This is a genomic window from Pseudomonas amygdali (assembly GCF_002699855.1).
Lineage (GTDB): Bacteria > Pseudomonadota > Gammaproteobacteria > Pseudomonadales > Pseudomonadaceae > Aquipseudomonas > Aquipseudomonas amygdali.
Genome location: NZ_LKBW01000310.1, coordinates 1 through 83,118 on the forward strand (window position 1 = coordinate 1; position 83,118 = coordinate 83,118).

The 83,118-nt window shown below is 57.5% G+C and carries 82 protein-coding genes, 4 tRNA genes and 3 pseudogenes; 56 read left to right on the forward strand and 33 right to left on the reverse strand.

The window, feature by feature from the left end; all coding sequences use genetic code 11:
- The first annotated feature begins 171 nt into the window (after nt 1-171).
- On the forward strand, nt 172-603 hold the full coding sequence (locus AO277_RS24805; RefSeq protein WP_005733340.1) for an HIT family protein: 432 nt from the start codon (nt 172-174) through the stop codon (nt 601-603).
- A complete protein-coding gene (locus AO277_RS24810; RefSeq protein ID WP_044317707.1) occupies nt 600-806 on the forward strand; it encodes a SlyX family protein in 207 nt (68 codons plus the stop codon). Before AO277_RS24805 ends, AO277_RS24810 begins: the two co-directional genes overlap by 4 nt.
- A 64-nt stretch (nt 807-870) precedes the next feature.
- On the opposite strand, the gene AO277_RS29480 is transcribed toward AO277_RS24810, so the two are convergent.
- Nucleotides 871-1,479, reverse strand: a complete 609-nt coding sequence (locus AO277_RS29480; protein WP_002554664.1) for a cold-shock protein — start codon at nt 1,477-1,479, stop codon at nt 871-873.
- A gap of 457 nt (nt 1,480-1,936) precedes the next feature.
- Between AO277_RS29480 and AO277_RS24825 the strand changes: the two genes are divergently transcribed.
- From AO277_RS24825 to AO277_RS24910, 17 genes are all read left to right on the forward strand, one after another.
- Entirely contained in the window at nt 1,937-2,410 is a 474-nt protein-coding gene (locus AO277_RS24825; protein WP_002554663.1) for a Dps family protein, read from the forward strand.
- 349 nt (nt 2,411-2,759) lie between these two features.
- Nucleotides 2,760-3,104 (forward strand): ribbon-helix-helix domain-containing protein, encoded by a 345-nt coding sequence (locus tag AO277_RS24835; protein WP_002554662.1) that lies wholly within the window; start codon nt 2,760-2,762, stop codon nt 3,102-3,104.
- Nucleotides 3,105-3,384: 280 nt separating this feature from the next.
- A complete protein-coding gene (aspS, locus tag AO277_RS24840; RefSeq protein ID WP_002554661.1) occupies nt 3,385-5,160 on the forward strand; it encodes an aspartate--tRNA ligase in 1,776 nt (591 codons plus the stop codon).
- A gap of 116 nt (nt 5,161-5,276) precedes the next feature.
- Entirely contained in the window at nt 5,277-6,023 is a 747-nt protein-coding gene (locus AO277_RS24845) for a YebC/PmpR family DNA-binding transcriptional regulator (protein WP_004657903.1), read from the forward strand.
- Nucleotides 6,024-6,153: 130 nt separating this feature from the next.
- Nucleotides 6,154-6,678, forward strand: a complete 525-nt coding sequence (gene ruvC / locus AO277_RS24850) for a crossover junction endodeoxyribonuclease RuvC (protein ID WP_044317708.1) — start codon at nt 6,154-6,156, stop codon at nt 6,676-6,678.
- An 87-nt stretch (nt 6,679-6,765) separates the two neighbouring features.
- Nucleotides 6,766-7,374 carry a Holliday junction branch migration protein RuvA gene (ruvA, locus tag AO277_RS24855; RefSeq protein ID WP_004657901.1) on the forward strand — a complete coding sequence of 203 codons (609 nt, stop codon included), beginning with the start codon at nt 6,766-6,768 and terminating at the stop codon, nt 7,372-7,374.
- Nucleotides 7,375-8,436 (forward strand): Holliday junction branch migration DNA helicase RuvB, encoded by a 1,062-nt coding sequence (gene ruvB, locus AO277_RS24860; RefSeq protein WP_002554657.1) that lies wholly within the window; start codon nt 7,375-7,377, stop codon nt 8,434-8,436.
- 133 nt (nt 8,437-8,569) lie between these two features.
- Nucleotides 8,570-9,037, forward strand: a complete 468-nt coding sequence (ybgC, locus tag AO277_RS24865; RefSeq protein ID WP_005733346.1) for a tol-pal system-associated acyl-CoA thioesterase — start codon at nt 8,570-8,572, stop codon at nt 9,035-9,037.
- On the forward strand, nt 9,027-9,722 hold the full coding sequence (gene tolQ / locus AO277_RS24870) for a protein TolQ (RefSeq protein WP_002554655.1): 696 nt from the start codon (nt 9,027-9,029) through the stop codon (nt 9,720-9,722). Before ybgC ends, tolQ begins: the two co-directional genes overlap by 11 nt.
- A gap of 14 nt (nt 9,723-9,736) precedes the next feature.
- Nucleotides 9,737-10,201: a protein TolR gene (gene tolR / locus AO277_RS24875; protein ID WP_002554654.1), complete on the forward strand. Its 465-nt coding sequence runs from the start codon at nt 9,737-9,739 to the stop codon at nt 10,199-10,201.
- Entirely contained in the window at nt 10,201-11,271 is a 1,071-nt protein-coding gene (gene tolA / locus AO277_RS24880; protein ID WP_044317709.1) for a cell envelope integrity protein TolA, read from the forward strand. The genes tolR and tolA overlap by 1 nt, the downstream gene beginning before the upstream one ends.
- Nucleotides 11,272-11,318: 47 nt before the next feature.
- Nucleotides 11,319-12,569, forward strand: a complete 1,251-nt coding sequence (gene tolB / locus AO277_RS24885) for a Tol-Pal system beta propeller repeat protein TolB (RefSeq protein ID WP_218962518.1) — start codon at nt 11,319-11,321, stop codon at nt 12,567-12,569.
- 52 nt (nt 12,570-12,621) lie between these two features.
- Nucleotides 12,622-13,122: a peptidoglycan-associated lipoprotein Pal gene (gene pal, locus AO277_RS24890; protein ID WP_044317711.1), complete on the forward strand. Its 501-nt coding sequence runs from the start codon at nt 12,622-12,624 to the stop codon at nt 13,120-13,122.
- Nucleotides 13,123-13,128: 6 nt separating this feature from the next.
- On the forward strand, nt 13,129-13,947 hold the full coding sequence (gene ybgF, locus AO277_RS24895) for a tol-pal system protein YbgF (protein ID WP_054991767.1): 819 nt from the start codon (nt 13,129-13,131) through the stop codon (nt 13,945-13,947).
- 172 nt (nt 13,948-14,119) lie between these two features.
- The gene (gene queE, locus AO277_RS24900; RefSeq protein WP_044317712.1) at nt 14,120-14,767 is read left to right on the forward strand and encodes a 7-carboxy-7-deazaguanine synthase QueE; all 648 of its coding nucleotides are present in this window, start codon (nt 14,120-14,122) and stop codon (nt 14,765-14,767) included.
- Between the two features lies 1 nt (nt 14,768).
- The gene (queC, locus tag AO277_RS24905) at nt 14,769-15,458 is read left to right on the forward strand and encodes a 7-cyano-7-deazaguanine synthase QueC (RefSeq protein ID WP_002554648.1); all 690 of its coding nucleotides are present in this window, start codon (nt 14,769-14,771) and stop codon (nt 15,456-15,458) included.
- Between the two features lie 63 nt (nt 15,459-15,521).
- Nucleotides 15,522-15,597: transfer RNA gene (locus tag AO277_RS24910), tRNA-Lys, on the forward strand.
- A 178-nt stretch (nt 15,598-15,775) separates the two neighbouring features.
- Here AO277_RS24910 and AO277_RS24915 read toward each other — a convergent pair.
- A complete protein-coding gene (locus AO277_RS24915; RefSeq protein ID WP_044317713.1) occupies nt 15,776-17,374 on the reverse strand; it encodes a glycoside hydrolase family 28 protein in 1,599 nt (532 codons plus the stop codon).
- Between the two features lie 395 nt (nt 17,375-17,769).
- On the opposite strand from AO277_RS24915, the gene nadA reads away from it, so the two are divergent.
- Nucleotides 17,770-18,828, forward strand: a complete 1,059-nt coding sequence (gene nadA, locus AO277_RS24920) for a quinolinate synthase NadA (RefSeq protein WP_002552585.1) — start codon at nt 17,770-17,772, stop codon at nt 18,826-18,828.
- Nucleotides 18,829-18,879: 51 nt separating this feature from the next.
- Here nadA and AO277_RS24925 read toward each other — a convergent pair whose 3' ends face one another.
- On the reverse strand, nt 18,880-20,313 hold the full coding sequence (locus AO277_RS24925; RefSeq protein ID WP_044317714.1) for a M48 family metalloprotease: 1,434 nt from the start codon (nt 20,311-20,313) through the stop codon (nt 18,880-18,882).
- A 140-nt stretch (nt 20,314-20,453) separates the two neighbouring features.
- Here AO277_RS24925 and AO277_RS24930 point away from each other — a divergent pair, with 140 nt between their 5' ends.
- Together AO277_RS24930 and AO277_RS24935 are read left to right on the forward strand one after the other, a co-directional pair.
- Complete coding sequence (locus AO277_RS24930) at nt 20,454-20,705, forward strand: sulfurtransferase TusA family protein (RefSeq protein WP_002552587.1); 252 nt, start codon at nt 20,454-20,456, stop codon at nt 20,703-20,705.
- Nucleotides 20,706-20,739: 34 nt separating this feature from the next.
- Nucleotides 20,740-21,810 (forward strand): AI-2E family transporter, encoded by a 1,071-nt coding sequence (locus AO277_RS24935; RefSeq protein ID WP_002552588.1) that lies wholly within the window; start codon nt 20,740-20,742, stop codon nt 21,808-21,810.
- 54 nt (nt 21,811-21,864) lie between these two features.
- On the opposite strand, the gene AO277_RS24940 is transcribed toward AO277_RS24935, so the two are convergent.
- Together AO277_RS24940 and AO277_RS24945 are read right to left on the reverse strand one after the other, a co-directional pair.
- Entirely contained in the window at nt 21,865-22,338 is a 474-nt protein-coding gene (locus tag AO277_RS24940) for a peroxiredoxin (RefSeq protein WP_002552589.1), read from the reverse strand.
- A gap of 9 nt (nt 22,339-22,347) precedes the next feature.
- Nucleotides 22,348-22,911, reverse strand: a complete 564-nt coding sequence (locus AO277_RS24945; RefSeq protein ID WP_002552590.1) for a glycine cleavage system transcriptional repressor — start codon at nt 22,909-22,911, stop codon at nt 22,348-22,350.
- Nucleotides 22,912-23,235: 324 nt separating this feature from the next.
- Between AO277_RS24945 and dapA the strand changes: the two genes are divergently transcribed.
- The 5 genes from dapA to AO277_RS24970 all read left to right on the forward strand — a co-directional run bounded on the left by dapA (nt 23,236) and on the right by AO277_RS24970 (nt 26,930).
- Nucleotides 23,236-24,114: a 4-hydroxy-tetrahydrodipicolinate synthase gene (gene dapA, locus AO277_RS24950; protein ID WP_044317715.1), complete on the forward strand. Its 879-nt coding sequence runs from the start codon at nt 23,236-23,238 to the stop codon at nt 24,112-24,114.
- An 18-nt stretch (nt 24,115-24,132) separates the two neighbouring features.
- On the forward strand, nt 24,133-25,251 hold the full coding sequence (gene bamC, locus AO277_RS24955; protein WP_044317716.1) for an NlpB/DapX family lipoprotein: 1,119 nt from the start codon (nt 24,133-24,135) through the stop codon (nt 25,249-25,251).
- A complete protein-coding gene (locus AO277_RS24960) occupies nt 25,252-26,010 on the forward strand; it encodes an MBL fold metallo-hydrolase (RefSeq protein WP_002552593.1) in 759 nt (252 codons plus the stop codon).
- A 28-nt stretch (nt 26,011-26,038) separates the two neighbouring features.
- On the forward strand, nt 26,039-26,749 hold the full coding sequence (gene purC, locus AO277_RS24965; protein ID WP_002552594.1) for a phosphoribosylaminoimidazolesuccinocarboxamide synthase: 711 nt from the start codon (nt 26,039-26,041) through the stop codon (nt 26,747-26,749).
- A gap of 91 nt (nt 26,750-26,840) precedes the next feature.
- A tRNA-Ser gene (locus AO277_RS24970) sits at nt 26,841-26,930 on the forward strand.
- Between the two features lie 134 nt (nt 26,931-27,064).
- Here AO277_RS24970 and AO277_RS24975 read toward each other — a convergent pair.
- Together AO277_RS24975 and AO277_RS24980 are read right to left on the reverse strand one after the other, a co-directional pair.
- Entirely contained in the window at nt 27,065-27,376 is a 312-nt protein-coding gene (locus AO277_RS24975) for a type II toxin-antitoxin system RelE/ParE family toxin (RefSeq protein ID WP_044317717.1), read from the reverse strand.
- Nucleotides 27,354-27,602: a CopG family ribbon-helix-helix protein gene (locus AO277_RS24980; RefSeq protein ID WP_002552596.1), complete on the reverse strand. Its 249-nt coding sequence runs from the start codon at nt 27,600-27,602 to the stop codon at nt 27,354-27,356. The genes AO277_RS24975 and AO277_RS24980 overlap by 23 nt, the downstream gene beginning before the upstream one ends.
- Nucleotides 27,603-27,870: 268 nt before the next feature.
- Between AO277_RS24980 and gvpU the strand changes: the two genes are divergently transcribed.
- From gvpU to AO277_RS25010, 6 genes are all read left to right on the forward strand, one after another.
- Nucleotides 27,871-28,353, forward strand: a complete 483-nt coding sequence (gene gvpU / locus AO277_RS24985; RefSeq protein WP_002552597.1) for a gas vesicle accessory protein GvpU — start codon at nt 27,871-27,873, stop codon at nt 28,351-28,353.
- 311 nt (nt 28,354-28,664) lie between these two features.
- Nucleotides 28,665-30,356, forward strand: a complete 1,692-nt coding sequence (locus tag AO277_RS24990; RefSeq protein ID WP_044317718.1) for an NAD-dependent malic enzyme — start codon at nt 28,665-28,667, stop codon at nt 30,354-30,356.
- 247 nt (nt 30,357-30,603) lie between these two features.
- On the forward strand, nt 30,604-32,247 hold the full coding sequence (locus AO277_RS24995; RefSeq protein WP_044317719.1) for a phosphoethanolamine transferase: 1,644 nt from the start codon (nt 30,604-30,606) through the stop codon (nt 32,245-32,247).
- A 188-nt stretch (nt 32,248-32,435) separates the two neighbouring features.
- The gene (rnd, locus tag AO277_RS25000; RefSeq protein WP_044317720.1) at nt 32,436-33,569 is read left to right on the forward strand and encodes a ribonuclease D; all 1,134 of its coding nucleotides are present in this window, start codon (nt 32,436-32,438) and stop codon (nt 33,567-33,569) included.
- The gene (locus AO277_RS25005; protein ID WP_003407219.1) at nt 33,566-33,859 is read left to right on the forward strand and encodes a YcgL domain-containing protein; all 294 of its coding nucleotides are present in this window, start codon (nt 33,566-33,568) and stop codon (nt 33,857-33,859) included. Before rnd ends, AO277_RS25005 begins: the two co-directional genes overlap by 4 nt.
- A gap of 70 nt (nt 33,860-33,929) precedes the next feature.
- Entirely contained in the window at nt 33,930-34,862 is a 933-nt protein-coding gene (locus AO277_RS25010; RefSeq protein ID WP_005740971.1) for a D-2-hydroxyacid dehydrogenase, read from the forward strand.
- A gap of 65 nt (nt 34,863-34,927) precedes the next feature.
- Here AO277_RS25010 and AO277_RS25015 read toward each other — a convergent pair whose 3' ends face one another.
- On the reverse strand, nt 34,928-35,521 hold the full coding sequence (locus tag AO277_RS25015) for a nitroreductase family protein (RefSeq protein WP_044317721.1): 594 nt from the start codon (nt 35,519-35,521) through the stop codon (nt 34,928-34,930).
- A gap of 211 nt (nt 35,522-35,732) precedes the next feature.
- Here AO277_RS25015 and AO277_RS25020 point away from each other — a divergent pair, with 211 nt between their 5' ends.
- A complete protein-coding gene (locus AO277_RS25020) occupies nt 35,733-36,182 on the forward strand; it encodes a YcgN family cysteine cluster protein (protein WP_044317722.1) in 450 nt (149 codons plus the stop codon).
- 4 nt (nt 36,183-36,186) lie between these two features.
- On the opposite strand, the gene AO277_RS25025 is transcribed toward AO277_RS25020, so the two are convergent.
- The 7 genes from AO277_RS25025 to AO277_RS25055 all read right to left on the reverse strand — a co-directional run bounded on the left by AO277_RS25025 (nt 36,187) and on the right by AO277_RS25055 (nt 43,058).
- Nucleotides 36,187-36,567, reverse strand: a complete 381-nt coding sequence (locus AO277_RS25025; protein WP_044317723.1) for a YgaP family membrane protein — start codon at nt 36,565-36,567, stop codon at nt 36,187-36,189.
- Nucleotides 36,568-36,665: 98 nt separating this feature from the next.
- Nucleotides 36,666-37,166, reverse strand: a complete 501-nt coding sequence (locus tag AO277_RS25030) for an RNA methyltransferase (protein WP_044317724.1) — start codon at nt 37,164-37,166, stop codon at nt 36,666-36,668.
- Nucleotides 37,167-37,238: 72 nt separating this feature from the next.
- Nucleotides 37,239-38,123 (reverse strand): copper resistance protein B, encoded by an 885-nt coding sequence (locus tag AO277_RS25035; RefSeq protein ID WP_044317725.1) that lies wholly within the window; start codon nt 38,121-38,123, stop codon nt 37,239-37,241.
- Nucleotides 38,124-38,134: 11 nt separating this feature from the next.
- Nucleotides 38,135-39,913, reverse strand: a complete 1,779-nt coding sequence (locus AO277_RS25040) for a copper resistance system multicopper oxidase (RefSeq protein WP_044317726.1) — start codon at nt 39,911-39,913, stop codon at nt 38,135-38,137.
- Nucleotides 39,914-39,999: 86 nt separating this feature from the next.
- Complete coding sequence (locus AO277_RS25045) at nt 40,000-40,374, reverse strand: YajD family HNH nuclease (RefSeq protein WP_002552611.1); 375 nt, start codon at nt 40,372-40,374, stop codon at nt 40,000-40,002.
- Between the two features lie 66 nt (nt 40,375-40,440).
- Nucleotides 40,441-40,917, reverse strand: a complete 477-nt coding sequence (locus AO277_RS25050) for a cyclic nucleotide-binding domain-containing protein (RefSeq protein ID WP_002552612.1) — start codon at nt 40,915-40,917, stop codon at nt 40,441-40,443.
- An 80-nt stretch (nt 40,918-40,997) separates the two neighbouring features.
- Nucleotides 40,998-43,058: a S9 family peptidase gene (locus AO277_RS25055; protein WP_044317727.1), complete on the reverse strand. Its 2,061-nt coding sequence runs from the start codon at nt 43,056-43,058 to the stop codon at nt 40,998-41,000.
- A 131-nt stretch (nt 43,059-43,189) separates the two neighbouring features.
- Between AO277_RS25055 and AO277_RS25060 the strand changes: the two genes are divergently transcribed.
- The 3 genes from AO277_RS25060 to AO277_RS25070 all read left to right on the forward strand — a co-directional run bounded on the left by AO277_RS25060 (nt 43,190) and on the right by AO277_RS25070 (nt 45,099).
- Nucleotides 43,190-43,666 (forward strand): hypothetical protein, encoded by a 477-nt coding sequence (locus AO277_RS25060; RefSeq protein WP_044317728.1) that lies wholly within the window; start codon nt 43,190-43,192, stop codon nt 43,664-43,666.
- A 76-nt stretch (nt 43,667-43,742) separates the two neighbouring features.
- A complete protein-coding gene (locus tag AO277_RS25065; protein ID WP_005732886.1) occupies nt 43,743-44,531 on the forward strand; it encodes a class II glutamine amidotransferase in 789 nt (262 codons plus the stop codon).
- Between the two features lie 43 nt (nt 44,532-44,574).
- Nucleotides 44,575-45,099, forward strand: coding sequence for a DUF2937 family protein (locus tag AO277_RS25070; protein ID WP_005740963.1), 525 nt, complete (start codon nt 44,575-44,577; stop codon nt 45,097-45,099).
- Between the two features lie 61 nt (nt 45,100-45,160).
- Here AO277_RS25070 and AO277_RS25075 read toward each other — a convergent pair whose 3' ends face one another.
- Nucleotides 45,161-46,330, reverse strand: a complete 1,170-nt coding sequence (locus AO277_RS25075) for a vWA domain-containing protein (RefSeq protein WP_044317729.1) — start codon at nt 46,328-46,330, stop codon at nt 45,161-45,163.
- A 39-nt stretch (nt 46,331-46,369) separates the two neighbouring features.
- A complete protein-coding gene (locus tag AO277_RS25080) occupies nt 46,370-47,215 on the reverse strand; it encodes an AAA family ATPase (protein ID WP_002552618.1) in 846 nt (281 codons plus the stop codon).
- Nucleotides 47,216-47,420: 205 nt separating this feature from the next.
- Between AO277_RS25080 and AO277_RS25085 the strand changes: the two genes are divergently transcribed.
- Nucleotides 47,421-47,651: a DUF4160 domain-containing protein gene (locus AO277_RS25085; RefSeq protein ID WP_044317730.1), complete on the forward strand. Its 231-nt coding sequence runs from the start codon at nt 47,421-47,423 to the stop codon at nt 47,649-47,651.
- Entirely contained in the window at nt 47,648-48,136 is a 489-nt protein-coding gene (locus AO277_RS25090) for a DUF2442 domain-containing protein (protein WP_044317731.1), read from the forward strand. Before AO277_RS25085 ends, AO277_RS25090 begins: the two co-directional genes overlap by 4 nt.
- Here the strand turns inward: AO277_RS25090 and AO277_RS25095 are convergent.
- Nucleotides 48,133-49,200: a DUF748 domain-containing protein gene (locus AO277_RS25095; protein ID WP_044317732.1), complete on the reverse strand. Its 1,068-nt coding sequence runs from the start codon at nt 49,198-49,200 to the stop codon at nt 48,133-48,135. The two genes, AO277_RS25090 and AO277_RS25095, sit on opposite strands and share 4 nt — an antisense overlap.
- A gap of 126 nt (nt 49,201-49,326) precedes the next feature.
- Here AO277_RS25095 and cysK point away from each other — a divergent pair, with 126 nt between their 5' ends.
- A complete protein-coding gene (gene cysK / locus AO277_RS25100) occupies nt 49,327-50,301 on the forward strand; it encodes a cysteine synthase A (protein ID WP_002552621.1) in 975 nt (324 codons plus the stop codon).
- A 177-nt stretch (nt 50,302-50,478) separates the two neighbouring features.
- Nucleotides 50,479-51,417 carry an aspartyl/asparaginyl beta-hydroxylase domain-containing protein gene (locus AO277_RS25105; RefSeq protein WP_044317733.1) on the forward strand — a complete coding sequence of 313 codons (939 nt, stop codon included), beginning with the start codon at nt 50,479-50,481 and terminating at the stop codon, nt 51,415-51,417.
- Nucleotides 51,418-51,471: 54 nt separating this feature from the next.
- On the opposite strand, the gene AO277_RS25110 is transcribed toward AO277_RS25105, so the two are convergent.
- Nucleotides 51,472-54,945, reverse strand: a complete 3,474-nt coding sequence (locus AO277_RS25110) for a hybrid sensor histidine kinase/response regulator (protein WP_044317734.1) — start codon at nt 54,943-54,945, stop codon at nt 51,472-51,474.
- 243 nt (nt 54,946-55,188) lie between these two features.
- On the opposite strand from AO277_RS25110, the pseudogene AO277_RS25115 reads away from it, so the two are divergent.
- Nucleotides 55,189-57,064 (forward strand): annotated as a pseudogene (locus tag AO277_RS25115) (MFS transporter).
- Between the two features lie 80 nt (nt 57,065-57,144).
- On the opposite strand, the gene AO277_RS25120 reads toward AO277_RS25115, so the two are convergent.
- Nucleotides 57,145-58,119: a bile acid:sodium symporter family protein gene (locus AO277_RS25120; protein WP_044317735.1), complete on the reverse strand. Its 975-nt coding sequence runs from the start codon at nt 58,117-58,119 to the stop codon at nt 57,145-57,147.
- Nucleotides 58,120-58,209: 90 nt separating this feature from the next.
- Nucleotides 58,210-59,130 (reverse strand): recombination-associated protein RdgC, encoded by a 921-nt coding sequence (rdgC, locus tag AO277_RS25125; protein WP_002552626.1) that lies wholly within the window; start codon nt 59,128-59,130, stop codon nt 58,210-58,212.
- A gap of 171 nt (nt 59,131-59,301) precedes the next feature.
- Between rdgC and AO277_RS25130 the strand changes: the two genes are divergently transcribed.
- Nucleotides 59,302-59,377, forward strand: a tRNA-Val gene (locus tag AO277_RS25130).
- 21 nt (nt 59,378-59,398) lie between these two features.
- Nucleotides 59,399-59,475 (forward strand) — tRNA-Asp (locus AO277_RS25135).
- 128 nt (nt 59,476-59,603) lie between these two features.
- Here the strand turns inward: AO277_RS25135 and AO277_RS25140 are convergent.
- Nucleotides 59,604-59,744: pseudogene (locus AO277_RS25140) on the reverse strand (isocitrate lyase/PEP mutase family protein); the annotation flags it as partial.
- 334 nt (nt 59,745-60,078) lie between these two features.
- Here AO277_RS25140 and AO277_RS25145 point away from each other — a divergent pair.
- The 3 genes from AO277_RS25145 (at nt 60,079) to AO277_RS25155 (ending at nt 62,220) form a co-directional block, all read left to right on the forward strand.
- Nucleotides 60,079-60,474, forward strand: coding sequence for a hypothetical protein (locus AO277_RS25145; protein WP_044317736.1), 396 nt, complete (start codon nt 60,079-60,081; stop codon nt 60,472-60,474).
- A gap of 122 nt (nt 60,475-60,596) precedes the next feature.
- Nucleotides 60,597-61,787, forward strand: coding sequence for a CaiB/BaiF CoA transferase family protein (locus tag AO277_RS25150; protein ID WP_005732895.1), 1,191 nt, complete (start codon nt 60,597-60,599; stop codon nt 61,785-61,787).
- Between the two features lie 55 nt (nt 61,788-61,842).
- Nucleotides 61,843-62,220 (forward strand): VOC family protein, encoded by a 378-nt coding sequence (locus AO277_RS25155; protein WP_044317737.1) that lies wholly within the window; start codon nt 61,843-61,845, stop codon nt 62,218-62,220.
- Between the two features lies 1 nt (nt 62,221).
- On the opposite strand, the gene AO277_RS25160 is transcribed toward AO277_RS25155, so the two are convergent.
- Nucleotides 62,222-63,565: a dicarboxylate/amino acid:cation symporter gene (locus AO277_RS25160; RefSeq protein ID WP_002552630.1), complete on the reverse strand. Its 1,344-nt coding sequence runs from the start codon at nt 63,563-63,565 to the stop codon at nt 62,222-62,224.
- A gap of 105 nt (nt 63,566-63,670) precedes the next feature.
- Entirely contained in the window at nt 63,671-64,726 is a 1,056-nt protein-coding gene (locus AO277_RS25165; protein ID WP_002552631.1) for a tartrate dehydrogenase, read from the reverse strand.
- A 134-nt stretch (nt 64,727-64,860) separates the two neighbouring features.
- On the opposite strand from AO277_RS25165, the gene AO277_RS25170 reads away from it, so the two are divergent.
- Complete coding sequence (locus tag AO277_RS25170) at nt 64,861-65,781, forward strand: LysR family transcriptional regulator (protein ID WP_002552632.1); 921 nt, start codon at nt 64,861-64,863, stop codon at nt 65,779-65,781.
- A 10-nt stretch (nt 65,782-65,791) separates the two neighbouring features.
- Here the strand turns inward: AO277_RS25170 and AO277_RS29485 are convergent.
- Nucleotides 65,792-66,317: pseudogene (locus AO277_RS29485) on the reverse strand (hypothetical protein).
- 246 nt (nt 66,318-66,563) lie between these two features.
- On the opposite strand from AO277_RS29485, the gene AO277_RS25180 reads away from it, so the two are divergent.
- The 5 genes from AO277_RS25180 to AO277_RS25200 all read left to right on the forward strand — a co-directional run bounded on the left by AO277_RS25180 (nt 66,564) and on the right by AO277_RS25200 (nt 70,581).
- On the forward strand, nt 66,564-67,973 hold the full coding sequence (locus AO277_RS25180) for a DUF4329 domain-containing protein (RefSeq protein ID WP_005782785.1): 1,410 nt from the start codon (nt 66,564-66,566) through the stop codon (nt 67,971-67,973).
- A gap of 206 nt (nt 67,974-68,179) precedes the next feature.
- The gene (gene bamJ / locus AO277_RS25185; protein ID WP_002552635.1) at nt 68,180-68,953 is read left to right on the forward strand and encodes a BamJ family beta-barrel-assembly machinery protein; all 774 of its coding nucleotides are present in this window, start codon (nt 68,180-68,182) and stop codon (nt 68,951-68,953) included.
- 365 nt (nt 68,954-69,318) lie between these two features.
- Nucleotides 69,319-69,771 carry a YkvA family protein gene (locus AO277_RS25190; RefSeq protein ID WP_002552636.1) on the forward strand — a complete coding sequence of 151 codons (453 nt, stop codon included), beginning with the start codon at nt 69,319-69,321 and terminating at the stop codon, nt 69,769-69,771.
- 100 nt (nt 69,772-69,871) lie between these two features.
- Nucleotides 69,872-70,213, forward strand: coding sequence for a helix-turn-helix domain-containing protein (locus AO277_RS25195; RefSeq protein WP_044317738.1), 342 nt, complete (start codon nt 69,872-69,874; stop codon nt 70,211-70,213).
- Nucleotides 70,210-70,581 (forward strand): hypothetical protein, encoded by a 372-nt coding sequence (locus tag AO277_RS25200; protein ID WP_002552638.1) that lies wholly within the window; start codon nt 70,210-70,212, stop codon nt 70,579-70,581. The genes AO277_RS25195 and AO277_RS25200 overlap by 4 nt, the downstream gene beginning before the upstream one ends.
- A 136-nt stretch (nt 70,582-70,717) precedes the next feature.
- On the opposite strand, the gene AO277_RS25205 is transcribed toward AO277_RS25200, so the two are convergent.
- Together AO277_RS25205 and AO277_RS25210 are read right to left on the reverse strand one after the other, a co-directional pair.
- Nucleotides 70,718-72,490: a bifunctional diguanylate cyclase/phosphodiesterase gene (locus AO277_RS25205; protein WP_044317739.1), complete on the reverse strand. Its 1,773-nt coding sequence runs from the start codon at nt 72,488-72,490 to the stop codon at nt 70,718-70,720.
- A 116-nt stretch (nt 72,491-72,606) separates the two neighbouring features.
- Nucleotides 72,607-74,688: a carboxy terminal-processing peptidase gene (locus tag AO277_RS25210; protein ID WP_180273465.1), complete on the reverse strand. Its 2,082-nt coding sequence runs from the start codon at nt 74,686-74,688 to the stop codon at nt 72,607-72,609.
- Nucleotides 74,689-74,826: 138 nt separating this feature from the next.
- Between AO277_RS25210 and AO277_RS25215 the strand changes: the two genes are divergently transcribed.
- A complete protein-coding gene (locus tag AO277_RS25215; RefSeq protein WP_044317741.1) occupies nt 74,827-75,789 on the forward strand; it encodes an NAD(P)H-quinone oxidoreductase in 963 nt (320 codons plus the stop codon).
- Between the two features lie 19 nt (nt 75,790-75,808).
- On the opposite strand, the gene AO277_RS25220 is transcribed toward AO277_RS25215, so the two are convergent.
- From AO277_RS25220 to AO277_RS25245, 6 genes are all read right to left on the reverse strand, one after another.
- Nucleotides 75,809-76,462 carry an HAD family hydrolase gene (locus AO277_RS25220; protein WP_002552642.1) on the reverse strand — a complete coding sequence of 218 codons (654 nt, stop codon included), beginning with the start codon at nt 76,460-76,462 and terminating at the stop codon, nt 75,809-75,811.
- Between the two features lie 110 nt (nt 76,463-76,572).
- On the reverse strand, nt 76,573-77,562 hold the full coding sequence (locus AO277_RS25225) for an ABC transporter ATP-binding protein (RefSeq protein WP_044317742.1): 990 nt from the start codon (nt 77,560-77,562) through the stop codon (nt 76,573-76,575).
- 1 nt (nt 77,563) lies between these two features.
- Nucleotides 77,564-78,361, reverse strand: a complete 798-nt coding sequence (locus AO277_RS25230) for an ABC transporter permease (RefSeq protein ID WP_044317743.1) — start codon at nt 78,359-78,361, stop codon at nt 77,564-77,566.
- Nucleotides 78,348-79,190 carry an ABC transporter permease gene (locus AO277_RS25235; protein ID WP_044317744.1) on the reverse strand — a complete coding sequence of 281 codons (843 nt, stop codon included), beginning with the start codon at nt 79,188-79,190 and terminating at the stop codon, nt 78,348-78,350. Before AO277_RS25235 ends, AO277_RS25230 begins: the two co-directional genes overlap by 14 nt.
- Entirely contained in the window at nt 79,187-79,993 is an 807-nt protein-coding gene (locus AO277_RS25240) for an alkaline phosphatase family protein (RefSeq protein WP_044317745.1), read from the reverse strand. Before AO277_RS25240 ends, AO277_RS25235 begins: the two co-directional genes overlap by 4 nt.
- Nucleotides 79,994-80,071: 78 nt before the next feature.
- The gene (locus AO277_RS25245) at nt 80,072-81,139 is read right to left on the reverse strand and encodes an ABC transporter substrate-binding protein (RefSeq protein WP_002552647.1); all 1,068 of its coding nucleotides are present in this window, start codon (nt 81,137-81,139) and stop codon (nt 80,072-80,074) included.
- 354 nt (nt 81,140-81,493) lie between these two features.
- Here AO277_RS25245 and AO277_RS25250 point away from each other — a divergent pair, with 354 nt between their 5' ends.
- Together AO277_RS25250 and AO277_RS28820 are read left to right on the forward strand one after the other, a co-directional pair.
- Nucleotides 81,494-82,216: a UTRA domain-containing protein gene (locus AO277_RS25250; protein WP_005732905.1), complete on the forward strand. Its 723-nt coding sequence runs from the start codon at nt 81,494-81,496 to the stop codon at nt 82,214-82,216.
- A gap of 487 nt (nt 82,217-82,703) precedes the next feature.
- Nucleotides 82,704-83,118, forward strand: a 415-nt coding sequence (locus AO277_RS28820; RefSeq protein ID WP_503434372.1) for a DUF7666 domain-containing protein, incomplete at its 3' end; no start/stop codon positions are given.

An 83,118-nucleotide genomic window follows, 5' to 3' on the forward strand; every position in this document is an offset into this window, starting at 1 on the left:
ACGATCAGATGAAATTTCATAACGGTCAGTCATGATGGCCCTCTTGGCAACCAGAGGACATCATTTTAACCAAGGCGACTTTTCAGACAAACCCTAGTATCCTGCGGACCTCGCAGCACCCTGTTACCGACAGGGCAGGTACATTCACCTGGCAGTCAGGAGTTTTTTATCGTGTTCGTTCTGGATTCTCGTCTTCAACAAGACACCTTGCCCATTGGCGACTTTCCGCTGTGCCGGTTACTGCTCTCCAATGACAGTCATTACCCGTGGTTCATTCTGGTCCCGCGTCGGGCTGATATCACTGAGGTGTTTCAGTTGAGCGCTGCAGATCAGTTGCAGCTATGGCAGGAGACCAGTGTTCTGGCCAAGGTGCTGAAAGAGCTGTTCGATGCGGATAAAATCAACATTGCTGCCTTGGGTAATGTGGTCAGTCAGTTGCACATGCACATAATTGTGCGCAATCGTGACGATGCGGCCTGGCCTGCGCCCGTCTGGGGCAAGCATGCTGCAGTTGCTTACACCGACGAGCAGTTCTCGGCAATCTGCCGGCAGCTCAGGCCGGTATTGACGAATGATTTTCGATTTGAGGAGGAGCAGTCATGAGCCTTGAAGAGCGAGTCATGGAGCTGGAAAGCCGCATGGCCTTTCAGGACGATACAATTCAGGCACTCAATGATGTGCTGGTAAAGCAGCGGCGCGAGTTTGATCATCTACAGCAGCAGATGGCAGCAATGATCAAGCGTCAGGAGGAGATGGGCAGTCAGTTCGATACCTTCGAGGAAGAAGCGCCGCCACCTCAGTATTGATCTGTTGCCATAAAAAAACCGCGACTTCCTTTGGAGGGTCGCGGTTTTTTGTTGCCCGAAAAAATCAGCGGCGGGGCAGGGCTGCAATAACGTCTTCGGCCTGCAGGCCTTTGTCGCGGTTCATCACGGAAAACTCGACGCGTTGGCCTTCGACCAGTACGCGATGGCCTTCACCGCGAATGGCACGAAAATGCACAAAAATATCGTCGCCGGAATCCCGGGAGATAAAGCCGAAGCCCTTGGAGGTGTTGAACCACTTTACGGTGCCAGTATCACGATTTCCCATGTCGTGGTTTTGAGGTGCGGAGGATGGAGTGTAAGACCTGTAAAAGCTGACGCCCAGGTGCAAGGCGACGGCCACGATGGCGATGCTCAGGCTAACCAGAATTGCCGGTTGGCCTGCGATGCCGGGCAGAGGAACGAGCAAGGTCAGCGTTTGTACGATTACCGCAATGACAAGCAGGGCACTGACCAGATTTTGCAGATTATGACGTGGGCCTCGATTCCAGTAAGGGATTACCGGAGCGAGTATCAGGTTAAGCAGCCCGAGAAATGCCAGGCAGATGGCGTCAGGGTTTTGCAGGTAGAGAGAGACCGCTTCACTACGCAGGCTAGGTATGAAAGAGAGCAACAGGGCTGCTGCTCCCGTTACCAGATGGACGATTTTCAACATTTTAAAAAGCTCACATGCAAGAAGGATTACAAGAAATAGCTGGTAACGCCCGGTACGCTTCTGAACAAGATGAGGCGTGATGCACGGGCGCAGGGCCAGCCTATGCGCCAGCGCTGAATGGCAACTCGTTGGCGACACGTCGTGTATTTAACAGCAAAGCCTGATGCTACTCAAATCAGCAATCAATAACGGCCCTCCTGCCTGCCCTGCTTTGATAGCCCGTGCCGCTACAGGGGTTGAAACAGAGCGTTCAGGCTGGTTTTGCTGATGACTATTGAGGAAGTGCAGGAATTTTCTGTCCGTGGCACCTGTGGTGACGCGTCGCAAAGCACCCTGGTACGTCCATGAATCGTTGCAGGTTTGTGGCATCGACCAACGGAAAGCTGCGCCATTCGGGTTCTCTTGATAGAGTAGTGGTCTTTACTGCTTTTCAATCCTCACTAAAAGGGCATGAAACATGGCAATCGATATTGGTATCAGTGAAGAGGATCGTAAATCGATCGTGGACGGTCTGTCGCATCTGCTGTCGGATACTTATGTGCTTTACCTCAAGACTCACAACTTTCACTGGAATGTCAGCGGGCCGATGTTTCGCACGCTGCATTTGATGTTTGAAGAACAGTATAACGAACTGGCACTGGCAGTTGACTCTATCGCTGAGCGTATTCGTGCGTTGGGCTTCCCTGCTCCTGGCACTTATTCGACGTATGCTCGCCTGTCTTCCATCAAGGAAGAAGAGGGCGTGCCAAGTGCCGAAGATATGATCAAAAGTCTGGTTCAGGGTCAAGAGGCCGTTGTCCGTACTGCGCGTAGTATCTTTCCTCTTCTCGACAAGGTCAGCGACGAGCCGACGGCTGATCTGTTGACGCAGCGTATGCAGGTTCATGAGAAAACTGCCTGGATGTTGCGCTCGATGTTTGAGTCGAAATAACGACCGGGGCGAGTGACGCTCAGCGTCACTCGCCTGTTCTTCATATGTTGCCTTGCAGGCAGCGCCTGATCTTCGCCTTTTTGGCCTCCGCTGCTTGAGCGCTCAGGCACATGAAGGCTTGGTCGTCGCCCGTTGTCACGCATATCATCCAGCCATATTCCTTGCTCTTCTTCATTATGCCTTCAGGGTTAAACGATATTCCGCTGATTTCTGTAGCCATCTCCTACAGTGATAAAGTATTAGAGCGGCTGGATATAAAATCTCGAATCATGTTTTATACATCAGGGTATTTATTTGTTTTTGAATATTTCTTTTAATGTTTAAAGTTTATGATTCGAAGGTGATCGTTATGATGTTACGAAGTGCTGAGCGAGAGCTTAAGTTTTTACATCGGGAGGTGGAGATACGCCATGACCCCTTTGTCGAAAATTTCAACATGACCCTGGCGCAGCCTCATTCCAAATCCGTTCGGCTAAATGGTCTGGCCACCTGCCTGCGCCTGGAGAACGTGTATTGGAACATTCTGTCAGGCATTGCAAGTTCCAATGAGTGTTCTGTTAATGCGGTATTGTCCTACATTGATCGAGAGGTTCACTTACGTCATGGAGGTGTAAAAAACTTCAGCGGTCTGATTCGCGTTGTCTGTGTTGCGCATCTGCTGAAGGATGCTCACGTGGAAAATACCCACGTTTAGAGTGGTCTTCACCCTCATTCCTGCAGGCCCGCTTCGGCGTGCCTGCGTTTCCCTCGTAGCGCGACCGAGCTGGGGGCGGTCACGAACTTATCCGGCCGTGATAGGTTCGTTCGGCTGCACGGTGCCAATTAACTCTATATAATCCTCCGTCTTCCTAGCGGGCGTGACTCTGCGTGGGCCAGGGCTGGCTTTAGTCTTGTGCCGGTGCCGTGTACCACTGAGCGCAAGCCAGGAGCGAAAGCGCCACCGAATTCGAATTACGAGAAGTGAAAACACCATCATGATGCGCAGCCATTATTGCGGCCAACTGAACGAGAGTCTGGAAGGCCAGGAAATTACCCTTTGCGGATGGGTCCACCGTCGTCGTGACCACGGAGGCGTTATCTTCCTCGATATCCGCGACCGTGAAGGCATGGCTCAAGTCGTGTTCGACCCTGATCGTGCCGACAGCTTCGCCGCCGCTGACCGCGTGCGCAGCGAGTACGTGGTCAAGGTCGTGGGCAAGGTTCGTGCTCGTCCGGCAGGTGCCGTGAACGCGAACATGGCGTCGGGTGCCATCGAGGTTCTGGGTTACGAACTCGAAGTGCTGAACGAGTCCGAGACTCCGCCATTCCCGCTGAATGAATATTCCGACGTCGGCGAGGAAACACGCCTGCGTTATCGCTTTATCGACCTGCGCCGTCCGGAAATGGCCGAGAAGCTGCGTCTGCGTTCGCGCATCACCACCAGCATCCGCCGCTATCTGGATGACAACGGCTTTCTCGACGTCGAGACGCCGATCCTGACCCGCGCCACACCGGAAGGTGCTCGCGACTATCTGGTTCCAAGTCGCACACACCCGGGCAGCTTTTTCGCCCTGCCGCAGTCGCCTCAGTTGTTCAAGCAATTGCTGATGGTGGCTGGCTTTGACCGCTACTATCAGATCGCCAAGTGCTTCCGCGACGAAGACCTGCGTGCCGACCGTCAGCCGGAATTCACCCAGATCGACATCGAGACCAGTTTCCTCAATGAAGAGGACATCATCGGTCTGACCGAGAAGATGGTTCGTCAGCTGTTCAAGGAAGTGCTGGACCTGGAGTTCGGTGATTTCCCGCACATGACCTTCGAAGAAGCCATGCGCCGCTACGGCTCCGACAAGCCAGACCTGCGTAACCCGCTGGAACTGGTGGATGTTGCCGACCAGCTTACCGGCGTCGAGTTCAAGGTGTTCAGCGGTCCGGCCAACGACCCCAAGGGGCGTGTTGCCGCACTGCGTGTGCCGGGCGCTGCCAGCATGGCGCGCAGCCAGATCGACGACTACACCAAATTCGTCAGCATCTATGGTGCCAAGGGCCTGGCCTACATCAAGGTCAACGAGCGCGCGAAGGGGCCGGAAGGCTTGCAGTCGCCGATCGTCAAGTTCATCCCGGAAGACAACCTGAACGTCATCCTTGATCGCGTGGGTGCGGTCGATGGCGATATCGTTTTCTTCGGCGCGGACAAGTTCAAGATCGTCAGCGAAGCCCTTGGCGCGCTGCGCATCAAGATCGGTAACGACCTCAAGCTGCACACGTGCGAGTGGGCACCGATGTGGGTCGTCGACTTCCCGATGTTCGAAGAAAACGACGACGGCAGCTTCACAGCGTTGCACCATCCCTTCACGGCACCCAAGTGCACGCCCGAAGAGCTGGAAGCCAATCCGGCGACGGCGCTGTCGCGTGCCTACGACATGGTGCTTAACGGTACCGAGCTGGGCGGCGGTTCGATTCGTATCCACCGCAAGGAAATGCAACAGGCGGTCTTCCGTCTGCTGGGTATCGCCGAAGACGAGCAGCAGGAGAAGTTCGGCTTCCTGCTCGACGCCTTGAAATACGGCGCTCCGCCGCACGGTGGTCTGGCGTTTGGTCTGGACCGTCTGGTGATGCTGATGACCGGCGCGCAATCGATTCGTGAAGTGATTGCGTTCCCGAAAACCCAGAGCGCCGCCGACGTCATGACCCAGGCGCCTGGCGTTGTCGATGCCAAAGCGTTGCGCGAGCTGCATATCCGTCTGCGCGAGCAGCCGAAGGCTGAGTGATGCCGGGCAGGGCGTATCGTCGATACGCCCTGTATCTGCCCTTATTGAGTGAAGCTTTTTGCCTCGTTGTTCAGGGCGAAAGGTGAAGGTGTTTCAAAAAGAATCTGGAGCGAAAAATGGCAGGTCATTCTAAGTGGGCGAACATCAAGCACCGCAAAGAGCGTCAGGATGCCAAGAAAGGCAAGATTTTCACCAAGTGGATTCGTGAACTGACCGTTGCTGCGCGTCAGGGCGGCGGCGATCCTGGCTCCAACCCGCGTCTGCGTTTGGCGCTGGACAAGGCGCTTGGTGCAAACATGACCCGTGACACCATTGATCGTGCGGTCGCGCGAGGCGTGGGCGCATCCGACGGTGACGATGTCGAGGAACTGGGTTACGAGGGCTACGGCCCGGGCGGTGTGGCAATCATGGTCGAAACCATGACTGACAACCGTAATCGTACCGCCGCTGCCGTTCGCCATGCGTTCACCAAGTGTGGCGGCAACCTCGGTACTGACGGCTCTGTGGCTTACCTGTTCGATCGCAAGGGTCAGATTTCTTTTGCTGCCGGCGTCGATGAGGATGCCCTTATCGAGGCTGCCATGGAAGCTGACGCCGATGATGTCGTGACCAACGACGATGGCTCGATCGATGTGTTTACGTCGTTCTCCGGGTTCTATGCCGTGCGTAACGCTCTTGAGGCCGCAGGTTTCAAGGCTTCCGACGCAGAAATCGTCATGTTGCCGACAACCAGTGCAGTGCTTGATCTGGAGACCGCCGAGAAGGTCCTCAAGCTGATCGACATGCTTGAAGACCTGGATGACGTGCAGAACGTCTATTCAAACGCGGAAATTCCGGACGACGTGATGGAGCAACTGGGCTGATCGCCGACAGGTAACACCGAGTCAGAAGCCGGGGGAGCGAAGCTGTGAGCATCACGCAGCTATCGGCCTCCGGCTTCTGCCTTTATGCTGCACCTATTGTTTTGCGTCACCTTCTCAAGCTGCAGGCGTTATGACTCTTATTCTTGGTATCGACCCCGGTTCTCGAATTACCGGCTATGGCCTGGTACGTGACACCGGGCGCGGTTGTGTCTACGTCGCTTCCGGGTGCATTCGTACCGGCAGTGGTGAATTGCACGAACGTTTGCAGATCGTTTATCGCGGGGTGCGTGAGGTCATAAAGACCTACGGGCCGGTGACGATGGGCATCGAAAAGGTTTTCATGGCGCGCAACGCCGATTCAGCCCTGAAGCTGGGGCAGGCCAGGGGCGCGGCCATCGTGGCGGGTGCCGAGGAGGCGCTGGAAATTGCCGAGTACACTGCCACTCAGGTCAAGCAGGCAGTAGCAGGGACTGGCGGTGCCAATAAAGAGCAGGTGATGATGATGGTCATGCATTTGCTCAAATTGACCCAGAAGCCTCAGATTGACGCCTCCGACGCCCTGGCTATCGCGCTGTGTCATGCGCACACGCGCTCCAGCCTGATTCCTCACGGGTTGAGTACCGCGCGCAGCCGCGGCGGCCGTTTGCGTCTGTGACTGAATCACGAGGACCTGTGTCTTTACGATGACTGTGTTCAATTTCTTCTTCGCGCAAGCGACAGGCAACACGAAAGGATCTGAAACGTGATTGGACGTTTACGCGGCTCTCTCGCCGAAAAACAGCCTCCGCATCTGGTGTTGGATGTTAATGGTGTCGGCTATGAGCTGGAAGTGCCGATGACGACGCTGTATCGGTTGCCGCATGTCGGCGAGACAGTGACATTGCACACCCATTTGGTGGTCCGCGAGGACGCGCATCTGCTGTATGGCTTCTATGAAAAACGCGAGCGCGAGCTGTTCCGTGAATTGATCCGACTGAACGGGGTCGGCCCCAAGCTGGCGCTGGCGTTGATGTCGGGCCTGGAGGTCGATGAGCTGGTGCGTTGCGTTCAGGCGCAGGACACATCGGCGCTGACTCGTATTCCCGGTGTAGGCAAGAAAACCGCCGAGCGTCTGCTGGTCGAGCTCAAGGATCGGTTCAAGGCCTGGGAGTCCTTGCCAGGCACCTTTACGCTGGTTTCCAATGGTCCGAATCAGGCCGAGCCTGTGGCGTCGGCCGAATCCGACGCAGTCAGCGCGCTTATTTCGCTGGGTTACAAGCCGCAGGAGGCGAGCAAGGCTGTCTCCGCCATCAAGGAAAAAGATTTGAGCAGTGCGGATCTGATTCGCCGTGCGTTGAAGGGGATGGGTTAAGTGATAGACGCCGACCGTCTGATAACCGCCGCTGGCGGCCGTGATCGTGATGAACAGATGGACCGTGCGATTCGGCCACTGAGCCTTGCGGACTACATCGGCCAGCCGACCGTACGCGAGCAGATGGAACTGTTCATCCAGGCTGCCCGTGGCCGCAATGAGGCGCTGGATCACACATTGATCTTTGGGCCGCCCGGTCTGGGCAAGACCACGCTGGCCAATATTATCGCTCAGGAAATGGGTGTCTCGATCAAGAGCACCTCCGGGCCGGTGCTCGAGCGGCCCGGTGATCTGGCCGCAATCCTGACCAACCTTGAGCCCAACGATGTGTTGTTCATCGATGAGATCCATCGTTTGTCGCCGATTGTCGAAGAAGTGTTGTATCCGGCAATGGAAGACTTCCAGCTCGACATCATGATCGGTGAGGGTCCCGCCGCGCGCTCTATCAAACTTGATCTGCCACCGTTCACGCTGGTCGGTGCGACTACCCGAGCGGGCATGCTGACCAATCCATTACGCGATCGTTTCGGGATCGTTCAGCGGCTCGAGTTTTATAATATTGCCGACCTGTCGACGATCGTGTCTCGCTCGGCGGGCATTCTGGGACTGGTCATCGAGCCGCAAGGCGCTTTCGAGATCGCCAGGCGCGCCCGTGGTACGCCACGGATCGCCAACCGTTTGTTGCGTCGGGTACGGGATTTCGCCGAGGTGCGCGGCAATGGGCAGATCACCCGGCAGACCGCCGACAAGGCCTTGAACCTGCTGGACGTCGACGAGCATGGCTTCGATCATCAGGACCGGCGTCTGCTGCTGACCATGATCGAGAAGTTCGATGGCGGGCCTGTCGGTGTCGATAGCCTGGCGGCGGCCATCAGCGAGGAGCGTCACACAATTGAGGATGTGCTCGAGCCCTATTTGATCCAGCAAGGCTATATCATGCGCACGCCGCGTGGACGTGTGGTCACCCGTCATGCGTACCTGCATTTCGGGCTGAATATTCCCTCCAGGATGGGGGAGATGCCGGTGGCGGACGATGTGGTCGATGATCCGGCGGATTTATAGCAATGTTTTGCAATTTATTTGCGGTCGGCGTGGTCACATTGCCAGTCCTGCCGCCGATACCGGTAATAAGTGGCAAAACGTTGAAAAACAGTTGCCTGGCCCGATTGGCAACCTGAGGAGTAAGCTCTAGAGTATGCGCGCGCAAAACGGGGTTCAGTCGTTCGCACATCGCTGTCGCGTTTATTACGAGGACACCGATGCTGGCGGCATCGTCTACTACGTCAATTATCTGAAATTCATGGAGCGGGCTCGTACCGAGCGGCTGCGGGAATTGGGCTTTGCCCAGTCCGAACTGGCGCAGGAAAACCTTTTATTTGTCGTGCACTCCAGTGACGCGCGTTATCACAAGCCCGCGCGGCTGGATGACGAGTTGCTTGTCAGTGCAGAAGTAACCGAATTGAACCGTGTCAGCCTGCGCTTTCAACAGCAGATCAGGCGGGCGTCGGATGCAACGTTGCTCTGTGAAGGGCAGTTCCTGGTGGCGTGTGTACGCGCCGATAGTTTTAAACCCCGGGCCATTCCCGAAGCTCTGCGAGCGGCCTTTGCCGACCAGGGCGGCGCGGGCATACATTCAGAGCAGGAGATAAAGCGTGGAAGCTAACGTCGTCGACCATTCCTCCATGTGGAGTTTGGTCAGCAATGCCAGCATTGTTGTTCAGTTGGTAATGCTGATTCTGGTGGCCGCTTCGGTCACTTCGTGGATCGTGATTTTTCAGCGCAGCAATATGCTGCGCGCAGGTCGGCGCGCACTGGATAGCTTTGAAGAGCGTTTCTGGTCGGGTATCGATCTGTCCAAGCTGTACCGTCAGGCGGGCAGCAATCCCGATCCGGACTCTGGCGTAGAGCAGATCTTTCGTGCTGGTTTCAAGGAATTCTCCCGCCTGCGTCAGCAGTCCGGTGTCGATCCCGATGCGGTCATGGAAGGTGTGGCGCGCGCCATGCGTGTAGCTATTTCCCGTGAGGAAGAAAAGCTCGAAGCAGGTCTGCCGTATCTGGCGACCGTGGGCTCCACCAGCCCGTATGTCGGTCTGTTCGGTACTGTCTGGGGGATCATGAACTCCTTCCGCGGTCTGGCAACTGCCCAGCAGGCAACGCTGGCTACCGTGGCACCGGGTATTGCCGAGGCACTGATTGCAACGGCCATCGGCCTGTTCGCAGCCATCCCGGCCGTTATTGCCTACAACCGTTTCGCCGCGCGCAGTGAGACCTTGATCAGCCGTTACTACACGTTCGCTGACGAGTTTCAGGCCATCCTGCACCGTAAAGTGCACACCAGCGAAGAGTGAGCAGGTAATTCCCCATGGCTTTAATCGCTCGAGATCGTCGCAGAAAACGCAAGCCGGTCGCCGAAATGAACGTAGTGCCCTACATCGACGTGATGCTGGTGTTGCTCGTGATTTTCATGGTGACGGCTCCCATGATCAACCAGGGCGTGAAAGTCGACTTGCCCAAGGTCTCCAGCGAGGCTTTGCCGCAAGACAACAACAATCAGGTCCTGACCATTTCGATCAAGGCTGACAAGACCTATTACTGGAACCTTGGCAGCGAAGTCGATACCGACAAACAGATGGACAAGGCAATGACCCTGCCGCAACTGACTGCCGCAGTGACCAAGATCGTCGCTGCCGGTCGTGACGCAGGCAAGCAGACGCAGGTTTTCATTCGTGGTGACAAGACCGTCGATTATGGCTCGGTCATGGGCACGATGGGCGGGCTGCAGAAGGCTGGGGTCGGGAATGTTGGCTTGATTACCGAGGCACCCTGATGCAGCCGATTCGAGAGCCGTCCGCCTCGGAAAGCTACTTCTGGCCCAGTGTCTGGGCCGTGGCATTGCATATTCTGATCTTTGGCATGCTGTTCGTCAGCTTTGCCATGACTCCGGATCTGCCCGAAGCCAAGCCTATCGTTCAGGCAACGCTCTATCAGCTCAAGTCCAAGAGCCAGGCCACTACCCAGACCAACCAGAAGATTGCCGGTGAGGCGAAGAAAACCGCTGCGCGACAAACTGAAGTCGAACAGCTGGAGCAGAAAAAGATCGAGCAGCTCAAACAGGAAGCTGTAAAAGCTGCGGAACAAAAGAAAGAAGAGGCTGCTCAAAAAGCCGAAGAGCAGAAAGCTGCCGACGAAGCCAAAAAGGCCGAACAGAAAGCAGAGGAGGCCAAAAAGGCTGACGATGCCAAGAAAGCCGATGAAGCCAAGAAGGTTGCCGACGCCCAAAAGCTTGAAGAGAAGCAGCAGGCTGATATAGCCAAGAAAAAGGCCGAAGAAGAGGCAAAGAAAAAAGCCGAGGAAGACGCCAAGAAAGCTGCCGCCGAGGAAGCCAAGAAACAGGCTGCTGATGAGGCCAAGAGAAAGGCCGCAGAAGACGCCAAGAAAAAGGCTGCCGAGGACGCGAAGAAAAAAGCTGCTGCAGATTCCGCCAAGAAGGCGCAGGAAGCAGCTCGCAAATCCGCTGAAGACAAGAAGGCGCAGGCACTGGCCGATTTGCTGTCCGATAAACCGGAACGGCAACAGGCTTTGGCTGACGAGCGGGGCGATGAAACGGCTGGCAGTTTCGATGACCTGATTCGTGTCAGGGCTTCCGAAGGCTGGAGTCGTCCACCATCGGCACGTAACAACATGTCGGTAACGTTGCAGATTGGCATGTTGCCGGACGGTACGATTGGTTCAGTATCGATTGCCAAGTCCAGTGGTGACGGGCCGTTCGACAGCTCTGCGGTTGCTGCGGTGAAGAACATTGGACGTTTGACAGAAATGCAGGGTCTGAAGCCGGCTGACTTCGCTCCCTATCGTTCATTCAAGATGACATTCACACCTGGAGATCTAGCCTTGTGATCAACCTTTTTCGAGGACTGCTGGTCGTTCTCTGTTTCGCATCCGCAATGGTGTCGGCAGAAGAAAAGAACATTCTGGTCACCAGCGGCAGTGACCGTGCAGCACCGATTGCTGTTGTGCCATTCGGATGGCAGGGCGGTAACGTACTGCCGGAAGACATGGCGGAAATCGTCAGCAACGATCTGCGCAACTCCGGCTATTACGCGCCGATTCCAAAGCAGAACATGATCAGCTTGCCGACCCAGGCCAGTGAAGTCATTTTCCGTGACTGGAAAGCGCTGGGTGCCCAGTACGTCATGGTCGGCAACATCACGCCTGCCGGCGGACGTCTGCAGATCCAGTACGCTCTGTTTAACGTAGCCACCGAGCAACAGGTTCTCACCGGTAACGTGTCGGGTACCAACGATCAACTGCGGGACATGGCGCATTACATTGCCGACCAGTCGTTCGAGAAGCTCACCGGCATCAAGGGTGCGTTTTCTACCCGCATGCTTTACGTGACGGCCGAACGTTTCTCCGAGAACAATACGCGTTACACCTTGCAGCGTTCGGATTACGACGGTGCTCGGGCAGTAACCCTGCTGCAATCGCGTGAGCCAATCCTGTCGCCACGTTTCGCGCCGGACGGCAAGCGTATTGCCTATGTATCGTTCGAACAGAAGCGCCCGCGCATTTTTGTTCAGCACATCGATACCGGTCGCCGTGAGCAGATCACCAATTTTGAAGGCCTGAATGGCGCGCCTGCATGGTCGCCGGATGGCAGCAAGCTGGCATTCGTTCTGTCCAAGGACGGTAACCCGGAGATCTACGTAATCAATCTGGCTTCGCGCCAATTGAGCCGCGTCACCAACGATTCTTCGATTGATACTGAACCTTTCTTCGGAAAGGACGGGTCTACGCTATACTTCACGTCGGACCGTGGCGGCAAGCCACAGATCTACAAGACAAACATCAATGGCGGCGGTGCCGAACGTGTAACGTTCGTGGGTAACTACAACGCCAACCCGAAATTGTCAGCGGATGAAAAGACGCTGGTAATGATTCACCGGCAGGACGGCTTCACTAATTTCAAGGTGGCAGTGCAGGATTTGGCCCGCGGTAGCGTAAAAATTCTCACAGATAGCAACCTTGATGAGTCGCCTACTGTTGCGCCCAACGGCACCATGGTAATCTACGCCACCCGCCAGCAGGGCCGGGGAGTCTTGATGATCGTGTCCATTAATGGACGCGTAAGGCTCCCGCTTCCTACCGCTCAAGGCGAAGTCAGAGAACCTTCCTGGTCCCCTTACCTGAACTGACGCGGCGCTACACGATTCGCTTAACACACTGGGGTTCATTAGGAGTTTCAAGATGGAAATGCTGAAGTTTGGTAAATTTGCTGCGCTGGCTCTGGCCATGGCTGTAGCTGTAGGTTGCTCTTCCAAAGGCGGCGACAATGCCGGTGCAGGCGGTGCTGTTGACCCTAACGCTGGTTACGGCGCCAACACTGGTGCAGTTGACGGCTCCCTGAGCGAAGAAGCTGCTCTGCGCGCAATCACTACCTTCTACTTCGAATACGACAGTTCGGACCTGAAGCCAGAAGCCATGCGCTCCCTGGACGTGCACGCAAAAGACATGAAAGCTAACGGCGCTCGCGTTGTTCTGGAAGGCAACACCGACGAACGTGGTACTCGCGAGTACAACATGGCACTGGGCGAGCGTCGTGCGAAAGCCGTTCAACGCTACCTGGTTCTGCAAGGTGTTTCCCCAGCTCAGCTGGAACTGGTTTCCTACGGCGAAGAGCGTCCAGTTGCTACCGGCAACGACGAGCAGTCCTGGGCTCAAAACCGTCGCGTCGAACTGCGTAAGTAATTTGACATGCGAACGTGCCGACGTGCTCTAACCGTTTTGGCCCTCGCCCTTCCGCTTTCAGCGTTGGGTGCGGCACCTGTGGTCGATAACAATTCTGGCTCTGGCAGCAGCAGTTATCCGCCAGCGGGTTATGGCACGTCCGGCGCCTATGCCGGGGGAGGGGTCACGGCCCCTGCCTCGGCACAAGGTCAGCTGTTCATGCAATTGCAGCAAATGCAGGACGAAATCGCGCGTTTGCGCGGTGTTGTCGAGGTCCAGCAGAATGATATCCAGCGCATGAAGCAGGAAGCTCTGGAGCGTTATCAGGAACTCGATCAACGCATAGCCAGTGGCGCAGCCGCTCCGGCTACCAATAATTCTCAACCTTCTGGTGGCGCTATCGACGCCAGTGGGACGCCTTCGGCCTCAGCGGCTCAGCAGGCACCGGCAGCAGGCACCGAGCCTCCTGACCCGGCGAAGGAAAAGCTTTATTACGAAGCGGCCTTCGATTTGATCAAGGCAAAGGATTTCGACAAGGCCAGTCAGGCCTTTACCGCTTTCCTGCGCAAATACCCGAACAGCTCGTACGCGGGCAACGCCCAATACTGGCTGGGTGAAGTGAATCTGGCCAAAGGTGACCTTCAGGGTGCCGGTCAGGCGTTCGCCAAGGTCAGTCAGCAGTATCCGAAGCATGCCAAGGTGCCTGACTCGCTGTACAAGCTGGCTGACGTCGAGCGTCGTCTCGGTCACACCGATAAGGTCAAAGGCATATTGCAGCAAGTAGTCGCCCAGTATCCGGGCACCTCAGCTGCACAATTGGCGCAACGAGATCTTCAGCGTCTTTGATGTTCTGACCCCGCTGATCAAGAAAGCCGCGCTAGTCGCGGCTTTTTTCGTTAGAATCTCGCACCCGAAATTCCGGTACACCCTACGCTTTTCCGGATTCTGCGATTGCAGGGTCCTTTGAAGTGCCTGACGGAGGCGGACGGCCTGTTTAGCTGTTACGCCGGTGGCTGATATGCAAGACACATTACGCATCACCGAAATCTTTCACTCGTTGCAGGGTGAAACCCGTACGGCTGGCCTGCCTACCGTATTCGTCCGCCTCACCGGCTGCCCATTGCGCTGTCAGTATTGCGACAGTGCCTACGCATTCAGCGGTGGGACCATCCAGACGCTGGATGACATCGTTGGGCAAGTGGCGGCCTATCGTCCTCGCTATGTCTGTGTGACCGGCGGTGAGCCGCTCGCTCAGCCCAATGCCATTCCGTTGCTCAAGCGTCTTTGTGATGCTGGCTATGAGGTCTCACTGGAGACCAGCGGCGCGCTGGATATCTCGGCAGTCGATCCTCGTGTAAGTCGCGTTGTGGACCTCAAGACCCCTGGGTCAAAGGAAGTCTCGCGTAACCGTTACGAGAACATCGAGCTGCTGTCGAGAAATGACCAGGTAAAATTCGTGATTTGCTCGCGCGAAGATTATGACTGGGCCGTCTCCAAGCTGATTCAGTACGGTCTTGAGCGCCGTGCGGGCGAAGTCCTGTTCTCTGCCAGTCACCACGAGCTTAAAGGTCGTGATCTGGCGGACTGGATCGTTGCCGACAATCTGCCGGTACGGTTGCAGATGCAGTTGCATAAAATTCTTTGGGATGACGAGCCGGGGCGCTGACATGAGTGAATTGACCAATACCGAAAAAAGAGCCGTGATCCTGCTGTCCGGTGGGCTGGATTCTGCAACCGTCGTCGCCATGGCCCGCGCAGAAGGCTACGCCTGCTACACCATGAGCTTCGACTACGGCCAGCGTCATCGCGCCGAACTGGATGCCGCAGCGCGCGTTGCCCGCGATCTGGGTGCAGTCGAGCACAAGGTCATTGGCCTGAACCTCAACGGCATTGGCGGCTCGGCATTGACCGATAGCTCCATCGCCGTGCCGGAGTCGCCCTCTGAAGGCATTCCGATAACTTACGTACCGGCACGCAACACGGTGTTCCTATCGCTGGCGCTGGGCTGGGCGGAGGTGCTGGGTGCACGGGATATCTTCATCGGCGTCAATGCCGTGGACTATTCAGGCTATCCCGACTGCCGTCCCGAGTTTGTCGAGTCGTTCGAGCGCATGGCCAACCTTGCGACCAAGGCTGGTGTGGAAGGGCAGGGGTTCACAATCAGAGCGCCGCTGCAGAACCTGAGCAAGTCGGACATCGTCAAGGCAGGCGCTGCTTTGGGGGTCGATTACTCACTGACGGTTTCCTGCTATCAGGCTGATGACCAGGGCCGAGCCTGTGGCAAATGCGACAGCTGTCGCCTGCGCGCCGAGGGCTTCACAGCCGCCGGCATGGCAGACCCGACACGTTATTTTTAAAGTTTTTTGAAAAAGGTGTTGAATTACTGATAAAAATCAGTAATATACGCGCCACACAACAGAGGGTCGTTAGCTCAGTTGGTAGAGCAGTTGGCTTTTAACCAATTGGTCGTAGGTTCGAATCCCACACGACCCACCATTTCGAAAATCTGGAAGGCCCATGAAAATGCGGATTTCCAGGTTTTTTTTTGCCTGTCTTTTATTCAGGTACCCAGATCAGCACGCGCCGGAATGACCCGCCATCCCGTGCCCTTAAGCTGGCAGCCATCTGCGGGGAACTCCAAGCCCCCGCAGCGCTGTCCGACAACAAACGTCCGTTAAAACGGAGCCCAAGGCACCACTGATTTCATCGGCACAAACGCTGCCGTGCAATCGACCGGGGCACCGTCACCTGGACTGCCGGACACCGTGACGTCGTCTTTTATCGAAGGCACCAGTTTGTTGAAGAAGCTTACCGGCCCTGGGCCAATTGTGAAGTGGGTGGCGGTAAGCGCTGTGAAGGCTGGTTGAGTGCCGTCAAAGACAACGTTATCCAGCTTGATCAGAATCGGCCGTTTCTGGCCATTGTCACTGTAGCCGGCGAAGGTCATTTTGCCGCCACCGAATCGCGGACTGTTCAGGTAGTGGAAGCCCTTCACTGTGATGTCGCTGAGATCAGGGTACGAGGTTCCGCTGGCACTGCCGTAGTTGGTGTCGAACACCAGCGGGAATTTGACGTTGCGCATGCACACGTTTTCGTAACGGATACCGTCTACCTTTCCACCGTTCTTGGCACTCGTCTTTATTCTCAGTCCGATGCCGTCCTGGCTGTCTCTACCATCTGCCGCCAAATCCACAACGCTGACATTGTGTACGCCACCGTTGGTTTCACTGCCGATGGACAGGCCGTGGCCATAATAAAAATGATTGTGCGCGAACATCAGGTCCCGACTGCCGGAGATTCGGCTGGACTTTATCGCTACGTTGTCATCACCTGTGCTGATGTAGGAATAGGCCAGCAATACTTTGTTCGATTGACCGGGGTCGAAGCCGTCGGTGTTCTTCACGGTTTCCGGGGTAAAGCAGGTCCCAGGGGTCTTCTGGTCGGGCGTCGAGCCGCTTGGGCAGTGGTAGCCCTCTACGCTGTAGACCCGGCTTGGATTCAGAATCTTGATCCCCCATACAGTCACCCCGGTCACGCCGTCAGTCACAATGTTGAAGTCCGGAGCGTTTTGCAGCGTCAGCCCCTGGATAACGAAGTCCGTTCCGCCACTGACCTGTATAAGGCGCGGCTTTTGTTGATAAACGTTGGACAAGGTCTTCTGATAAACAAGGTCCCACCAGCTGCGCAGATTGGCATTCGCCCCGGCGGTAAGCAGACTGCCGCCGCGACCATTGATAACGCCTTTGCCTATGACGCCGCTGGAGTGGGTGTTTTTGGCCGAAATCAGTGAACTGCAGGCATCCTGATTGGCAACTGTAGTGACGCCGCAAGTGCCTTTGCCGTTGTCGTAGTCCTTGGGGTTACGTGACGCAAACAACGTTACGCCCTCGTCTATCCAGAGCGTGACGCCGGATTTCAATTGCAGCGGCCCGCTGAGGAATGCCGAGTTGTCGCCGTCACCTTTTACAAGCTTTACGGCTTGTCCGGCAGCACACCCATTGATTGCATTCTGGATATTCTCCTGGTCAGGCCTGGAGTCGAGCGCCGAACCGTCAGCGCTGTCCAGCGAGCCGTCTCTGGGAGTCAGGTGCGCTTGAAGTTGCTTACAGACTGGTGGGCTGGTTGGCTCGCTTATAGTGCCCCATGGCGTCACCACGGCTGCCTCACTGGCCGCCTGCGCGGGCAGTATGAGGGTCAGTGACATAGCCGCGGAAGCGGCCATCCAGGAGGTCTGCCGAAAAGTGTGCATGGCGAAGTGTAGGGGACCTGGCATCTATGAGACCTGTGATAGTGAGTAACCATGTTGGGTCGACTAAGATATTTTAGAGATGTGTCAAATAGAAAGTCGCTACAAATTATTTCTTTGTCATGTTTCGCTATTTAATGGATCTCTAGACGGTTTCAAGAACGATTCTCATCGGCTATGGGCAAGCCAGAAACTTCTGGTAAATCGGTTTTTTGGCGTTAGAATCGGCGCGCCTTCAGAAGTCGGGCCGATATTTACTGAATATCAGCCATATGCTTGATTGCACATGGCGCAGCCTTTGTCAGGCGATGTATGCGTAAAGCTGGAGGGCCTTGGTTGATAAGGGTTTCCGGCTTTTTTATTGCCTGTATTTCGGGTGTAAACTTGCCTTTCGCGCTCTAGCGCCTTCAGGTCCCGCGAACATGACACAGATCTCCGAACGTTTCCTGGTGCAGGCTCATCTCGATGCGAAGCAGCCCAAGGCGCTGAGCCCGGCAGAGCAGGCGCGTTACCGAGCCGACATTGCTGCCGAACTCAAGAAGCAGGATGCCGTGCTGGTCGCTCACTATTATTGCGACCCGGTCATTCAGGCCCTGGCCGAGGAAACCGGCGGTTGCGTGGCCGACTCTCTGGAAATGGCCCGCTTCAGCAATAACCACGCTGCCAGTACTGTATTGGTCGCAGGCGTGCGTTTCATGGGCGAAACCGCGAAGATTCTCAACCCGGAAAAACGCGTGTTCATGCCAACGCTCGAAGCCACCTGTTCGCTTGACGTAGGGTGCCCGGTCGATGAGTTTTCCGCGTTCTGCGATCAGCACCCGGAGCGTACCGTGGTGGTGTATGCCAACACCTCTGCAGCGGTCAAAGCCCGTGCGGACTGGGTAGTGACCTCTGGCTGCGCGCTGGAGATCGTCGAAAGCCTGATGGACAACGGCGAGAAAATCATCTGGGCTCCAGACAAGCATCTGGGCCGCTATATCCAGCGTGAAACCGGTGCCGATATGTTGCTGTGGGACGGTGCCTGCATTGTCCACGAAGAATTCAAATCCAAGCAGCTTGAAGACATGAAAGCCTTGTATCCCGAGGCTGCGATTCTGGTTCACCCGGAATCGCCGGAAGCAGTGATCGAGCTGGCTGACGTTGTCGGCTCCACCAGTCAGATGATTGCCGCCGCGCAGCGCTTGCCCAACAAGACGTTCATTGTGGCCACCGACCGGGGCATCTTTTACAAGATGCAGCAGTTGTGCCCGGACAAGATCTTCATCGAGGCGCCTACGGCCGGTAACGGCGCTGCATGCCGAAGCTGTGCACATTGCCCGTGGATGGCGATGAATACGCTTGAGCGCACCTTGCAGTGCCTGCGCGAGGGTAGCAATGAGATATTCGTTGACCCGGCGCTGATCCCCAACGCCGTACGCCCGTTGCAGCGCATGCTGGACTTCACCCAAGCGGCGCGCTTGCGACAAGCGGGCAATGCCTGACAGCCGTAATGAAAAAGCCCGACGCTTGCGTCGGGCTTTCTCATTCGGACATCAGTTCATCATGTCCTTGACCATCCGCTCTTGTTCAATCAGATCCTTTTGCCGTGCATCAATGCGTGACGCCAACTGGAAGTTGTTGGCCGCACGGCGTTTGGCAAAGTCCAGTTGCTGGATTGCCTGACGGAAATCGCCGACCAGTGCGAAATATTCGGCGCGCGCCTGATGCAGGCCGATGGTGTTGCCGTTCAGGCCACGGGTTTCCGCCACGACGTACCAGATGTCGGGATCATCCGGGCGGGTCTTGAGCAGCGCTTCAAGGCTTTTTTCGGCTTCGGCGGTGCGGTTCTGCTTGAGCAGCACGTCAATACGCACATCATTGAGCGGGTAGCTGCCAGGGTACAGCGTCAGCATGCGATCGACCCGTTGCTGGGCATCGGCCAAGCGGTTATTGGTGATGTCCAGGTCGATCTGCGTCAGATTATAGGTGATGTCGTTTGGCGCTTTTTCGATTAATGGCTTGAGGGTTTCTCTGGCTTCGTTCAGTTGCCCACCCTTGATCTGTGCGATGGCCAGACCATAGCGAGCTGGATCGGATTTCGGGTTTTCAACCAGTTGCGCACGAAAGCGCTTGGCGGCGATACCAGGTGTTTCTTCGTATATCAACGCAACGCGGGCGCGCATCAGTTGATACAGCAGGCTGTCTTCCTTGCCGCCAGGCTTGGCCTGCTCGGCGCGGTTGCGTGTGTCAGCGATCCGCGATTCGCTCACCGGGTGAGTCAGTAGAAACTCCGGTGGCCTTGCATCAAACCGATACTGACGCATTAAACGCTCGAACATGGTGGGCATGTTGCGCGGGTCATAACCGGCCTTCTCCAGATTGAGAATGCCGATACGGTCGGCCTCCTGCTCGTTCTGGCGCGAAAAGCGACGTTGCTCCTGGATTGCAGCCGCCTGTGAGCCGGCGATGGTTGCGATACCGGCATCACCGGCACCTGCGGCAGCCATGACAATACCCGCCAGCATCGCGGCCATTACCGGCACCTGCATACGCTGCTGGGCCTCCATGCTTCTGGCGAAGTGGCGTTGCGACAAGTGAGCCAGCTCGTGGGCCAGTACCGACGCGTATTCGCCCTCGGTCTGGGCGTTGAGGAACAGGCCGCCGTTGACACCGATGATCCCGCCGGGTGCGGCAAAGGCGTTGAGTTGCGGGCTGTTGATCAGGATGAATTCAAGACGCCGGTCCTGAACCTGGCTGGTCTCGGCCAGGCGGTACACCGAGGTCTCGACGTAGTCCTTGAGTTGCGGGTCTGACAGCTGCGCCACCTGGCCGCGCAGCAACCCCAGCCACGCACGGCCCAGACGGTGCTCCTGTTCGGGAGAGACAATCGAGGAGCTGGCGTCGCCAAGTGAAGGCAGGTCATCAGCCATGCCATGCGTAGCGAACAGGCAAGCGAGGGTGAGCAGTGTAGGACGCAAAAAATTCATGCACGAAGCTCTGGTCAGAAGAACCTGTACTGTAGCTGGCTCAATGGCGTGCTGACCAGAGTGAGGTATTCTTGCCGCCTTATCCGCCATGCCTTTTCGGACATGGTTTGTAATTCGATGTGTCCGCCTGGAGAGAAACGATGTCTGACGCTGTAGTGCGCCCCGAGGTGTGCGACGCCGAACTGGATGCAAGTGGCCTCAACTGTCCGCTGCCTCTGCTGAAAGCCAAGATGGAACTCAATCGTCTGGCCAGCGGCGCGGTGCTGAAGGTGATCGCGACTGACGCCGGGTCACAGCGGGATTTTCGAACCTTTGCCAGACTTTCCGGGCATGAGTTGCTGCATGAAGAGGTCGACGCTGGCACTTATCTTTACTGGCTACGCAAGGCTTGAACCGCCACCGCCGTTTTTTTGAAAAGGATGTTTGATGTTCAATGTGCTTCGCAATTGGGTGCAACGCTACTTCTCCGATGAGGAGGCGGTGGTACTGGCGGTCTTGCTGTTTCTGGCGTTTACCCTTGTCCTGACCCTGGGCGGAATGCTCGCGCCGGTCATTGCGGGGTTGGTGCTGGCCTTCCTGATGCACGGGTTGGTCAGTGTTCTGGAGCGCCTGCGCCTGCCTGAAATGGCCGCAGTCGGCTTGGTCTTCACGCTGTTCATCGGTGTGCTGCTGCTGTTCCTGCTGGTGCTGGTACCACTGCTCTGGCACCAGTTGATCACGCTGTTCAACGAAGCACCGGGCATGCTTGCCAAGTGGCAGTCTGTACTGCTGTTGCTGCCCGAACGTTACCCGCATCTGGTTTCCGACGAGCAAGTGTTGCTGGCGATCGAAGTCGCCCGTGGTGAAGTGGGCAAGATCGGTCAGTTGGCGCTGACCTTCTCGATCTCCAGCCTGCCATTGCTGGTCAACCTGATGATCTACCTGGTGCTGGTGCCGATTCTGGTGTTCTTCTTTCTGAAGGATCGGCACATGATCGGCCGCTGGGCGCGCGGCTATCTGCCTCGCGAGCGTGCGTTGATCAACCGGGTGGCGGATGAGATGAAGCGTCAGATTGCCAATTATATTCGCGGCAAGGTCATCGAGATTTTCATCTGTGGTGGCGTGACCTACATCGCGTTCGCCGCGCTCGGGCTCAACTACGCAGCGCTGCTGGCGATGCTGGTCGGCATATCTGTGGTCGTGCCTTACGTTGGCGCGGTGGTGGTCACAGTGCCGGTGGCGTTGATCGGATTGTTCCAGTGGGGCTGGGGTGATCAGTTCATCTACCTGATGATTGCCCACGGCATCATTCAGGCGCTGGATGGCAATGTTCTGGTGCCGTTGCTGTTTTCCGAGGCCGTCAACCTGCACCCGGTTGCAATCATTTGCGCCGTGCTGCTGTTTGGCGGGCTGTGGGGATTCTGGGGGATCTTCTTTGCGATTCCGCTGGCCACGTTGTTCAAGGCCGTCCTCGATGCCTGGCCGCGTAATGAACCCACTGTGGCACCACTGCTTTAAGCAGCAAGTCTGGATCGTTGCGGCACCTTGCGTGCCGCAACGCTTATCGGAATATCAGCCTTTGTTCAGGGCCTCGGCCTGCGCCAGTACTTCAGCCACATGGCCCGGCACTTTAACGCCGCGCCATTCCTGGCGCAGTACGCCTTCCTTGTCGATCAGGAAGGTGCTGCGGTCAACGCCCAGGTATTCCTTGCCATACAGCTTCTTGAGCTTGATGACGTCGAACAGCTGGCAGACGGCTTCGTCCTTGTCCGAAATCAGCTCGAACGGGAAAGACTGCTTGGCCTTGAAGTTTTCATGGGTTTTCAGGCTGTCTCGTGAAACACCGAGCACAACCGTATTGGCCGCCTGAAACTGCGCGATATGGTCACGAAAGTCCTGACCCTGCGTGGTGCAGCCGGGCGTGTTGTCTTTCGGGTAAAAATAAATCACGACCTGCTGACCCTTGAGCGCGGACAGCTCTACGGTCTGTCCGCTGGTCGCGGGTGCCTGAAAGTCGGGAACCGGTTGATCTACTGTGACGGTCATGGGAACTCCTTACATTGGGGCTTGTGGGCGCCAGGGTTCGATCAGTGCGTCGAGATTCAGCGCGTCGGCAAAATCGAGGAATTGATCGCGCAGCCAGCTGATCTGGGTCCCGGCAGGCAGTGTCACCGTGAATGTGGCATTAAGCATGGTGCCACCGGTCTGCGGAGCCTGATATGTGTCACAGATCAGATTTTCCAGCTCGACGTTGTGGTCAATGAAGAACTGGCACAGCTCATTGATGATGTCCGGGCGGTACGCCGAGCTGACGTAAGCCACGTAGGGCAGGGCTTCCGGGCGGTTCTCCAGGGTAGCGCTGCGTACCACGCTGGTGGTGAACGCATGCTTCTTGGAGAGGCTCGACAGGCTGGTTTCGAGGCGCGCCAGAGCGTCCCAACTGCCTGACACCTGAAGAATCAGCGCACTGCACTCACCGTGGCGAGTAAGGCGCGAGGTGACTACCGAGCAGCGGTTTTCATGGCTGGCACGGCACAGGACGTTGGTCAGCTCCATGGGGTTTGCGCCAAGGGCACTGATGACAAGGAATTGTTCGCGAACTGTGGGGGTGGACGACATGCAGCATTCCTAGACGATGAGCGGTCGTTACTTTTTCGGACTTGCGGGGCTGTTTCGACAATCGATGGCGCGAGATACCTTCCCGGGTCCCGGAGCGCCTGCCTTGCATGGAAGTACCATGACGGGCTGGAGTGCACTGGGGCAGGGCTTCTGGCGACAAATTCGACCGATTGAGCGAGGTGCGCAGGTGACCAGTACCGATCAAAGGACGAAGGGTAGCGAAAACCATCGCTCAGGGGAATGCTCAGAGCGCGGTACTTCGCTTGTACAAGGCTGATAGCGCCAGTACCATTACGGCTCTCTTTTTCCGGCAGGAGCGGTTGCATGATTGCGGGCAGTATGGTGGCAATGGTCACACCAATGGATGCACAAGGTCGTCTGGACTGGGACAGCCTGAGCAAACTGGTTGACTTCCACTTGCAAGAGGGCACCAACGCCATTGTTGCCGTCGGCACCACCGGTGAATCGGCGACGCTGGATGTGAGCGAACACATCGAGGTGATCCGCCGTGTGGTTGCCCAGGTTGCAGGACGTATTCCGGTCATCGCCGGTACAGGCGCCAATTCGACGCGCGAAGCCGTCGAGCTGACCACCAACGCCAAGACCGCTGGCGCCGATGCGTGCCTGCTGGTAACGCCTTATTACAACAAGCCGACGCAAGAAGGCCTGTTTCAGCATTTCAGCCACATCGCTAACGCCGTAGACATCCCGCAGATCCTCTACAACGTGCCGGGCCGTACGGCTTGCGACATGCTGCCAGAGACTGTTGCGCGTCTGTCTGCGGTAAAAAACATCATCGGCATCAAGGAAGCCACCGGCAACCTGCAGCGCGCCAAGGACATTCTGGCCAGCGTCAGCAGTGATTTTCTGGTGTACTCCGGTGACGACGCTACGGCAGTCGAATTGATGCTGCTGGGCGGCAAGGGCAATATTTCCGTCACTGCCAACGTTGCACCGCGCCTCATGAGCGATCTGTGCGCAGCGGCCATGCGTGGCGATGCCGAGACGGCGCGGGCGATTCACGAAAAGCTCATGCCGCTCAACAACACCCTGTTTATCGAATCCAACCCTATCCCCGTGAAGTGGGCCTTGCATGAAATGGGTAAGATGCCAGCCGGTATCCGTCTGCCGCTTACCTGGCTCAGCGAAGCCTGTCACGAACCGCTGCGTCAGGCCCTGCGCCAGTCCGGCGTCCTGGTTTAATTGAGGAAGTATCACGCAATGAAGCGATTGGCCGGACTTTCCGCACTTGCTCTTATTATCTCCAGCACCAGCGGTTGCGGTTGGCTCTGGGGCGAAGATGGTTACTTCCGTGATCGCGGTAGCGATTACCTCCAGGCTACCCAGACCCCACCCATGCAGGTGCCTGCCGATGTGTCCGGCGTCAAGCGCCTCGACCCGTTGCTGCCGATCCCGCGCAATGTGGCTGACAGCACCCAGAAAGAAGGCGAATACACGGTTCCTCGTCCTCTGCCACTGGGCACGACTTCCGAGTCGAGCGATTTCAGCCTGCAGAAAAGCGGCGATGCGCGCTGGATTCTGGCTCAGCGTCAGCCAGCCGAAGTCTGGCCGGTGGCTCATCAATACTTTGAAGACAATGGTTTCCGTATCGCTGAAGAGCGCCCGCAGACTGGCGAATTCAGCTCCTCGTGGCAGCGTCTTGATGAACTGTCCGCTTCGGTTGCCAAGCGCCTGAGCGCCGCTGGCGTTTCAGCCGACGCTGAAACCCGCGTGCGGGTTCGTATCGAGCCGGGCGTGCAGCGCAATACCAGTGAAGTCTATGTGGTGAGCGTCGAGCGTCCTGCCGGCAGCACTGCCGATGTGGCCTTCCCGACCCGTACCACCAACCTGGGGCTTGATGCCGCACTGACCGACGATCTGCTGGCCAGCATGGGTCGCAACGCCGAGAAGGGCGGTTCTATTTCCCTGTTGGCGGCACGTGACTACTACACCCCGAGCCGTGTTGCCTTGAGCGAAGACGGTAGCGGCAACCCGGTATTGAACCTCGGTGCCGATCTCGACCGTGCGTGGTCGAGTGTCGGCCGCGCGCTGGATCAGGGTGACTGGCGCGTCGAGGACATCAACCGCAGCCTGGGTCTGTACTACATCAACCTGGCCGAAAAGGCCAAAATGCCTGAAAACGAGCCTGGTTTCTTCGGTCGCCTGTTTGGCAGCAAGTCGAGCAAGGAAGAGATCGATGCCCGTGCCGAGCGTTATCAGGTTCGCCTGAGCAAGGTGGGTGACAACGTTCAAGTGACCGTCGAGAAGAACATCAACACCGTTGCGCCTGCGGATATCGCGCGTCGGGTGTTGAGCGTTATTCAAGACAACCTGGGTTAAGTGCGTTTCGCGGTTCTCGGCAGCGGCAGTCGTGGCAACGGCACGCTGGTCGCAAGCAACGATACATACGTACTGGTCGATTGCGGTTTCTCCCTGCGGGAAACCGAGCGGCGCCTGGCGCGTCTGGGCGTCGCTGCAAACCAGTTGAGTGCGATTCTGGTAACCCACGAGCATGCCGATCATGTGCATGGCGTGGGTTTGCTGTCGCGGCGCTACAATGTACCGGTCTACCTCAGCAGCGGTACCTTGCGCGGTATGCGAAAACCGGTTGAAGTTGCCGGTTTGCTGGCGGGCGGGGAGAGCTTGCAGGTGGGCGCATTGGGCATCGATGTAGTGTCTGTCGCTCATGATGCGCTTGAACCGACGCAGTTTGTCTTCAATGACGGCAAGCGCCGCTTCGGTCTGCTGACCGACCTGGGCTCTTACTGCTCCAACGTATTGCAGCGTTATCAAGGCCTGGATGCCTTGATGATCGAGGCCAATCACTGTCGCGACATGCTTGCCCGAGGCCAGTATCCGGTCTTTCTCAAGCAGCGCGTTGGCTGTGAAACAGGTCATTTGAACAATCATCAGGCCGCCAGCCTGGTGAGCGAGCTGGGATGGCAGGACCTTCAGCACCTGGTGCTGGCGCATCTGAGCAGCAAGAACAACCTGCCGCATCTGGCCCGGCAATGTTTTGTCGACACCCTTGGGTGCGACCCGGACTGGCTGCAACTGGCCGATCAAGATTCAGGGCTCGACTGGCGACATATCGCCTAGCCCAACTACTTAGCAAGCGGAGCCCATCATGGAAAAACGTGAAGAACTCTACCGCGGCAAAGCCAAATCGGTTTACAAGACCGACGACGCTGACCGCTTGATCCTGCTGTTCCGTAACGACACTTCGGCGTTCGACGGCAAGCGCATCGAACAACTGGACCGTAAAGGCATGGTGAACAACAAGTTCAACGCCTTCATCATGCAAAAGCTTGAAGAAGCGGGCGTTCCGACCCAATTCGACAAGCTGCTGGGCGACAATGAGTGCCTGGTCAAGAAGCTCGACATGATCCCGGTCGAATGCGTCGTGCGTAACTACGCTGCCGGCAGCCTGGTCAAACGTCTGGGCATCGAAGAGGGTACCAGGCTCAATCCTTACACCTTCGAACTGTTCCTCAAGGACGACGCCAAGGGCGACCCGTTCATCAACGAATCCCACGTTGTGGCATTCGGCTGGGGCACTGCCGAGCAACTGGTTCGCATGAAAGAGTTGTCGATCAAGGTCAATGAAGTCCTGACCAAACTGTTCGACGACGCTGGCCTGCTGCTGGTCGACTTCAAACTCGAATTCGGCGTATTCCACGGTGAAATCGTCCTCGGCGACGAATTCAGCCCGGACGGCTGCCGCCTCTGGGACAAGGACACTCGCAAGAAAATGGACAAGGACCGCTTCCGCCAGGGTCTGGGCGATGTCATCGAAGCTTACGAAGAAGTCGCAAACCGTCTGGGCGTGCCGCTGTAAGCGGAAAAAACACGCAAGCGCTTGATATCACGAAAAAAAACAGCAGAAGGGCTTCGCCTTCTGCGTTGATGCTGTTATGATGCGCGCCGTTGGAGAGATGCCAGAGTGGCCGAATGGGACGGATTCGAAATCCGTTGTACCTTCACCGGTACCTAGGGTTCGAATCCCTATCTCTCCGCCATTATTTGAAAAGCCCCGTGAATATTTGATTCACGGGGTTTTTTGTTTTCAGGCTGTACTACCTCCCTCGTTCCCAGATTTTTCCCTTCCCCGACTCCGTTTTTTCCGCAGTCGAAGATAGCTGGCCGGTCAGAACTAGCTGAATTGATCCGGGATTTTTGAAGTGTTCAGGCGCTCGTTCCGTTCATGCAGCACGCGGACGATGAACACGACCTGGCTGCGAACCACATAGCTCACTAAGAAGGGGTAGCGAGTAAGTACCAGCTCGCGTACGTCCGGGGCTTGGGAAGGGCGTCCCATACCTGTAAACGTTGCGAGCTGCTCAATGGATTCCAGAATGTTGCTGACGACTTCGTCAGCTCTCTGATGGCCCATCAGTCCCGCATAATGCTCATGAATCGCTTCCAGATCGCTATCGGCTTTTTCACTTAACTCGATTTGCGGCACGTGCTACCCACTTGGCTTTAACCGTTTCCAGATTGATCGTCTTTCCTGCATCAATGTCGGCTAAGCCTTCGTCAATGGCTTTCAGGTGCCAGGCTTCTGCTTCGACATAGCGAGACAAAGCACGTTTCAGGTGGTACTGACGATCACGGTCCGTGGCAAGCGCTAGCTGGTCGAGCATTTCGACCAAGCCTTCTTCGACACGGAATGACAAAACAGGCGATGCCATATTGGCCTCCACGGGTGGTGATTGTAAACAGTGTATACAGAATCCTGAAAAGTATACTTGAGGCTTTGATTGCGCAACAAATTTGTGTGCTTTTCGCCGAGTTGCTATTCACTTTTTGGAAATCGACAGCAACCCCGAACGCTTGAGCGAAGTCGGGACGATGCCGCCCCATCACCACTCCCAAACTATTCACCCCTCCCGGTTTCCCCTTTAGCCCTTTCTGATCTATACCTTGGGTTCAACGTTTTGTGAGGCGAGGAGCTATCAGATGTCGGACGTAGATCAGGTACAAAAGTCGCAACCCTCTCCCAGTCAGAGCCATGATGATGTGATTGCCCAGTTCAAGTGGCAGGGCAAGCAGATCGACTGGTTGCTGCAATGGCTGGTCAAGTTTGTCGCGAACACCAAGGTGGAGCTGGGCGTGACGCTGTCGGTGGGCGGGAATCTGGTTTCCGGGCACCTGATTTCTCACGACACCTATTTTGAGCAGTTGGCCGACGATATTTCGGCGCCGTTCAGTTCGTTTGCCAATGGCACTGACGCGACGATGAAAGAAATGATTCTGTCCTTCAAGCCGGGAGAGTCTTCCGAAGACACGCCAGCATTCCATTTCATTCACCTGAAGGATTGCCGGACCTATTCCACTGACGGTAATCCGATTTGCGACGCAGGTGTGTTGTGGCGCGGCAGGATCTCGGCGGTGGACGGCTTCACCATCGGGCTCATCGCTGAAAAACCAGGCGTGTCCTGACCTTTTCAGGCCCCGGCTTTCGTCGGGGCGTTCTCATCCATTCTGATGACGGTCTCCAGCGTGCTATGTGCACCCGCTGGTCAGGAAGGCTGCGCCGGTAGTAGCGTCACTTAGCCATTCTTTGCGCGACAAAATGTCGCAATGGGCCTTTAGCCGGGTAATATGTTCGCCCTGACCTTACACGCCGAATGGTTTTCGGCATGGCCTGATAGAGAACTGGCGACAAGAAAAAATAACAAGAAACGAGCCAGGCTGCCCGCCTCGGTCGACGTAAAGAATTAATGAGTAGACGAAAAAGGCGATTAGAGAAAATGACCAAAACTTCGCGACCTTTGTATATTTCCTATGCAGGACCCTCACTGCTGGAAATGCCCCTGCTGAACAAAGGCAGTGCCTTCACCCCGCAAGAGCGGGTCGAATTCAATCTGATCGGGCTCCTGCCGCAGAACGTAGAGACTATCGAAGAGCAAGTCACCCGGGTCTACAGCCAGTACAAGCAGTGCGCGAGCGATCTGGACAAGCATATTTACCTGCGTTCGATCCAGGACAACAACGAAACCCTGTTCTTCCGCCTGCTGGACTCGCATCTGGACGAGATGCTGCCGATTATCTACACCCCGACGGTGGGCCAGGCGTGTCAGGAATTCTCCAAGATCTACCGCACGCACCGTGGCCTGTTCATTTCCTACCCCGAGCGTGACCGCATCGATGACATTCTGCGCAGCGCCACCAAAGACCGGATCAAAATCATTGTCGTGACCGACAGCGAGCGAATTCTCGGTCTGGGCGACCAGGGTATCGGTGGCATGGGCATTCCGATTGGCAAACTGTCGCTGTACACCGCCTGTGGCGGAATCAGCCCTGCCTACACGCTGCCGATAGTGCTGGATGTGGGCACCAACAACCGTGAGCTGCTGGATGACCCGATTTACATGGGCTGGCGTCACGAGCGGGTATCAGGCAAGGAATACGAAGACTTTATCGCGCTGTTCATCGACGCGGTGCAGCGTCGCTGGCCCGACGTGTTATTGCAGTTCGAAGATTTTGCCCAGTCCAACGCCATGCCGTTGCTAGAGAAGTATCGGGATGAGCTGTGCTGCTTCAACGATGACATTCAGGGCACTGCGTCGGTTGCCGTGGGTACATTGCTGGCGGCCTGCAAGGCCAAGAATGAAACCCTTGGCCAGCAGAAAGTGGTGTTTGTCGGTGCCGGTTCGGCGGGCTGCGGGATCGCCGAGCACATCATCGCAGCGATGCGCATCGAAGGCCTGAGTGAAAGCGAAGCGCGCAAACGTATCTTCATGGTTGATCGCTTCGGCCTGCTGACCGAAAGCATGGATAACCTGCTCGATTTCCAGAAGCGCCTGGCGCAAAAGACCGCCGATGTGTCTGGCTGGACTGCTGGCACAGAAGCCTTCCCGCAGTTGCTCGACGTGGTGACGAACGCCGGGGCCACGGTGTTGATCGGCGTGTCCGGGCAGCGTGGTCTGTTCACCGAGCAAGTGATTCGCGAACTGCACAAACATTGCGCCAAACCACTGGTAATGCCGCTATCCAACCCGACTTCCAAGGTAGAAGCCACGCCGGAAGAAATCCTGCGCTGGACGGATGGCAATGCGCTGGTTGCTACCGGCAGTCCGTTCGCGCCGGTGGAGATCAACGGTCGCACCGTGCACATCGCTCAGTGCAACAACTCCTATATCTTTCCGGGCATCGGCCTCGGCGTGGTGGCTTGCAAGGCGTCGCGCATCACCGACCGTATGCTGATGGCGGCATCCAATGCGCTGGCCGAGTGTTCGCCGATGGTCACGGGGCAGGGCGATGCGGTGTTGCCGCCACTCAAGGAAATTCAGCAAGTGAGTCGTAAAATTGCGCTGGCTGTTGCCAAAGAGGCCCAGGCTGAAGGCTTGGCACTGGAAACTTCCGAAGAGGCACTGCTTGAAGCCATCGAGCGTAATTTCTGGCTGCCGGGCTATCGTGCCTATCGCCGTCGTTCGGTCTGATCGAGCGTTTCCAGAGTGACAGCGTCTGCGCTTGCTTGCTTGCTTGCTTGCTTGCGCAGACGCTTTGTTGGCGGAGTAAGTGCACGTTTATGGGCGCGTATTGCTTCACGGTGAAATAAGCTTCATTCAACCCAATCCTCTCACCGTTTTCACATAAAATTGATGAAGCGCTGCCTACAGTGCGCGCCATCGGGAGTTATCTGGCTCCTAAATGCCCGATGCATATTAATTCGATAAGCAGACCACGATGCCGACACCCAGAACTGTTCGTCCAGAGGTTGTTACCTTACTTGCCAGCGCCTTTCTGTTACTGGGTTTCAATATAAATCTGTGGCAGCATCTTTTCGCGATTACCAGCTCCGATGCCAAAGGCCTGGCCATGCGTTTTGCATTCGGGCTGATGATTTTCTGCGTATTCAATATCGTTCTGACGCTGTTGGCATTTCGCCGTGTGTTTAAGCCTGTGGTAATCGCTCTGTTTATGATCAGCGCCGGGGTGGTGTATTTTATGACCGAGTACGGTGTCATGATTGACGCCGGGATGTTCCGAAACTTCGCCGAAACCAACGTGACGGAAGTGCAAGGGCTGCTGTCTTTTAAACTGGCGTTGTATATCGTTCTGTTGGGCGTACTGCCTTCGCTGATTCTATGGAAACTGCCGATCAGCTACCGTCGCTGGCACCTGGAACTGTTCAGCAAGCTGGTGGTAGGCGTGGTCTGTTGCGTGGCAATAGGCGGCGTTGCGCTGGCGAATTATCAAGGCTTGTCCTCGTTGTTCCGCAACCATCACGAATTGCGCCTGATGGTCGTGCCAAGCAATTACATCGGTGCCTCGATTGGCTACCTGAGCGAGCAGGTGATCTCCGCACAGCGCCCGTTCGTCAAGATTGGCGAGGACGCCAAACGGTCGGCGGACTGGGCCACGCATGCCCGTAAGTCGTTGACCGTACTGGTGGTGGGCGAAAGTGCCTGTGCCGAAAACTTCGGGATTCTTGGCTATGGTCGCGACACCACGCCCAACCTGAACAAGGAGAGCGGGTTGGTGGCGTTTACCGATGTTTACTCGTGCGGCACCGAAACCGCAGTGTCGGTGCCGTGCATGTTCTCCAACATGGGTCGCAAGAACTACAACGCAACCAAGGCCCGTAATCAGGAAGGTTTGCTGGATGTCCTGAAACGTGCCGGTATAGAAGTGGTGTGGCGTGATAATCAGGCCGGCTGCAAAGGGACCTGTGATCGAGTGACCTTCCAGGATGTCAGTAATCTCAAGGACCCGCTGCTGTGCAACAGCCATGAATGCCGCGACGAGATACTGTTGCAAAACCTGCAGGGTTTTATCGACAGCCTCGACAAGGACACTGTTCTGGTGCTGCACCAGATGGGTAGCCATGGCCCTGAATACTTCAAGCGTTACCCTAAAGAGTTTGAAAAGTTTACGCCGGTGTGTGAAAGCAATGCCTTGAACAATTGCAGCCGGGACAGCATCGTCAATGCCTACGACAACACACTGTTGTATACCGATCACGTACTGGCCACGTTGATTGATCTGTTGCGCAGTAATCAAAACAAGGTCGACACTGCCATGGTGTACCTGTCGGACCATGGTGAGTCGCTTGGCGAGTACAACTTGTTCTTGCACGGCACACCGTATGTACTGGCTCCTGATCAGCAAAAGCATGTGCCGATGCTTATCTGGTTGTCCGATACCTATCAGAAGTCCTTTGCAGTCAGCCCGGAGTGCCTGGCCAAACAGCGCAATGCGCCGTTGAGCCAGGACAATCTCTTTCATTCAATGCTCGGCTTGTTGAAAGTCGACACCCAGGTCTACAACCCAAGCCTGGATATGTTCTCCGGGTGCCGCACTGAGCTGGCGGCCGCTGACAAGCAGTAAAATCTGTGCTTGCTCAGGATAGAGATCGTTTCCACGCTTGCGTGGGGACGCTCATCCTTGGCCCTTTTGCCAGGCAACAGTTCCTCCTGTCCGTCATTTGCGTGAAGATACGCCAGACCGGGACGACAGACGCGCGATAATCTCCCATCACGATATATACTGCGCGCCATTGTTGAAGGGAGAGCCGTGTGGCCATCGATATTCACTGGATTCGCGACGACGACAGCCTCGCCCGGCATTGCGCAGAATGGCAGTTGCTGCCTTTTGTCGCGCTCGACACCGAGTTTATGCGGGTCGATACTTTTTATCCGATAGCAGCGCTACTGCAGATTGGCGACGGGCAAAGCGCCTGGCTTATTGATCCTTTGCTGATCAACGACTGGCGGCCGCTGTCCGCGTTGCTTGAAAACCCCGACGTCATCAAAGTGGTGCACGCGTGCAGCGAGGACGTCGAAGTTTTGCTGCGTCTGACTGGCAGCCTGCCGGTGCCGTTGTTTGATACCCAGTTGGCAGCCGCTTACCTGAACCTCGGTTTTTCCATGGGCTATTCGCGTCTGGTGCAGGAGGTCCTCAACATCGACCTGCCCAAGGGCGAAACCCGTTCTGACTGGCTGCAACGTCCGCTGTCGGAAACGCAGATCAGCTATGCCGCTGAAGATGCAGTGCACCTTGCCGAGCTTTTCTCCATCCTGCGCCCGCGTTTGTCCGATGACAAATACGCCTGGCTGCTGGATGACGGTGCTGAACTGGTCGCCAACCTGCGCCGCGAAGTTGACCCGTACGAGGTGTACCGTGAGGCCAAACTGGCCTGGAAACTGTCCCGCGCCCAGTTGGCGGTGCTGCGTGAGTTGTGTGCCTGGCGTGAGCGCGAGGCGCGCGCCCGCAACCTGCCGCGCAACCGCATTGTGCGTGAGCACTCGCTGTGGCCATTGGCCAAGACGCAGCCGGATAACCTCGCTGCACTGGGGCGTATCGAAGACATGCACCCGCGCACCGTTCGCCATGACGGCGAGTTTCTGCTTGAGCTGATAAAGACCGCAGGCACGCTTCCGCCAGAAGAGTGGCCGCCTGCATTGCCTGAGCCACTGCCCATTGATGCGGCCGGGTCGATCAAGCGTCTGCGTGCAATCGGTCAGCAATACGCCGAGCAACTGGACATGGCCCCGGAGTTGATGCTGCGCAAGAAGACTCTCGAAGCGCTGCTCAAGAGCGGCTACCCCGACGGTCCTTACCAATTGCCCGTCTCGCTGCGTGGCTGGCGTCGCGAGTTGATGGGTCAGGCGCTGCTGGACAGCCTGGCCACCCCCGGAGAACAGTCTTGAAGCGTATCTGCTCGATTTATCGCAGCCCGAAAAGAAACGAGATGTACCTTTACGTCTTGAAAAGCGATGTCCTCAAACGCGTGCCGCCTGAACTGCTGGTCGCGTTTGGCAAGCCGGTTCATGCATTTGACCTGGTCCTGAGTCCCGAGCGTGCGCTGTCGCGCGAGGACATCAATGTGGTGCTGGAGAATCTCGACAGCCAGGGCTATCACCTGCAGATGCCCCCTGCCGAAGATGACTACATCGAGCATTTGCCGGAAGAGCTGCTGCGCCGCAACGATCCGATGTAATGGTTGCTCACGTTGTAAAGCGGTCCACATCGCCGTGGGCTGCCTGTCCTGTTTTTAAGGTTTTTGAAACATGCGCGTTCTGATTGCCGAGCACGATTATCACGTTTACACCCAATTGTTGCGCAAGGCTGCGCCTGACCTGGAAGTCTTCAGCACGGGCGACTCCGCCGAGCTGTCGCGAATGGCCAGCGATTGCCCGGTCTGGCTGGGACAGCCGGACCTGATGGCCAACCTGCTGCGTCAAGGGCACAAGCCTCAGTGGCTGCAATCCACCTGGGCGGGCATCACGCCACTGCTGGCCGACAGCCTCTCGCGCGAATATCGCCTGACGCGTGCAGTCGGGATTTTCGGTCAGGTCATGGCCGAATTCGTTTTGACCTACATGCTCGGTCACGAGCGTGAGGTGCTGGCGCGTTTGATGAGTCAGGTCGAGCGCAAGTGGGACAATCGTACTGGCCAGAGCCTGTCTGGTCGCAAGGTATTGATCGTGGGCGCCGGTGATATCGGCCAGCGTGTCGCCGAGTTTCTTTTGCCGTTCGGTGTGCACGTCTACGGCGTGGCCTCCAGTGCGCGCACTCAGGCGCCGTTCATCGAGGTAACAGCGCTGTCTGACATGACGCGGCTGCTTGGCGAGATGGATTACGTCATCAATCTACTGCCCAACACACCTGAGACCCACGACCTGTATGACGCGAAGCTGTTCGCCAGCTTCAAGCCAACGGCGCTGTTCATTAACGTTGGGCGCGGTGTAGCGGTTGTGGACGCAGATCTGGTCGAGGCGTTGAAGGAAGGCCATCTGGCCGGTGCGGTCATTGACGTCTGCCGTCAGGAGCCTTTGCCGCAGCGCCATCCATTCTGGACCGCCTATGGTCTGCTGTTGACCGGTCACAGTTCGGCACCGACATCGCCGGTAGCCATGACCGAGCTTTTCGTTGAAAACCTCAAGGCGTTTCAGGCTGGAGAAGCACTGCGCGGAGAGGTCGATTTTTCGCGAGGTTATTGAAGCCGTTCCGAACGAGCCGACGTTTAGGCGTCGGCTCGTCGGCATCGATTGCAGAGAACAGTCAGTTACAGCGAAAAATCACCCTCAGCAGCCAGTTCTGCCAGTGGCTTGCGCGGGCTTGGCGCTTCGCGGCCTTGCAGGTATTCCGGCAGCGTCGACTTGTCACCGATTTTGCCGATGGCTACGGCAGCGTGCAGTGCGTAATCCTCTGGAATGTTCAGCTCCTTGCGGGTCAGATCCTGATCGAAGCCCGCCATGCCGTGGGTGTGCCAGCCGCTCAGGCTCGCTTGCAGCGCAAGATAACCCCAGGCCGAGCCGGTATCGAAGGTGTGCCACAAGGCCGGGCTTTCTTCGGTTGCGCCTGGCGCGACGAAGGTGGTCTTGGAGACAATGATCACCAATGCTGCTGCATGTTGCGCCCAGCTGCGGTTGAACTCGTTCAGCAGGCCCAGATAACGCTCCCAGTTTGGCGTATCGCGACGTGCATAGAGAAAGCGCCAGGGCTGCGAGTTATACGCCGAGGGTGCCCAGCGTGCCGCTTCGAAAAAGCTCAGCAGGGTTTCCTGATCGATGCTTTCGCCACTGAATGCACGTGGCGACCAGCGTTCGGTGAATTGCGGGTCGATAGGGTGATCGGCGATGCGAGGGTTCGTGCTCATGAAAGTCCTTGATAGCGAAGGTGAAAAACGAGCGTGGCTTGATGGGCCGTGGTCGGCAGGCATCGCTTGAGCGCACTGGAAAACCCGTTAACGCTACTGTTTTGCACTGTCGCTGACAAGTCCCGGCTACCGGCAGTCGCAAGTGCTTGGCCCGCACCCCTTGTACCTCTAGACTGACAGCCTTTTCATTTTCGATACCGTTGTCCGAACCATGGCCGCTAAAGTTGAACCCTTCTGGATTCGCAAAACCCTCGACCAGCTCAGCACCGAGGAGTGGGAATCGTTGTGCTATGGCTGTGGCTTGTGCTGCCTGCAAAAGCTGGAAGACGTAGAAGACAACAGCGTTTATTACACGCGGATCGCCTGCAAGCTGCTGGACCTGAAGACCTGCCAGTGCTCCGACTACGCCAATCGTCGTGCATCGGTGCCTGACTGTATTCAGCTGACGCCGGGGCAGGCAGATGAATTCAAATGGCTACCGCCCACCTGTGGCTATCGGCTGGTCAGCGAGGGCAAGGATTTGCCGCTCTGGCATCATTTGGTGTGTGGTGATCGCACGGCTGTGCATCACGAGCGTATCTCCCAGTCAGGCCGCATGCTCAGCGAGAACAGTGTGGCTGAAGACGACTGGGAGGATTACCTGATCTTTCGCGCAGGTTGAACGTTTAAACGACCGGCTTTGGCTCGGCCAGCGCTTCCACACCTTTGACGGCAGCGTTTTTCACCGCGTTTTCGGCGTCGTCTTTCAGGTTGTTCAACTGGGCACCGGCACGTTCGATGGTCGAGCGGGCGCTGTGCAGGTCGCTGCGACCTTTTTCCACCAGGCTTTTGGCCGAGCAGTGACCGCTGATGCCGCGAGCCAGCACTGCGCCGCCGATGGCCAGTTGGATCAGGCCCAGAAAGCCGCCACGACGGACACCTTTGCCCATCATCAGTTCACCGCCAGCCAGTGAGCCAATGCGCTCCCAGCCGTGGACGTTCTGATCAGGGTTGCGCTGCAGCAGTTCAGGTGTGTCGATGCGTTCGATAATCGGGGTGTCGCGCATGATGGCTCTCCATGAGGCGGTAATTCGCAGGAAGTAGGTAGTAAACCGGTTCAGAGAAACTGACTGCTCGCCCGCGACACAGGTTCAATGCTTTTCCGTCAGCGGTCGCTGGCCGGATCGATTTTCTCGCGACCGAACTGTGGCCCCGAGCGGGTATTGATGCCTTTGGCCATACGGTCGTAGAGCACCACGTTGACGGTTGCGGCCAGATTCATGCAGCCCTTGGTCGGGATATAGACCACGTCTTCACACCAGTCGCGAATGTCCTGATCCAGCGAGCCGTCTTCCGGGCCGAAGATATACAGCGCGCGGTCAGGGTGCGTGTATTCAGGCAGGGCACGGGCGCCGTCGACCAGTTCAACGGCCACCGGAATGCAACCCAGCGGCAGAATGCTTTTGAGGTCTTCGATGCCGATCAGCGGGATGTCCTGATGGATTTTCTTGGTGTCGGTGATGAAATCCCGCGCACGCTCATAGCGTTTACCGGTATAGAACACCGACGCCACACCGTAGCAGCCGGCTGCTCGCATGACGGAGCCGACATTTTCCGGGGACTTGGGGTTGTAAAGACCGATGCAGGCGTACCGTTTATTGGCCACGGGGAGGGTGCTCTGAAGAAAACCGGGGATTATACGGCAGCGTCAGAGCAATGCCATTTTCAATTCCGACGCTCAGAACCACATGCGTAAACCGACGACCAGCCGCGCATCGGCAACGTCCTCGCCGTCTTCGCGTGCGTAATCGGCAGTATTGCCGTAGGACCTATCCCAGGTTACGCCAACGTAAGGAGCGAATTGCGGGGTGATTTCATAGCGCAGCCGAAGACCGAACTCACTGGTCGACAGGCCCGAGCCATTGCCGCGTTGCGGGTCGTTCTTGCCGTAGAAATTCAGCTCGGCAGTGGGTTGAAGAATCAGATTGTTGGTCAGCAGCAGGTCGTAGTCAGCTTCCAGGCGCGCCGCGGTCTGCCCGGCTTCACCGATGAATGCGGTGGCTTCGATATCAAGATCCGAAATCGCCTGCCCTTGCAGGCCGAAAGCCGCCCAGGTTTGTGGCGCGCCAGGTTTGAAGTCCTGGCGTGCCCCGGCGACTACGTCCCACGATGAGCTGACGGCATGACCCCATAACGCCTGGACTTCCGCTTCCTCGGTCTTGCCGTTGGTGCGCTCGCCCTCTGAACGCAGCAGCAAGCGGTCGACATCACCGCCAATCCAGCCGGACAGGTCCCAGGCCAGCGCGCTGCCGTCGTTTGCGTCCTGCCATTCCAGCTTGTCGGCCAGAAAGTAACTGTTGATGGCGCTGTCGTGGACCTGATGCCCGCTATGGCTGGCGTGCACCGCAGCCCGGTCGGCGTCGGTGACAGGCGGGATTGGTGTCCGGCTCTGCATTGGGGCGGCATTGTGCTCGCTGGCGTCCATAGGCATCGAGTGGCTGCCATGATCGATGCCTTCCATGCCATCCATTCCGGCAGCCAGCGTGGTTGCCCAGGGTGTTATGGCCAGGCCTGCCGTCAGCAGCAGGGTTGGCAGGCAGGACGAGTTGCGCAATCCATTCACCGGTAAAATCCTCATTCTTCCACCCGTACTTCGCGGAACATGCCCATTTCCATGTGGTACAGCATGTGACAGTGATAAGCCCAACGGCCCAGTGCGTCAGCGGTGACGCGATAGCTGCGGCGTGACCCCGGAGGCATGTCGATGGTGTGTTTGCGCACCATGAACTGACCGTTTTCGTCTTCCAGATCGCTCCACATGCCGTGCAGATGGATGGGGTGAGACATCATCGTGTCGTTGACCAATACGACACGCACTCGCTCGCCGTACTTGAGCATGAGCGGTTTGGCGTCCGAGAATTTCACGCCGTCGAACGACCAGGCGAATTTTTCCATGTGCCCGGTCAGGTGCAGCTCGATCGTGCGGCTGGGCTTACGACCGTCCGGGTCTTCGAAGGTGCTGCGCAGGTCTGCGTAAGTCAGAACTCTGCGCCCGTTGTTCCTGAGGCCGATGCCCGGATCGTCGAGTTTGGGCGAGGTGCTCATGGCCTGCATGTCGACCAGCGGATTGTTTTGTTCGCTGTCCGGGTGTGACTGCATGGCAGGTGTTTCTTTCATCGGCATCTTGCTGTGGTCCATGCCGGGCATCGAGTCATGGCCCATCTTGCTGTGGTCCATGCCTGACATGTCGTCCATTGCCGGGGCTGCGCCGTGGTTCATGCTGCCATGATCCATGCCCGCCATGCCCACATCATTCATGCTCAGCAATGGGCGTGGATCCAGGGGCGGGACGACGGCCTGCAAGCCGGGCCTGCTGGCCAGGGTGCCGCGGGCGTAGCCGGTGCGGTCCATCGACTGGGCGAACAGCGTGTAGGCACCTTCGGCAGGCTCGACGATCACGTCGAAGGTTTCTGCCACTGCGATGCGCAATTCATCGACCGTTACTGGCTTGACGTGCAAGCCATCGCTGGCGACTACGGTCATTTTCAGGCCCGGGATACGCACGTCGAAATACGTCATGGCCGAGCCGTTGATCAAGCGCAGTCGAATCCGCTCGCCAGGCTTGAACAGCCCGGTCCAGTTCATGTCCGGGGCCTGGCCGTTCATCAGGTAGGTGTAGGTCGCGCCGCTGACATCCGCCAGGTCAGTCGGCTCCATCCCCATTTTCGCCCACATCCAGCGATCACGAGTGGTCTCGCTCCAGCCTTTCTCACCGACGTCGTTGATGAAGTCGCCGACAGTACGCTTGTTATTGTTGTAATAATCGGACTGTTTCTTGAGCGTTTTCATCAGTTGAAGCGGCTCTTCGTCGGTCCAGTCGCTGAGCATGATCACGTGTTCGCGGTCGTATTTGAATGGCTCTGGCTCTTTGGCGTCGATCACCAGCGGCCCGTAAACCCCCGACTGTTCCTGAAAGCCCGAGTGGCTGTGGTACCAATAGGTGCCGTTCTGTTTGACCTTGAAGCGATAGACGTACATGCCATCGGCCGCGATACCGTCGAAGCTCAGCCCCGGCACGCCGTCCATGTTGGCGGGCAGAATGATGCCGTGCCAGTGGATCGAGGTGGCTTCGTCGAGACGGTTTTTTACCCTGATGGTCACCGTATCGCCTTCGCGCCAGCGCAACAGCGGGCCTGGAATACCGCCGTTGATCGTCATCGCGGTTCTGGTATTACCCGTGATATTGACCTGGGTTTCGCCGACATACAGATCGAAATCGGTGCCGGACAGCCCGGCCGGCTGACCCGGGTTCGGAACCGCCCATGCCGGACTGCGCCACAGCCCCAGGCCGCCGAGGATGCAACTGGCGGCAAGCCCTTTCACAAAGGTTCGTCTTGAGGTACGGGAGGGCATGGCGAAGTATCCGGTCAGTCGGGTGGCCGCAGGCCGAAGACTGCGTGGGTAGGGGCGGGGAAATACAGTTGCGGGAAAGTACCGGGTTACTCGTCCTTCTTCATCAATCCCGCCAGCGCGGCGAACGGGTTGTGGGTTGCCTTGGCGGTTTTCGGAGTGCTCAGCGAACCGTCGGCGAAATACTGCTGATCGGTGTAACGCGAGTGCTCGTTGTCGTGGCAATACAGGCACAGCAGCTCCCAGTTGGAACCGTCCTGCGGGTTGTTGTCATGGTTGTGGTCGCGGTGGTGCACGGTCAGTTCGCTGAGACGTTTGCCAGCGAACTCGCGGGCGCAACGGCCGCAAACGTGCGGGTACATGCGCAACGCCTTATCGCGGTAACCCATTTCTCGGTCGCGCTGGGCGTCGGCCAGAATGCGGTCCAGCTTGGCAGTATGGGAAGGAGGATTGGCCGTGCTCATGGTGTCACCTGTGCGTGTGCGCATTGAAAGCGGAATATCGGCAAGTTTAGCGCCAGATGGGCAAACTCACACCTGCTGAGACAGTAATTGGCCGTCGACCATGCGCAGGCGCCTGGACAACGAGATGGCCAGGGCACGAATGATCTTGGCGGCGATTTTCGGCGCTTCGTCGAGCATCTTGTCCAGAGAGTCGCGTCCCAGGTTCAATAACTGGCATTGGGTGGCCGCGATACAACTGGCCGAGCGACGTTCGCCATCCAGTACAGCCATTTCCCCGAACGCCCGCCCGCGCCGCAGAACGGCGATTTCGACCTGTTGACCGTCTGCGGCAAGTTTCTGCACAGACACAGTGCCTTGATGAATGATGCACATGAATGTCCCGGCATCGCCCTCGGCAAAGATGGTCTCGCCTTTTTCGATGTCGGTAATGCTGAAATACCCGGCTACAGTCACGAAGTCGCCGGGCAGCAGCGTGTCGAACAGGCCGCAGTCCAGCAGCATGTCGCGTATGGCGTTGTTCAGGTTGGACAATGGTTCTGACATGGTTCGGTCTTTCAATCCTGATACGAAGGGGGCAGCTCCGTGCCCCCCGATGCTAGTAAGACAGGTGTTTCACGCCAAGTTCATTCGGCGATCTGCAATACCTTGAAGATAAACGCGTACTCCAGCGCCACGTCACGCAACCCTTGATAGCGACCGCTCATGCCGCCGTGTCCGGCACCCAGTTCGGTCTTGAGCAGCAGCAGATTATCGTCGGTTTTGCTGGCGCGTAACTTCGCGACCCATTTGGCGGCTTCCCAATACTGCACACGGCTGTCGTTGTAACCGGCGATGACCAGCATGGCCGGGTACGCCTGAGCGCTGACGTTCTCATAAGGCGCGTAGGACTTGATGCGCTCATAGACCTCAGGCTCCTGCGGGTTGCCCCATTCGTCGTATTCGGTGACGGTCAACGGCAGGTCCGGATCGAGCATGGTGTTCAGCACATCGACGAACGGCACTTCGGCAATTGCTGCCCTGAACAGCTCGGGTCGCTGATTGAGCACGGCACCGATCAGCAGGCCACCGGCGCTGCCGCCGCTGATCACAAGCTGTTCGGCGCTGGTCAGGCCCTGTGCAACAAGATGTTCGGCGCAGGCAATGAAGTCGCCGAAGGTGTTCTGCTTGTGTTCCTGCTTGCCATTGCGATACCAGGCCTCGCCCAGCTCGCCACCGCCGCGTACATGGGCGATGGCAAACGCCACGCCACGTTCAAGCAGGCTCAGGCGCGCGTGGGAAAACCACGGGTCGAGGCTTTCGCCGTAGGCACCGTAGCCGTACAGATACAGCGGGGTCGCCTTGCCGGCCAGTTCGCGCTTGACCACCAGGCTGATCGGCACCTGAGTGCCATCACTGGCGGTGGCCCACAGACGCTGGCTGACGTAGGCGTCGGCGTTGAAAGTGCCCAGCACCGGCGTTTCCTTGAGCACTACCTGCTCGCCGCTGGCCAGGGTCAGTTGACGCACCTGTGCCGGACGGTTCAGCGACTGATAGCGCAGGCGAATTCTGTCGCTGTCGAACTCCAGGGTGTCCTGCACATACAGGCTGTACGCGGCGTCGGGCAACTGCACGCGATAGGTAGGCAGATCCTGCGGGCGTACTTCGATGATCGGCAGGCCGCCTTCGCGCAGGCTCAGACTGATCGCCTTGGCGTTGAGGCTCACGCTTTCGAGCATGACCTTGTCATCGTGCGCAACCAGGGTCTGCCAGTCTTCGCGAACCGGGGCGCCACTGGCCTGTTCCGCTGCGTGATACAGCGCGAAGTTAATGCCGCTCTGATTGCTGCGGATGAACCAGCTCCACACACCATCGAGCAGCCCGTGATCCGGATAATACTCGTGCCCTTCGCTGCGCGGCGCGAGGCAGGTGAAGGCCTGTTGCGGATAATCGGCGTCCAGCACCCACGCTTCGCTGGTGGTTTTGCTATTGAGCAGAATGATCAGTTGGCGTTCGGAACTGCTACGGAAGCAGTGCAGGAAGAATCGACCGTCCGGCTCGTCGAACACCAGCTCTGCCGATGCATTGCCCAACGTGTGGCGATGCAGCCTGCCGGGGCGATGGGTTTCGTCCAGCTCGCCGAAAAACAGGGTCTGGCTGTCGTTGGCCCAGGTCATGCTGCCGTCGCAGTCCTCAAACGGCAGGCTGCTGATCTGGCCGGTGCTCAGTTCCTTGACGTAAAGCTGGTACACCTCGTCGCCACTGGTGTCCAGGCTGTAGGCCAGGCGCTGGTGGTCGGGGCTGATGCTGAACGCGCCCAGCGAAAAGAAGCCGCCATTGGCCATGGCGTTTGGGTCCAGCAACAGTTCTTCACGGCTTTCGTCCACGGTATTGGAGTCGTCGGCCGGGCGCGGGCAGCGATAGTGACGGGCGTATTCATCGCCTTGTGTGGTGCGCGTGTAATAAAGGTACGGCCCCCAAGGGGAGGGCAGTGACAGATCGGTTTCAAGGATACGGCCCTTGATCTCCTGAAACAGGTTGTCGCGCAACCCGGTCTGCTCTGCCAGTTGCTGCTCCTGCCAGGCGTTTTCCGCCTTGAGGTAGTCGAGCACCTCGTCAGTGTCGCGGTTCTGTAGCCAGGCATAGGGATCGGAACCGTCGGCCTTGCGAGCAATCGGGGCGCTGGAGGTTGCATTCGAGAAGGACATGCTGGGCTCTCTGTTTAGGCATCAATCATGGAAATTCGGTACACGCTGAACCGATTACTGAAGCGAGGCAAGCCGCGTCAGGCAAAAGCCGTTATCATAAGCGCCTCTTTACCTGCCTTACCACGGACGTCATGACCGAAAACGACTATCTGATCGCCTGGAGCGTCTACGCCTTCGCCGCGTTGGGTTGCCTGCTGGTATGGTTCCTGATGACCCGCTGGATGTGGCGTTATCTCAAGGAACCGTTGCTGGTAGCAGTGGCGGTGCTGCTGTTTACGCCGACCATGGTCGACCCTGCCAAGGATGCGATGGCGCCAGCCGTGGCGATCACCGCGCTCGACCTGATGTTCAAGGTCGGCAGCAATGTCTGGACCGCTGTGTCGGATCTGGCCATGTATGGCATGTTCGCCTTCGCTGCGTACGCGCTGTTCGTGCTTATCCGCTGGCCGATCGAGCGCAGCCGCAAGGCTCGCCAGCCCCGGACTGTCGCTCAGCCTGCCGACACAGACCTCACTGACGAGCCGTTTGCCGAGGACGATCACTACCCTCGCAAATCCGCTGCGCCGCTTCCTCCGACCAGGGCTGCGCGAGTCGAACCGCGGTTGTAGATCCCGCTTCGTTGGCATGCGCCGTCATTGTCGGCGCATGACCTGCTGCAAAACGTCTTGAAGCGAGAACCTGAGCATGTGTGAACTACTGGGCATGAGCGCCAATGTCCCGACCGACATAGTCTTCAGCTTTACCGGGCTGATGCAGCGTGGCGGGCGTACTGGTCCGCATCGCGATGGCTGGGGCATTGCCTTCTACGAGGGGCGCGGCCTGCGCTTGTTCCAGGACCCCGCAGCCAGCAGTGAATCTGAAGTTGCGCAACTGGTGCAGCGCTATCCGATCAAAAGCGAAGTGGTGATTGGCCATATTCGTCAGGCCAACGTCGGCAAGGTCTGTCTGTCCAACACACATCCTTTCGTGCGTGAACTCTGGGGCCGTAACTGGTGCTTTGCGCACAATGGCCAGCTAGCCGATTTCACCCCCGTTGCCACCTTTTACAGGCCGGTGGGCGATACCGACAGCGAAGCTGCATTCTGCGACCTGCTCAATCGCGTTCGCGAAGCCTTTCCCGAGCCGGTTGAGGTCGAGCAATTACTGCCTTCGCTGATCCAGGCCTGCACTGAATACCGTAGTAAAGGCGTGTTCAACTGCCTGTTGAGCGATGGCGACTGGCTGTTTTGCTTTTGCAGTACCAAACTGGTTCAGATCACCCGGCGCGCGCCGTTCGGCCCGGCAAGGTTGAAAGATGTCGACGTGATTGTCGATTTTCAGGCTGAAACAACGCCGCACGACGTGGTGACTGTGATCGCCACCGAGCCATTGACCGAGAACGAAAACTGGAAGCGCTATGAACCGGGCCAGTGGAGCCTGTGGCGCAAGGGTGAGTGCGTGGCGCAAGGCTCGGTCGAGACACCAGTGCAGTAACAGCGCCTCCACCGGCATACTGGATAAAAGAAGAGGGATATTGATGCTGCGAAGTTATCTGCGATTGGTCCTGTTCACGACAGGCCTGCTGTTCGGGGTACAGATCCCCGGATTCATCAGTGATTACAGCAAGCGTGTCGAAGCGCATCTGATCGAGGCGCAACAGGCCGTCAAGGGCTACACCGCTACTGCGCAGCAGTTCTTCAAGGGCGATATACAGGCGCTGATCCAGCACTATCGCAGCAGCGAAGACCCGGTTTTCCGAGCCGATGCGGACAACATCGATACGTTGATGAGCCGTACCCATATCCTTGAGCGTCAGTGGCTAGGACTCCAGGGACCGTGGTATTCCAAAGCCCTGTTTGTCGTCACGTCTGCCGATGCGGATATCCGCCGGGAAACGTTCAACGGTTATACGTGGCAAGTCCTGCTGGCCCCCGAAGTCATTGCCTGGGGCATCATCAGTGCATTGCTGCTGGCGCTGGTGATCGAAAGCTTCGTGCTGTTGCTCGGCTGGGTGATCCACGGCGGACGACGCAAGCCGCAACTTGAGCGGGACTGGCGCTGATCGCTGGAGAGGGTAATAACGAGAACGGGCGTTGCGTAGAGTCAGCACGCGCCCGTCATGCTTATTTCGCCAGATGACGCATGCCTTCCTCCAGGCCGCGCAGGGTTAGCGGGTACATCTGTCCTTCAATCAGGTCGCGCACGATATGCGTGGACGTGGTGTAGTCCCAGGCATCTTTCGGATAGGGATTGATCCAGATGATCTTCTTGAATTTGGCCATGAAGCGCTGCATCCATACATAGCCTGCTTCTTCATTCCAGTGTTCGACGCTGCCACCGGGCTGGGTGATTTCATACGGCGCCATCGAAGCGTCGCCGATGAAAATCACTTTGTAGTCTGCGCCGTACTTGTGCAGCAGGTCTTGAGTGGCGGTTCGCTCCGAGCTGCGGCGCAGATTGTTCTTCCACACCGATTCGTAGATGAAATTATGGAAGTAGAAATACTCCATATGCTTGAACTCGGTCTTGCAGGCCGAGAACAGCTCTTCGCAGATCTTGACGTGCGCGTCCATCGAACCGCCGATGTCGAACAGCAGCAATAATTTGATGGTGTTGCGCCGCTCAGGGCGCATCTGAATGTTCAGCAGGCCCGCATCGCGAGCGGTGTGATCAATGGTGCCGTCGATGTCCAGTTCATCCGCAGCGCCCTGGCGGGCAAACTTGCGCAGACGGCGCAGGGCCACCTTGATGTTGCGCGTACCCAGCTCGACCTGATCGTCCAGGTTTTTATATTCGCGCTGATCCCACACCTTGACTGCCTTGCCCTTGCGTTCCCCTGCGTCGCCGACACGAATGCCTTCAGGGTTATAGCCCCCCGAGCCGAAAGGGCTGGTGCCCCCTGTGCCGATCCATTTGTTGCCACCGGCGTGGCGTTCCTTCTGTTCTTCCAGACGCTTCTTGAATAGCTTGTCGAGGCCGCCGAGGGACTGAATCTGCGCGCGTTCCTCGTCACTCAACGAGCGCTCGAACTCTTTGCGCAGCCAGTCTTCGGGGATCAATGCCTGCAAATGATCGTCGAGATTTTCCAGACCTTTGAAATACGCACCGAAGGCCCGGTCGAATTTGTCGAAATGACGCTCGTCCTTGACCAGAATCGTGCGCGCAAGAAAGTAGAACTCATCGATATCGGCAAAGATAACCCGCTGTTTCAGCGCATTGATCAGGTCCAGCAATTCACGCAGAGACACCGGCACTCTGGCCGCGCGCATTTCGTTGAACAGGTTGAGCAGCATGGCTGTCGCCCTTTTACGTAACGGGGTGGATGAAGGCGCTCAACGGTTGCCGCGGCGGCTCATGAACGCCAGACGCTCCAACAAATGCACATCCTGTTCGTTCTTGACCAGCGCCCCGGCCAGCGGCGGGATCGCCTTGGTCGGGTCGCGCTCACGCAGCACGGCTTCACCGATGTTGTCGGCCATCAGCAGCTTCAGCCAGTCCACCAGCTCGGACGTGGAAGGCTTCTTCTTCAGGCCAGGCACTTTGCGCACGTCGAAGAACACGTCCAGCGCTTCACTCACCAGGTCTTTCTTGATGTCCGGGTAATGCACGTCGACGATGCGTTGCAGCGTGGCACGGTCCGGGAAGGCGATGTAGTGGAAGAAGCAGCGACGCAGGAAGGCGTCCGGCAATTCCTTTTCGTTGTTGGAGGTAATGATGATGATCGGGCGCTTTTTGGCCTTGATCGTTTCATCGATTTCGTAGACGTAGAACTCCATCTTGTCGAGTTCCTGCAACAGGTCGTTGGGGAACTCGATGTCGGCCTTGTCGATCTCGTCGATCAGCAAAATGACCCGCTCATCGGACTCGAAGGCTTCCCAGAGCTTGCCCTTTTTCAGGTAGTTACGTACGTCGTGGACTTTGTCCACGCCCAACTGAGAGTCACGCAGACGGCTGACGGCATCGTATTCGTAAAGGCCCTGATGTGCCTTGGTGGTGGACTTGATGTGCCAGGTGATCAGCTTCGCGCCAAAGGACTCGGCCAGTTGCTCGGCCAGCATGGTCTTGCCGGTGCCGGGCTCGCCCTTGACCAACAGCGGACGCTCCAGCGTGATTGCCGCGTTGACCGCCAGCTTGAGATCGTCAGTGGCGACGTATGCCGGGGTGCCTTCGAACTTCATGATCAATCCTTTTCACGTGGGTAGGCGCAGCCTGTCGGCGCGCACACCGTAACAGGGGCAAGCAATGCCGGAACTATAACGTGGCTTCCGGACGGCTGTGAACGCAGACGCCTCATTCAGTTCTTGAATGGGGCGTCACGCAGTGACCGGGTCGAAATTGTAACGCTGCTTTTGGTATGGCTAATTTGGCTATACCATACGCTTCATGTCGACTAAATACAGATTCAGGGATAAATACAGGATTCAGTTGAGGGAAAAAGACCACCTGCCGCCGCATGTGCATCTGACCGGTGGTGGTCTGGATGTACTGATTTGCCTTGAGCTCGTAGAGCCCATGCGCGGACATGCCCCGACTGTTGTGCTTAAGGAAGCTCTCGAATGGATACGAATTCACCGCGACGAACTGATGGAGGAGTGGAAACGATGGCATCCATGAAACGACCCCGGCTCAGGGATGTTCAGGCGCAGTCCGGATACCGGCTGGCCCTGACATTCATCGACGATCAACAATTCGTCCTCGACATGAGCGCTGATGTGCAGGCTTTTTCGGGGTTACGACCCCTGATTGCTGCTGAAGCCTTTGCCCACGCCCAAGTGGGCGATGATGGCTGGACGGTTGAATGGCCTGAACTGGATATCCAGATCGGTGCGGATACCCTGTATCTCGACGCTCAGGCTCAAGCTGCCACCGACGAAAACACGCGTATTTTCATCGGGTGGCGTGCCCGCACGGGTTTGCCCTTGGCTAAGGCCGCACAGGCATTGGGTGTCAGCCCTCGCAGCATCACTCGCTACAGCAACTCTCGCGAAGCTACGCCACGTACCCTTGCGCTGGCTTGCCTGGGCTGGGATGCATTGCAGCAACAGGCACATGCCGCCGAGGAGCGGGGTGTTTATTCCGTGGATAAAAAGGACCACTAAGACCCCTTGCTGCTCTCATAACGCGCATTGAATGCCTGCACGAAAGCATTGCGCAGGATCTGCAGAAACGCCTGGAAGCCGCTGATGTCCTGCTGATGGACGCTGCCGCTCAGATCGACACGGGTGGCGAACTGGTTTTCCCGCTGGTTTTTCAATACGGTTTCGCTGGTGCCGACCAGCGCTTCCCAGATCGAGCGGAAAACGCCCTTGTCCTTGTTCTCGACGTCCTGCTGCCAGTTGAACACGTCCACGTTGCGCAGCAGCGGCTTTATATAGCCCTTGAGCTGGCCTTTGTCGGCCTGCGCTTCAATCACCACATCGCCATCGCCGGCGTTGAAATCGAACTTGCCATACGCCGACGAGAAGTCGTTGAGCTTCTTGAGCTGAATGCCGGTGGCGCGCAGTTTGAAGTCGAAATCTTCAAAGTTGCTGAACGGATCGAATCTGGCGGTGCTCTCCAGATCGGCATGGCCCAGCAGACGTGCCTTGCCCTTGAACTCGGCATCGCGGTTGCCTTCCACGTCGACCACGTTGGTCAGGTTATAGATGCTGGCATTGACCTGATCCGCCTCGATTTTTACCTTGGGCGTGGAGTTGAAGTTATTGAACGTGATGCGCCCGTTATCGATGCGCAATTCGTTGAGGGTGATGGGTAGCAGCTTGTCCATCTGGGTACGCCAGTCGGTGCCCTGACCGGTCTGCGAGTTCTGCTTGCTGCCGCCGTCCACGAAGTTTATCTGCGGGCCGGTGAAGAGTGCTTTCGCGACCACTGCATGGTCATACCAGAGTGAATGCCAGCTGACAGCCAGTTCGATCATCGGTGCGTCGAAAAAGGGCACCGGGACCTTGCCATCGGTCTTGACGATCTTCAGTCCCTTGATCCGGTAAGCCCCTCGCCACAGCGCGAGGTCTACGTCGGTGATCTCACCTCGGTAGTCGCCCATGTCGGCCAGTTTGTCGTTCAGATAGTCGCGCACCAGAAAGGGCAAGGCGATATTGATCGCGATCAGCAGAACTACCAGAGCGGCCAGGGTCCATAGCGGCCAGCTGTAGCGACGTTTCATGACATGAGTCTCCTGTTTCAATGAGGGATTGACTACGCACGCGGTCATCCGTTCGGTCAGACTGGACGCCCCAGGGCTGGCGGCATAGGCTTTGGGTCTTTAACCGATGTGCACAAGGACACTTTCATGAGCCGTATCTACGCTGATAACGCCCATTCCATCGGTAATACGCCGCTGGTGCAGATCAATCGTATTGCGCCACGCGGTGTCACGATTCTGGCCAAGATCGAGGGGCGTAATCCGGGCTACTCCGTCAAGTGCCGTATCGGCGCCAACATGATCTGGGACGCTGAAAGCAGCGGCAAACTCAAGCCCGGCATGACCATCGTCGAACCGACCTCGGGCAATACCGGGATTGGCCTGGCATTCGTTGCCGCCGCCCGTGGTTACAAATTGATGCTCACCATGCCCGCTTCCATGAGCATAGAACGTCGCAAGGTACTCAAGGCGTTGGGTGCCGAACTGGTGTTGACTGAACCGGCAAAGGGGATGAAAGGCGCGATTGCCAAGGCAGAAGAGCTGCTGGCGGGCGATCCGGAAAAATATTTCATGCCCGCACAGTTCGAGAACCCGGCCAACCCGGCCATCCATGAAAAGACCACCGGCCCTGAAATCTGGGCGGACACCGACGGCGCTATCGACGTACTGGTGGCAGGCGTCGGGACTGGCGGGACTATCACCGGTATTTCCCGCTATATCAAGCACACCGCAGGCAAGCCGATCCTGTCGGTTGCGGTCGAGCCAGACGGTTCGCCGATTATCACCCAGGCGATGGCCGGTGAAGAGATCAAACCCAGCCCGCACAAGATTCAAGGCATCGGTGCCGGTTTCATTCCGAAAAACCTCGATCTGTCGATTGTGGACCGCGTAGAGCGTGTCACCGATGAGGAATCCAAGGCCATGGCGCGGCGCTTGATGCAGGAAGAGGGCATCCTTTGCGGTATCTCTTGCGGAGCAGCCATGGCGGCAGCCGTCCGTCTGGCTGAAAAACCGGAGATGCAGGGCAAGACTATCGTGGTGATCCTGCCTGACTCTGGCGAACGTTACCTGTCCAGCATGCTGTTCAGCGACCTGTTTACCGATCAGGAGCTTTCTCAGTAACACATCTTCGCAAGTGTGCACTTCATGCGGGCAACGCAAGGGTTTATGATGGCCAGCTTACGCGTCACCGGACGATTATCTCTGTTCGTCCGGTGCTTGCGGTCCTTCATTCAGAATCATGCATCAGTACTGCCCGCGTGACGTTTGGCGTTATCTGCCCGCTTCAAGGAGAGCTTCATGACCCTTTCATTTGTTGCCAAGGCATCGATCCTGATGCTGTTTCTGGGCAGCACGCTGTACGTTCATTTGCGCGGTCGGGCCCGGCTGCCCCTGTTGCGGCAGTTCGTCAACCATTCGGCATTGTTCGCGCCTTACAACGCACTGATGTACCTGTTTTCCCGTGTGCCCTCCGAACCTTATCTGGATCGCAGCAAATTCCCTGAGCTGGATATCCTCAAGGACAACTGGGAAACCATTCGCGACGAAGCCATGCACCTGTTCGATGAAGGCTACATTCGTGCGGCCGAGAAGAATAACGACGCCGGTTTCGGCTCGTTCTTCAAGAAGGGCTGGAAGCGTTTTTATCTGAAATGGTATGACAAGGCACTGCAATCTGCCGAAGCGCTGTGCCCGAAGACCGTTGAGCTGGTCAACAGCATTCCCAACGTCAAAGGCGCGATGTTCGCGCTGTTGCCGGGCGGCAGCCACCTCAATCCGCACCGCGATCCGTTCGCCGGTTCCCTGCGTTATCACCTGGGGCTGTCCACGCCGAACTCCGATGACTGCCGGATCTTTGTCGATGGCAAGGAATACGCCTGGCGTGACGGCCAGGACGTGATGTTTGACGAGACCTACGTGCACTGGGTCAAGAATGAAACGCCGCAGACCCGGGTGATTCTGTTCTGTGACGTCGAGCGTCCGCTGACCAACCGCTTCATGACGCGTGTGAACAGCAGCGTCAGTGCGTTTCTGGGCCGCGCAACCGCGCCGCAGAATCTGGACGACGAGCGGGTCGGCGGGATCAATCAGGCGTATGCGTTCAGCAAGCGCTTCAGCGACGGCTTCAGTGGCAAGGTCAAGCAGTTCAAGCGCGCCAACCCCAAGGCTTACCGCGTTTTGCGGCCTGCTCTGGCGGTAGTGGTGCTGACATTGTTGGGCTACTGGTTGTTTGGTTGAGCAACCGCTTTGATCCTGTTGTCCGCGGCACGGCGAACAACCGTCAGCCCTTTCTCAGTCCAGATTCACATGCCGGCTCAGCAGCGCTCGCAGCGCTGCAGGCTTGACCGGTTTTGGCAGGTAATCGAGTCCTGCTGCGTGCACCTGAGCGATCAACTCCGGACGACCATCAGCGCTGATCAGCACGCCCGGCACTGGTTGCCCCAGGCGTGTTCTTAGCCAGGCCATCAGTTCAGTGCCGGTCTCGCCCTCATCCAGATGGTAATCCACCAACGCAATCTGCGGCCTGACGCCATTGTTCAGCAGTGCTTCGCATTCCTGACGACTGCGAGCGGTCCACACCTGACAACCCCAGCGTGATAGCAGGCTGTTCATGCCGATCAGGATGCTGTCTTCATTGTCGACACACAGCACCTGCGTGCCGTTCAGCGCGGGTCGGCTGACATCCGGCAGCGTGTCGGGCATTCTCGCCGGGGCTGCTGCCAGTGGCACCCGCACGCTGAAAACGCTGCCTTTGCCAAGCCACGAACGCACCTGCAAAGGGTGCTCGAGAATGCGACACAAACCATCGGCAATAGCCAGCCCCAGGCCCAGCCCCTTCGCTGCGTGAGTCTTGTGGCTGTCGAGGCGTTTGAATTCTTCGAAGATCACCTGGCGCTTGTCTTCGGGGATGCCCGGCCCGCGGTCCCAGACCTCAAGGCTCAGGCTGTCGCCGTAACGCCTGACACCCAGCAGAATAGGGCCTTTGGCATAGCGGAAAGCATTGGTCAGGAAGTTTTGCAGGACCCGGCGCAATAGCTTGATGTCGCTGTCGACGCGCAGTGAAGTGCCTCTGACACGAAAATTCAGACCTTGCTCCTGGGCCAGCGCTTTGAATTCGGCGCCCAGGGTGTCAAACAGCGCGTTGAGCGGGAATGGTTGGCGGTCCGGGGTGATCTTGCCGTTTTCCAGGCGCGAGATGTCCAGCAGGTCGCTGATCAGGTCTTCGGCAGAACGCAACGAGCTGTCCAGATGCTGGACCAATTGCTGGGCGTCGCTGGAAATTCCGTCCTGCTGATGCGACAGCGCAGCAGAAAACAGCCTTGCAGCATTCAGCGGCTGCATCAGGTCATGGCTGACGGCGGCCAGAAAGCGGGTTTTCGATTCGTTGGCGGCTTCGGCGGTGCCCTTGGCCTCGGTCAGCGCCTGATTGAGCTGCGACAACTCATGGGTACGTGCGGCGACACGCTGCTCAAGGCTTTCATTGACGCCTTTGAGGGCCTGTTCGGCGGCACGAAACGCGGTGATGTCGGTGAAACTCATGACGAAACCGCCGCCGGGCATCGGATTGCCGATCAGCTCGATCACCTGCCCGTTGGGGAACAGCCGCTCCGAGGTGTGCGCGCGGCCCTGACGCATCCAGTGCAGGCGTCGCGCTACATGCACTTCGGCCTCATCCGGCCCGCACAGCCCACGTTCGGCGTTGTAGCGAATGATGTCGGCAATCGGCCGGCCGACGCCAATCAGGCCTTCGGGGTAATTGAACAGCTCGAGGTAGCGGCGATTCCAGGCCACCAGCCTCAAGGACTGATCCACCACACTGATGCCCTGGGTAATGTTTTCGATGGCCCCCTGCAACAGCGCACGGTTGAACTGCAAGACTTCGGACGCTTCGTCGGCGATGCGTACGACGTCTTCCAGCTGCATGTCGCGCCCTTCAATAGCAGCCTTGACCACGGCGCGGGTCGAGGAAGTGCCGAGCACGCCAGCCAGCAGCCGCTCGGTGTGCGCGATCCACTCTCCGTTGGCATTCAAACTGGGGTTGAAACCCTTGCCTTGTCTGTTGGCGAAGCGAATGAAGCTCTGACGCGCCCGGTCTTCACCAACAAAGCGCGCCGAGAGGTTGAGCAGGTCTTCTATCTGGACGGCGAGCAGCGGTCGGCTGAAGTCGCGCCCCTGGGTTTCCTGGCCAATGAAACGACCTGCCTGCCAGTGCTCCGCCACTCGGGTGCGCGACAATATCGACACCCAGGCGAACAGCGTGCAGTTGCCGGCCATCGACAGCACCACGCCCTGAGTCATCGGTGAGATCGGCAGGTCGAACGGGTTGCTGTGCAGCCAGGACAGTAGCGGGAAATTGCTCAGCGACCAGCCCATGCCATGCGCCGCGACCGGCAATACTAAGGTGTAGAACCAGATGAAGATCCCCGCCGCCAAGCCTGCAAAGACACCACGCCGGTTAGCCTGCTTCCAGTACAGCGCACCGAACATGGCCGGTGCCAACTGGGTGATCGCGGCGAAGGCAATCTGCCCGATAGTCGCCAGGCTGGCCGTTGAGCCCAGCATCCGGTAGCTGACATAGGCCAGCAGGAGAATCATCACAATGCTGATGCGCCTTACCGAGAGCATCCAGTGACGAAACGCTTCGAACGGCCGCTCGGTGTTTTTGCGCCTTAACAGCCAGGGCAGCAGCATGTCGTTGGATATCATCGTCGACAGCGCCACGCAGGCGACGATAACCATACCGGTTGCCGCCGATGCGCCGCCGATGAAGGCCAGCAGGGCGAGTGACGGGTGAGCGTGCGCCAGTGGCAGACTGATCACGAACGAGTCGGGCAGCATGGACGCGGGCAGCAGCATTTGTCCGGCCAGCGCAATCGGCACGACGAACAATGCAGCCAGTGCCAGATAGGCCGGGAACACCCATTTGGCAAGATTCAGGTCCTGAGGCTCGATGTTTTCGACCACCGTGACGTGAAACTGTCGCGGCAGGCAGACAATCGCCATCATCGCCACACCGGTCTGCACGAACATCGACGGCCAGTTGATCGTGTCTTGCCAGTATTCCTCGAGGCGTGGCGCAAGTTTGGCCTGATTGAACAGGTCGTCGAATCCGTCGTACAGGCCGAACGTGACAAACACGCCGACTGCCATGAACGCGAACAGCTTGACCAGCGCTTCGAAAGCAATAGCCAGCACCATACCGCGATGGTGTTCAGTCACATCCAGATTACGTGCGCCGAAGACGATGGTGAACAACGCCAGAATCAGCGACACCACCAGCGCGGTGTCCTGAGCGCGGGTGCCGGTGGAATCAGCCACGGCACCGATCAGGATATTCACGCCCAGCACGATGCCTTTCAGTTGCAGCGCGATATACGGCAGCATGCCGATCAGGCAAATCAGCGCGACCATGACCGCCAGTGACTGGGACTTGCCGTAGCGTGCCGCGATGAAGTCGGCAATGGAGGTGATGTTCTCCTGCTTGCTGATCAGCACCATCTTCTGCAGCACCCAGGGTGCCAGCACCATCAGCACGATAGGCCCCAGATAAATCGGCAGGAACGACCACAGCTGTTCGGCGGCCTGACCCACCGCACCGAAAAACGTCCAGCTGGTGCAATACACCGCCAGCGACAGGCTGTAGACCCAGGCGCGCATGGTCGGGCGCAGCGATGCGCTGTACCGGTCGCCGTAAAAGGCGATGGCGAACATGATGGCCATATAGGACAAGGCAACGGCCGCAATCAGCCCGCTGGACAGCGACATATGAAATTCCACACCGTATCGACAGCGCGCAGTCTCGCACGATGGCCGCGCTTCGTCTTTGTCGACCAAGGTCGAGCGTGGCGGGGTGTCGCAGCTGTTACGCAAACGCTAGTAACGATGAAAAAAGGTGCGGGGTGTTTTGTAAAAAGAAATGTCCTATCGACATTCGGCAGCGTTACGTCTTCAATGTGCCTCGGATTGGCGGCTACGTCAGTTCACCCCAGCCTCTCAGGACCACGGACGATGAGCCAACAGTCACAATTCAGCTTGCTCGGGAAACGCCGTTTCCTGCCGTTTTTCATCACGCAGTCCCTCGGGGCGTTCAATGACAATATTTTCAAGCAGTCATTGATCCTCGCCATCCTCTATAAGCTGAGCATCGACGGGGATCGTTCGATCTACGTCAATCTGTGTGCCTTGCTGTTCATCCTGCCGTTCTTCCTGTTCTCGGCGCTGGCCGGGCAGTTCGGCGAGAAGTACCCCAAGGACACGCTGATCCGCATTATCAAGTTCGGCGAGATCGTCATCATGGCGGTCGGGGCTGCGGGCTTTCTGTTCGATCACCTTGAATTGATGCTGGCGGCGCTGTTTGCCATGGGCACGCATTCGGCGCTGTTCGGGCCGGTCAAGTATTCCATCCTGCCCCAGCACCTGCGCGAGAGCGAACTGGTCGGTGGCAACGCGCTGGTCGAGATGGGCACCTTTCTGGCGATTCTGGCCGGCACCATCAGTGCTGGCGTGATGATGTCTTCTGCGCACTATGCCTGGGTTGTTGCGGCTGCCATCGTGCTGGTCGCCTGCCTGGGGTTCGTTGCCAGCTTCGGTATTCCGCGCGCGACTGCCGCCTCGCCCGAGATGAAGCTCAACTGGAACATCTTCACCCAGTCATGGGCGACCCTGCGCATGGGGCTGGGGCAAACGCCTGCGGTTTCGCGCTCGATTGTCGGCAACTCGTGGTTCTGGTTCGTGGGGGGCGATCTATCTGACGCAGATCCCGGCTTATGCCAAGGAATGGATGTATGGCGACGAAACGGTCGTTACGCTGATCCTGACCGTGTTCTCCATCGGCATCGCGCTGGGCTCGCTGCTTTGCGAGCGGTTATCCGGGCATAAGGTCGAGATCGGGCTGGTGCCGTTTGGCTCGATGGGGCTGACGATTTTCGGTCTGTTGCTGTGGTGGCATTCCGGTGGTTTCCCGCAGAACGTGCAGGCCAACGACTGGCTGGCGGTCCTTTCCTACGGGCAGGGCTGGCTGGTGTTGTTCGATATCCTGGGCATCGGCGTGTTCGGCGGCTTCTATATCGTGCCGTTGTACGCCCTGATCCAGTCGCGAACACCGGTGAAAGAGCGCTCACGGGTCATTGCTGCCAACAACATCCTCAACGCGCTGTTCATGGTGGTTTCGGCGATTGTTTCGATCCTGCTGCTGAGCTTCGCCAAACTGTCGATTCCGCAGCTGTTTCTGGCGGTGTCGCTGATGAACATCGCCGTCAATATCTACATCTTCAAAATCGTCCCCGAGTTCACCATGCGCTTCATGATCTGGCTGCTGGGCCATTCCATGTACCGCGTCGAGCATCGCGATTTGAACCGGATACCAGATGAGGGCGCAGCGCTGCTGGTCTGCAACCATGTGTCCTTTGTCGATGCGTTGCTGATTGCCGGTGCAGTGCGGCGGCCGATCCGTTTTGTTATGTACTACAAGATCTACCAGTTGCCGGTCCTCTACTTTATCTTCCGCACGGCTGGGACCATCCCGATTGCCGGGCGCAACGAGGACATGGACATCTACGAGCAATCGTTCAAGCGCATCGCTCAGTACCTCGCCGAAGGCGAGCTGGTGTGTATCTTCCCGGAAGGCAAGCTGACCACCGACGGCGAGATCAGCGGCTTCAAGAGCGGCATGAGCCGCATCATTGAGGAAACCCCGGTGCCGGTCATTCCGCTGGCACTACAAGGGTTGTGGGGCAGCTTTTTCAGCCGTGACCCGAGCAAGACCCTGTTCCGTCGCCTCTGGTCGCGTGTGGTGCTGGTCGCGGGTTCGCCCATTGCAGCAGATGTTGCAACGCCGGTGGATGTGCGTGAAGAGGTGAAGGCACTGAGAGGGAAGGTGCAATAAGCGCTCCGCGCAGCATTGGCACGATATGACTACCGTGCCAATGCTCGTAGGCATGCATTTCGTGACGCTCTGCGTCACCTTCAGGTGCCGCCGCTGATCAAAGGCCCGGTTTGGTTTCTTCCTCCGGCATCTTCCTGCATCTTCCTGAAATACGTCGATAGCAACGCACCGGAAATGTTGTGCCAGACGCTGAACAGCGCGCTCGGCACCGCCGCCAACGGCGAGAAATGTGCGCTGGCCAGCGCAGCGCCCAGGCCGGAGTTCTGCATGCCGACTTCCAGCGCCAGTGACTTGCGTTGCGCCAATGGCAGCTTGAAGACCTTGCCGGTGAAATAACCCAGCAAAAAGCCGAAGGTGTTATGGAGGATCACCACGGCCATGATCAACAAGCCCGATTCGGCGATTTTCGCCTGGCTGGCGGCAACTACGGCGCAGACGATCATCACGATGCTCACCACCGAGACCAGCGGCAGCACGTCCACGGCGTAGCTGACCCGTGCGCCCAGCAGACGCTGTGCAACCACACCGAGCACGATCGGCAGCATGACCAGTTGCAGAATCGACCAGAACATATCGAGGAAGGACACCGGCAGCCACGCCGACGCCAGTAACCAGATCAGGGTCGGGGTCAGCAGCGGGGCGAGCAGGGTGGTCACCGCCGCGATTGCCACCGCCAGCGCCAGATCACCTTTGGCCAGCCAGGCCATGACGTTGGATGACGTACCGCTCGGGCAGCAGCCGACCAGAATCACACCCACAGCGATTTCCGGCGGCAGTTGAAACACCTGACACAGCAACCAGGCCACGCCCGGCATGATCACAAAGTGCGCGACCACCCCCAGCGCAACGCGCCACGGGTTTCGCGCCACCTCAGAGAAGTCTTCCAGCTTCAAGGTAAGACCCATGCCGAACATGACCAGACCCAGCAGCGGTACGATCCAGCTTTTCAGACCGATAAAGGCCTGCGGGAACAGAAACGCCAAAATGGCGAACAGCAGCACCCAATAAGCAAAGGTATTACCGACAAACCGACTCAAGGCTGCCAACGCACGCATGGGGTGCTCCCTCCTGTAAAAAAAACCTGTGTGAAATGAACGCGCCGTCTCACAGGACGGCGCGGTGTTGCAGGCAGCGACGGGCGGGGATCAGATCCCCTGCGGGATTTCCTCGCCGCCCAGCGCGTCGAACAGTTCCGGCAGGAACTCGCCGAAGGTCAACATCATCAGTGTGAAGCTGGCGTCCAGCTGGCCCAGTGCCTCGTCGCCACCGTCCTGTTCCGCCTGATCCTGCAGCAGGTCTTCGAACTTCAGGCGCTTGACCACCAGCTTGTCGTCCAGCACGAACGACAGCTTGTCCTGCCAGGCCAGCGACAGCTGGGTGACGACCTTGCCGGTGTTCAAGTGCAGCTGAATTTCGTCGCTGGTCAGGTCCTGACGCTTGCAACGTACGATGCCGCCGTCTTCGTGAGTGTCGCGCAGTTCGCACTCGTCCAGCACGAAGAAGTTGTCGGCCGCTTTCTGGGTCTTGACCCAGTCGGTCATGGTCGCACTTGGCGAAACCTTGACGGTCAGCGGACGTACCGGCAACGAGCCGATCACTTCACGCAGGGTCGACAGCAGGTCTTCGGCGCGTTTCGGGCTGGAGGCGTTGACCAGAATCAGGCCCTGCTTTGGCGCGATGGCAGCGAAGGTCGCGGAGCGGCGGATAAACGCACGCGGCAGAAAGGCCTGGATGATTTCATCCTTGAGCTGATCACGTTCCTTCTTGTAGACCTTGCGCATCTGCTCGGCTTCGATCTCGTCGACCTTTTCCTTGAGCGCGTCGCGTACAACGCTGCCCGGCAGAATGCGCTCTTCCTTGCGTGCAGCAATCAGCAGGAAGTCCTGGCTGATGTGTACCAATGGAGCGTCCTCGCCCTTGCCGAAAGGAGCGACGAAACCATAGGTGGCCACCTCCTGGCTGGCGCAGGCACGAGCCGGTTTGGTTGCCAGTGCTGTCTCCAGCGCTTCGGCATCGAAAGGCACGTCCTGGGTCAGGCGATAGACAAGCAGGTTTTTGAACCACATGAGGTGAGTCTCTCTTTCTATACAAAGGCGGGCATTATTCGCTCCTCGGCGGCTGCGGCCAACCCTGCACAGAGCGTTTGTAAGCCTTTGGAAGGATTATAAAAATTATTTAAAAAAGTGCTTGCCAGAGTGCAGGTCGCTCCGTAGAATGCGCGCCACAACGAGAGTGAAGGGTGATTAGCTCAGCTGGGAGAGCAGCTGCCTTACAAGCAGCGGGTCGGCGGTTCGATCCCGTCATCACCCACCAAACTCGCTTTTAGTGTTACGCGCAGCGGTAGTTCAGTCGGTTAGAATACCGGCCTGTCACGCCGGGGGTCGCGGGTTCGAGTCCCGTCCGCTGCGCCATATTCAGCTTCAAGGCCCTTGAACTCCTTGAAGCAAACAGAAAGCCCGCCTTGTGCGGGCTTTCTGCTTTCTGCTTTCCTGAAACGATGAAGTCTTCGTTCATTCATCGGGGTGTGACAGGCAGCTACCGAGCCATCCTGGTAACCATACGACCAAGCTATTTCCGCCCAGGCTTTCGACCATGCGCGGGCCATCTGCATCGGCCACGTTGGCCAGGGTCAGCAGTCCATTTTGATGCGCGTTATGAAAACAATATTCAGTGCAGTCATCGCAGTTCAATACCCTTGACGTTTGGTTTCTGACGGCACGGTCTGGTTGATTGTTGCAGAGGAGCGCGGTTTTCATGTGATACAACGTTGTGTGCTTCCACGCATCATCAGGTAAGACTTCTTCTTAACCAATGTAAGTTATTTCCTTATTTATTGAAGTTTATGACTTGCTCTTTGTTTAACACGATCAAATCCTTGATTTCCCATCTTCGCTGGTATTAGCTGGTTTTGTTGGTTGGCGCCTTCAGTGTGCTGACCGAATGTCTTATATCTGATTCTGTAAGGTCGCCCTGTCAGGGCGACTGAATGCTCTATATTTAAATAAGGAAATTATATGAACACTGGTCCTAAACTGCTAATGGCTGCCTCTGTCATGGCCGCCTCCGTCAGCGCGTTGGCCTTGCCTGTGCTGCACACCGCGACTATCGATCAGCACGGTACTGTCGTTACTCAGTCGTCTCCGTGGATCAAGTCCGTAAGTTACAGTAGTAAGAACGACTATTTCGCAACGTATAAAGTGATTTTCAATGAGGGCCACTTCAAACACTCGCCTGGTTTCTGCTCGGCATCTTCTATTGATACCAGTGACTATGAACGGCTGTTCTATGGTCACGTCAAGTTGGGTGGGGCTGCCACCACAAAAGAAGTCAATGTGTTAGGTCTCATGGTCGGTAAGGACGGTGCCTCGGGTGACGCTTCCATGGGGTTTCAGCTGGCGTGCAGCAACTGATTGAATGAGCCTCACCGGGTGCGGGGCTTTCTCGAGGGCAGAACCTCGTTAAACACCTCCGGCTTTCCATCCACCGCATTTGCGCAGATCATCTATCCATTCCCAACAAGAACGGACGTGTCATGAACTTACCTCTTCAGGGCATCAAGGTGGTGGAGCTGGGCCAGCTTATTGCCGGACCTTTTGCGGCGAAGATCCTTGCCGAGTTCGGTGCCGAGGTCATCAAGGTCGAGCCGCCGCTGACCGGTGATCCTTTGCGCAAATGGCGTTTGCTGCACAACGGCACCTCCGTATGGTGGGCGGTGCAGTCGCGCAACAAGCAGTCGGTGACCCTCGACCTGCGTCAACCAAAGGCGCAGGAGATGGCCCGCCAGCTGATCCGTGATGCAGATGTGCTGGTGGAGAATTTCCGCCCCGTTACACTTGAGGGTTGGGGGCTCAGTTGGGAAGAGCTACATGCCCTCAATCCGAAACTGATCATGCTGCGCGTCTCCGGCTATGGGCAGACCGGCCCGTACCGTGACAGGCCGGGTTTTGGCGTAATAGGCGAGGCGATGGGCGGTTTGCGTCATTTGTCGGGCGAGCCAGGGCGTACGCCGGTGCGTGTCGGTGTGTCGATCGGCGATTCACTTGCAGCGTTGCACGGCGTGATCGGCATTCTGCTGGCGCTTCGTCACCGAGAACAGAATGGCGGTGATGGGCAGCAGATAGATGTCGCGTTGTACGAGTCAGTGTTCAACGTGATGGAAAGCCTGATTCCCGAGTATTCGGTATTCAATACTGTCCGTGAGCCAGCAGGCAGCAGCATGCCAGGCATTGCACCAACCAACGCCTACCGCTGCAATGATGGCAAGTACGCGCTGATCGCAGGTAATGGCGACAGTATCTACCGCCGGTTGATGGAAAAAATCGGTCGAATGGATCTGGCCAATGACCCCGAGCTTGAGCACAACGACGGGCGGGTCAGGCATGTGGCACGCATTGATGCTGCCATTTCGACCTGGACCGCCGAGCGCTCGATGGACGAAGTTCTTGCTGCACTCAACGAGGCGCGTATCCCGGCAGGCAAGATCTACGACGCTGCCGATATCGCCGGCGACCCGCATTATCAGGCGCGTGACATGTTGTTGCAGAGCGCGCTGGATGACGGCACGCCCGTTACCCTCCCGGGGATTGTGCCTAAACTTCAAGGCACGCCGGGCCAGGTAAGAACGCCCGCGCCGACCCTGGGTCAGCACACCGACGCCGTTCTCGAAGCACATGGTATAGACGCAGCCACTCGCGCCGAATGGCGTCGGCTTGGCATCATTTGATCCGAAATGCGGCCTTTGCCGTAAACAGAACTCTATTCCAAACGGAGCTGATCCCGTGATTGATCATCTGGACCATCTTGTATTGACCACTGCTGATGTTGACGCCTGCAAGGATTTTTACGTACGTGTCAAGGGTATGGCCCCTGAACGCTTTCGCCAGGGCCGACTGGCGTTTCGCTTCGGCAATCAGAAAATCAATGTCCATGAGCGTGGTAAAGAGTTCGAGCCCAAGGCCCATCTGCCTGTGCCAGGTGCGCTGGACTTGTGTTTCATTGCCAGCATCCCGCTGGCTCAAGTCATCGCACACCTGCAGGAGCAGGACTGGCCTATCGTTGAAGGTCCGGTGGAGCGTACCGGCGCCACCGGGCCGATTCGTTCTGTGTATGTGCGCGATCCTGATCTGAACCTGATCGAAATTTCCGAATTGGCCTGATTCAGGTCGGCGACGGACTGATCCCTTCCGTGATCGCGGCAGGTCTGGCCTGACCGGTTTTCGGCAGGGGCAAAGGCTCGGGTTGTTTCGGCTCGTCCTCGCCATTCAGCGCCCGGTGCATCTTTTCGCTGTCCAGTGCGCCGACCCATTTGGCGATGGCCATGGTGCCGACGCCGTTGCCGATGGTATTGGTGATCGCCCGCGCTTCGGACATGAAACGGTCCACGCCCAGTAACAGCACCATGCCCGCGACAGGGATGGTGCCAAGTGACGCGAGGGTCGCGGCGAGAATGATGAAGCCTGAACCCGTGACACCCGCCGACCCCTTGGAGGTGAACATCAGCACCACCAGTACGATCAACTGGTCGGCCAGGGTCAGTGGCGTATTGGTCGCCTGGGCGATGAAGATCGCTGCAATTGTATAGTAGATCGCCTGTCCGTCCGGGTTGAAGGTCAGGCCGGATGGAATGATCATTCCTGCAACCGGTTTTGACACGCCGGCTTTCTCCATTTTCGAGATCATCTGTGGCAGCACCGATTCAGATGAACTGGTGCCCAGCACCGTGAACAGTTCTTCCTTGATGAAACGCAGAAATTTCCAGAGGCTGAACCCGCTGTAGCGGCATATCGGCCCGAGTACGAAGATCACGAACACTGCGCAGGTCAGGTAGACGCAGGCCATCAGTTTGCCCAGAGAAAACAGCGAACCGAAACCATATTTACCTATGGTGAAGGCAATTGCGCCGAATGCGCCGAGCGGTGCCAGGCGCATGACCATGTTGACGATTCTGAACATGCCCTGCATCAGGCTGTCCAGCGCATCGACAAAAGGTTTAGCGCGCGGACCTACCTGAGCCAGAGCGATCCCGAGCAGGATCGAGAACAGCAGGATTTGCAGAATATTGCCCTTGGCGAATGCGTCGATGATGGTGTCGGGAATGATGCCCATCAAAAAGTCCATGAACGACGAATGCTTCGCCGCGCTGGTGTAGGTGCTCAGGCTGGAAGAGTCCAGCGTTGCCACATCAATGTTCATCCCAGCACCGGGTTTGAATACATCCACCACGACCAGACCAATTACCAGCGCCAGGGTCGACACCACTTCAAAATAGATCAGTGCCCAAAACCCGACGCGGCCCAGCTCCTTCATGTTTTCCATGCGCGCGATGCCGGACACCACTGTCAGGAAAATCACTGGTGCGAGTAGCATCTTGATCAGCTTGATGAATGCATCGCCGATGGGTTTGAGCGCTGCGCCGGTTTCCGGTGCCACAACGCCAACGATGGCGCCTAGAATGACCGCGAGTAAAACCTGTACGTACAGTTTGCCTAGAATGCTTTTCATGACCGGGTCCTGAGTTTTTATTGTTGTCAGGAAATGCCCGGAGACTCGGCAGGCCGGTCTCCGTGGCGTTGTACCGCGATACGACGATGATCTGGCGAACGCGCCTCAGCGGTTGATCAGTTGCAGTACCGCGTCGGTGACCTGCCTGGTGGTGGCCGTGCCGCCGAGGTCCGGGGTATGCAGACCGCTTTCGGTGACCGCCTCGATGGCCGACATCAGGGTCTTGGCCGCTGCCGATTCACCCAGATGCTCAAGCATCATCGCAGCGGTCCAGAGCGTTGCAATCGGGTTGGCGACGCCTTTGCCTGTGATATCGAAGGCCGAGCCGTGAATCGGTTCGAACATCGACGGGAAGTTGCGGCCTGGGTTGAGGTTCGCGGTAGGGGCGATGCCCAGGCTGCCGGACAGGGCGGCAGCCAGATCGGAAAGTATGTCGGCGTGCAGGTTGGTGGCGACGATGACATCCAGCGACGATGGCTTGAGCACCATGCGCGTGGTCACGGCATCCACCAGCTCCTTGTCGATCCTGACGTCCGGGAAGTCCTTGGCCACTTCGTAGAAAATCTCGTCCCACAACACCATGCCATGGCGCTGCGCGTTGGACTTGGTGACCATGGTCAGGTGCTTGCGCGGGCGAGTGCGCGCCAGTTCGAAAGCGAAGCGATGAATGCGCTCTACACCGGCCCGTGTGAACACCGAAACCTCGGTTGCGACTTCCTCTGGCAAACCACGATGCACGCGCCCGCCATTGCCGGAGTACTCGCCCTCGGAGTTTTCGCGAACGACGACCCAGTCGATCTCGTGGCCGTTGTGCAGCGGGCTCTTTACGCCAGGCAGAACGCGCGCTGGACGTACGTTGGCGTATTGGTCAAAGCCCTGGCAGATCGGCAGGCGCAAACCCCACAGGGAAATATGGTCGGGTACATTCAAGGCACCCACTGCGCCGAAGAAAATCGCATCGAATGTCTTGAGTTCGGCCAGACCGCCTTCAGGAATGTAGTGGCCGTTCTTCAGGTAGTTATCCGAATTCCAGTCAAAGTGTTTGAAGGTCAGGTCGAAGCCGGATTTTTTCGACAGCGCCTGCAGGACTTCAACACCTGCGGCGATCACTTCCACGCCAATGCCGTCGCCGGGTACTGCTGCAATGTTGTAACTGCTCATGGTCCACTCCACTGTCCGGTGCTTTTTGTTGTGCCTGCGAACGCTCTGTTCGACAGGGTGTGGAAGGAGTATATGTAGTGAACCGGAACGTATGAGTTACTCGAAATCACTACATAATTAACTTTGAGTTACCAATGAATCAGACACAGGACCTGTCGTTTTTCCATCTGTTGGCTCAGCAGGGCAGTCTTGCCGCGACAGCCCGCGAACTGGGCGTGACGCCGCCTGCCATCAGCAAACGCTTGAGCCTTCTGGAAGCGCGGCTCGGCACACGCCTGGTGAATCGCACCACGCGGTCCATGAGTCTGACTGCCGAGGGCGAGTTGTATTTCAGCCATGCGGCGCGGATTCTGACCCAGATCGATGAAGTCGAGCAGTTGATCACCAGCAGTTCTGCCAGCCCCAAAGGGCTCATCAGGGTCAACGCTTCACTGGGTTTCGGTCGCCGCCATATAGGCCCGGCACTGGCGGCTTTTTTTGCCCGTTACCCCGAGGTTCAGATCCAGCTGGAAATCAGTGACCATCCACTGGATTTGGCCACCCATGGTTTTGATCTGGGCATTCGTTTCGGCAGCCTTCCGGACGCGGCCTTTCATGCGCGCAAGATCGCATCCAATCGGCGTCTGCTCTGCGCATCACCGCTGTATCTGGAAAAGCACGGTACGCCGACACGTCTGGCGGAACTGCAGCACCACAATTGTATTTTTCTGCGTCAGAACGAAACACCCTACGGGGTGTGGAGCTTCAGCAACGGGGGGCGTACGCAGAACGTCAAGGTACATGGCGCATTGGGCTGCAACGACGGTGAGGTCGCGCTGAACTGGGCGCTGGAAGGGTTCGGCATTTTGCTGCGCGCCGAATGGGACATTGCCCGGTACGTGCGCAGTGGCCGTCTGCGTCTGGTGCTTGAAGACCAGACACCCACTCGGGCGGACGTCTACGCGGTCTATCCGCAGCAGTTGCATTTGTCCGCCAGGGTGCGTTGTCTGATCGATTTTCTGGTGGAGCGTTTTGCCAGTCTGGATCAGGTTGTCCCGCTGCAAGACCCGCATTGAGCTCTGGACGTCAGCAGCCCTTCGAAGCAGCTCCGTCCTTTGGTACGAATGCAGCCTTGTCGCCTGGTTTGGTAATGACGTAAGCGCGTCGCCACGGCTGGTCGTCTATCAGTTTCCAGCGATGGCCAGGGCCGGTGGTGTCCTGTGCCAATAATATTTCCCCTGGGCGCAGTACGAAATTCTCTCCACCCGTGGTGGAAAATTCGAGCGTGCCTGAAAGGGTGATCACGTATTGCTCTTCCGGTGCGGCGTGCCAGTCATATTGCGAGTGCGCCGGGTTTTCCTTGAAGTGCAGGGCGTTGACATAGGTCATTGCCTTTTGATCAATCGAGCCTTCGATGACGTGTGACAGATTGTCGGGGCCTGTGCACAGCCTGTATGCCTTGATGCCCTCGGTTACAACAATAGGTAATAGGTGGCTTCTTGGTCGCGTAGGCTGAGCTGACCGGTAACATGACTGCTGCGGTGATGGCTGCAAGGCCTGCCAACTGGCAAGCCGTCGAGCGCATCAGGCGAAAACGATTGTTCGATTGCATAAAACGTTCCTGAGCACGACAAACTGCATAAGCCCTGATCGCCAGTCGTGGTGATCGAAACAGGGGCTGGGCAGATTTGCCCACGCAGCGGATCGAACCACATCCGTTAACGGTTAAAAATTATCTTTAGTTTCATGTTGCCGGGTGCCGCGGCGTCTACCTGTTGTCATATTCATCTATGTCACCCGCCACCCTGAGTTTCCTTACGCTAATGACTCAATCAGTCAGGCTTTCAAGGAGCCTCGGATGCACCCCAGAAAAAGAATTGAAAAACGGTCCGTTGACCATCATCCCGGCATGCCAGCGTTTAGCGTGCCTTTCGATCATCCTGATGATGCGGCGCGCTATGCCCATGAGCGGATCGGCAATCGGCGTGACCGTGAATACGGCGGCTTTATTCTGGTTCGCAAGGATGGCAAGTACGTTGCGACCGAACCCATGAACGGCAGCCGGTTCAGCTTTGACCCCAACGAAGTCTTTCCGCGCAACGATGAGGAGGGGTATGTGCTCTACCCGCAAGGGTATGACGACTATGCGATTTACCATTCTCACCCGTCACTTCAGGCCGGGCTTGAAGAATGGCCGGAGCGTGAAAAGGTTACTTACCCGAACAGTTTTTCAGCGGGCGACATCTATGCAGCGATCGATGACCAGGAGGTTTGTCCGGCGACTTATCTTTCCGGACCTGACGGCTCCTTGATCAAATACACGCTGTCCCGTTCTGCCGCCGAAGACACGCTGTTCGCGCGCGTAGCCGGACCGCCAGGCATGCCGCACCTGAGTGAACTCAGTCAGATCCACAAGGCGCTGCAGAACCTCACCATGCTGCCCAGTGATGTGGTCCGGTTGCTGGCAGGTGCCGGGGATCTGGAAGTGATAGTGCCCAGTCGTCTGTGGGGGCGGGTCGGGAAAGTGTCTACAGACTGGCGCCCTTATCCGGACGATGCCGCCACTCGCACGCCTCCTGTGACATCGCCTGCAAGCTGCGCCGTGCAATGGCCACCCAGGCCTCTGAGCCTCAGCGTGCCGTTTACCCGTGCTGATGAAGCTGCACGTTACGCGCACGGCCGGATCGGTACTCGCATTCATTCGCAGATCATCGGTTTCCTACTGTTCAACCCGGTAACGCGCGCTTACCTGATCGCCGAGCCGATCCTTGAAGATGGCGCTCCGGTCTACGCACCCTGTTCGGCGTTTCACCCCGATGCTTACTACCGGCCTGCATTACCTGATGGCTATCGTGTTGACGGCATGTATTTTTCATCTGCCAACCTCGTAGCTGAGGGCGGGCGTGAAGTAGTGAGTGATTTCTTTGACCCGGACGATCTGCATCGCATGTTCAGTTATCGTTACAAGCCTGCACAGCGACCCAAAGGCTCGCCAATTCGTTACGGCTTCGAGATGTCGGCAGTTTATTTCTCGGCAGCCGATGGTGCGCTGCTCGCGTACACACCCAGCCGGTCCGACGAGGAGCTTCGGCTTTTACGAAGCGTATCGCGCGTGTACTCGGGGGCTGAGTCCATCCAGGCGCAACTCGCCGCAGGTACGATCAATGTGCAGGACTTTGTTCGCGCAGTGGCACGAGCCGGGCACCTGCGCGTGCTGCAGACCAGTAAGCGCTGGCCTCATGCCGGGGTGGTCAGCCCCGTGTCATGAGCCCTTCGCTGCAAACCCGCGTGTTTCCCATGCGAATCACAAACTGAACTGCAACTGAACAATCCAGTGCCGCGCCGGGAAAACCTTTGGATACCTGAACTTATCGGCGTTTTCTCCCTCTCATGCCGGTAGCCATTGATCGCGGCGGCCTGATAAGCTCGCGGCTTTACTCGTTTGCCCTTTTGGCGCATGAACAAGGAATTAGCATGAAACAGCATCGGTTGGCAGCGGCGATTGCCCTGGTCGGTCTGGTACTCGCAGGTTGTGACAAGCAAGCCAGCACCGTAGAGCTGAAAACTCCGGCACAAAAAGCGTCTTATGGCATCGGTCTGAACATGGGCAAAAGCCTGGCTCAGGAAGGTATGGATGATCTGGATTCCAAGGCTGTGGCCTTGGGTATCGAAGACGCAGTCGGCAAGAAAGATCAGAAACTCAAAGACGAAGAGCTGGTTGAAGCCTTCTCGGCCCTGCAGAAGCGCTCCGAGGAGCGTCTGGCCAAGATGAGCGAAGAGGCTTCGGCCGCTGGCAAGAAATTCCTCGAAGAGAACGGCAAAAAGGATGGCGTGGTCACCACTGCTTCCGGCTTGCAGTATCAAATCATCAAGAAAGCGGATGGCGCTCAGCCTAAGCCTACCGATGTTGTGACTGTTCACTACGAAGGCAAACTGATTGACGGCAAGGTCTTCGACAGTTCCGTTGAACGCGGCAGCCCGATTGACCTGCCTGTAGGCGGCGTTATCCCGGGTTGGGTCGAAGGTCTGCAACTGATGCACGTAGGCGAGAAGATCAAACTCTTCATCCCTAGTGATCTGGCGTACGGCGCGCAGAGCCCGAGCCCGGCGATCCCGGCAAATTCGGTACTGGTCTTTGACCTTGAGTTGCTTGGCATCAAAGACCCGGCAGCTGCTCCGACAGCTGGTGCTGATGCTGACGAAGAAGAAGAGGCAGCTCCTGCCGCTTCGGCTCCGGCCAAGAAGTAACCCACTACCTGGCTACAGAAAACGCCCTGTCTCGACAGGGCGTTTTTGTGTCCGGCTTATTTCCCGAACGCTTGGCCATTCGGGCAGTCCCACTATCATGGAAGCGCGCAGTAGCATTGTCCGACAGTCCGGCAAGGTAACGGCACTCGCTTGAGCGAGGGGGCGGTTTCACACCTTTGTAGCTTTTTTGTGAGTAAAAAACGCCCGATTTGACTGTGGTCCCCCGATAACGGGGAGTTCAGGCATGAAAAAAGCCACTGTTCACAAGGTTATCCACAATTATTGTGGATAACCTTGTGGTACCGGCCAGGCAGGTTCGCCGGATCTGCTTTTATCGAAAGACATTTTGCTGAACGGGAGTGGGTATGAAAGCACCGTGGAATTTTATCCGTTATCTGCCCGGAGCCCGGCGTCTGCTGGCAGCGGGGCGACTGCCAGGGTTGTTGTTTGCGGTCGCGCGCAAGGGTAACAGTGAAGGTAATCGTCTGGGCAAGCTCAAGGACGATCTGCGTTTGCTCCAGGCCCTGTGCCTGGCTTACTGGCGCGGTGAGTACCGAAGCATCAGCCCCAAAGCCATTTTGTCCATTGTCGCGGGCCTGATGTATTTCCTCAGCCCGCTGGACGCTATTCCTGACTGGATTCCAGGCCTGGGAATGTTCGATGACATCGCAGTGCTGGCCTGGGTCACCAAGCACTTGAGCGACGAACTGGATGCTTTTCGTGCATGGCGCGAGCAGCAACCGCCCGAGAAACTCATCGTGGTCGAGCAGTTGCCCAAGACTCAGGCGCTGTTGGAGAAAGAGCGGGGTAAGGTGTAAGTCTCACCGATTGAACACAAGCCATAGCGTTCCGCTGTTAAGATGCCAGCCTATGAATCAAGCCTGATCAGTGTGCGGTCGTGTAGTACAAGGTGACTCTATGGATCTTCAAGTGATATCCCGTGACGGTGAGCCGGAATATGCAGTGCTGCCCTGGGCTCAGTACCAGGCACTGCTGAAGGCTGCCGGGTTGGTCGGCAAGCCGCGCCAGGAACCGGTTGCATCGACTTCCGGCCTCGCTGCCGGTGAGCTTCCAGGGTTCGATGAGTTGCGGGCACTGCGCGAGGCCAAAGGTCTTGAAGTGGCCAGCCTGGCGCGTACGGTCGGCATCAGTCCGTCTTATCTGGAGTTGATCGAGAATGGTACTCGTCAGCCGGATGCTGCAATAAAGCGCAGCCTGGCATGGGAGCTTGGAGTGCCGGGCTGGCGAGGCGAGTCGTGAGCGTGCGCATCAGCCGTCAGCATTGGGACGGCCTGCTCAATGAGCTCGATCAGGCGCGCCGCCAGCGTCATCTGCTGACCTATCGCGCGTTGGTCGAGCGTTTGCAATTGCCCAGTCCGGCCATGCAGACCCTGACCGCAGCCCTGGAGCATCTGGCCGCCATGGACGCCCGCGCGGAACAGCCTTTGCGCAGCTCGCTGGTGATCAGCCAGGGCGCAAGCCGCTTGCCGCGCCCAGGGTTTTTTGAATGCGCAGAGCGTCTCGGACGCTTCTCTGGCCCGTCAGATGGCGTCGCCGCCGCTTCGTGGCACGCCGCCGAAGTGGTTCGGGTGTTTGAATACAGCTACCCGGAAGTGGAGGTGCAGTAGCGATTCGGCCCCCGAATCTTCAGTGGCTGTATCGACCCCTTCGTGGGTAATGCGGATCGCCGCCCGGTCACTCCCACAACAGCGAACCTGAGGGAGCGAGCTTGCTCGCGAAGTCGCACGTTCAGCTCATTTACCCTCACGCTTGTACCAATAAATCCAGCCGCGTCGAATCGATCACATGAATGCTCGCGCCAGCAACGTCCTTGGCGAAATGTTTGGCTTGTGAGGCCAGGTCGGCCAGCTGGCTGGCATCGACCAGCGTGCAGCTTTCTTCGTGCAGATGTACTACGCCAATCGACAGTGATAACAACGGGAACTCCTGACGCTGCGCCTGTCGGTTGAGGGCGACGAAGCAACCGGCTTCCAGATGCTCCGCGCGGTAGAAACGTCGGCATTGATTCTGGAAATCATCCAGCAGGGTTTTCAGGCGCCGCTCCCAATCCTCGACGCCCAGCACCATCAGAAAATCATCCCCGCCGATGTGTCCGACAAAGTCCCTGCTTGGGTCGATACGGTCGTTCAGGCACTGCGCGAGACACAGCAGCACTTCATCACCACGGGCGTAACCGTAGATGTCGTTGAAAGGCTTGAAGCTGTCAATGTCCACGTAGCAGATCACCGATTCGCGGCCCTGTTGCAGCAGACGCGTCAGGCATTGCTGTATCGGAACATTGCCGGGCAGCAGGGTCAGCGGGTTAGCGTAACGTGCCTGCTGGATTTTCATCTCGGTAATCAGCTTCAGAACATCGATTACCCGTCCCAGGCCCAGATAGGTACCGTTGGAGGTGATGATGAAATCCTCTTCGATGCGCTGCCGGGCTCGGCTGGTCAACAGTCGGCTGACCTGTTGCAGTGACTGGCTGACTTCCACGGCCAGAAAGTCATCACTCATCAGGCGGCTGATTGGCTTGCGGGCAAACAGTTCGGTACCAAAGGGCTTGAGCAGTGCCTCGGACAATGAATGCCTATGGACGATGCCGCAGGGCCTGGCCTCGTCGTCCAGCACGGCCAGCGAATTGAGATTGGCCTGCCTGCGAAACGCTTCCAGCACCTCAGCTGTGGGCGTGGACTGGCTGACTGATGGTTGCGGGTTGAGCAGGGCAGAAAGGTCTGCCGCTTCTTCGTTCAACGGCGCGCTGGTGGTCTCTGCCTTGGGCAGCATGGCGCGGGTTTCGCGTGGCGGGCGCTCTTGCGGACGGGCAAGCAGATAGCCCTGAACCAGATCCACGCCCATGTCCTTCAGCGCCGCCAGCTCTTCGGGCAATTCGATGCCTTCAGCAATCACGGTCGCTCTGGAAGCCTTAGCCATCTGCAGCATCGAGCCAACGAACTCGCGCTTCACCGCATCCTGGTGAATTCCGTCGATGAAGTGCCGATCGATTTTCACGTAGTCCGGGCGCAGCTCCGACCAGAGTCGCAAGCTCGAATAACCGGCACCCAGATCATCCAGCGCGATGGAGAAGCCCATGTCGCGGTAGTGGTGCAGCGCGTTGTACAGCAGGTCGAAATCATCGGTAGGCATCTGCTCGGTCAGTTCGATGACCACGTCCTTCGGCGCGATGTGGTATCGGCGCAGCATTTCCAGCGTCCGGCCCGGCGGATGAGACGTTTCGAGCAGCGATTCGGGAGAGACGTTGAGGAACAGCTTGCCCGGCAACTTCTGCTGACTGAAACGCCGGCAGGCGCTGTCACGGCAACTCAGTTCCAGCTCACTCAGGCGGCCTGCCTGTCGAGCGATGGCAAACAGGTTCAGGGGCGAATGCAACGCGCTGTTGGACGGTCCGCGGGTCAAGGCTTCATAACCCAGAATTCGACGTTCCGATAGCGAAACGATGGGCTGGAACAAGCTGTGCAAATCACCACGAGCCAGAATTGAACTCAGTGTGCTCAACTGTTCGGTTAGGGTCATGGTCGTCTCGAAGAGAATAAAAAGGGCTGAGCGCTTGCGCGTTCAGCCCCGTATTTCACGACAGCTTCATGACTGTTTGATGACGTTGAAGCTAAATGGCCATCAATGAGTCTGCCTTATTTTTTTGCCACAGCGGCGCTTAGCCCCAGATAGTCGATCAGAATACGCCCGGTCTCTGCCAGGTAGGCATCGTCCTCGGGTTTGGTTTTCTCGTCTTCCACTGGCAGCGCGTCTTCGTCTTCTTTCTTCAACTCTTTCAGCGGCTCTTCACCCTTGGCCTTGCGGCGGGTGTTTTCCAGCGCGAGCTGCTTGCTTTCGATGGACGCATGCTCGGCGCGACGGTCTGCTTCATTGAGGCTGACCGTTTTTTCGTTCATCAGCTTCTTGGCCAGCGCCAGGCGGTCTTCAATGAACACGAACTCGGCGTCTTTCGCCGAACGCGCTTCATGTCGCGCCTGCAGTTGGGCCAGGAAGGGCTTGAACGGATCGATGGCAGGTTTGATCGCCGTTTTGATGCTGTCCCATGGCATGGCCTCGGGCAGGGCACTCTCGCCAATTTCCTTGGTATCGATCAGCGACGGGTAAGTGATGTCCGGCACTACACCCTGATGCTGGGTGCTCTGACCGGAAACCCGGTAGAACTTGGCAAGGGTCAGTTTCAGTTCGCCATGATTGAGCGGCTGAATGGTCTGCACGGTGCCTTTACCGAAGGTCTGGCCACCGATCACCAGTGCGCGGTGATAATCCTGCATCGCGCCAGCGAAAATCTCCGACGCCGAAGCGGACAGACGGTTGACCAGCAAGGCCATAGGGCCTTTGTAGAACGCGCCTTTGGCTTCGTCTTCCAGCACATCGACCTTGCCGTCGGCGTTGCGCACCAGCACGGTCGGGCCTTTGTCGATGAACATACTGGTCAGCTCGGTCGCTTCCTGCAACGAACCGCCACCATTGTTACGCAGATCCAGTACCACGCCATCGACCTTCTCGGCCTGCAGCTCGGTAAGCAGTTTCTTCACGTCACGGGTGGTGCTCTTGTATTCCGGATCGCCAGCACGGTAGGCCTTGAAGTCCAGATAGAACGCAGGGATGTCGATGACCCCGAGTTTGTAGTCCTTGCCATCCTGTTTGAGGTGCAGGATCGACTTCTTGGCCGCCTGTTCTTCGAGTTTCACCGCTTCACGGGTGATGGCGACAATTTTGCTGGTCTGGTCATTCGGCGCATTGCTGGCCGGGATGATCTCCAGACGGACCACGGAACCTTTCGGACCGCGGATCAGCTTGACGACTTCATCCAGACGCCAGCCGATCACGTCGACCATTTCCTTGTCGCCCTGGGCAACGGCCACGATCTTGTCGGCCGGCGCGACCTGCTTGGTTTTGGCCGCAGGTCCTGCCGGGACCAGACGCACGATTTTCACGTTGTCGTTATCGCTCTGCAACACAGCGCCGATGCCTTCCAGCGACAGGCTCATGTTGATGTCGAAGTTTTCCGCGCTGTCAGGCGACAGGTAGTTGGTGTGCGGGTCATAAGACATGGCGAACGTGTTGATGTAGGCCTGGAAGATATCTTCTGCGCGAGTCTGGTTCAGACGGGCCTGCTGATTCTTGTAGCGCTTGGTCAGGGTTTCCTGGATCTTCGCCGGGTCCTTGCCTGCGATCTTCAGGCGCAGGACTTCATCTTTTATGCGCTTGCGCCATAGCTCGTCGAACTCGGCAGTGTCCTTGGGCCATGCGGCGTCCTTGCGGTCCACCAGCAGGGTTTCCTTGGTATTGAAGTCAAGCTTGTCGACGCCCTTGCTCAACTCAGCCAGCGCGAAGTCCAGACGCGCCTTGATGCGGTCCAGGTAGCGCTTGTAGATAGTGAAACCCGGATTCAGGTCGCCACTTTTGAGGAAGTCGTTGAACTGGAACTGCCATTTGTCGAATTCGGCAATGTCGCTGGCCATGAAATAGCTGCGCGAGGGGTCCAGTTGCTTGATGTAGCTCTGGTAAATAATCGCTGAACGCTTGTCGTCCAGGGGCGGCTTGCTGTAGTGATGTCGTTTGAGCAGCTCAACCACGTTGAGGCTGGCAATCACTTCGTCGCGGTCCGGCTGAAGATTATCCCAGCTGTTGGCGGCAAAGGTACTGGCTGACATCGGCAAAACGCTAAGGCCGACAAACAGTGCGAGGGCAGTGCTGGGGAATAATTGCTTCATGCTGATTCGACGCGAGGACAATTGATAACGCATATTAGGCCGTCTTTGAGGTCGCCGGTTCCTTCGGACCCGGCCGCATAATGCAAAAGCCCGGGCAAAACAGCCACGGGCTCAGTCTGGACTCACTATGGAGGCACCGTGAAGGCATTGCAAGGCGTTGAAGGACATGTGGAATGGGTCGAGGAGCCGAGTCCGGCCCTTGATGTGGGGCAGGTACGTATCAAAGTGGCTGCGGCAGGTTTGAATCGAGCCGATCTGTTACAGCGCGAGGGCAAGTATCCGCCGCCGCCCGGGGTCACTCAAACGCTCGGTCTGGAGTGCTCGGGGGTGATCGCCGAAGTGGGTCCGGGCACGTCCTGGGTGGTCGGAGACCGCGTCTGCGCGCTGTTGGCGGGCGGGGCGATGGCTGAAGAAGTGGTGGTCGACGGGCGACATGTACTGCCAGTTCCAGAAGGGCTGTCGCTGCATGAGGCCGCCGCCATCCCTGAGGTGTATGCCACCGCGTGGCTCAATCTGTTTCAGCTGGCAGGCCTCAAGCCGGGTGAAAAAGTGTTGTTGCACGCAGGCGCAAGTGGGGTTGGTTCAGCCGGTATTCAGCTTTGCAAAGCGTTCGGCAACCCGGTCTGGGTCAGTGTCGGTTCGACCGAGCGTCTGGCCTATTGCGTCGAACTGGGAGCACAGGGGGGCGTAGTACGTAGCGAAAGTCTTGAAGGCCTGAACGATTTTGCACCGTTCAACGTCATTCTCGACCCGGTGGGCGCAAGCTACGCCGAACTCAACGTCAAACTGTTGGCTCTGGACGGTCGCTGGGTGCTGATCGGTATCATGAGCGGGCGCGAGGCGCAGGTGGATCTGGCGCACGTGCTGGGCAAACGTATCCAGTTGATGGGTTCGACCTTGCGCAGTCGCGATGACACATTCAAGGCCGACCTGCTCAGCGACCTGGGCCAGCACGTCTGGCCGCTGTTCGCTGAAGGCCGCCTCAAGCCGCAACTGGCGAAATCCTTTGCGATCAAGGATGCCGACGCTGCGTTCGAAGAGCTGGCGACCAACACGGTATCCGGCAAGATCGTGCTGGTCATCGACGAAAGCCTGGTCTGACCCGTCGGTGCCTCTGGACTCAGCTCCAGTCGTGCACCGGCCAGCCTGCTTTCTGCGCGTGTTCCAGTAACACGGCATCGGGGTTGACCACATTGGGGTGGTCAACCTTGAGCAGCAGCGGCAGGTCATTGCGTGAATCCGAGTAGAAGCTCGCCCCTTCAAGGTTTTCCCCTTCGGCGTCCAGCCACTCCATCAGGCGCGTGATCTTGCCTTCCCGATAGGTCAGCACGCCGACCGTGGCACCGCTGTACACGCCATGTTGCACGTCCAGTTCGATACCCAGCACTTCGTCGATCCCGAGGCGTTCTGCGATGGGTTTTACCAAGTGCACACCTGACGCCGAGATCACCAGGATCCGGTCGCCTTTGGCGCGATGCTGGGCAATACATTTGCAGGCGTCGCTGTAGATGATCGGCTCGATGACGTCCTCAACCCACGGGCCGACCAGATGATCGATTTCTTCAGGCGTACGGCCAGCCATGGGTTCCAGGCTGAACGCCATGTAGTCTTCCATTGCCAGCTCGCCTGCGCTGTAGGCGGCCATCAGTTCGTCGTTGCGCTGCATGAACGAGGTTGAGTCGACCCAGCCCAGGCGACCCATCTGCTCGCTCCAGAGCGTGGCACAGTCGCCGCCGATCAGGGTCTCGTCCAGGTCGAAAATTGCCAGGGGCATGTGCGTTTCTCCTAAAAGTCTGTTGAATCAGCTGTCAGCTTCACGCTTGGCGTCTTGATCGGCAAGCGTGTGGCGTTATCCGTGCAGAACAAAATCAGTTCAGAGCACGGTTAGTTCAGAGCACAGAGCGCCGACGGTTCGATGTTCAGTGTTACACGCCTTCCATCCGGGTGCAGGTCGTCGGCGCTGCGGTTCAGTACGTCGACCACCAGTTCCACGCCGCGGGCCTGTATCCGGTAGCGGATGACGTTGCCGAGCAGACTGTGACTGCGTACTTCGCCTTCCAGTTCGCCGGTCAGGCTCAATTGGATCGATTCAGGGCGAATCGCAATGCGGCTGGTGATCGGGCGTTGCATCAGGCGCGTGGCGTCTTCGGCTTCCAGCAGGTTGTAGTTGCCGATGAAACCCGCAGCGAACACGTCAACCGGAGCGGTGTAAAGGGTTTCTGCGTCACTACTCTGCACGATCCGGCCTTCGTTCATCAGGAAGATGCGGTCGGACATGGTCAGCGCCTCCTCCTGATCGTGGGTCACGAAGATCGTGGTAATGCCCAGCTCGCGCTGAATGGCGCGAATCTGCTCACGCAGGTTTTTGCGAATTCGCGCATCCAGTGCCGACAGCGGCTCATCAAGCAACAGCAGGCGTGGGCGAGTGACCAGCGAGCGCGCCAGAGCCACGCGCTGGCATTGCCCGCCGGATAACTGATGCGGATAACGCGCGGCAAAGTCGTGCAGCTCGACCATGCGCAGAATATCGGCAACGCGCTTTTCGCTGTCGGCCGCACTGACTTTCTGAATTCGCAGGCCAAACGCGACGTTTTGCTCGACGGTCATGTTGGGAAACAGCGCGTAGCTCTGGAACACCATGCCGATGTTGCGTTTTTGTGGTGTGAGCGGCACCAGGTCAGTGCCATCAAGCAGGATGCGCCCGCTATTGACTGGCGTCAGCCCGGCAATGCAGCGCAATAACGTGGACTTGCCACAGCCGGACGGGCCGAGCAAGGTGACAAACTCGCCTTTCTTGATACTGCAGTTGATGTCGCTGAACACTGACGTGCTGGCATAGCTTTTCTGCAGGTTTTCAATGCTGACAAAACTCATTTCAGTCTTTGTCCTTGTTCAGTCGATTGGCGGCCCAGGTCAGCACCAGCACGAAGAGGAAATAGGAAATCACCAGCGCGCTGTTGAAGTGACCGCTGCTGTTGCGCATGTTGTTCAGGTAGACCTGCAAGGTTTCATAGCGGGTGCCGACCAGCAGGTTGGCGAACACGAATTCGCCAAACAGGAACGAGAACGACAGCAGCAGGGCAATCATCAAGCCCTTGCGCAGGTTAGGCAGCACGACCATGAAAGCCGCCTGCCAGGTGCTGGCGCCGAGCAACTGGGCGGCGTCCATCAGGTCCGTGAGGTTGATGGCCTGCAGGTTATTGGTGATGGCGCGGTACATGAAAGGCAGGGCAACAGTGAAATAGCAGCCGATCAGAATCCACGGCGTGCCGACCATGGCCATGGGGCCGGAGCCATAGAGTTGCAGCAGGCCGACCGACGAGACCACGGGAGGCACGGCGAACGGCAGCAGGATCAGGATGTTCATCAGCCCGTCGAGGCGCGGGAAGTAGTAATGGACGACAAACAGCAGCGGCAGAATCAGCAGCACCGAGAGTATCAACGCGCCGACGCATACCAGTAGTGACTGGCCGAACGCCGCCAGAAAACGCGGATCGCTCCACAGCGCCACGTACCACTTGAAGGTCAGGCCACTGGGCAGAATGGTCGCCGACCAACTGGTGGAAATCGAGTACAGAAAGGTCCCGGCCAGTGGCAGCAACAGGGTCAGGAACAGCAGGTAAACCACGGTTTTGTGGTAAATGCCCGCGGGCCTTCGTTCAGCGCGCGACATGGTAGCTCCTCTTCAACAGCCACTGATGGACGACTGTGACCAGAGTCATTAGCCCGACCAGAATCATCGCCAGAGCGCTGGCCATGTTCGGGTCCAGGGTGATATCGCCTGCCACCATCGCGGCAATGCGGATCGGCAGCACGTTGAAATTGCCGGTGGTCAGGGCGTACACCGTGGCATACGCGCCCAGCGCGTTGGCCAGCAGAATCACGAACGTACCGAGCAGCGCTGGGGTCAGGACCGGCAGGCCGATATAGCGCCAGAATTGATAACTGCTGGCACCCAATAGCGCCGCCGACTCGTTCCAGTCCTCGCGCACCGCGTCAAATGCCGGGTAGAGCAGCAGCACGCCAAGCGGGATCTGGAAGTAGGTGTAGAGGATGATCAACCCGGTCTTGGAGTACAGGTTGAAGTCATCAATGATCCCGGTTTGCTTGAGGATCAGGGTCAATGCGCCGTTGAAACCCAGCAGAATGATGAATGCGAACGCCAATGGAACGCCGGCAAAGTTGCTGGTCATGTTGGCGAACGGATTGACGAAATCGCGCAGCCGCGAGTCTACCTTGCGCAGCGAATAGGCACCCAGCACAGAGATGATGATGCCGAACAGGCTCGACCAGAAGCTGATCTCCAGGCTGTACTGGATCGCCTGCCGATAGAACTTCGAGCTGAACGCTTTGGTGAAGTTTTCCCAGCCCCAACCGGCGTCGCTTTGCAGGCTGTGAATCGCCACCCAGAGCAGCGGCGCAATCTGAAACACAATGAAGAACACGGCAAAGGGCACCAGGCACAACAGCCCCAGCCACTTGCCTCGGGAAAATCGGGTCAATTGAGCATCTCCCGGCAGACCGGTTTGTCGTGATGTATGCCGAGCAATTCGCAGATGGTGCCGCACAGGTCGGTCTGGCGTGGCGCTGCATGGACATTCAGGCTGAACGCATCACCCAGCACGAACAGCGGCACTTCGCGTTCTTCCGGCAGCAGGCCATTGTGCGAGCGGTCGTTGTTCATGCCGTGGTCGGCGGTCACCAGCACTTGATAACCCGCGTCCAGCCAGCGTTTCAGGTAGTCAGCCAGAATGATGTCGGCATTGCGGGCGGTGTTGCGATATTGCGCAGTGTCGAGGCCGTGCTTGTGCCCGGCGTCGTCGATGTTCATGGGGTGAATCAGCAGAAAGTTCGGTGCATGTTTCAGGCGCAGGCTTTCAGCGTCGGCGAACAGGTGCGAGTCCGGGTAGTGATCGGCCCAGTAGAACAGCCCGTGCTGAATGGGTAGTTCCGTTGCCTCGGTATGACGATCGCGTGCCGTGTCGAACGGCGTGCGGTTATACAGCTCGCTGAACCAGTGATAGGCCACCGCTGCAGTGGTCAGGCCGGCGTCACGAGCGTAGTGAAAGACGCTGCGCTGGTTAGACAGGCGGGAAACGTTGTTATGCACGATGCCGCTGTCGATAGGCGCGACCCCGGTCAATATGCATTCGTACAGGGGGCGGGAGAGGGCGGGTAGCTCGCATTCCAGCTTGTAGAGCGCGGCACGGCCAGCATCATGCCAGGCTTGAAGATGGCCCATTGCGTGGCGGGCCACGTCGTAGTTGAGGCCATCGAGCACGATCAGGATGACGTTGTGTTTCATGGGCGACTCGCTTTAAAAGAACGGGCGAGTCTGGCTCGCCCGATGTACACGACTTCATCCCTGAGCCGCAGGAGAGAATCAGTTCATCTCGATGATGACCTGCTCGTTCCACTTCTGAGGCAGCGCTTTGGAGGTTTTTTCCCAGGCATCTGCGTCCTTGATCGGCTTGGCATTGAGGTATTGCTCATGCGGCAGCAACTGGGCTTTCACGTCGTCTGGCAGCTTGATGTGTTCAACGCGAATCGGACGCGCATTGCCTTTGGCCAGGTTGATCTGACCGGCATCGCTGAAGGTGTATTCACGCGCCAGTTTGGCGGCGTTCGGGTGCTTGGCGTATTTGTTGATGATGGTGGTGTAGCCGGAAACCACCGAACCGTCCGAAGGGATCAGCACCACGTAGTCATCCGGTTTGGCCATCTTGGCTTTGTAGTTGAGACCGTTGAAGTCCCAGACCACGCCGACTTCGATTTCGCCTTTTTCGATGGTTTGAATGGTCGGGTTGGCCAGTGACAGGCGTTTCTGCTTGGCCAGGTCGGTGAACAGTGCCAGGCCTGGCTCGATGTTGCTTTCGTCGCCTTTCATGGCAATGGCTGCGGCCAGTACACCATTGGTTGCTTGCGCAGCAGTGCTTACATCACCAATGGAAACCTTGTATTTACCGGTTTTCAGGTCGGCCCAGCTTTTCGGTATTTCAGAGCCGTGCAACAGGTTCTTGTTGACGATAAAGGCGATGGTGCCGGTATAGGCCAGCGCCCAATGGCCGTCCTTGTCCTTGGCCCAGTCCGGAATCTGCTCCCAAGTGGTTGGCTTGTAAGGCTGGGTCACGCCTTTGGCGACGGCTATAGGGCCGAACGCGGCACCCACGTCGCCGATGTCACCGCTGGCGTTGTCTTTCTCCGCATCGAATTTGGCGATCTCCTGGGCCGAACTCATGTCGGTGTCCATGTGCTTGAGGCCGTATTTGGTTTCCAGGTCTTTCCAGATGCCACCCCAGTTAGCCCAGTCATCCGGCATGCCGAGACTATTGACCGCACCTTCAGCCTTGGCCGCAGCCTCCAGCGTTTTAAGGTCTGTGTCCGCAGCCATGACCAGCGAACTCATTGCCATGGCTGAACCGAGGAGTGATGCCAACAAAAGATGTTTCATTCGGAGCTCCTAGTGCACTTCTTGCAAGAAGTGTTCGTTTCGGATTGTTTGGTCTAGATCAGCAATACCTGAGCCAAGTTAGGCTTTTTGCATGACATTTTCGTGTCGTGTTCAGTGCCAGAAGCTGTTTTTAACGTGGTTCGGCAGTGCCTGGCGCTAAGCGTAGACCATGGGATCGTGCTTGCTTTTCAACGGCTAAAGGCCTTTTTTCGGAGCAGTTGGCATGTATCGTGTTTTGTCATGTCACAGAATGGTCATGTGCCCGGCCTAGGCTTGAAGCAATGGAGTTAATGGCGTCGGTTGCACTGATGTGTGCCCCGCAATAGAGCTGGTCTAGTCCAGACGGATACCGGAATGCGCGAAGATGTGCCACGGGCGGTAACAACGATTTGCAGTGCTCTGCAGGAGCAGATCGAACATGGCTTGTTGCCGCATGGCAGCAAGCTGCCTGCGGAACGCAAGCTTAGCGAGGTGTTCGCTACCACCCGTATCACGTTGCGTGAGGCCCTCGTGCAACTGGAGGCGCAAGGGCTTATTTACCGTGAAGAGCGTCGCGGCTGGTTCATTTCCCCGCCACGACTGGCGTATGACTTGATTCGGCGCAGCCATTTTCACGCAATGGTCTGCGCGCAGGGAAGAGTGGCTCACACTCAGCTGCTGTCGGCACGTCTGCAACCGGCTTCGGCGATGATCTGCGAAATGCTCGAACTGCCTGCGCTGTCGAGCGTGATCCAGATCTGCCGCGCCCGGCGTATCGATCAGCGGCTGGTGCTCTATGTCGAGCATTACCTGAGGCCGGAATTATTCCCCGGCATCCTCGATCACGACCTGAACGAGTCACTCACCGAGCTTTATGCCCGCTGTTATGACCTGCATTACGGACAAGTACGTTTCGATATGGTCCCCACGGCACTGCATGCCGACGCTGCAGCCGCCTTGAAGGTTTCCCTGGGCAGCCCCGGCCTGCGTATTGCAAGAATAAACTATGACCAGCGTGATCGACTGATTGATTGCGATCTTGAATACTGGCGTCATGATGCTATTCATGTGCGCGCCAATGTGCGTGGCAAGTTGTAGTTGAGTGCGGCTCTTCAAAAACTCCGGGCATGCGGCAAGTTTCAGTAAATTAATATCGGTGTATTCAGCGCGTTGTTAGTTGCGGGTGCCAGCCAGTAAGACGTGACCTTCCTCTTCATTGAAAACCTTGGCTGTGCGGGCCGCTCAGGTCGAGTACATGCGCGCAGACGTCCGGCTTATTTAAAAATTTAATCAGAAAATAACTTTAAGCTGCAAAGGGGTGAGCGTAATTTAAAAAGTTTTTGAGGTGAAAAAGTTAAGGTTTTTTTATTCCAGTTGTCGAAAATAAATAGTAAAAATCCGTATTGATTAATATTTATTAGTTGGGTGTGATACGTTTTTAGAGCGTCATTGCGCGTGGTCGGTAAGTGGATTGCCTGGCGCAGTTTCGCGTGTGGGATGTGAAGGTTGATATCGTAGCTGGCCGTTAACGTGTGAATTGATGAGTGCGGCTACTTTCATTTAAAGGATCTATGAGGGCGCTGTAATGAATCTCGAAAAAGCGTTGGTATTACGGACATGTGCAAATAACATGGCCGATCACTGTGGTTTGGTGTGGCCTGTCTCAGGGACCGTTGAGTGCAGGCACTGGCAACCCACAAAAGCACATGAAAATGGACTGGCAGGTTTATTGTGGGGTGTTGGAACCAGCGCCTTTTTGAGTGTTCATGCCGATGCGCGATGGGTTGTCTGTGAAGTGGCCGTTGCCGACCTCATTGCGTTGTCCGAGAGCGGAATGGTGAAATTCCAGCGGGCGCAAGTCGTTCATGTCGGTGACAAAAGCAGTGCTGCACATTACCTCTTGATGCACCGGGCCAGTTACTCATCGGGGAGTATCAGTTTTTTTGTGTTCGGGCTGGTTAGGGCCTGCCGTCAGGCAGGCCCTTGTTTTACCAGCTCGG

What these genes read in the sequence shown, in the direction of transcription:
- AO277_RS25055 (WP_044317727.1), bottom strand. Translation starts at nt 43,058, where the DNA reads ATGTCCTTCTCGAATGCAACCTCCAGCGCCCCGATTGCTCGCAAGGCC.
- ruvC (WP_044317708.1), top strand. Translation starts at nt 6,154, where the DNA reads ATGACTCTTATTCTTGGTATCGACCCCGGTTCTCGAATTACCGGCTAT.
- bamC (WP_044317716.1), top strand. Translation starts at nt 24,133, where the DNA reads ATGAAGCGATTGGCCGGACTTTCCGCACTTGCTCTTATTATCTCCAGC.
- AO277_RS25240 (WP_044317745.1), bottom strand. Translation starts at nt 79,993, where the DNA reads ATGAAACACAACGTCATCCTGATCGTGCTCGATGGCCTCAACTACGAC.
- AO277_RS25075 (WP_044317729.1), bottom strand. Translation starts at nt 46,330, where the DNA reads ATGCTGCTCAACCTGTTCAACGAAATGCGCGCGGCCAGAGTGCCGGTG.
- AO277_RS24915 (WP_044317713.1), bottom strand. Translation starts at nt 17,374, where the DNA reads ATGCCAGGTCCCCTACACTTCGCCATGCACACTTTTCGGCAGACCTCC.
- AO277_RS25025 (WP_044317723.1), bottom strand. Translation starts at nt 36,567, where the DNA reads ATGCGCGACACCCCGATTATCGAACGCATCGACACACCTGAACTGCTG.
- AO277_RS24935 (WP_002552588.1), top strand. Translation starts at nt 20,740, where the DNA reads ATGTTCAATGTGCTTCGCAATTGGGTGCAACGCTACTTCTCCGATGAG.
- AO277_RS25145 (WP_044317736.1), top strand. Translation starts at nt 60,079, where the DNA reads ATGAACACTGGTCCTAAACTGCTAATGGCTGCCTCTGTCATGGCCGCC.
- purC (WP_002552594.1), top strand. Translation starts at nt 26,039, where the DNA reads ATGGAAAAACGTGAAGAACTCTACCGCGGCAAAGCCAAATCGGTTTAC.
- AO277_RS25050 (WP_002552612.1), bottom strand. Translation starts at nt 40,917, where the DNA reads ATGTCAGAACCATTGTCCAACCTGAACAACGCCATACGCGACATGCTG.
- AO277_RS25040 (WP_044317726.1), bottom strand. Translation starts at nt 39,913, where the DNA reads ATGCCCTCCCGTACCTCAAGACGAACCTTTGTGAAAGGGCTTGCCGCC.
- nadA (WP_002552585.1), top strand. Translation starts at nt 17,770, where the DNA reads ATGACACAGATCTCCGAACGTTTCCTGGTGCAGGCTCATCTCGATGCG.
- queC (WP_002554648.1), top strand. Translation starts at nt 14,769, where the DNA reads ATGAGTGAATTGACCAATACCGAAAAAAGAGCCGTGATCCTGCTGTCC.
- bamJ (WP_002552635.1), top strand. Translation starts at nt 68,180, where the DNA reads ATGAAACAGCATCGGTTGGCAGCGGCGATTGCCCTGGTCGGTCTGGTA.
- AO277_RS24980 (WP_002552596.1), bottom strand. Translation starts at nt 27,602, where the DNA reads ATGGCATCGCCTGTTTTGTCATTCCGTGTCGAAGAAGGCTTGGTCGAA.
- AO277_RS25060 (WP_044317728.1), top strand. Translation starts at nt 43,190, where the DNA reads ATGACCGAAAACGACTATCTGATCGCCTGGAGCGTCTACGCCTTCGCC.
- tolA (WP_044317709.1), top strand. Translation starts at nt 10,201, where the DNA reads ATGCAGCCGATTCGAGAGCCGTCCGCCTCGGAAAGCTACTTCTGGCCC.
- rdgC (WP_002552626.1), bottom strand. Translation starts at nt 59,130, where the DNA reads ATGTGGTTCAAAAACCTGCTTGTCTATCGCCTGACCCAGGACGTGCCT.
- AO277_RS25245 (WP_002552647.1), bottom strand. Translation starts at nt 81,139, where the DNA reads ATGAAACATCTTTTGTTGGCATCACTCCTCGGTTCAGCCATGGCAATG.
- AO277_RS25250 (WP_005732905.1), top strand. Translation starts at nt 81,494, where the DNA reads ATGCGCGAAGATGTGCCACGGGCGGTAACAACGATTTGCAGTGCTCTG.
- AO277_RS25195 (WP_044317738.1), top strand. Translation starts at nt 69,872, where the DNA reads ATGGATCTTCAAGTGATATCCCGTGACGGTGAGCCGGAATATGCAGTG.
- AO277_RS24845 (WP_004657903.1), top strand. Translation starts at nt 5,277, where the DNA reads ATGGCAGGTCATTCTAAGTGGGCGAACATCAAGCACCGCAAAGAGCGT.
- dapA (WP_044317715.1), top strand. Translation starts at nt 23,236, where the DNA reads ATGATTGCGGGCAGTATGGTGGCAATGGTCACACCAATGGATGCACAA.
- tolR (WP_002554654.1), top strand. Translation starts at nt 9,737, where the DNA reads ATGGCTTTAATCGCTCGAGATCGTCGCAGAAAACGCAAGCCGGTCGCC.
- AO277_RS25220 (WP_002552642.1), bottom strand. Translation starts at nt 76,462, where the DNA reads ATGCCCCTGGCAATTTTCGACCTGGACGAGACCCTGATCGGCGGCGAC.
- AO277_RS25160 (WP_002552630.1), bottom strand. Translation starts at nt 63,565, where the DNA reads ATGAAAAGCATTCTAGGCAAACTGTACGTACAGGTTTTACTCGCGGTC.
- AO277_RS24995 (WP_044317719.1), top strand. Translation starts at nt 30,604, where the DNA reads ATGCCGACACCCAGAACTGTTCGTCCAGAGGTTGTTACCTTACTTGCC.
- AO277_RS25180 (WP_005782785.1), top strand. Translation starts at nt 66,564, where the DNA reads ATGCACCCCAGAAAAAGAATTGAAAAACGGTCCGTTGACCATCATCCC.
- AO277_RS24940 (WP_002552589.1), bottom strand. Translation starts at nt 22,338, where the DNA reads ATGACCGTCACAGTAGATCAACCGGTTCCCGACTTTCAGGCACCCGCG.
- AO277_RS25120 (WP_044317735.1), bottom strand. Translation starts at nt 58,119, where the DNA reads ATGCGTGCGTTGGCAGCCTTGAGTCGGTTTGTCGGTAATACCTTTGCT.
- AO277_RS24945 (WP_002552590.1), bottom strand. Translation starts at nt 22,911, where the DNA reads ATGTCGTCCACCCCCACAGTTCGCGAACAATTCCTTGTCATCAGTGCC.
- AO277_RS24990 (WP_044317718.1), top strand. Translation starts at nt 28,665, where the DNA reads ATGACCAAAACTTCGCGACCTTTGTATATTTCCTATGCAGGACCCTCA.
- AO277_RS25205 (WP_044317739.1), bottom strand. Translation starts at nt 72,490, where the DNA reads ATGACCCTAACCGAACAGTTGAGCACACTGAGTTCAATTCTGGCTCGT.
- ybgF (WP_054991767.1), top strand. Translation starts at nt 13,129, where the DNA reads ATGCGAACGTGCCGACGTGCTCTAACCGTTTTGGCCCTCGCCCTTCCG.
- AO277_RS24930 (WP_002552587.1), top strand. Translation starts at nt 20,454, where the DNA reads ATGTCTGACGCTGTAGTGCGCCCCGAGGTGTGCGACGCCGAACTGGAT.
- AO277_RS25010 (WP_005740971.1), top strand. Translation starts at nt 33,930, where the DNA reads ATGCGCGTTCTGATTGCCGAGCACGATTATCACGTTTACACCCAATTG.
- AO277_RS25150 (WP_005732895.1), top strand. Translation starts at nt 60,597, where the DNA reads ATGAACTTACCTCTTCAGGGCATCAAGGTGGTGGAGCTGGGCCAGCTT.
- cysK (WP_002552621.1), top strand. Translation starts at nt 49,327, where the DNA reads ATGAGCCGTATCTACGCTGATAACGCCCATTCCATCGGTAATACGCCG.
- AO277_RS25080 (WP_002552618.1), bottom strand. Translation starts at nt 47,215, where the DNA reads ATGAAGTTCGAAGGCACCCCGGCATACGTCGCCACTGACGATCTCAAG.
- AO277_RS25015 (WP_044317721.1), bottom strand. Translation starts at nt 35,521, where the DNA reads ATGAGCACGAACCCTCGCATCGCCGATCACCCTATCGACCCGCAATTC.
- AO277_RS24925 (WP_044317714.1), bottom strand. Translation starts at nt 20,313, where the DNA reads ATGAATTTTTTGCGTCCTACACTGCTCACCCTCGCTTGCCTGTTCGCT.
- AO277_RS29480 (WP_002554664.1), bottom strand. Translation starts at nt 1,479, where the DNA reads ATGTTGAAAATCGTCCATCTGGTAACGGGAGCAGCAGCCCTGTTGCTC.
- AO277_RS25105 (WP_044317733.1), top strand. Translation starts at nt 50,479, where the DNA reads ATGACCCTTTCATTTGTTGCCAAGGCATCGATCCTGATGCTGTTTCTG.
- AO277_RS25045 (WP_002552611.1), bottom strand. Translation starts at nt 40,374, where the DNA reads ATGAGCACGGCCAATCCTCCTTCCCATACTGCCAAGCTGGACCGCATT.
- AO277_RS25095 (WP_044317732.1), bottom strand. Translation starts at nt 49,200, where the DNA reads ATGAAACGTCGCTACAGCTGGCCGCTATGGACCCTGGCCGCTCTGGTA.
- tolB (WP_218962518.1), top strand. Translation starts at nt 11,319, where the DNA reads ATGGTGTCGGCAGAAGAAAAGAACATTCTGGTCACCAGCGGCAGTGAC.
- AO277_RS25230 (WP_044317743.1), bottom strand. Translation starts at nt 78,361, where the DNA reads ATGTCGCGCGCTGAACGAAGGCCCGCGGGCATTTACCACAAAACCGTG.
- AO277_RS25210 (WP_180273465.1), bottom strand. Translation starts at nt 74,688, where the DNA reads ATGAAGCAATTATTCCCCAGCACTGCCCTCGCACTGTTTGTCGGCCTT.
- AO277_RS24810 (WP_044317707.1), top strand. Translation starts at nt 600, where the DNA reads ATGAGCCTTGAAGAGCGAGTCATGGAGCTGGAAAGCCGCATGGCCTTT.
- pal (WP_044317711.1), top strand. Translation starts at nt 12,622, where the DNA reads ATGGAAATGCTGAAGTTTGGTAAATTTGCTGCGCTGGCTCTGGCCATG.
- AO277_RS25090 (WP_044317731.1), top strand. Translation starts at nt 47,648, where the DNA reads ATGAAACGACCCCGGCTCAGGGATGTTCAGGCGCAGTCCGGATACCGG.
- AO277_RS25165 (WP_002552631.1), bottom strand. Translation starts at nt 64,726, where the DNA reads ATGAGCAGTTACAACATTGCAGCAGTACCCGGCGACGGCATTGGCGTG.
- ybgC (WP_005733346.1), top strand. Translation starts at nt 8,570, where the DNA reads ATGCGCGCGCAAAACGGGGTTCAGTCGTTCGCACATCGCTGTCGCGTT.
- AO277_RS25020 (WP_044317722.1), top strand. Translation starts at nt 35,733, where the DNA reads ATGGCCGCTAAAGTTGAACCCTTCTGGATTCGCAAAACCCTCGACCAG.
- aspS (WP_002554661.1), top strand. Translation starts at nt 3,385, where the DNA reads ATGATGCGCAGCCATTATTGCGGCCAACTGAACGAGAGTCTGGAAGGC.
- AO277_RS25085 (WP_044317730.1), top strand. Translation starts at nt 47,421, where the DNA reads ATGTCGACTAAATACAGATTCAGGGATAAATACAGGATTCAGTTGAGG.
- AO277_RS25225 (WP_044317742.1), bottom strand. Translation starts at nt 77,562, where the DNA reads ATGAGTTTTGTCAGCATTGAAAACCTGCAGAAAAGCTATGCCAGCACG.
- AO277_RS25065 (WP_005732886.1), top strand. Translation starts at nt 43,743, where the DNA reads ATGTGTGAACTACTGGGCATGAGCGCCAATGTCCCGACCGACATAGTC.
- gvpU (WP_002552597.1), top strand. Translation starts at nt 27,871, where the DNA reads ATGTCGGACGTAGATCAGGTACAAAAGTCGCAACCCTCTCCCAGTCAG.
- AO277_RS24835 (WP_002554662.1), top strand. Translation starts at nt 2,760, where the DNA reads ATGATGTTACGAAGTGCTGAGCGAGAGCTTAAGTTTTTACATCGGGAG.
- AO277_RS25070 (WP_005740963.1), top strand. Translation starts at nt 44,575, where the DNA reads ATGCTGCGAAGTTATCTGCGATTGGTCCTGTTCACGACAGGCCTGCTG.
- AO277_RS25170 (WP_002552632.1), top strand. Translation starts at nt 64,861, where the DNA reads ATGAATCAGACACAGGACCTGTCGTTTTTCCATCTGTTGGCTCAGCAG.
- AO277_RS25110 (WP_044317734.1), bottom strand. Translation starts at nt 54,945, where the DNA reads ATGTCGCTGTCCAGCGGGCTGATTGCGGCCGTTGCCTTGTCCTATATG.
- queE (WP_044317712.1), top strand. Translation starts at nt 14,120, where the DNA reads ATGCAAGACACATTACGCATCACCGAAATCTTTCACTCGTTGCAGGGT.
- AO277_RS24825 (WP_002554663.1), top strand. Translation starts at nt 1,937, where the DNA reads ATGGCAATCGATATTGGTATCAGTGAAGAGGATCGTAAATCGATCGTG.
- AO277_RS25190 (WP_002552636.1), top strand. Translation starts at nt 69,319, where the DNA reads ATGAAAGCACCGTGGAATTTTATCCGTTATCTGCCCGGAGCCCGGCGT.